Annotated in this window: 114 protein-coding genes and 3 pseudogenes (2 of these 117 cut by a window edge); 18 read left to right on the top strand and 99 right to left on the bottom strand. The window is 30.4% G+C overall.

What is annotated here, in order from left to right; genetic code table 11:
• The 3 genes in view from DMR38_RS05190 to DMR38_RS21710 are tightly spaced (at most 33 nt apart) and all read left to right on the top strand, a layout consistent with a single transcriptional unit that may run on beyond the window.
• Positions 1-328: the 3' portion of a helix-turn-helix transcriptional regulator gene (locus DMR38_RS05190; RefSeq protein WP_127720304.1), read on the top strand. The gene continues 104 nt to the left of window position 1, outside the view; only the last 328 of its 432 coding nucleotides appear in the window; its start codon lies off the left edge, out of view; it ends in the stop codon at positions 326-328.
• A gap of 8 nt (positions 329-336) precedes the next feature.
• Positions 337-771: an ImmA/IrrE family metallo-endopeptidase gene (locus DMR38_RS05185; RefSeq protein ID WP_127720303.1), complete on the top strand. Its 435-nt coding sequence runs from the start codon at positions 337-339 to the stop codon at positions 769-771.
• A 33-nt stretch (positions 772-804) separates the two neighbouring features.
• Positions 805-963, top strand: coding sequence for a hypothetical protein (locus DMR38_RS21710; protein ID WP_175412925.1), 159 nt, complete (start codon positions 805-807; stop codon positions 961-963).
• Positions 964-1,129: 166 nt separating this feature from the next.
• Here DMR38_RS21710 and DMR38_RS05180 read toward each other — a convergent pair whose 3' ends face one another.
• The 6 genes from DMR38_RS05180 to DMR38_RS05155 all read right to left on the bottom strand — a co-directional run bounded on the left by DMR38_RS05180 (position 1,130) and on the right by DMR38_RS05155 (position 6,430).
• Complete coding sequence (locus DMR38_RS05180) at positions 1,130-1,846, bottom strand: transposase (protein ID WP_243124449.1); 717 nt, start codon at positions 1,844-1,846, stop codon at positions 1,130-1,132.
• Positions 1,843-2,823 (bottom strand): ISL3 family transposase, encoded by a 981-nt coding sequence (locus tag DMR38_RS05175; protein ID WP_243124448.1) that lies wholly within the window; start codon positions 2,821-2,823, stop codon positions 1,843-1,845. The genes DMR38_RS05180 and DMR38_RS05175 overlap by 4 nt, the downstream gene beginning before the upstream one ends.
• Before the next feature lie 194 nt (positions 2,824-3,017).
• On the bottom strand, positions 3,018-3,821 hold the full coding sequence (locus tag DMR38_RS05170) for a hypothetical protein (protein WP_127720302.1): 804 nt from the start codon (positions 3,819-3,821) through the stop codon (positions 3,018-3,020).
• A 438-nt stretch (positions 3,822-4,259) separates the two neighbouring features.
• Positions 4,260-4,670, bottom strand: a complete 411-nt coding sequence (locus DMR38_RS05165) for a GNAT family N-acetyltransferase (protein WP_127720301.1) — start codon at positions 4,668-4,670, stop codon at positions 4,260-4,262.
• Between the two features lie 47 nt (positions 4,671-4,717).
• Entirely contained in the window at positions 4,718-5,491 is a 774-nt protein-coding gene (locus tag DMR38_RS05160) for a hypothetical protein (RefSeq protein WP_127720300.1), read from the bottom strand.
• 18 nt (positions 5,492-5,509) lie between these two features.
• Positions 5,510-6,430, bottom strand: a complete 921-nt coding sequence (locus DMR38_RS05155; protein ID WP_127720299.1) for a DUF4747 domain-containing protein — start codon at positions 6,428-6,430, stop codon at positions 5,510-5,512.
• Positions 6,431-6,880: 450 nt separating this feature from the next.
• On the opposite strand from DMR38_RS05155, the gene DMR38_RS05150 reads away from it, so the two are divergent.
• On the top strand, positions 6,881-8,107 hold the full coding sequence (locus DMR38_RS05150) for a DUF3578 domain-containing protein (RefSeq protein ID WP_127720298.1): 1,227 nt from the start codon (positions 6,881-6,883) through the stop codon (positions 8,105-8,107).
• A 471-nt stretch (positions 8,108-8,578) separates the two neighbouring features.
• Here the strand turns inward: DMR38_RS05150 and DMR38_RS05145 are convergent, their stop codons facing one another.
• The 4 genes from DMR38_RS05145 to DMR38_RS05125 all read right to left on the bottom strand — a co-directional run bounded on the left by DMR38_RS05145 (position 8,579) and on the right by DMR38_RS05125 (position 11,438).
• Positions 8,579-9,127: a hypothetical protein gene (locus DMR38_RS05145; protein WP_127720297.1), complete on the bottom strand. Its 549-nt coding sequence runs from the start codon at positions 9,125-9,127 to the stop codon at positions 8,579-8,581.
• Positions 9,099-9,866 (bottom strand): ImmA/IrrE family metallo-endopeptidase, encoded by a 768-nt coding sequence (locus DMR38_RS05140; RefSeq protein ID WP_127720296.1) that lies wholly within the window; start codon positions 9,864-9,866, stop codon positions 9,099-9,101. Before DMR38_RS05140 ends, DMR38_RS05145 begins: the two co-directional genes overlap by 29 nt.
• Positions 9,867-9,870: 4 nt before the next feature.
• Complete coding sequence (locus DMR38_RS05135) at positions 9,871-10,215, bottom strand: helix-turn-helix transcriptional regulator (protein ID WP_127720295.1); 345 nt, start codon at positions 10,213-10,215, stop codon at positions 9,871-9,873.
• A gap of 692 nt (positions 10,216-10,907) precedes the next feature.
• The gene (locus tag DMR38_RS05125) at positions 10,908-11,438 is read right to left on the bottom strand and encodes a hypothetical protein (protein WP_127720294.1); all 531 of its coding nucleotides are present in this window, start codon (positions 11,436-11,438) and stop codon (positions 10,908-10,910) included.
• A gap of 592 nt (positions 11,439-12,030) precedes the next feature.
• Between DMR38_RS05125 and DMR38_RS05120 the strand changes: the two genes are divergently transcribed.
• A complete protein-coding gene (locus DMR38_RS05120) occupies positions 12,031-13,638 on the top strand; it encodes a recombinase family protein (protein WP_127720293.1) in 1,608 nt (535 codons plus the stop codon).
• Between the two features lie 23 nt (positions 13,639-13,661).
• On the opposite strand, the gene DMR38_RS05115 is transcribed toward DMR38_RS05120, so the two are convergent.
• A complete protein-coding gene (locus tag DMR38_RS05115) occupies positions 13,662-14,483 on the bottom strand; it encodes an ATPase, T2SS/T4P/T4SS family (protein ID WP_243124446.1) in 822 nt (273 codons plus the stop codon).
• Positions 14,484-14,765: 282 nt separating this feature from the next.
• Between DMR38_RS05115 and DMR38_RS21705 the strand changes: the two genes are divergently transcribed.
• On the top strand, positions 14,766-14,924 hold the full coding sequence (locus DMR38_RS21705) for a hypothetical protein (RefSeq protein WP_175412924.1): 159 nt from the start codon (positions 14,766-14,768) through the stop codon (positions 14,922-14,924).
• Between the two features lie 137 nt (positions 14,925-15,061).
• Here DMR38_RS21705 and DMR38_RS05110 read toward each other — a convergent pair.
• From DMR38_RS05110 to DMR38_RS05100, 3 genes and pseudogenes are all read right to left on the bottom strand, one after another.
• Positions 15,062-16,383: pseudogene (locus DMR38_RS05110) on the bottom strand (ATP-binding protein).
• A gap of 126 nt (positions 16,384-16,509) precedes the next feature.
• A complete protein-coding gene (locus tag DMR38_RS05105) occupies positions 16,510-16,653 on the bottom strand; it encodes a cyclic lactone autoinducer peptide (RefSeq protein ID WP_127720292.1) in 144 nt (47 codons plus the stop codon).
• 376 nt (positions 16,654-17,029) lie between these two features.
• Positions 17,030-17,794, bottom strand: a complete 765-nt coding sequence (locus DMR38_RS05100; protein WP_127720291.1) for a class I SAM-dependent methyltransferase — start codon at positions 17,792-17,794, stop codon at positions 17,030-17,032.
• Between the two features lie 110 nt (positions 17,795-17,904).
• Here DMR38_RS05100 and DMR38_RS05095 point away from each other — a divergent pair, with 110 nt between their 5' ends.
• Positions 17,905-18,555 (top strand): Crp/Fnr family transcriptional regulator, encoded by a 651-nt coding sequence (locus tag DMR38_RS05095; RefSeq protein WP_175412923.1) that lies wholly within the window; start codon positions 17,905-17,907, stop codon positions 18,553-18,555.
• A 367-nt stretch (positions 18,556-18,922) separates the two neighbouring features.
• On the opposite strand, the gene DMR38_RS05090 is transcribed toward DMR38_RS05095, so the two are convergent.
• From DMR38_RS05090 to DMR38_RS05045, 10 genes are all read right to left on the bottom strand, one after another.
• On the bottom strand, positions 18,923-19,972 hold the full coding sequence (locus tag DMR38_RS05090; RefSeq protein WP_127720290.1) for an L-threonylcarbamoyladenylate synthase: 1,050 nt from the start codon (positions 19,970-19,972) through the stop codon (positions 18,923-18,925).
• 300 nt (positions 19,973-20,272) lie between these two features.
• Entirely contained in the window at positions 20,273-20,923 is a 651-nt protein-coding gene (locus DMR38_RS05085) for a class I SAM-dependent methyltransferase (RefSeq protein WP_127720289.1), read from the bottom strand.
• A gap of 223 nt (positions 20,924-21,146) precedes the next feature.
• A complete protein-coding gene (gene ltrA / locus DMR38_RS05080) occupies positions 21,147-22,916 on the bottom strand; it encodes a group II intron reverse transcriptase/maturase (protein WP_127720288.1) in 1,770 nt (589 codons plus the stop codon).
• A 659-nt stretch (positions 22,917-23,575) separates the two neighbouring features.
• Positions 23,576-23,782, bottom strand: coding sequence for a hypothetical protein (locus DMR38_RS05075; protein ID WP_127720287.1), 207 nt, complete (start codon positions 23,780-23,782; stop codon positions 23,576-23,578).
• 76 nt (positions 23,783-23,858) lie between these two features.
• Positions 23,859-24,071, bottom strand: a complete 213-nt coding sequence (locus tag DMR38_RS05070) for a hypothetical protein (RefSeq protein WP_127720286.1) — start codon at positions 24,069-24,071, stop codon at positions 23,859-23,861.
• A gap of 766 nt (positions 24,072-24,837) precedes the next feature.
• Complete coding sequence (locus DMR38_RS05065; protein ID WP_127720285.1) at positions 24,838-25,275, bottom strand: hypothetical protein; 438 nt, start codon at positions 25,273-25,275, stop codon at positions 24,838-24,840.
• Between the two features lie 296 nt (positions 25,276-25,571).
• Positions 25,572-25,952 carry a DUF3139 domain-containing protein gene (locus DMR38_RS05060; RefSeq protein ID WP_175412922.1) on the bottom strand — a complete coding sequence of 127 codons (381 nt, stop codon included), beginning with the start codon at positions 25,950-25,952 and terminating at the stop codon, positions 25,572-25,574.
• Between the two features lie 556 nt (positions 25,953-26,508).
• The gene (locus tag DMR38_RS05055; protein ID WP_207670787.1) at positions 26,509-27,228 is read right to left on the bottom strand and encodes an EFR1 family ferrodoxin; all 720 of its coding nucleotides are present in this window, start codon (positions 27,226-27,228) and stop codon (positions 26,509-26,511) included.
• Between the two features lie 109 nt (positions 27,229-27,337).
• Positions 27,338-27,856 carry a methyltransferase gene (locus DMR38_RS05050; RefSeq protein WP_127720282.1) on the bottom strand — a complete coding sequence of 173 codons (519 nt, stop codon included), beginning with the start codon at positions 27,854-27,856 and terminating at the stop codon, positions 27,338-27,340.
• A gap of 305 nt (positions 27,857-28,161) precedes the next feature.
• Complete coding sequence (locus DMR38_RS05045) at positions 28,162-28,428, bottom strand: hypothetical protein (protein ID WP_243124444.1); 267 nt, start codon at positions 28,426-28,428, stop codon at positions 28,162-28,164.
• A 174-nt stretch (positions 28,429-28,602) separates the two neighbouring features.
• Here DMR38_RS05045 and DMR38_RS21700 point away from each other — a divergent pair, with 174 nt between their 5' ends.
• Positions 28,603-28,761 (top strand): hypothetical protein, encoded by a 159-nt coding sequence (locus tag DMR38_RS21700; RefSeq protein ID WP_175412921.1) that lies wholly within the window; start codon positions 28,603-28,605, stop codon positions 28,759-28,761.
• Positions 28,762-28,920: 159 nt separating this feature from the next.
• Here the strand turns inward: DMR38_RS21700 and DMR38_RS05040 are convergent, their stop codons facing one another.
• The 4 genes from DMR38_RS05040 to dapF all read right to left on the bottom strand — a co-directional run bounded on the left by DMR38_RS05040 (position 28,921) and on the right by dapF (position 32,403).
• Complete coding sequence (locus DMR38_RS05040) at positions 28,921-29,616, bottom strand: amino acid racemase (protein WP_127720281.1); 696 nt, start codon at positions 29,614-29,616, stop codon at positions 28,921-28,923.
• A 149-nt stretch (positions 29,617-29,765) separates the two neighbouring features.
• The gene (locus DMR38_RS05035; RefSeq protein WP_127720280.1) at positions 29,766-30,209 is read right to left on the bottom strand and encodes a GNAT family N-acetyltransferase; all 444 of its coding nucleotides are present in this window, start codon (positions 30,207-30,209) and stop codon (positions 29,766-29,768) included.
• 293 nt (positions 30,210-30,502) lie between these two features.
• Positions 30,503-31,582, bottom strand: a complete 1,080-nt coding sequence (locus DMR38_RS05030; protein ID WP_127720279.1) for a hypothetical protein — start codon at positions 31,580-31,582, stop codon at positions 30,503-30,505.
• Positions 31,582-32,403: a diaminopimelate epimerase gene (gene dapF / locus DMR38_RS05025; protein ID WP_127720278.1), complete on the bottom strand. Its 822-nt coding sequence runs from the start codon at positions 32,401-32,403 to the stop codon at positions 31,582-31,584. The genes DMR38_RS05030 and dapF overlap by 1 nt, the downstream gene beginning before the upstream one ends.
• 154 nt (positions 32,404-32,557) lie before the next feature.
• On the opposite strand from dapF, the gene DMR38_RS05020 reads away from it, so the two are divergent.
• The 3 genes from DMR38_RS05020 (at position 32,558) to uraA (ending at position 36,566) form a co-directional block, all read left to right on the top strand.
• Positions 32,558-34,294 (top strand): NFACT RNA binding domain-containing protein, encoded by a 1,737-nt coding sequence (locus tag DMR38_RS05020; protein WP_127720277.1) that lies wholly within the window; start codon positions 32,558-32,560, stop codon positions 34,292-34,294.
• Between the two features lie 396 nt (positions 34,295-34,690).
• Positions 34,691-35,224 carry a bifunctional pyr operon transcriptional regulator/uracil phosphoribosyltransferase PyrR gene (gene pyrR, locus DMR38_RS05015; RefSeq protein ID WP_127723915.1) on the top strand — a complete coding sequence of 178 codons (534 nt, stop codon included), beginning with the start codon at positions 34,691-34,693 and terminating at the stop codon, positions 35,222-35,224.
• Positions 35,225-35,267: 43 nt separating this feature from the next.
• Positions 35,268-36,566, top strand: a complete 1,299-nt coding sequence (gene uraA, locus DMR38_RS05010; protein ID WP_127720276.1) for a uracil permease — start codon at positions 35,268-35,270, stop codon at positions 36,564-36,566.
• 43 nt (positions 36,567-36,609) lie between these two features.
• Here the strand turns inward: uraA and DMR38_RS05005 are convergent, their stop codons facing one another.
• The 20 genes from DMR38_RS05005 to mraZ form a co-directional block, all read right to left on the bottom strand.
• Positions 36,610-37,524 (bottom strand): RluA family pseudouridine synthase, encoded by a 915-nt coding sequence (locus DMR38_RS05005; RefSeq protein ID WP_127720275.1) that lies wholly within the window; start codon positions 37,522-37,524, stop codon positions 36,610-36,612.
• Entirely contained in the window at positions 37,514-37,969 is a 456-nt protein-coding gene (lspA, locus tag DMR38_RS05000; protein ID WP_127720274.1) for a signal peptidase II, read from the bottom strand. The genes DMR38_RS05005 and lspA overlap by 11 nt, the downstream gene beginning before the upstream one ends.
• 31 nt (positions 37,970-38,000) lie before the next feature.
• Entirely contained in the window at positions 38,001-38,693 is a 693-nt protein-coding gene (locus DMR38_RS04995; protein ID WP_127720273.1) for a 5'-methylthioadenosine/adenosylhomocysteine nucleosidase, read from the bottom strand.
• Positions 38,694-38,818: 125 nt separating this feature from the next.
• On the bottom strand, positions 38,819-39,502 hold the full coding sequence (locus tag DMR38_RS04990; protein ID WP_127720272.1) for a DivIVA domain-containing protein: 684 nt from the start codon (positions 39,500-39,502) through the stop codon (positions 38,819-38,821).
• A gap of 17 nt (positions 39,503-39,519) precedes the next feature.
• Positions 39,520-40,293 (bottom strand): YlmH/Sll1252 family protein, encoded by a 774-nt coding sequence (locus DMR38_RS04985; protein ID WP_127720271.1) that lies wholly within the window; start codon positions 40,291-40,293, stop codon positions 39,520-39,522.
• A gap of 36 nt (positions 40,294-40,329) precedes the next feature.
• Positions 40,330-40,596 carry a YggT family protein gene (locus DMR38_RS04980; RefSeq protein ID WP_013237732.1) on the bottom strand — a complete coding sequence of 89 codons (267 nt, stop codon included), beginning with the start codon at positions 40,594-40,596 and terminating at the stop codon, positions 40,330-40,332.
• 32 nt (positions 40,597-40,628) lie between these two features.
• A complete protein-coding gene (sepF, locus tag DMR38_RS04975; RefSeq protein ID WP_127720270.1) occupies positions 40,629-41,093 on the bottom strand; it encodes a cell division protein SepF in 465 nt (154 codons plus the stop codon).
• 12 nt (positions 41,094-41,105) lie between these two features.
• On the bottom strand, positions 41,106-41,774 hold the full coding sequence (locus DMR38_RS04970) for a YggS family pyridoxal phosphate-dependent enzyme (protein WP_127720269.1): 669 nt from the start codon (positions 41,772-41,774) through the stop codon (positions 41,106-41,108).
• Between the two features lie 124 nt (positions 41,775-41,898).
• A complete protein-coding gene (locus DMR38_RS04965) occupies positions 41,899-42,624 on the bottom strand; it encodes a DUF881 domain-containing protein (protein ID WP_127720268.1) in 726 nt (241 codons plus the stop codon).
• Between the two features lie 10 nt (positions 42,625-42,634).
• Positions 42,635-42,976, bottom strand: coding sequence for a small basic family protein (locus DMR38_RS04960; RefSeq protein ID WP_127720267.1), 342 nt, complete (start codon positions 42,974-42,976; stop codon positions 42,635-42,637).
• A gap of 20 nt (positions 42,977-42,996) precedes the next feature.
• On the bottom strand, positions 42,997-43,707 hold the full coding sequence (locus DMR38_RS04955) for a DUF881 domain-containing protein (protein ID WP_127720266.1): 711 nt from the start codon (positions 43,705-43,707) through the stop codon (positions 42,997-42,999).
• A 14-nt stretch (positions 43,708-43,721) separates the two neighbouring features.
• Positions 43,722-44,492, bottom strand: coding sequence for an FtsQ-type POTRA domain-containing protein (locus DMR38_RS04950; protein ID WP_127720265.1), 771 nt, complete (start codon positions 44,490-44,492; stop codon positions 43,722-43,724).
• Between the two features lie 454 nt (positions 44,493-44,946).
• Positions 44,947-46,059 carry a stage V sporulation protein E gene (spoVE, locus tag DMR38_RS04945; RefSeq protein ID WP_175413116.1) on the bottom strand — a complete coding sequence of 371 codons (1,113 nt, stop codon included), beginning with the start codon at positions 46,057-46,059 and terminating at the stop codon, positions 44,947-44,949.
• Positions 46,060-46,151: 92 nt separating this feature from the next.
• Complete coding sequence (gene mraY / locus DMR38_RS04940) at positions 46,152-47,105, bottom strand: phospho-N-acetylmuramoyl-pentapeptide-transferase (RefSeq protein ID WP_127720263.1); 954 nt, start codon at positions 47,103-47,105, stop codon at positions 46,152-46,154.
• Positions 47,106-47,139: 34 nt separating this feature from the next.
• Positions 47,140-48,534 (bottom strand): UDP-N-acetylmuramoyl-tripeptide--D-alanyl-D-alanine ligase, encoded by a 1,395-nt coding sequence (murF, locus tag DMR38_RS04935; RefSeq protein WP_127720262.1) that lies wholly within the window; start codon positions 48,532-48,534, stop codon positions 47,140-47,142.
• A gap of 240 nt (positions 48,535-48,774) precedes the next feature.
• Positions 48,775-50,223, bottom strand: a complete 1,449-nt coding sequence (locus DMR38_RS04930; RefSeq protein ID WP_127720261.1) for a UDP-N-acetylmuramoyl-L-alanyl-D-glutamate--2,6-diaminopimelate ligase — start codon at positions 50,221-50,223, stop codon at positions 48,775-48,777.
• 203 nt (positions 50,224-50,426) lie between these two features.
• Positions 50,427-52,214 carry a stage V sporulation protein D gene (locus DMR38_RS04925; protein WP_127720260.1) on the bottom strand — a complete coding sequence of 596 codons (1,788 nt, stop codon included), beginning with the start codon at positions 52,212-52,214 and terminating at the stop codon, positions 50,427-50,429.
• A 6-nt stretch (positions 52,215-52,220) separates the two neighbouring features.
• On the bottom strand, positions 52,221-52,709 hold the full coding sequence (locus DMR38_RS04920) for a hypothetical protein (RefSeq protein WP_243124442.1): 489 nt from the start codon (positions 52,707-52,709) through the stop codon (positions 52,221-52,223).
• A gap of 18 nt (positions 52,710-52,727) precedes the next feature.
• Positions 52,728-53,657 (bottom strand): 16S rRNA (cytosine(1402)-N(4))-methyltransferase RsmH, encoded by a 930-nt coding sequence (gene rsmH / locus DMR38_RS04915; protein WP_127720258.1) that lies wholly within the window; start codon positions 53,655-53,657, stop codon positions 52,728-52,730.
• A gap of 21 nt (positions 53,658-53,678) precedes the next feature.
• Positions 53,679-54,107, bottom strand: coding sequence for a division/cell wall cluster transcriptional repressor MraZ (gene mraZ / locus DMR38_RS04910; RefSeq protein ID WP_127723913.1), 429 nt, complete (start codon positions 54,105-54,107; stop codon positions 53,679-53,681).
• A gap of 279 nt (positions 54,108-54,386) precedes the next feature.
• Here mraZ and ychF point away from each other — a divergent pair, with 279 nt between their 5' ends.
• The gene (gene ychF / locus DMR38_RS04905) at positions 54,387-55,484 is read left to right on the top strand and encodes a redox-regulated ATPase YchF (RefSeq protein WP_127720257.1); all 1,098 of its coding nucleotides are present in this window, start codon (positions 54,387-54,389) and stop codon (positions 55,482-55,484) included.
• A 144-nt stretch (positions 55,485-55,628) separates the two neighbouring features.
• Here the strand turns inward: ychF and DMR38_RS04900 are convergent, their stop codons facing one another.
• Entirely contained in the window at positions 55,629-56,237 is a 609-nt protein-coding gene (locus DMR38_RS04900) for a TetR/AcrR family transcriptional regulator (RefSeq protein ID WP_127720256.1), read from the bottom strand.
• Between the two features lie 257 nt (positions 56,238-56,494).
• Between DMR38_RS04900 and DMR38_RS04895 the strand changes: the two genes are divergently transcribed.
• From DMR38_RS04895 to DMR38_RS04885, 3 genes are read left to right on the top strand one after another with little or no spacing between them, the layout of a single operon-like run.
• Positions 56,495-57,493 carry an efflux RND transporter periplasmic adaptor subunit gene (locus DMR38_RS04895; RefSeq protein ID WP_127720255.1) on the top strand — a complete coding sequence of 333 codons (999 nt, stop codon included), beginning with the start codon at positions 56,495-56,497 and terminating at the stop codon, positions 57,491-57,493.
• 31 nt (positions 57,494-57,524) lie between these two features.
• A complete protein-coding gene (locus DMR38_RS04890) occupies positions 57,525-58,133 on the top strand; it encodes an HlyD family efflux transporter periplasmic adaptor subunit (protein WP_127723911.1) in 609 nt (202 codons plus the stop codon).
• Between the two features lie 14 nt (positions 58,134-58,147).
• Complete coding sequence (locus tag DMR38_RS04885) at positions 58,148-59,710, top strand: DHA2 family efflux MFS transporter permease subunit (RefSeq protein ID WP_127720254.1); 1,563 nt, start codon at positions 58,148-58,150, stop codon at positions 59,708-59,710.
• A gap of 84 nt (positions 59,711-59,794) precedes the next feature.
• On the opposite strand, the gene DMR38_RS04880 is transcribed toward DMR38_RS04885, so the two are convergent.
• Positions 59,795-62,116 carry an AAA family ATPase gene (locus DMR38_RS04880; RefSeq protein WP_127720253.1) on the bottom strand — a complete coding sequence of 774 codons (2,322 nt, stop codon included), beginning with the start codon at positions 62,114-62,116 and terminating at the stop codon, positions 59,795-59,797.
• A gap of 225 nt (positions 62,117-62,341) precedes the next feature.
• On the opposite strand from DMR38_RS04880, the gene DMR38_RS04875 reads away from it, so the two are divergent.
• Complete coding sequence (locus DMR38_RS04875; protein ID WP_127720252.1) at positions 62,342-62,746, top strand: hypothetical protein; 405 nt, start codon at positions 62,342-62,344, stop codon at positions 62,744-62,746.
• A 212-nt stretch (positions 62,747-62,958) separates the two neighbouring features.
• Here the strand turns inward: DMR38_RS04875 and DMR38_RS04865 are convergent, their stop codons facing one another.
• Positions 62,959-65,496, bottom strand: a complete 2,538-nt coding sequence (locus tag DMR38_RS04865) for a calcium-translocating P-type ATPase, PMCA-type (RefSeq protein ID WP_175413114.1) — start codon at positions 65,494-65,496, stop codon at positions 62,959-62,961.
• 547 nt (positions 65,497-66,043) lie between these two features.
• Here DMR38_RS04865 and DMR38_RS04860 point away from each other — a divergent pair.
• A complete protein-coding gene (locus tag DMR38_RS04860) occupies positions 66,044-67,675 on the top strand; it encodes a putative manganese-dependent inorganic diphosphatase (protein ID WP_127720250.1) in 1,632 nt (543 codons plus the stop codon).
• 65 nt (positions 67,676-67,740) lie between these two features.
• On the opposite strand, the gene DMR38_RS04855 is transcribed toward DMR38_RS04860, so the two are convergent.
• The 36 genes and pseudogenes from DMR38_RS04855 to DMR38_RS04680 all read right to left on the bottom strand — a co-directional run bounded on the left by DMR38_RS04855 (position 67,741) and on the right by DMR38_RS04680 (position 97,775).
• Positions 67,741-68,130, bottom strand: coding sequence for a hypothetical protein (locus DMR38_RS04855; RefSeq protein WP_243124441.1), 390 nt, complete (start codon positions 68,128-68,130; stop codon positions 67,741-67,743).
• Positions 68,131-68,210: 80 nt separating this feature from the next.
• On the bottom strand, positions 68,211-68,999 hold the full coding sequence (locus DMR38_RS04850) for a flagellar basal-body rod protein FlgG (protein ID WP_127720248.1): 789 nt from the start codon (positions 68,997-68,999) through the stop codon (positions 68,211-68,213).
• A gap of 24 nt (positions 69,000-69,023) precedes the next feature.
• Positions 69,024-69,791: a flagellar basal-body rod protein FlgG gene (locus tag DMR38_RS04845; protein WP_127720247.1), complete on the bottom strand. Its 768-nt coding sequence runs from the start codon at positions 69,789-69,791 to the stop codon at positions 69,024-69,026.
• Positions 69,788-69,982, bottom strand: a complete 195-nt coding sequence (locus DMR38_RS04840) for a hypothetical protein (RefSeq protein ID WP_035788091.1) — start codon at positions 69,980-69,982, stop codon at positions 69,788-69,790. The genes DMR38_RS04845 and DMR38_RS04840 overlap by 4 nt, the downstream gene beginning before the upstream one ends.
• Positions 69,983-69,984: 2 nt before the next feature.
• Positions 69,985-70,473: a hypothetical protein gene (locus DMR38_RS04835; protein ID WP_127720246.1), complete on the bottom strand. Its 489-nt coding sequence runs from the start codon at positions 70,471-70,473 to the stop codon at positions 69,985-69,987.
• A gap of 27 nt (positions 70,474-70,500) precedes the next feature.
• Entirely contained in the window at positions 70,501-71,226 is a 726-nt protein-coding gene (locus DMR38_RS04830; RefSeq protein ID WP_127720245.1) for a FliA/WhiG family RNA polymerase sigma factor, read from the bottom strand.
• Between the two features lie 3 nt (positions 71,227-71,229).
• Positions 71,230-71,901, bottom strand: coding sequence for a flagellar brake domain-containing protein (locus DMR38_RS04825; RefSeq protein WP_127720244.1), 672 nt, complete (start codon positions 71,899-71,901; stop codon positions 71,230-71,232).
• Positions 71,902-71,915: 14 nt separating this feature from the next.
• The gene (locus tag DMR38_RS04820) at positions 71,916-72,794 is read right to left on the bottom strand and encodes a MinD/ParA family protein (RefSeq protein WP_127720243.1); all 879 of its coding nucleotides are present in this window, start codon (positions 72,792-72,794) and stop codon (positions 71,916-71,918) included.
• On the bottom strand, positions 72,788-73,981 hold the full coding sequence (gene flhF / locus DMR38_RS04815) for a flagellar biosynthesis protein FlhF (RefSeq protein ID WP_127720242.1): 1,194 nt from the start codon (positions 73,979-73,981) through the stop codon (positions 72,788-72,790). The genes DMR38_RS04820 and flhF overlap by 7 nt, the downstream gene beginning before the upstream one ends.
• Positions 73,981-76,048 (bottom strand): annotated as a pseudogene (gene flhA, locus DMR38_RS04810) (flagellar biosynthesis protein FlhA). The gene flhF and the pseudogene flhA overlap by 1 nt, the downstream one beginning before the upstream one ends.
• Positions 76,049-76,052: 4 nt before the next feature.
• A complete protein-coding gene (locus tag DMR38_RS04805; RefSeq protein WP_127720241.1) occupies positions 76,053-77,873 on the bottom strand; it encodes a fused FliR family export protein/FlhB family type III secretion system protein in 1,821 nt (606 codons plus the stop codon).
• Positions 77,874-77,906: 33 nt separating this feature from the next.
• Entirely contained in the window at positions 77,907-78,176 is a 270-nt protein-coding gene (fliQ, locus tag DMR38_RS04800) for a flagellar biosynthesis protein FliQ (RefSeq protein ID WP_127720240.1), read from the bottom strand.
• Positions 78,177-78,186: 10 nt separating this feature from the next.
• On the bottom strand, positions 78,187-78,984 hold the full coding sequence (fliP, locus tag DMR38_RS04795) for a flagellar type III secretion system pore protein FliP (RefSeq protein ID WP_175412920.1): 798 nt from the start codon (positions 78,982-78,984) through the stop codon (positions 78,187-78,189).
• A complete protein-coding gene (locus DMR38_RS04790) occupies positions 78,984-79,388 on the bottom strand; it encodes a flagellar biosynthetic protein FliO (RefSeq protein WP_127720238.1) in 405 nt (134 codons plus the stop codon). Before DMR38_RS04790 ends, fliP begins: the two co-directional genes overlap by 1 nt.
• Before the next feature lie 52 nt (positions 79,389-79,440).
• Positions 79,441-79,974 carry a flagellar basal body-associated FliL family protein gene (locus DMR38_RS04785; RefSeq protein ID WP_127720237.1) on the bottom strand — a complete coding sequence of 178 codons (534 nt, stop codon included), beginning with the start codon at positions 79,972-79,974 and terminating at the stop codon, positions 79,441-79,443.
• Between the two features lie 44 nt (positions 79,975-80,018).
• The gene (locus DMR38_RS04780; protein ID WP_127720236.1) at positions 80,019-80,213 is read right to left on the bottom strand and encodes a flagellar FlbD family protein; all 195 of its coding nucleotides are present in this window, start codon (positions 80,211-80,213) and stop codon (positions 80,019-80,021) included.
• 276 nt (positions 80,214-80,489) lie between these two features.
• Positions 80,490-81,428, bottom strand: coding sequence for a flagellar hook-basal body complex protein (locus tag DMR38_RS04775; protein ID WP_127720235.1), 939 nt, complete (start codon positions 81,426-81,428; stop codon positions 80,490-80,492).
• 90 nt (positions 81,429-81,518) lie between these two features.
• Positions 81,519-81,923, bottom strand: coding sequence for a TIGR02530 family flagellar biosynthesis protein (locus tag DMR38_RS04770; protein WP_127720234.1), 405 nt, complete (start codon positions 81,921-81,923; stop codon positions 81,519-81,521).
• A 19-nt stretch (positions 81,924-81,942) separates the two neighbouring features.
• On the bottom strand, positions 81,943-82,656 hold the full coding sequence (locus tag DMR38_RS04765) for a flagellar hook capping FlgD N-terminal domain-containing protein (RefSeq protein WP_127720233.1): 714 nt from the start codon (positions 82,654-82,656) through the stop codon (positions 81,943-81,945).
• Positions 82,657-82,685: 29 nt separating this feature from the next.
• Entirely contained in the window at positions 82,686-84,254 is a 1,569-nt protein-coding gene (locus DMR38_RS04760; RefSeq protein WP_243124440.1) for a flagellar hook-length control protein FliK, read from the bottom strand.
• A gap of 28 nt (positions 84,255-84,282) precedes the next feature.
• The gene (gene fliJ, locus DMR38_RS04755; RefSeq protein WP_127720232.1) at positions 84,283-84,720 is read right to left on the bottom strand and encodes a flagellar export protein FliJ; all 438 of its coding nucleotides are present in this window, start codon (positions 84,718-84,720) and stop codon (positions 84,283-84,285) included.
• 49 nt (positions 84,721-84,769) lie between these two features.
• A complete protein-coding gene (gene fliI / locus DMR38_RS04750) occupies positions 84,770-86,077 on the bottom strand; it encodes a flagellar protein export ATPase FliI (protein ID WP_127720231.1) in 1,308 nt (435 codons plus the stop codon).
• Positions 86,078-86,101: 24 nt separating this feature from the next.
• Positions 86,102-86,875, bottom strand: a complete 774-nt coding sequence (locus DMR38_RS04745; RefSeq protein WP_127720230.1) for a flagellar assembly protein FliH — start codon at positions 86,873-86,875, stop codon at positions 86,102-86,104.
• The gene (fliG, locus tag DMR38_RS04740; protein ID WP_127720229.1) at positions 86,859-87,875 is read right to left on the bottom strand and encodes a flagellar motor switch protein FliG; all 1,017 of its coding nucleotides are present in this window, start codon (positions 87,873-87,875) and stop codon (positions 86,859-86,861) included. The genes DMR38_RS04745 and fliG overlap by 17 nt, the downstream gene beginning before the upstream one ends.
• A 4-nt stretch (positions 87,876-87,879) precedes the next feature.
• Entirely contained in the window at positions 87,880-89,478 is a 1,599-nt protein-coding gene (fliF, locus tag DMR38_RS04735; protein WP_127720228.1) for a flagellar basal-body MS-ring/collar protein FliF, read from the bottom strand.
• A gap of 17 nt (positions 89,479-89,495) precedes the next feature.
• Positions 89,496-89,834, bottom strand: a complete 339-nt coding sequence (gene fliE / locus DMR38_RS04730) for a flagellar hook-basal body complex protein FliE (RefSeq protein WP_127720227.1) — start codon at positions 89,832-89,834, stop codon at positions 89,496-89,498.
• An 11-nt stretch (positions 89,835-89,845) separates the two neighbouring features.
• Positions 89,846-90,277, bottom strand: a complete 432-nt coding sequence (flgC, locus tag DMR38_RS04725; protein WP_127720226.1) for a flagellar basal body rod protein FlgC — start codon at positions 90,275-90,277, stop codon at positions 89,846-89,848.
• Positions 90,278-90,288: 11 nt separating this feature from the next.
• Positions 90,289-90,690: a flagellar basal body rod protein FlgB gene (gene flgB / locus DMR38_RS04720; protein WP_127720225.1), complete on the bottom strand. Its 402-nt coding sequence runs from the start codon at positions 90,688-90,690 to the stop codon at positions 90,289-90,291.
• 321 nt (positions 90,691-91,011) lie between these two features.
• Positions 91,012-91,860 carry a flagellin gene (locus tag DMR38_RS04715; RefSeq protein ID WP_127720224.1) on the bottom strand — a complete coding sequence of 283 codons (849 nt, stop codon included), beginning with the start codon at positions 91,858-91,860 and terminating at the stop codon, positions 91,012-91,014.
• Between the two features lie 452 nt (positions 91,861-92,312).
• Entirely contained in the window at positions 92,313-92,651 is a 339-nt protein-coding gene (locus DMR38_RS04710; RefSeq protein ID WP_127720223.1) for a hypothetical protein, read from the bottom strand.
• 145 nt (positions 92,652-92,796) lie between these two features.
• Positions 92,797-94,806 carry a methyl-accepting chemotaxis protein gene (locus DMR38_RS04705; RefSeq protein ID WP_127720222.1) on the bottom strand — a complete coding sequence of 670 codons (2,010 nt, stop codon included), beginning with the start codon at positions 94,804-94,806 and terminating at the stop codon, positions 92,797-92,799.
• 278 nt (positions 94,807-95,084) lie between these two features.
• Positions 95,085-95,417 (bottom strand): single-stranded DNA-binding protein, encoded by a 333-nt coding sequence (gene ssb / locus DMR38_RS04700; protein ID WP_127720221.1) that lies wholly within the window; start codon positions 95,415-95,417, stop codon positions 95,085-95,087.
• Positions 95,418-95,689: 272 nt separating this feature from the next.
• A complete protein-coding gene (dut, locus tag DMR38_RS04695; RefSeq protein ID WP_127720220.1) occupies positions 95,690-96,121 on the bottom strand; it encodes a dUTP diphosphatase in 432 nt (143 codons plus the stop codon).
• A 154-nt stretch (positions 96,122-96,275) separates the two neighbouring features.
• A complete protein-coding gene (locus DMR38_RS04690) occupies positions 96,276-96,650 on the bottom strand; it encodes a carbonic anhydrase (protein WP_127720219.1) in 375 nt (124 codons plus the stop codon).
• Between the two features lie 107 nt (positions 96,651-96,757).
• Positions 96,758-97,138 (bottom strand): YopX family protein, encoded by a 381-nt coding sequence (locus DMR38_RS04685; protein WP_127720218.1) that lies wholly within the window; start codon positions 97,136-97,138, stop codon positions 96,758-96,760.
• 73 nt (positions 97,139-97,211) lie between these two features.
• Positions 97,212-97,775: a DUF3867 domain-containing protein gene (locus DMR38_RS04680; RefSeq protein ID WP_127720217.1), complete on the bottom strand. Its 564-nt coding sequence runs from the start codon at positions 97,773-97,775 to the stop codon at positions 97,212-97,214.
• A gap of 263 nt (positions 97,776-98,038) precedes the next feature.
• Here DMR38_RS04680 and DMR38_RS04675 point away from each other — a divergent pair, with 263 nt between their 5' ends.
• Positions 98,039-98,503, top strand: a complete 465-nt coding sequence (locus tag DMR38_RS04675) for a DUF441 domain-containing protein (protein ID WP_013237675.1) — start codon at positions 98,039-98,041, stop codon at positions 98,501-98,503.
• A gap of 69 nt (positions 98,504-98,572) precedes the next feature.
• Here the strand turns inward: DMR38_RS04675 and DMR38_RS04670 are convergent, their stop codons facing one another.
• From DMR38_RS04670 to DMR38_RS04615, 12 genes and pseudogenes are all read right to left on the bottom strand, one after another.
• Positions 98,573-99,871, bottom strand: a complete 1,299-nt coding sequence (locus DMR38_RS04670; RefSeq protein WP_127723907.1) for a homoserine dehydrogenase — start codon at positions 99,869-99,871, stop codon at positions 98,573-98,575.
• Positions 99,872-100,032: 161 nt separating this feature from the next.
• Entirely contained in the window at positions 100,033-100,830 is a 798-nt protein-coding gene (locus DMR38_RS04665; RefSeq protein WP_127720216.1) for an Ig-like domain-containing protein, read from the bottom strand.
• 137 nt (positions 100,831-100,967) lie between these two features.
• Positions 100,968-105,782 carry a DUF5050 domain-containing protein gene (locus tag DMR38_RS04660; RefSeq protein ID WP_127720215.1) on the bottom strand — a complete coding sequence of 1,605 codons (4,815 nt, stop codon included), beginning with the start codon at positions 105,780-105,782 and terminating at the stop codon, positions 100,968-100,970.
• Positions 105,783-105,991: 209 nt separating this feature from the next.
• Positions 105,992-108,241, bottom strand: a complete 2,250-nt coding sequence (locus DMR38_RS04655) for a cell wall-binding repeat-containing protein (RefSeq protein ID WP_127720214.1) — start codon at positions 108,239-108,241, stop codon at positions 105,992-105,994.
• Between the two features lie 240 nt (positions 108,242-108,481).
• Positions 108,482-109,219, bottom strand: coding sequence for a FlxA-like family protein (locus tag DMR38_RS04650; RefSeq protein WP_175412919.1), 738 nt, complete (start codon positions 109,217-109,219; stop codon positions 108,482-108,484).
• A gap of 198 nt (positions 109,220-109,417) precedes the next feature.
• Positions 109,418-109,666 carry a hypothetical protein gene (locus tag DMR38_RS04645; protein ID WP_127723905.1) on the bottom strand — a complete coding sequence of 83 codons (249 nt, stop codon included), beginning with the start codon at positions 109,664-109,666 and terminating at the stop codon, positions 109,418-109,420.
• A 23-nt stretch (positions 109,667-109,689) separates the two neighbouring features.
• Positions 109,690-109,869 (bottom strand): YjfB family protein, encoded by a 180-nt coding sequence (locus tag DMR38_RS04640; protein WP_127720212.1) that lies wholly within the window; start codon positions 109,867-109,869, stop codon positions 109,690-109,692.
• 165 nt (positions 109,870-110,034) lie between these two features.
• Positions 110,035-111,501 (bottom strand): zinc-ribbon domain-containing protein, encoded by a 1,467-nt coding sequence (locus DMR38_RS04635; RefSeq protein ID WP_175412918.1) that lies wholly within the window; start codon positions 111,499-111,501, stop codon positions 110,035-110,037.
• 166 nt (positions 111,502-111,667) lie between these two features.
• On the bottom strand, positions 111,668-112,069 hold the full coding sequence (locus DMR38_RS04630; RefSeq protein ID WP_127720210.1) for a DUF86 domain-containing protein: 402 nt from the start codon (positions 112,067-112,069) through the stop codon (positions 111,668-111,670).
• Positions 112,062-112,469 (bottom strand): nucleotidyltransferase domain-containing protein, encoded by a 408-nt coding sequence (locus DMR38_RS04625; RefSeq protein WP_127720209.1) that lies wholly within the window; start codon positions 112,467-112,469, stop codon positions 112,062-112,064. The genes DMR38_RS04630 and DMR38_RS04625 overlap by 8 nt, the downstream gene beginning before the upstream one ends.
• A gap of 128 nt (positions 112,470-112,597) precedes the next feature.
• A pseudogene (locus DMR38_RS04620) lies at positions 112,598-114,245 on the bottom strand (AAA family ATPase).
• A 285-nt stretch (positions 114,246-114,530) separates the two neighbouring features.
• A protein-coding gene (locus tag DMR38_RS04615; protein ID WP_127723903.1) for an SDR family NAD(P)-dependent oxidoreductase crosses the window boundary here: on the bottom strand, positions 114,531-115,343 show its 3' portion. The gene runs 195 nt beyond the window's last position; the window shows 813 of its 1,008 coding nt (coding positions 196-1,008); the start codon falls outside the window, past its right edge; its stop codon occupies positions 114,531-114,533.

The following is a 115,343-nucleotide window of genomic DNA, read 5'->3' as shown; positions in this document are numbered from 1 at the left end:
ATCTCAATATGAATCAGATAAAAGAATTCCTAGTGATACTGTTAAGAAAAAAATGGCTGAATATTTTGGCGTTTCTCTTGATTATTTAATGGGACTTACTGATACCAAAGAACCTAAAATTAATATTCCACAAGAATACTCAGATAAATATAAAGTCACTTCACACGATAAAAAACAATATCTAGAACATATGAAAAAAGCTAATGAGGCTTTCTTTATGGATGATGAATTTGATGAAGAAGATAAAAAGGAAATACTTGATACCATGAATGAAATTTTTTGGAAGGCCAAAGCAATGAATAAAAGGAAATCCCCAAAAGATAAGTAGGTGATCCAGTGATAAATATTCATGCAAGAGTTAAACATTTAATACAAAAGCATGGTACAAGAAACCCTGAAATACTTGCTAAAGAATTAAACATTTCAATTATAAAAAGGCCTTTTAAAAAAACTATGGGATTTTTTAAAAAAGAGCTTGGTAATAAATTCATTGTAATAAATTCAAATTTAACTGAATTAGTTCAAAGATTGGTATTGGCACATGAACTAGGACATGCTTTACTCCACTCTACAAATCAGACTTCATATATCCACGAATATACTCTTTTCCCTAGAGGCAAAGTTGAAATAGAAGCCAATAAATTTGCAGCTGAATTGCTGATAGACGAAAAGGATATTGACAAGTGTTATCTAAAGAATATATGTATAAATCAATTAGCTAATTATTATGGCGTTCCTGAACAACTGATTAAATATAAATTTAATAAATAGAATTAATTGATTTATTGAGAAAGGAATTTATTTATGGAACAGAATAAAAAGACAAATAAAAAAGGTTATGATTATTTAGCTATTGGAATAAGTTTGGGTATTTCATTTGGAGTATTATTCAATAATCTTGCTTTAGGAATATCAATTGGCGCTGCTTTAGGAATAGCTTTAAGTAACAATAAAACAAAGTAGTATTACATAACGTACATATATAGGACATGGATGTTTATGTTTTGTGACATACATGTTATATAATGGATAGAAATTGTAAATGGAGCTATATTGGGGTTCTTTCTGAGTTTTGGATACATCAATCACTTAAAAAGAATGGCTATTCGGATGCGAATAGCCATTCTTTTTAGATTAAGTCAACAAGATTAAACGATGGCCTTTTAGAGAGAAATGCCAAAAAACATTTTTTTGCCAGATTGACTAATCCAGATTTTCCGTATACAATACGTTTGATAAGTTTGAATTTGTTGTTGTTTCCTTCAACAAATCCTGAACTTACTTTTAGAGATATTGCATTCTTGATCGGGGCAATATCTCTTTCTATACCATTGCAAAAAGAAGCTATTGATGAATCTCTGTATTTTTCAATAAGTTCATTAATATATTTTCCTATAGTCTCATCTTTTTTTGTTTTTGGATTCTTTGTAAGCAGATATTTTAACAGACTATTTCTTTTTATAATAATGACATCATCAGGATAACTCCATTCTATAAGGCACTTGGGGTTCATTGGAGTTCTATCTGGAAAGTTGTTTTTTTCAATGCAATAGATATAGTTCCATAATGATTTTTGATTTCCACTATATCCATGTTTCAAAATATAAAAATAAATCAGGTCATCATTGATTCCGTCACGCTGCATCTTGAAGATGATATTGATATATTCATCCATTATCGTTGTTCTTTTCTTATAATTAGCTGGATTGTTAAGTTTTTGGATTTCCTCCTCAGTCATGTTGATATATTTTTTTGCTGTTAATTTGGATATTTGAAATTCTTCTGAAACAAGTTTGATTCTTTTATTTTTGAGATTTCTCCAGTATTCCTGGATCTGACAGATCAATCGCTGTTTTTTTTCCTGCTTTCAGCATGTGCCCGATATTGTGGTGAATTCAGATCATGTTTTTTGTTATCGAACTTAATTTCTGTTCCGTTAGGGGTTCGTGGAACAGAATTATCATAGTCAAACGACTCTATCATTTTCTCATTCGGCATTTTTTTCTTTAAAACTTTTTCTGGGGCTTTATCCAATATTTCATCATTACGTATAAATATTTTTGCCGGCATATCTTCTTTAAAAATATCTTTCATCCGATCAAGGAGATTTTGAAGCAGATGAAACCGGTCTGCCACCTGAATGCATTCCGGAAGTATCTCGCTAATGGCAGATGCATAGGCACTGGCACGGTCTCTTGCGACCAATTTTACTTTCTTATGCTGTTTTAGCCACTCTCTCAAAGGTTGTCCATCTCTACCTTCTAAGAGAGCAATTAGATGATGGCCTTTTAGATCATAAATAGCAGTCGCATAAGTTTGACCTTTTCGTATAGCAACATCATCCACACCTATTGCTTTCACATCTGGATCATCTACGAATTCTATACTGTCATACAGTCGTTGTATAGTATCATTACTGATTTTTACTCCAAGTAGTGCAAGAACCTTGCTTGCACCTTCGTTGCTTAAAAACATTGACACACCAAGAATCAAAGAATTCAGTGCATCAGTTCTTACCTGTGATAACTTTGCAAAAGGTAGTTTTTCCATAAATATTCTGCGGTTGCAAGCAGGATTCAGACATTCATACTTGTAAACATTTGCATGAAGAAATGTCTGTTTGCAATGAATTGGAGTATCCTGTAGAGTCCTTTCATAAGTAGCATGTAACTGTCTGCTTTCTGAACCACATTCAGGGCAACAGCAACTGTGTGGTTTTGATTTGACGTAAATATCTAAGGTGTTTTCATCTTCTGTATAATTATAGACAAAATGATTGTCATCCAGCAAAAAAGAAAAATCACCAATAGTTTTGTATTTCATTTTCAGCACCTTCTTCCATACCATTATTTTATCAAAATACCCAAATATAATAATAACAATAGCAAAAAAATCAAGTATCTTATGATACTTGATTTAATGTAAATACCCAAAACTCAGAAAGAACCTATATTGGTTATAGCCCCATTTTTTATATTTTTTCGTGTAATAAGAATGTTGTGACATAACTCTTTCGTCTAATAAGCTGATTTTAATTTATTTTTCTTTGACCGATACGTAATATACCATATGATAGGAATTGGTATTGTAAAACCTACTTGCTTAAGTATAAATAATACAATTCCATAAGTACCTAAGTCTTGCTCCTGAGGTGCAGAAAGTATAGGTGTTTTACCCCATTGTCCAGCCACTCTAGTTTCTTTCTTTTTTGATGATTTTATAATATACTGAGAAAACGAATAATATTTATCAATCGCTTCTTTATTAGCATGTCTACTTACTTCATTACCGTATTGGTCTTTAGTCACATAATTAACTGTTAAAGTTTGATGATGATAAGAAATGTATTCACTTAACCAAAATGATGACAAAGATATTACCATTAGCAATACAGCTAAAGATATTTTTGGAAAGTGTATATTCATGTCTACTAATAAGATTAAAATTGACATGAACCCAATACTTGCTAAAATCCCCAAAAACATAGCACTATAAGGAATTATAAAAAACATATATGAATCCATCAAGCTTGATTGATTCCCTGCATATGCTATCAATGTAGCAAAAGGTAGTCCAATTATTATTAATAATAGAATACCAATGACTCTTTTTATCGTTAAATGATACTTGTATGGAAACTGAGTTTTACATCTTGGGCATGTTACAATAATTTTTTTATAGTATGTAGGAACCTTAATTTTTTGGTTGCAAGATTTGCATTTAATAATTGTTTTATGAAGAAATTCTCTTTCAAAATAACCTAAAATACACATAAAGATACCCGCAATATATGCTCTAACAATATATCCTACTTTACGCATTATACCCCCCTATATATCATAATACATATATATACAATTATAACATTAACTTAATATACTATCTATTTTCATTTCAGTAATACAAATACTATAAAACAATAAAAAGAATGTATGGTTATTATAATTTTCATACATCAAGATAAAATAGAAAAGGCATTATTGCCTTTTTACTTAATACATCATAATTTACAACTGTGAATTTCTCTTTAATCCATTGCTTTATATAAATAGCATCATGAGCTGTAAACTTATACCTAAAATATATTATATCATAAGGCTGGACATATAGCATACATATATAGCACGGGATGCTGATATTATGAAAAGTAAGTTATATAATTGTCAGGGATCATAAATGGAGCCATGTTAGGCTATAGCCCCATTTTTTATCTATATTTATTTCGTATAATAAGAATATTTCGTCACAACGGTATTTAATTAAGGTCTATTAAACATAAATTTATAAAAATCTTCTTCTTTAAATCCGCATTTCAAATATAATCTTTCAGCATATTTTGTCCAAAGAACTTTACTTGTATCTTTTATACTTGGATAGTTGTTTATAAATTCAATTAGTTTTTTTCCTAAGCCATTACTCCTATATTTTTCATCAATAATTACATCTAATATTAGACTGTAGACAGCATAATCACTTATAACTCTTGCAAACCCAATTTGTATATCATTGTGATAAATTGCAAAACAAAGTGAAGTTTCAATTGTTTTAGCAATGATTTCAGCAGGTCGATTTTTAGCCCAATGAGATTGCCTTAACAGGCTGCAAACCTCATCTAATTTAATCCGAGTAGCATCGTCTGTAAATATGTATTCACCTTCAATTATTTTCATTGTAAAAACCCCTCTAAATCGTTATTAAAACAGTTTTATTGCCCATTTTAACTATAATATTGCCTAAAATAATTCTTAATCAAACATTTTTTTTCAATATTAATCCCTTCTGTTTTATCAATTATGTAATCTAACTCCCTAATAATATCTTCATTTGAATTTATATTATTTTTATCAGTAAATTTTTGTAAAACATTCTGATTTTCTTGTTTAATAAACTTTCCAAGTAAATAGTCTATACGTATTTCATTAGCATAATCATATAAACTTTTATCCTTTATTTCAACACTTTCATACATTCCTTTAATAAAAAATAAATCTATACTATTAGATATTAATGCTATAATGTAAAACACTATAAATATAAAATAATAAATGATTAAAAATGATATACTATAAAAAATAATTTTATAACAAGTATATTTAGGTATATTAAATGGTATAAATAATCCCAGATGTATGCAAAAAAAAACTATACTAGCTAAACCAATATTTATTGTTATAAATTCAAAGCTCAACATTATTTCTTTAATTGGATCTCCTTTAACATCTTTTATACTATTTCTAAATTTTTTATCTAATAAGCCAAGCATTAATGCTATCCCTGTTAATATAACTCCTATCATAGCTAATAATCCAGATGCTACATATATAGATATATTCTGTAATGCTAGTCTAAATGCATTAAAATTTTCAAATAATTTGATACAATTACCTATTACTATAATAACTATTGTCAATATTAATGCAATTTTACATTCAGGCTCTTCAAAAGAATAAAAATCTTTATACTTTCTGTTTTTAATCATTTCTCTAACCATACTAACCTCCAAGGTTAATTATAATATTTTCTCAATAACATTCTTGCAAAAACTAGCAAAATTATTATCACCTACAATTTCATCATCCATTCTATGTTTAACAACCTTTTTATTATTTGTATTAAAAATCGTTCCTTTTTCATTTGTCGCAATAATATTCACATATCCATTTTTTGTTGCCTCTTTCACATTTATTTTTGAATGTATTGCAGTAGCATCATCTATATGTTTACTTATTTCTTCAGAATCCGTATCTAACCCCTCTTCATAACTCGATTTAAATATAGTGCTTCTTTCTGTGATCCTTCCTTGTTCAAAAGATTTTATCTTACTTTCTGCATCCTGTTGTAAAGCTTTTTTAGTTTTACCATTCGGGTTTGGTGGTATTATGCTTATATGTAATTCTTTAATATTTTTTATTTTTCTAAGACTTTCTTTAATATTATCTAAAGAAAGCCCATTAGTTATTGTTGAAACAGTAAAATGTTCCTCTTTAAAAGCATTATTAATTAAATTTTCAAATACAGGAATAAACTCTTTATTTCCAAATTTGAGTGGACAATAATATGCTACTACTTCCTTATTAGGATAAAAACAAAAATTAATCACTTCATCACTATTAACCGATGTAGTTGTTTTTTTACCAGTACTTTTGTTAACATTATTTATAAATACTTTAGCTGTCTTTATTACCCCTCCTACTATCATTAATTCTGAATCCACTTCAATCCTACTTACACCTGAAATTGCAAACTCTTGATTCGTTATGAAAGTTTCCCCATCTACTATTTTCTCTATTTCGCGTACGTACTTAATATTATTTTTAATTTTTGAAGCTAACTCTAACATAATGTTACTAATATCCACTTCTTTTTTATAAACTTTGTATGTACTTTTTGAATTAACATTAACCTTTGCAAAATATACTGTTCTACTCATATTTGTTCCCCCCACATTTATCTTTTATATGTTAAAATTTCACATATATGTAATATTATTTTTAATGTATAAAAATATTTCAAAATTTAAATAATATAATACTTAAATAAACTATTTTTGTTTTTTAAATTATTCTTGTCTCAAAGCCATCATTACTTAATTTTTTTATTAACTCACTAATAAACTCTTCTTGCTCTTTCATATAAGGTTTTGGATAACTCAAAAATACAGAAATTCTTATAGTAAATCCCCCATACTCTCAGCTCTAATAATTATTTATTAAAAATATAACATTATCTCTGTATCATGAGATTTAAATATATTTATTAATATTTTACCACATATTTACTTATTTTTCTACATATATTTCCACATGTGATATTTTTTAATAATTTTGAAGGAATTAGAAAATTTATGTAGAAATATATTCTAAAAAGGTGGGATTATATTATGCAGCAAACATTTAATTATATACTCCAAAATTATCTTAAAGCTAAAAATGAAAATTTAAAAGGAAATAAATTAGCTGATTATATACGTGAAGATGCACTAGAAAAAATTCATATTAAATCTAATATTGATACCTCAAAGTATAAATTTAAGGGTTCAGCCGGACAAGGTGGATGGGCTGACGTACCTTGGATTGCAATATTCGACAAAAACATTACAACGATGGCAACCAAAGGATATTATATAGTATACTTATTTTGCGCAGATATGAGTGGTGTTTATTTATCATTAAATCAAGGATGGACTTATTTTAAAAACAAGTATGGAATAAAAGATGGAAGAGAAAAAATCAAATTAGTATCAAATGCTTGGAAAAATATATTATCATCTACATTATCAGATTTTTCTTTCGAACCAATTAATTTAAATGGAATTAGTAAAAATTCTGACCTAGCAGAAGGATATGAATTAGGGCATATCTGCGGCAAATTCTACGAATCAGGAAATATTCCTACTAATTCAGAACTTATAAATGATTTAAGAAATTTGCTAGGAGTCTATAGAGAATTAAAGGGTAAGCTTAAAGATAATTCTATAGAGAAAACAAATAATTCTCTTATCGTTGACTTCAATTTAGGCTTTCTTGATAATAAAAATTCTGAAGAAGATTTAAATGATATTGAAGACACCATTGAAAATTTTGAAAAATCTTCTGTATTGATTGAAGATGATCCTCCTCTAGACTTTTATTCTAAAGATGATAATCATGAATTTAAAACTAGAAAGACAAATTTCATATTAAAAGCTAAAAATCAAAAAAAGCTTGGTTTTGCTGGTGAATTAATGGTTGTAAAATATGAAAAAGAAAGCTTAATTGCTAATGGAAGAAAAGATTTATCTAAAAAAATAGAACACGTTGCAAAAGAACATGATGGTGATGGATATGATATTTTATCTTTTGAAATTGATGGTACCAAGAAATTTATTGAAGTAAAAACTACTACCAAAGACAAGTTAACCCCTTTCATGATATCATCAAATGAGGTTAAATTTTCTGAATTAAATAGTGGAAATTATTATTTATACAGAATATTTGATTTTAATAAGAAAACTTCCACTGGAAAATTATTCATATTACATGGAGACATATCAAAGATATTAAAATTGAAATCCACACAATATATCGTAAATGGAATGCAAGATACCAACAAATTACCAAATAAATAAAATATAGCTTCCTGTGGCATTTTGATTTTATCATAGGAAGCTGCATTTTACAGGCTTTTTCATGGACTCAATTTTCAATGAAAGTATTCCCCAATTTTTAATATATAGACATTTGATTTTTTAGTATATGCCTGTCCATACTTATTTATTCCAAACTATAGGGGGCAAATTATATCTGTATAGATATTATAAAAAGTATACTGTCTTCTTTAGATCCATATTTTAATCTATAAATATTATCTTACAGCACATCATTTTAATTTCACATATTCACGTTTTACACATTGATCATATAATCAATTTTATTATACTTAGCAATATAGTAAGATTATAAGATCATTACTCTTACATATTATTTTATATATATTCATTGAACTTTAAATGTAGCTAAATTATATATATCTGCCCATTCTATTTATGCTAAACTATATGTAGCAAAAGTGACAAATCTTTATTAAACTTGTAATATAGTTATTTTTCATGTCTCCGTATAACTTCATTAAAATCGTATTTAGGCAACTTCCTTTTTTTAGATTTCATCTCATTCCATATTTCTTCACCATCTTCACTTTTTATGAATCCCATCTTATAACAATAAAACAATATTTCTTCTGTACATATTAAAGGTGGTTGTCCATTTTTTATATGTGGGAGTACATCCCTTAAGTTATTGCTCGCAAGAGTTCCTCCCAAATCTTTAGCAATAACTATTGCCGATGCCTCCCCTTTACCAATCCACTCTCTATTCTGTAAAGACGTTGTTAATTGTAAGTACTCAGTAAAGATACTATCAGTAATTTTTATTTCTTTATATTCAAAATTTTGGTTATCTATTTCTTTTTTAATATCACTGAATACATACGAAAACTTAGATGTTCTCATTTTCTCTAATTCACCATAAACAGGTTCAGGAATAATAATCTGATGTTTAAAAAGATTATTAATTAAATCAATTCTATGGATCCATGAAAATGATGATATGCAATCATTATCAAAAACTATCGGCATCTTCAAGTTCATTTTGAATTTCCCCATCGTTATCATCCCCATATATAATATCAATTAGTCCTGCATCTAACAACAATTCTTCATATTTACCATAGGTAATTTTCTGAGAATCTAAAAGTGTTTTAGCTATTTCAGCATACTCTGATAAAACCTGTGTACCTTTATCAACTGTATTCTTATATAAATCAATTTCATATCCAAGTTGTTTTGCATTTTTTATAATGCCTTTACTATAACTAGAAGCTTCCCTATCTGTTATTAAATTAATAGCTTTTAATCGTATTAACATTACTCTATGACTAACTCCAAAATAATTTTCTAAAAAAATTACATCATCTAATGTAATTTCATTATTTTTTATTCTCTTTTCTGCCATATATCTAAGTGCATCATCTGGTACTAAAAACATAGCAGCAAACTCATTTGCTTTCTTCTCTATAGGTGATTCATTAAAATTCTGTATAGTACATACTGCACTAGTCATATTTGTATCATACTTTATATGGTAATACTCATGTGCCGCTGTAAAATGTTGATGTCCAAGACTTTTGCTAGAATTAATAACTACTAAACCAAGTTCCTTTTTTTTAATAAAAAACCCTGATATCTTTTCCCCTATCTCAGTTATTATTACAGATATATTTTCCATATCTTTTAATACTTTAAATATATTCACACTTTCATAACTACCTATGCCAAGATTATTTCTTGTTTCACTTGCTTTGTTTATTATATCTATATTGTTTAACACAATATCACTTCCCTTGCAATTGCTTCATATCTAAAAGATTATTTAAAAACTTTTCTGCAAATGCAACAATTTTAATGTCATCACCGCAAACTTCATCAGCTCTAAATGCTATGCTAATTTGCGATTCAGTCGTATCCTCATTTGATAAAAAATAATCTAGTTTATAACCATATAAATTAGCCAATTTTTCAAGTGCAGTTATAGTTATTTCTCTCGTAGCATTTTCATAATATGATATTTGGCCTTTATTTAAATTAACAGCTTTTGCAACCTCCTCCTGAGTTAAACCAATATTATTACGTGCTTCTTTAAGTTTTTTACCAATTTTAGCTAATACCTCCTTGTTCATGTAAATGCCTCCTTAACATATTTGTTTTATTTATATTATATATTATTAATATTATAACATATATGTTACTTTTTATACGCATTTTTATTATTAAAAAATATTTAGCTAAATAACATTTCTCATATATAGTCTCTAACTTTATTAATTTTCGTAATTTGTTTCTGAGATTAGTTCTTTAAAAATTACTAATAGAATGTTATCATCAATCATACCTTTACAAAACGACTGTATGCTGTTTTCCATAATCCAAAGTATCCTAGCAAATCACCCATGCTATTCCACTCCTTGCAATCCACAGTATAGCATTAAAGATAATCCTGTTATATTTTGAAGATCTTCCTTTTTTGAATCAGGAAATAAGTTCCTTATTTAATCCTTTTGTTAACCTGATATTTAATAACACTTTTGTGCCATAAGTTTACCTCCAAGTTTTTTTATATTATTGTATCTAAAACTTAATTATTGATAAATACTTAGTTTTCAGATATCCCCTAATTAAATTCATATATTCCTTATAATTTTACAATGATATAATTCTACATCAATTTTTTTATTGGGTATTCAACGAACAAAATCCTTTACCTATCAGTAAGTTGTGAATTTAATATTTCAGTAACTTCTTCAAGTTATGGCTTTTTATTTATATTATTCTCTTACCTTTCAAACTCTCCATTTAATTTATCTTTTATATTTTATTCTATCTGTTCAAATTTTAAATTATTACTAGTCAATCCTGTTAGTTCTTCACATTTCTTTTCAAAGTTGCTAATATTGTCAAACTTATAAGAATATTTTTCTTCAATGCTGTTATACTTCCAAAAAAGATTAAATTTAATTGAACTAATAAAAATTTTATTATTTTTACTAGTATACTTTATTACTGCATTAGTATACCCATTATATGGTAAATCAAAAAATTCTACATTAGGATCTTCATCATTACCTAATCCACTATAAACAAAATTTTTTACTAATTCCGAAGATTCATTATCTAAGTAGAATTTATCGCAAGCTAAATTTATAATTTTATCTGCTTCTTTCTTTTTAATTAAATGTGCTCCACCTTTACTTTCGAACACTTCAGCTGGATAAATTCCTTTCTGTTCAAATGTTCCTTTACAAGAATGACTTATTTTAAATAACTCATACTGAAACAGTTCCATAAATATAAAAAAGTTTTCTTCATACCGTTTGTTAGAAATACCCTTCTTTACTTCATTCACATCAAAAACTTTATCATTTTTTCTGTCACTTTTATTATAAATTATTTCTTTATCACCTAAATATTCATATTACTTTTCGTCAAATGTTGCAATTAATTTATTCTTATCATCAATAGATTTAACAATAAAAAACATTTTACCATCGCCTCCTCTTTAAATATACTACAGATATATGCAATATTCCTTAATTATCGTTCGTCATTATGTGACCTATTTTTTCATATCTTTATATTCATATATCTTTATATTGTTCTAATTTTTACCCAAAATAAATGACTTCGTACTATACGAACCCCTTATTCTTCAAATAGCTTTAAGTATAGTCATATTGACCACCACTAACTCACATATATAATTTATAACCCCTTTTCTTCTCCTATAAGTGCTACTCCTACCCCATCCATACATTTCATTAGCTATCCAATTGACGCTTTAATTATTTTACTGTATTCCTTATATGCTTCTCAAAGTATATTGTTTTACATAAAAGATAATATTTTATATAGAATTTCTCCATATAATCAATTTTGACACACAAACATGTGTTTGCTAAAATTAACTTATTAAATACTAATATTGGGGGTATTTACTAATGAAAGCAGCAATATACAGCAGGAAATCAAAATTCACTGCTAAAGGTGAATCTATAGAAAATCAGATTGAAATGTGTAAAGAATACTGCAATAAAAATTTTGATGAAGAAATTGAATTTATAATTTATGAGGACGAAGGTTTTAGTGGAGGGAATGTAGACAGGCCTCAATTTCAGCAAATGATAAAAGATGCAAAGAATGAGAAATTTGATGCTTTAGTATGTTATAGACTTGACCGTGTAAGTAGAAATGTTGCTGACTTTTCTACAACTCTTGAACTACTACAGCAGCATAATATATCTTTTATAAGCATAAAGGAACAGTTTGACACAAGTACTCCTATGGGTAAGGCTATGGTATATATAGCCTCTGTATTCGCACAATTAGAGCGTGAAACCATTGCTGAACGTGTACGCGATAATATGATTGAACTGGCAAAAACAGGCCGTTGGTTAGGTGGGCCTCCTCCTATGGGATTTAAATCAGAAAAAGTGATTTACTATGACGCTGAAATGAAACAAAAATCCATGCATAAGCTCTCTCCTATAAAAGAAGATTTAGACTTTGTAAAACTTATATATAAAAAATACATAGAATTAGGGTCAACTCACCAAGTCAGAAAATATTTTTTGCAAAACAATATAACAAGTTTAAAAAATAAAGATTTGTCCTCCTCCGTTATACACCGTGTTTTAAGGAACCCTGTCTATGTTAGAGCTGATGATAAAGTTATGGAATATCTTCAAAGTAAAAATATAACTATTGCTGGAGATGCAGATGGAAAACATGGACTACTAGTTTATAATAAAGTTGCGAAAAACAGAAAACAAAAAGATAAAAATGAATGGATAGCAGCTATAGCAAAACACAATGGAATCATCGATTCAGATGAATGGCTAAAAATACAGTCACAGCTTGATACAAATAGTAAAATTACACCTGCATTAGGGAAATCTAATGTGGCTCTATTAACCGGATTATTAAAATGCAAAAAGTGTGGTAGAAGAATGAGTATTGTATATGGATCTAAGAAAAAAGACGGCACAAAACATTATTACTATGCTTGCACTTTAAAAAAATTTTCTAATGTCACAAGATGCAATAATAAAAACGCAAATGGAACTAAATTAGATGCCTTTGTTGTATCTCGTTTAAAAGAACTTACTGCTGATGAAGGATTATTATCCAAACAATTACACGATTTTAAAAATGAAGTCGCTGTCACTGAATCTGAAGACAAGTCTAAAAATATAAAAAAAGAAATATCTACAAATGAGGACTCTATAAATAACTTAGTTAAGCAATTATCTAAAAATCAAAATAGCGCTGCAGCTGACTACATAATGAAAGAAATTGAAAGGCTCGATAGAAAAAATAAGGAATTGAAAAATAAGTTAGCGGTACTAGATCTGCAATTAGATAATTCTCAAGAAAAAAGTCTTGATATTGACTTAATGCTTAGAACTGCAAGACAATTTAATGATATAATTGATACAAGTGATATTAAATTGAAAAAATATTTAATTTCTACTCTGGTAGATTCTATATACTGGGACGGAGATAAACAAGAAGCTGATATTAATATTTTTGGATCAAAAAAAAACTAAATGATAGCTTGTACGAAGAAAATTTATCGCATTTTTGTTCTGCGAGCAGTTGGTCCAACAGCTATAAGAAGTCCATGATCACAACATAGCATTCTTTTTATTTTATCTTCACTTTCTCTTGAAAATCCAAGTGCAGTCATGTCTTTTATATTTTCATCCCTATATAAAATTCTTAAAACTACTTTTTCACCATATATAGTAGGAAGAGTAGACACCCTTAAATCATAGTTTAGATTTTGTTTAACATACTTTATCTTTCCATCTTGGGGTATTCTCTTTTCTGCTATATCAAGCTCTGCCATTATCTTTATTCTAGTACACAAAAGAGGATAGATATACTTCGATATTTTAATATATTCCCTCATAATTCCATCTACCCTCATCCTTATGGTGACACCATTTTCAAATGGTTCTATATGCAAATCACTAGCTCTTTCATCTATAGCCTTGTCAATTATGTAATTAGCTGCCTTTATAACTGGAGAACCTTGAAATTTATATTTATCTTGAAGTGGACTCGCAATTAATTCTGGAATATTCTCTTTTAACTTTATGTCATTTAATGCATGATTTAAATTTTGTTTGCAGTAGTACTTATTTATCAACTTAAATATAACTTTCCTACTAGTCCTAAAAAATTCAAGTTCTTTTCCCAATATAAATTTTAGTTCCTCAATTAAAGTAAAATTTGGTACTTTATCTACGGCTATAAATAATTTATTTTCTTTCATTTTTAAAGCTATTAAACAATTATCCCTGGCTATTTCTTCAGGTATTTTTTTTATTACATCCATTTCCAGAGAAATGTCTTCTATATTTATATTCTTTAATTCTACAGGAAACACTTTATTTTCCTCTCTTCATTATTATTTACATATCTAAATTATAACCACCCTTCTTATCTTTAAACAATAATGATAAAATATAATTAACTCAACTTTCACAGCTTGAAAATAATATGAAACAATTTAGTTGACATTGATAGGAAAATACGTTGTTCACCAGGGGGAGAATTGAAAATGAAGCAAACAAGTTTGTAGCTGAACTTTTATCGGAGTCAACGAAAAATTAGTTAAGTACAAATTTAATAAATAGGACAACTGATTTATCGAGAAAGGAATTTATTTATGGAACAGAATAAAAAGACAAATAAAAAAAGCTATGATTATTTAGCTGTTGGAATAAGTTTAGGTATTTCATTTGGAGTATTATTCAATAATCTTGCTTTAGGAATATCAATTGGCGCTGCTTTAGGAATAGCTCTGAGTAACAATAAAACAAAATAGTACATAAGCTTTAGGTACTAATCTACGCCCTCGAATATATAAAAACAGAGCTATATTGGGTTACAGCTCTGTTTTTAGTTTTAGATTAGAAAATTGTGGATGCATTTCAAAAATTTCTTATTTTAGAGCTTATAAATCTATCCTTTTATCTTAAATTTCACTAAAAATTTAGTAATTTCAGGACTGCTTTCCACGTATATTCTTCCATTGTTTTCTTCAACTAATTGTTTAATAATATACAATCCAAAACCGTGGTCACTCTTCTTAGTTGTTTTTGTGGAAAATCCTCTATCAAAAATCTTTTTTATCATGTCTTCTGGAATGACATCCCCATTATCAGCTACTTGAATACAAAAATCTTCATGTTCTCTAAAAGTGCTGACAGCTATCTCCTTATCATCAGTATATAACTTAGATTGAAACGCTTCAAATGCATTGTCCACCAAGTTGCTTATTATACTTATTAATTCATCCTGTCTAACTTTTATCAAATCAAACGATTCGTCTATCATTACTTCAAAATTTATGTTATTTTTTACAGCATAGTTGTTTTTGACAGATAATAATCCGTCTATGTAATCATTGCCTGTATCTAAATACTTAAAGGAAGACTGCATGGTATCTGAAATTTTCAACACATAATTATTTATTCTTTCAACAGTGTTAGGCTTATTTAACATACACAGTCCTTGTATAACATTGATATGGTTCACAAAATCATGTTTTTCCTGTCTTATTATACTAATTATTTCTTCCATATTTTTAATCTGACTTTCTTGAACTTTATACTTGGCATTTATATTTATAAGTATTTGTTTTTCCTTTAGACTCCTAAATTTTCCTATTAAAAATACAAAGTAAATAAAAAAAATAAAAAAATTGTATGTTAAAATATATTTTATTTTGAAAATACCATAGTTAACACAAACTATAAAGAGAGTAAATACTCCTAATTCAAGTATTAAATTAGCAAAAATGGCCCCCTCTTTTTCAAACAATCTAAGCCTAGTAAAATACGAGTTAAACTTATAGATTAATGCTACAATAAGTATCTGTAATATCTTACATGTTACTAAAAATATGGCCAAATATCTAGAATTTAAAAAGATTTGATTGAATTTAGGTTAAATACAAGCATTTCAATAATTTGAATAAAAGTTTCTGTAGACAAAATTATCGTAATAAACAAAGAAACTATAACCGTAGAATTAAAGATCCCTATTTTGGTAATAAAAGCAAGTAATAAAATATCAAACACTACGATTAGCAATGTATGATAGACTGTCACGATATGAAATGTACTCCAATAAGTCGCAAAAACAAACAATATACAAAATAACCCTGCTCTAATTTTATTCTGTATTAGAAACTTTTTCTTATCATACAGTGCTTCAAAAATGACTAAAAGAAGTAATGCTTCTATACTATCTAATACTATTTCTCTTATAGCAATAACCATACAATATCTCCTTTACTCCAAAAAATTAACTTTTTATAAATGTTTTAAATTACAAATTAAGCTTTTATGCTTTCTGCATCATTTTTAACCAAAACATTTATAAAAAACTTAATTATCAGGTAACTACTAATTTAATAAGTCATCAGGGCACTTTGGTTGGTGACTGTATATTGTAGATGTTGGAGTTATAACCAAAGTTGCTAAAAATAAAGACAGATAACCTAACACTTTCATACTTTTCTTTAAAACACTTTCTTTTAAATTTTTCATTTTCATATACCTCCTATAATGTTTTAATTTATAATTTCTACAATAATTTAGATTTTCCTTCTATATATTACAAAAAAATTAAAAATAAGAAAATTAATTTTGATTTTTGTAAATATTTGGTATATAAATTCCATAATAAAATAAATCTCAGGACAAAATTTTTATACATGAAATTAAACACATATTGACAATAAGTTATGTGCATAAGATAGGCATGAACGTACATAGAGCAATCTGCTAATACTGTGGCAAATAAGTTATATAATGGTCAGGGATCATAAATGGAGCTATGTTGGTTATATCTCCATTTATGATCTATATTTATTTCGTATAATAAGAACATTCCGAACTAAAAAAATATAATTACCTATTATGTTCATTTGGTACGATTGTTTTTATTTTTAACTGCAATAATTTGAATACGCCTGTAATCCGCTACCCATTGGTTGTTTTTCCATATGCTATTTTTGCAAAGTTTTTCTGTTTCAAGTAATATTTGCTCCTTTTGTTCATCTGAAAATTCTAGTAAATCACTTGCAAAGAATTGACAAATCCAGTTACGTAGTCCTTTTTCCTCATCAGCAAGTGGTGTTGGTCTATCATATTCAATGATATGTTTTACTTCAAAACCAGCTTGATCTAATAATAACTTATATTCTTCCTTTGAAGGAAAAAAGAATGGTGAACAATAAGAATATCTCTTTTGTTCTATTACCTTTTCAAAAGCAGTTTGTATTTGACTTATATTATTTTGTGCTCCAAATTCACAAATCAATGTCCCATTATCTTTTAAACAAGTATAAACAGAATGCAACAATTTTTCTTGATTTGATATCCAATGAAAAACCGCATTAGAAAAAACAGTATCAAACTCATTTTTAAAAGGCAAACTTGTTGCATCCTCCACTTGAAAGATTAAGTTAGGATAATTAGATTTTGCCTTACCAATCATATTTTTTGATAAATCTGTTCCAATAACAGTTGCACCGTTTTTTGCCAGCTCATTTGTTAATACCCCTGTACCACATCCTAAATCCAAAATTTTTTGCTCTTTTCCAACATTTACAAAATTAATCATAGACTTACCGTATTCTGCTACAAAAGAATGTTTATTATCATATAGATTACTATTCCATTTCATTTTTTTGCTACCTCCATAAATTGTTTTATTATATTATCACATAAAACTTTTATGAATAATGTAAACTATGATACAATCAAAAAATAATTACTAAATGGGGGTGTTTTTTCTTGAATACATGGGATTTGTTTTTAGTCCATAAAATAGGTATTCCTACTAGATTGTTTGAAACTTTTAAGACAAAACCTGCACAGATGTTTAAAGATAATCAAATAATTTATCGTCAAGGAGAAATTGCTAAGAATTTTTATTACCTAAAAGAAGGAAGAGTTGAAGCTTTTGTAAATTCCACAGATGGCTTAGAAAAAATTTTAGCAATTTATAAAAAGGGAGAAATTTTTGGAGAAGCTTCTTTTTTTGATGGCTTTCCAAGAATGTCATCGGCAAAAACTTTTTCAGATTCAGAAATCATCAATATTAATAAATCTGACATTATGTTATATTTTCAAAAAGAGCCACTTCTTGCTTTGAATTTTATAGAGCTTCTATCGAAAAAGGTAAGAATGTTATCAAATGAAATTGACAATATTTCATTTTTACCAGCAGAGAAAAGAATTGCCCAACATCTACTAAATGTGAGTCTATCTACTAATTGTTCTATTTATTGTACCCATGAGGATATTGGAAAGGCTGTAGGTGTAAGTAGAGTTACGGTAAGCAGAACTTTAAACAAATTCTCTCAATATCAATGGATTAATACTAAATATAAAAAAATTCTCGTATTAAACAAAAATGCTCTTTTGAAGTTTTTAGAAACATAATCTATTAATTATAAAGAAAAATAGAGATTCTATAAATGGTCTCATATTATACGATTATGACGCATAAATTTACAACTGTGAATTTCTCTTTAATCCATTGCTTTATATAAATAACATCATGAACCATAAATTTACATCTAAAATATATTATATCATAGGGCTGGACATGCAGTATGTGTATATAGAACGGGATTGTGGTAGATGAGTTATATAATGGTCAGGGATCATAAATGGAGCTATATTGGTTATGGCCCCATTTTTTATCTACATTTATTGTGTACAATAATAAGAAAGGGTATCTATTGTAAATTATTTGATTTTTATAGTTAAATTATTAAATAAGAAACTTACTTAATAAACCGGAAATTTATATATTAATAACATCCCCTGCACTTGCTTTTTCTAATCTATTTATTATAGAATTTCCCAAGCCATTGTCTTTGGGTGCTTGTACATAAATATGACTTACATTTAATTTATCACATTTTCTAAGTAAATCAAATGTTTTTTGTGCTGCTACATTTAACGTTTCAAAACTTCCTAGGCTATATACATGTTCATAATTTTTAAAATCTGTTAAAAATTCCTGAAAACAAATTACAGCATTATTTTTATTTGCATTTTCTTTAATCCATTTAGATGTTTTTGAATAATCTCCTTTAACCAATGTTACTGGTGCATCTGGCGCATAATGCCTATATTTCATTCCTGGAGCCTTCGGAATTTCATTTCCTTTAACACTTAATAAATTCTTTTTATATATAAGATTAGGAATTACCTTACGTATATCATCTAAGCTTATAGCCCCAGGTCTTAAAAGTACTGGATCCGGAGTCGACATGTCTATAATTGTTGACTCTAACCCAATTGAACATGGACCTCCGTCCAAAATACAAGGGATTTTTCCATTTAAGTCATTATAACAATGATCAGCACTGGTAGTTGATGGTTTCCCTGATAAATTTGCAGATGGAGCTACTAGTAGAGTTCCACTTTCTTTAATTATAGCTCTTGCTATCTCACTTTTTGGAAATCTAATTCCCACAGTTTTCATTCCTGCACTGACTGTATCTGAAATACAATCCTTTTTATTGAAAATCAAAGTTACTGATCCCGGCCAGAAAGCATCAAATACTTTCTCTGCACTTTTATTAATATCTTTACATATATCATAAACTTGTTCTAATTTATATATATGTACCAATAATGGATTGTCTTGCGGTCTTCCCTTAACTTTAAATATCTTTTTTACTGCATTTTCATTAAAAGCATCTGCAGCTAATCCATAAACGGTTTCCGTTGGAATTGCAACAACTTCACCTTTTTTTAGATATTGTGCACCTTTTACAATGTTCTCATAATTAGTATTTAGATCTTTAACATACAATACTTCTGTTTCTATAGCCTTTACCACCATTTATAATTCACCTTCTATTTCTGTAATCTGTGTGCTATACAAATAATTTTCATTTCATAATATTAAACTATTCTGGACTAACTAACATTAATTACATTTTACACCGCAATACTCAATTTTCAAAGAACATTTTATATTACTTAGTTCATAATATCTTTGATTTACAAATATAAAAACGTCGTAAAATTTTTTAAAATAATACGGCGTTTCAGTAAATTATTCACTTTTTAATTGTTATGTTAAATAAAAACATTGCACATTAGCAAATTGATACCATTCTCATTTTATAGGGAATATATATTATTTTTGGGCAACAATGATAGTAGTATTTTCAACTTTCCAATTCATTTCTACATTTATAAAACCAGCTTTGGATAATAACACAATTTGGTTATCAATTGTACATGGAGTATCATAATGATAAAACTCGCCATCTGGAATTCCCTGTTCTTTTCTTATTCGTTTATTTTCACTATAATAGAATTCTTCCTCCTCCTGATTAGTTACCATGTAATCACATTCGATATATTGACCACCAGCTTTCAATGCATCAAAAATCTTTGAATATAGTTTAATTTTATCTTGATGTGAAAAATGGTGCATAGTTTGGAAAGATATTGCCACATCATATTTACAAGTTCCAAAGTCATAATCAAAATAACTTGCATTTATTAACGACATTTTTTTGTCAGGATGTTTCTGTTTTAATTTATTAAGCATTGCCTGTGTTAAATCTATGCCTGTTACATTAATAAAAGGCTTACTCTTAAATATTTCATCAAGCTCTAATCCAGTCCCACAACCTAAATCTAATAATTCAGTAATATGTTGTGGTAATAATTTTGCCATCTTAATATAAGCATCTTTACACCCTTCTACATCATTAAGCATATGTTCATCATATCCATCTACACGAGCAGTGAAGAAATCACTCATTTTTTCTATTTTCAATTGCCTATCCTCCTTAATTAATACAATCAGTTTATGGTTTATATTAATTTACTATTCTGTATTAACTAACATTAATTACATGATAATAGAATAGTAAGGCTTTGAAGTAATCTTTGCCTTTTGTCGGCTAAGTCAGAGGGATTACTCCCTCCTTCTCGCCTAAGAACCGTACTTGTTTCTTTCAAAACATACGGCTCAAGCATACATTTATCCTAAATCTTGGTTATATTAGCCCTGCTGTTTTCTTGTTTTTAATATATCTTAGGTAATTTCTTAATTGGGCTAAATCGGGTAAATCTTCTTTAACAGGAAATACCTTATGATATTCTATGTGGCATGATATGTGTACTAATTGAAGATTCTTGTATTCATCACTTCCACCTTTGATTTTGGGTGTTTTATGATGTGTTTCTAAACCTTCTTTAAAATCAGTTATGCTCATTCCACATAGGGGACACTTATAATCCTGTTTCTTTGCCAATTTTTGTCTGTAAGCAACATTATTTTTATCAAACTCTTTCTTATCTCTTTTACTGAAATATTCTTTGAGTTCTTTATTGTATGGACTATAGTCATGTTTAATTTGAGAATGTCTGACTATTGGCGTCCATGCTATTTTCTTTAACTGATTATTTGTTATCGGTTCAGTTAGTATCCACTTATTTTTACTCTGCCCTGTTTTATCTGGTTTAAAGTACTTCTTTTTAATCCATTTCCAACTTTTCTTTGGGTGTAACCTTCTAAGAAATCTATATACATTAACCCAAATATAATTGTCCATTGCAGTATAAACTTCTTTAGATACTACTGATGACCAGTAATTTGCAGTTCCTATGATTATAGGATTTAGTGTGTTAATAAGGGTTTGAATATTCTTACCATACAGCATTTTGGTAGTATCTGAAACTTTACCTTTAAAACTTTTTATACTATCTTTAGAAGGTTTAATTATTAGTTTGCTACCATTTTTAGTTTTATATCTTTTAATATTAAAACCAAGAAAGTCAAACCCTTCTGTGATATGTGTTATCTTTGTCTTTTCCTGTGCTAATTCTAATCCTCTACTTTCAAGATAAGGTTTAAGAATTTCAAACAAGTCTGTTGCATCTTGCTTATTTTCACACATTATTACAAAGTCATCAGCATACCTTACCATAGCATATTTAGTTCTATTTTCATATGTCACTTCATCTTTCCTATTAACAGTGTTGTATTTAATACCAAGGACTTCTTCCATTCCATGCAATGCTATATTAGCAAGGAGTGGGGAGATTATTCCTCCTTGTGGAGTTCCTTCCTCAGTCTCATTAAATACACTGTTATCAACAAATCCTGCTTTAAGCCATTTTTCTATAAGTTCACTCTGCGGAAATCCTTTAATTTGCTCTATAATAAATTTATGGTTTAGGTTATCAAAGCAACCTTTGAAGTCACCTTCAAATATCAACTGCTTTTTCCTACCTTTAACTGTGTTGAATATTCTTTCTATAGCATCATGGCAATTCCTTTTAGGTCTAAATCCGTAGGATGTAGGTTCAAACCTTGTTTCCCATTGTGGTTCAAGTGCCATTCTAACTATGTTCTGATATATTCTATCCTTAATAGTAGGAATTCCTAGAGGTCTAAGTTTTCCGTTTTTCTTTTCTATATATGTCCTATATGCAGGTTTAGGATTGTGACATTTAATATTTAATTCTTTCATTGTATGGTATAATTCAAGTCTTTCACTCGAAGTTAATGCTTTATATCCATCTACTCCTGCTGTTCTTTTTCCCTTATTAAGTTGCGTTACTCGTCTTATGGATAACAGTAATGTTGCTTCGCTATTAATTAGCATTCTTTGCAAGTTTCTAACCTTGCGTACCTCACCAAGACTTTCGGCATGATATATTCGTTGTTGTAATTTCTCTACATATCCTTCAATCTCTTGCCAACTTATTTGTTGCCAATCGGTAATGTTAGGTAATGCGGACTTCATAATTGAAGTATTCATCGACTTTTACCTCCCTTTTGAGAATTACTCTACGCTTTATTTTCATGTTGTACACCAGTTAGAAGTCAGCACTCTTTCGAGTATATCCTGCGATACTATCCACATGGTTATTTCCATTCCCATAGTCTTTCGACTTTGTGGCATTTGCTTTTTCTAACCTCCTTTACCCTCTGAAGATTTCCGCTTTCCTTACGGTCAGCCTACCATTACTAATGGACTTCATAGGGTTTACCAAGTTCGACTTCCGTCAGATACGCACGGGTTAGGTTCTTCCAATACGCCGATAGGTATTTGGGTTGTGTGTGAATACATTTTAGGGGAGATGTATTTCCTTACCTATGAAACGATAGCCATTATATCCCAACTATCGCCTGTGGTGACGACGCTTATAGAAGTTCACTTATCGTTAACCATACCACTCTTTCTCTCGCCCTCAAAAGTTATGGATACTAAACTTTTGATTAGACTTTCCCTCATGCAACCCACAAAGGAATTACTTCCTTTGCAGTTTCGGGTGAGAATATTCCTCACAACTGGAACAACAGCATTGCTGTACTGACTATGTGCGGAAGAAGTCGCTTCTTGTCGCACCCCCTCCTCCACACCGTACATGAGAGTTTCCAACTCATACGGCGTTCCATCAATATTTATTTATATATTTATATTATACAATTTCCAACCTTTGAGCGAAGTTTATTGAGCCTTTCCAAGCATACTTCATCTAAGTTTAATATAATTTTGTATTTTTCTATAATTTCTATTGCTACAGCGTGGATTAATTTATGAACATCCTTTAATATAAAGGTAAGATTGTTGTATTCATCTTTGCCACCTAATTCTTTAGGGTTCTTATGATGACATTCCATATTTCTTATTTCTAGAATTCTGCCAGTTATACTACATTTTCCATTTTGGGCTACATATAACGATATTCTATTATCATTATACTCTGTTTGTTTTACTACCCTTATTCTTCTTAATGTTTCTGTATGCTAATAATATATTTTGTTCGTTTAGTATTAAACTTAGCAGGTTATCAAATTTCTTACCACTTAAGCTTTTTCTGTATAGTTCATCAAATATTTTTTGAATATCATAATACTCATTATTCCTTAGCATTCGTCTCTTTTTCAACTTCTTTTCATTTGTTGCCATTAGTCGATTACTCACCTCACGATTTTCATCTCTCTTAGTCTTACACGAACCTAATAATTATTGTATTTGTAAATTTTATTGTAAATATTGACTTGTGGCTATCCCTCCACTGATATTAAAGCAAGTTATAATTTCCATCTTTCCTTGCCACCACTTTTTAGGAAATAAGTCCTCCATGATATCAGCTTACCACGTTCCAATAATCTTATCCTTGCATATACTCTTAGGTAATTCCTCTAAACCTGTTTGCTTGATACTGCCTTTAACAATATAAGGATTTTCATAATGGTGTATTTTACTCGTCCCCACAAACCCTATGTTTTTAGATAGGCATGATATTTCTATCATGTATAATTCTAGACCCTTTCATTCAGAATTTCGTCAGTCACTTATTTATCCATGACCATTCTTACCATAAGTATTTTATGGATTCCCGACCTATCATACACTCGACTACCTCTAGTTCGCATTTCCTCAGCTTGACCCGTTAGGGTGTACTCTCAGCCGACTTCACCGAGCTTATAACATTTTTATTCTTATTCATAAAAATGCTATTCGGAGTATTAGAATAGCCCTTCAAGACGTTACTCTTTCATTTGACTTTTCAGATTATCAGTTCTGCTAATTTAATGGAATTAGTAGCTAATCTTTTCAATTAGCAACGTGTCGCACCACCGTATTATTTCATTTTCAAAGAACATCTATATATTTAGATTTATAGGTTAGTACATATAAATTTCATATTTTGAACTAAAATTAATTAAATTTATTTTTCAGACACTTTATAAAAACTTGTAATAACTACATATCCAAATAGTAACTGAAATATAGTTATCAAATTCATATTTACTCTTAAAAAGAATTCAATTGGTTGTATTAATGCAGCTCTTATAAATGGAACAGGGCAATAAAATATAAAAACATAAAATGAAAAATATAAACTTGGCAAACCCATTAATGTCAATTTGGACAGATTTACTCTCCATCTTCCATTTTTTCTCTTTTCCTTTAAAAAGTGTTCTAAGCCAATAAGAAAGCCAATTAATGCATAAAGAATAAATGTTATTAAGCCATATTGATAAATACTTATGCTAAATGCTTCCTGCAACTTTTTTAGGTAAACTGAAATATATCCTAATAAATACATAAATACAATGATAATAAAGACATATATAAAATATTTTAACCAAGTTTTAATTTTCATAAATATATCTCCCCATTTTTTAAATTTCCCTAAACTTTAGTAATATTTATACCTTATATATAATTTTAATAACCACATACAACAATTATGTCGCAATGTTTTACAACTGCGAATTTATCTTTAATCTATTACTTTATATAAATAACATCATGAACCATAAATTTACATCTAAAATATATTATATCATAGAGCTGGACATGCAGTATACATAAATGGAGCTATGTTGATTATAGCTCCATTTCTTATATTTTTTACAATAGCCAGAACATATAGCTATTGCAAGATTCTTTATTATACTATTTAGACCCATTAGGTTTTTCAAAGTATTTAAAGTCTTTACCTGCATTTGGCTTCCCAGCTACCCCTAATTGATATATCCTGTCATAACCAGCATACTGATATAACGCATTTGGTTCATCAGTAAAAACTACACTTATAGAATAACTAGAAGATCCTAAAATGATACCTAAATAAGTATGTGTTACTTTAATCTTCTTAATATCTTGAGTTTTATAACCTTTTGTATTTATCAAGTAAGCCCGCACATTATTGTATACAAGATATTTTCTATAACTAATTACTATCATTTGGATAAGATATACCACAATTAATACTGTTACAATAATAAACGCCTTTCTGTGCTTGTAAATCCATTTCTTATTAGGCTCATCTAACATTCTATATACCCCTTTCATTTAGTTACCTGAGTCGTATAAAATTACAGCTATAAATTTCTTTTTAATCCATTGTCTTTATATAAATAACAACATGAACCATAAATTATGTCTAAAATACATTATATCATAGAGCTGGACATGCAGTATGTGTATAATACTGTGGCAAATAAGTTGTATAATGGTCAAGGATCATAAATGGAGCCATGTTAGGTATAGCTCCATTTTTTATATCTATTTCGTACAATATGAAGACTATGAACTATGTATTGATAAGTTCGTTAATTCTCATATTATAAATATATCTATTATAAAGCAAGACAACACCTATCATCACTCCAAAACTAACTAAAAGGAATTTATTTATGGAACAGAATAAAAAGACAAATAAAAAAAGCTATGATTATTTAGCTATTGGAATAGGTTTGGGTATTTCATTTAGAGTATTATTATTAACGTTACTTAACTAGTAAAGTATTTACATTTATGGACTTGTAATTTACTTAACGTACGAAATATCATTTTTATAACCCTAGTGAAACATATTCTAATAGTGTCATTATTTCTTAGCCTGATTTAAAATATCTGAAATATTGGCATTAGGGTTATGATATCTTTTACGAGTTGGTGTTTTCTTTCCATATTGAATAGCTTCTTGAGGACACCACTGCAAACAAGCTAAACACTGTTCACATTTATTATTCCATATTGGATTTCCACTATTCATATCAATATTGCAAACAGGACAAATCTTTTGGCATATACCACATTTATTACATTTTTTATCAACCCAAAAATTCTTATCCATTTTGGCAATATTCTTAGCTGAATGGTTGTAAATTAAATTTGAAAATAGTAAGTTTGCAAGTATGTTGTTATTTTCCTTTTTACCCTGCTTGTTAGTTTTAATATATTCAGCAATGACTTTAACTTTTTCACCCCACTTATCAAACAATTTCTTTTGTTTTTCTTCGGAAAATGATCCATATTTTGGCACGTAATTACCAGGCATATTTACAGTAAAGCCTGCCGAAAGCTTTCCTTTACAACTTTCTATTACTTTTTCAAGTATGTTGATTGCAACACCAGGCATACCACCATGTGTAGCAATTGCATAAACGTATTTATCATCAAGATCTTCAAAGTTTTTAATGAATCTTTCAATAATGAGAGGTATCCCCCACATATAAACTGGAAATATTATTACTACAACTTTTGCATCAGTTTTAATAATACCCTTCCCTAGTGCATAGGGAATAGAAATAAGATCACCCTCTATTTTTTTGCAATATCTTTAGCTACTGCCAACGAATTTCCTGTTCCTGTAAAATAATATACATCTGGTTTCATTCCAATTCTCCTCTCTTTATAATAGTATAGGAATCTATCTAAATGTAACGTTTCACTTTATTCATATATTTTATATACACTTCTCCAAATTCCTTAATACACCATCTTTCTTCTGAAAGAATAATCCAATGCGCTGATATTTGAAAACATATTAATAGCACAAGCAATATCCATGATTGAGTTAGAAATACACATCCTAAGAAAGAAATGAAATATGCAATGTACATAGGATTTCGGGATACTCGATATAACCCATTTAAATTTATTCCACTCATTTTAGGCTTAGCATAATTTATTATAGATACCCCATATAAAATAATTCCTAAACTATAGATTACTAGACCTATATAAAACCACTCAGAGTCTGCCCTGATTTTAAGTACTAACAAATATAGTAAAATAAGGGTAGTTGAAATTTGATAAACCCAATATGCTACTTTTTCTCTTCCGATTACTGGCGCAAATAAACCCGCACGTTTAAGTGCTTCTTTGTTTACTATACTTAAAAGCCCATACCTAATAAATATAATTGGCATTACTGTCAAAACTGCGTTCATTTTATCCCACACCTTCTATATCTTTAATTTATAACTACTTTCTACCATTCCATGTGGTCATCCAATAATACTCATATTAATTTAACCTTTTTATATTTAATAATTGTGACTTAATATTTTACAGCTGTGAATTTCTCTTTAATCCATCGTCTTTATACAAATAACATCATCAACCATAAATTTACATCTAAAATATATTATATCATAGGGTGGACATGTCGTATATATAGAATGGAATTATGGTAGATGAGTTATATAATGGTCAGGGATCATAAATGGAGCTATATTGGTTATAGCTCCATTTTTTATCTATATTTATTCCGTTTTATCAACTTAAATATAACTTCCCTACTAGTCCTAAAAAATTCAAGTTCTTTTCCCAATATAAATTTTAGTTCCTCAATTAAAGTAAAATTTGGTACTTTATCTACGGCTATAAATAATTTATTTTCTTTCATTTTTAAAGCTATTAAACAATTATCCCTGGCTATTTCTTCAGGTATTTTTTTTATTACATCCATTTTCAGAGAAATGTCTTCTATATTTATATTCTTTAATTCTACAGGAAACACTTTATTTCCCTCTCTTCATTATTATTTACATATCTAAATTATAACCACCCTTCTTATTTTTAAACAATAATGATAAAATATAATTAGCTGAACTTTTATCGGAGTCAACGAAAAATTAGTTGAGTACAAATTTAATAAATAGGACAACTGATTTATCGAGAAAGGAATTTATTTATGGAACAGAATAAAAAGACAAATAAAAAAAGCTATGATTATTTAGCTATTGGAATAGGTTTGGGTATTTCATTTGGAGTATTATTCAATAATCTTGCTTTAGGAATATCAATTGGCGCTGCTTTAGGAATAGCTCTGAGTAACAATAAAACAAAATAGTACATAAGCTTTAGGTACTAATCTACGCCCTCGAATATATAAAAACAGAGCTATATTGGGTTACAGCTCCATTTTATATATTTTTTCGTATAATAAGAAAGATACGACAGAACTAAATTCAAATTTATTTTCTATCAATTCTACAAATTGAAGTTTGATTTAATCATCTATAATAATATCGACAAGAGTTTCAATATGTATCTGCATTGTATCTAAACAATCTACTGGCGTTTTGACTCCCTTGAATAGCAATGGCAATTCAGTACAACCTAAAACAATTGCCTGTATTCCATTTTCAACTTTCATTCTTTGAATAATCTTCAAAAATGATGATAAAGTCTCTTCGTTGACAATGCCCAACTCTAATTCTTGGGAAATCTTTTGATTAACAACTTCCTTTTCTTCATCAGTTGGAGTTATCACTTCTATATGATTTTTCGTGAATGGCTTTTTGAAAAATTCTCCATTCATAGTAAAAATTGTTCCTAACAGTCCCACTTTAGATATATTGCGTCGTTTTACTTCATCACAAGTAGCCTCAATAATACTAACAAGTGGAATATTTGAACGCTTATTAAGCTCATCAAAAACAATGTGTGGTGTGTTAGCAGATAAAGCTATAAAATCTGAGCCGCTAGCTTCCAAATTATTGATTGCCACCATTAAATAATTGACAAGTTGTTCATATTCTTCCCTTTCACACATACTAAGAACATCAAAAACATTAACACTTTCAATAGTTATATTAGGAAAAAACTTTTTTCCAACTTTTTTTTGCACTCCATATACAATATCATGATAATATGGAATTGTGGACTCTGGACCCATTCCTCCAACCAAGCCTAACTTTTTCATGTTTATCTCCCCTATAAATTATTATTTATTGAATTGTTTAATATTGTACATTGCCGCATTACTTTACAACTGTGAATTTCTCTTTAATCCATTACTTTATATAAATAGCACCATTTTACAAGTCTCCTAAATCCTTTTTCATACATAATTTATTTTTTATATAACATATCTATATGTGGAATATTATCCTCTAGATATTCTTCTGAAACTGCTTTAAAGCCGAGACTACTATAAAAATTAAGTAAATATGCCTGTGCTTGAATTTTTATAGTATCTTCTTTTAAAGTATTTTCTACAAATTCAATAGCTTTCAACAGCATTTCTCTTGCAATTCCTTTACCACGATAATTTCTTTTTACGACTACTCTTCCTATTGATATTTCATCGTAAGAAACTCCCTTTTCCAAAATTCTTAAGTATGCAACTACTTCTCCATTTTCCTCAGAAAATAAATGATATGAATTTAAATCTTTATTATCACAGTCAAGGTATGCACACTTCTGTTCTACAATAAATACTTTATTCCTTAATGCTAAAATTTTGTATATTTCTTCGACTTTAAGCTGATTAAATTTTTTAATGTTCCAATTCATTAAATTACCTCCATCTACATCAAATATTAGATTTAAATATAATACTTAAATTTCCCTAATAAAACACAAAAGCACTGAATTTTATTCCTCCTTAAAAAGGCCCTAATGGAATAGACTCAGTGCTTTTTAACATTCTTACCCGGGGATAAGAATAAGCATCATATTATTTAATTATTATAAATAATATCATAGAATTAACTTTTAAGCAATAATGAATTTAAACTAGCTGATAAATTACTATTAATTAAAAAAATACTATAAAAACTACTTTAACTGTAATTTTCATAGTATTCTTACATTTCATTATTTTTATAAATTCTATACTTACCAGCATGCTCAGATATAACGTTTATGGACTTTTCATCTGCATTATACATAAATACATCCAAATTATCCTGCTGTTCTTCCTTTCCTATACCTGTAAAATAAACATTACCACTTTCATCTTCAGCTATTCCTGAAGAAATACCAAAAGTTTCTGGAAAGTCATAAGTAATCCTGTTTACTGTACCACTTTCTTCTTTAAACTCATAAAGTGCAGTATTATTGTCGTTTTGATTTCCAATAAAAAATACACTTTTTCTCTTTTTATCTGACACTGAACTATATATTTCTGCAAACCCATCACTTAAAAGTGTAAACTGTTTACTTGCATTATTATAAAAATATAAATATAACTTATTGTAATTTCTCGATAAAAACAATATATCATTTCCTATTAGAATAAAATGTATACAGTACCCTTTAGTATCATTTAAATATATTTGTTCTCTGTCTGTATTAAAATCATATATATATACTCTATTAGAATTTGCTTCTCCTTCTATGCTTCCATAATAAATTATTCTATGATCATCCAGCCACTCATATAAATCTCCAGAAACTAGAACCTTTGATTTAATAGGTAAATATTTTCTATTCTTTATATCGTATACTTTCATTCCCTCAGCACTATATACCGAATCGTTTTTAAAAGTCCTAAATGCAATCTTATCTCCTGTAGAATTCATTTTTATATTTCGTGCATTATAAAAATTTTTAATTTCATCTAAAGAATTCTTAGTAATTATATCTATTTTATTTTTATTAGAATCCTTTTCCTTGTTTAAATAAATAAAAGTGGTTTTCTTTGTGTCATATAGCATTTCCTCTATATTATTTATATTGCTATTCGTTAAATTTTGAGATAACTTATGACTACCCACATTAAATATTTTCGTGTCAGTTTCTTTAGCTTCAACCGCTATAACATTAGAATAATGAACATTTGCTCCACTTTTACCTTTGTTTACATCTCTAGGTGTACAACTACTTAATATGAGAAATGTAAAAGACATGAAAACAAAAAAAATTATCATTCTAAAGTTTTTCATTAAATATCATATTCCCCTTTAAACGAAACCTCTGCGGGACCTGTCATAAAAACTTTATTATCTTTCACTTCTATAAAAAGATTTCCTCCTGGAACTTGAGCTTTAACTTTCCCCTCTGTAAAGCCAAGCTTATTTGAAGCTACAGCACAGGCACAAGTTCCCGTACCACAGGCTAAAGTAGGACCTGCTCCTCTTTCCCAAGTTTTTATTTTAATTTCATTCTTATTTAAGACTTCACAAAAGTTTACATTAGTTCCTTCAGGGAAAATAGAATATTTTTCAATAGCTTTTCCTTCTTTCACATCATACTTTTCAAGATCACCAAATATAACTGTATGAGGTACTCCCATAAGCATTGAAGTAATACTATAAGTTTTTTCATTAATTTTTAATTTCTTTTTTACAACTTCATCACAGGAGCTAACCGGAATTTTTTTTGGATCAAAAGAAGGTGTTCCCATATCAATAGTGACTTCCTTCACTTTACCATTTTCCACATTCAAAAATGCTTCCTTTATACCGTCCCCCGTCTCTATCTTTATAGGAGACTCTTTTACTAAATTTTCTTCCCATACATATTTTGCAAAACATCTTATTCCATTTCCACACATAGCTGCATAAGAACCATCTGAGTTTATTATTATCATTTTAATCTGTGCAATTTTACTCTGGCGAACTATCAATATTCCATCTCCGCCTACTCCAAAATGTCTATTACAAAGCTTTAATCCAAGTTCTTTTTCTTTTTCTAAAAATCTATTATCTCTATCATCTATTATCACAAAATCATTTCCAGTACCCTGCATTTTAGTAAATTTCATATTAAAAATTTCACCCTTCCATAAATATGCTGTATATTTCAAATTAAGTTTACTACTGTAATAATCTTTTATCAATAAAATTTTTACAACTTTATTTTAAAAATCCTAGATGATATAATTTATTAAATACATAACTTACGAGAGGATGAACAATATGGCTTTAGACGGTATTTTCATACACAGCATTTTAAAAGAATTGAAAGAAAAAATACTAGGGGGAAAAGTTGAAAAAATAAATCAACCTGAAAAGGATGAAATAGTATTAAGCATTAAAAATGGGAGGAAAAATTATAAGCTTTTATTAAGTGCAAGTCCAGTATATCCTAAAATGCATATTACAGTTAAAAGCAAACAAAATCCGCTTCAACCCCCTATGTTTTGCATGGTTTTAAGAAAGCACCTAAGCCCATCAAAATTAGTTGACATAAGGCAATTGGACACAGATAGAATTGTTTTTTTAGATTTCGAAAGCTCAGATGAACTGGGTTTTAACAGTATATATACATTAGTAATAGAAATAATGGGAAGACATAGTAATATAACTTTAGTGCGAAAAAGAGATAATCTAATCATGGATAGTATAAAACATATAACACCTGAAATAAATACCGTAAGATCTCTATTTCCCGGGATAAAGTATGTATTTCCTCCAACTTCAAATAAACTAAATCCCCTTTCCTTTACAAAAGAGGATTTTAAAAAGTTTTTAGCAACTGCCTCAGCAAAAATTGATAAGAGTTTTTTTTCAAAAGTGTTTACTGGACTAAGCAGCTCTTTTTCAAAGGAATTGTTCTACAAATTAAATGGTGAAAAAGATTTTTCAGAAAATAACGATTTAGACTTTCTATACAACTTTTGCAGGAAAACCTTTGATGAATTAATAAACGATAATTTTTACTTTGCATCCTACATAGAAAATGAAAAAGTAAAAGATTTCTACTGTTATAAGTTAACCTATTTAAACAAATGGAAAGAAAAACATTATACTACACCTTCCCAATTAATAGAAGAATTTTACTATGAAAAGGACAAATGTGATAGGTTAAGTAACAAAAGTTCTGACCTTTCTAAACTTATAAATATAAACTTAGAAAGATGCAATAAGAAGATAAAAATTCTAATAGATAGCATTAAGGAAGCTAAAAATAAGGATAATTTTAGAATATATGGTGAACTCTTAACTTCACAGATCTACAATATAAAGAAAGGTGACAGCCATATACAAATTCAAAATTACTATAGTGAAAAAATGGAGTATTTAGATATAAAACTTGATAAAAATAAAACACCTTCCGAAAATATACAACGCTATTTTAAAAAATACAACAAATTAAAGAAAACAGAACAAGCTGCAAATGAGCAATTAAAAATAGCAAAAGATGAAATGGAGTATTTGACTTCTGTAATGACCAACATAAAAAATTGTGAAAACTACGATGATATTGAAGAAATAAAAAGAGAGCTTATGGAAAGCGGGTATATAAAATTTAAAAAATCAAATACTAAAAAGAAGAGCAGGGACTCCAAGCCAATGAAATTTATATCCAGTGATGGAATAGACATATATGTAGGTAAAAATAATCTTCAAAATGATTATCTTACCCTTAAATTTGGAGACAAAAGGGATATATGGCTCCATACTAAAAAGATTCCTGGATCTCACGTAATAATAAAAAACTTTGGCAAAGTCCCAGATAAAACTTTGGAAGAAGCTGCAAATCTTGCGGCATACTACAGCAAAGCTAAAAATTCTTCCAAAGTAGCCGTAGATTATACAGAAATTAAAAATGTTCATAAACCCAATGGTGCCAAACCGGGAATGGTAATATATTATACTAATCAAACCATTTATACAGAACCTATAAAACCGGATATAAAACAGCTTCAATAAAGTATTTTTTCTGTAACAATAGAAAATAATCCTTAACTGCGAATTGTGCATAGCTCATTGTAAATTTATTACTTCTCAATTGTTTTTATTTTATTACATTAGGAGAAGAGTTTCAAGTTCCTACATTTTATATGAATTGTATTCTACAAATTATATAAAGTAGTGCCAAAAAAACTTGCAATATTAAAAAAACTGTCTTATAATAAGTTGTGAATTTAATATCTTTTAAAATGATCCAGTGAGGTCAATAAAGTATTTTTATATCCGTATGACTATTATGTCCTTCACTGCGTGAAGGACATTTTTTATAATGTAAATAAAATTAAAATAAGCACAATTATAATTATAGATTGTGCACTATGAATTGTATATAAAAAAAGAAGGGAGGGTCATATGTTGAAATTAAAAGCGCTTATTTTAGATGAAAAGGCTATGAACAGAACTTTAAAAAGAATATCCCATGAAATATTAGAAAAGAATAGAGGAACAGAGGATATAATACTTGTAGGAATAAAGAGAAGGGGATACCCATTAGCAAAAAGAATAGCCGAAAACATTTATAAAATTGAAGGAATAAAATTAAAGGTAGAGGATGTAGATATTGGCCTCTATAGAGATGATTTAACCAGCCTTACAGGACAACCTATACTAAAAGGATCTAATCTAATAGATGTGGAAAACAAAAAAATTATATTAGTAGATGACGTTATCTATACAGGCAGAACTGCAAGAGCAGCAATCGATGCTATTATTCATTCTGGAAGGCCAAAATTAATTCAGCTGGCAGTTTTAGTTGATAGAGGGCATAGGGAACTTCCTATAAGAGCCGATTATGTAGGTAAAAACATTCCTACCTCTAGAAACGAAATGATATCCGTTGAAATTGCAGAAATAGACAAAAGTGATTCAGTAAAAATATACGAATTATAAACTTTTAAAATAGTCCTTGAGAGACTAGAAAAGGAGCACATAAATGAAAAATTTTGTTGATGTAGAAGAAAAATTACCTATAGGAGTTACCATACCTCTTAGTTTTCAGCATTTATTTGCCATGGTAGGTTCAACTATACTTGTTCCAATTTTAACAGGAATGAGTCCATCCATAGCATTATTTTGCAGTGGTGTTGGAACCCTTATTTATATCATATGTACCAAAGCCAAGCTTCCGGCTTACTTAGGTTCTTCCTTTGCTTTTATAAGTCCAATTCTTATAGCATCTAAAAGCTATGGACCAGCATCTATGCTTTCTGGTGTAATAGCAGCAGGTTGTGTATATTTAATTGTAGCTGGCATAATAAAGCTTTGCGGTGTAAACTGGCTTAACAGAGCCCTTCCACCTGTAGTTGTTGGTTCCATAGTAATAGTAATAGGCCTAGGTCTTGCAGCTACAGCTATAAACTGGGCAGGATTCAACCCTACTTATACAACTGATCAGATGCAGAGTATACCAAGATGGGCTTGGATGACAGTATCTGCAATTACAGTTGCCGTAGCTGTTATTGGAACCATGTATTTCAAAGGATTTCTAGGAATAATACCTATACTAATAGCTATCATAATCGGATATATATCTGCTTTAATTTTAGGTGTAGTACCAAAGCAAGCACTGGATACTATTGTAAGTACCAAGTTCTTTAAATTGCCTCCATTTATGTTTCCTAAATTCAATATAAATGCCGTCATGCTTATGGCCCCCATTTCTTTTGTAACCTTAGCAGAACATATAGGTCACATTTACGTAACAAACAATGTAGTAGGAAGGGATTTTACCAAAAACCCAGGACTTCATAGATCTATATTAGGAGATGGATTAGCCACTATATTTGCAGGTTTTGCAGGTGGACCTCCAACTACAACTTATGGAGAAAATATAGGAGTTATGGCTATAACCAAAGTTTACAGTGTATGGGTTATAGGCGGCGCTGGAGTAATAGCTATACTGCTTTCATTTATAGGTCCTATAGCTGCTGTAATTGAAAATATGCCTATGCCTGTAATAGGTGGTGTAAGCATAGTGTTATTTGGAATAATAGCTTCTTCGGGTTTTAGAATATTTGTAGAAGATAAAATAGATTTTAGTAAAAATAGGAACTTAATATTGTCATCTGTCATAATAGTAATAGGAATTGGCGGTGCTTCCATAAACTTTACTGTAGGTGGATCACCAGTTCAAATATCCGGTGTAGCTCTTGCAACCATTATTGGAATAATACTTAATTTAATATTACCAGAAGAAAGTGCTTCTGAAAAATCCAATAAAGAAGCTGTTTAGAAATTGCTCTAAAAAGCAGTCTAAAATTATATAGACTGCTTTTTTAATTCATATTATCTAAAACTTTTATCACTTTTTTAAAATAATCTGGTATTTCTGTTTCAAATTCTATGTACTTGTCTGTAGCTGGATGAACAAACCCAAGCTTTTTAGCATGGAGTAGCTGACCATTTAATTTAAACCTCTGCTTTTTATAGCCATATACCGGATCTCCTACAAGAGGATGCCCTATATATGCCATATGTACTCTTATCTGATGTGTTCTTCCTGTTTCAAGTATACATTTTATTAAAGTATTATTTTTAAATCTTTTAATAACCTTATAATGGGTAATGGCCCTTTTTCCATTCACACAAACTGCCATCTTTATTTTATCTTTAGGATGTCTTGCAATAGGCTCATCTACAGTGCCCTCATCTAGCTTTACGACTCCCTCTACTAAAGCTATGTATTCTCTAGTCATAGAATGATCCTTAAGCTGTTTCGCTAATTTATTATGAGAATTATCATTTTTAGCTACTACAAGTATTCCTGAAGTGTCTTTGTCTATTCTATGTACTATACCCGGTCTTGTCACTCCATTTATACCAGATAAATCATGACAATGATTTAAAAGAGCATTTACTAAAGTACCTTCATATACTCCTGGTGCAGGATGTACTATCATCCCTTGAGGCTTATTTACTACAATAACATCCTTATCTTCATATAGTATATCAAGTGGTATATCTTCTGACTGTATATTTAAATTCACAGGGTCAGGTATAGTAATTTCTATATTATCCCCTGACTTAATCTTATAATTGGACTTTTTTGCTTTTCCATTTACTTCTACCAACTTATCCTCTATTACATTTTGAATATATGATCTTGATTTATCCTGGAAACATTTAGACAAAAATACATCAAGTCTCATATTTTCTTCTTCACTACAAACCAAAAACTTTTTACTTTCCATACTTTTCTTCCTTTAATAAATAGAATGCCAAAAGTGCAGTTCCTACTACCACCATCACATCTGCTATATTGAATACAGGGAAATAATAAATATCTTTATAATGGACAGAAATAAAGTCAACTACATATTTATACACTATTCTATCCATCAAATTTCCCAAAGCTCCACTTATTATAAGTGAAAAACTTATTCTTATAAACTTTGAATTAGGTTTATATTTTATAATATAAACTATCATTCCTCCAACTACAATTATTGTAATTATAGTTAAAAAATAAAGCTTACCCTGCAAAATTCCAAAAGCAGCTCCCTTATTTTGCAAATACATTAATGAAAACAAATCTTTTATTACTATTACCTGAGAGACTTTAGATAAAACTTCAATGGCCCATATTTTAGTAACCCTATCTATTAAAATTCCAAGTAATATTATAAAAATTTCCACTATTTTCCTCCCAAAACGCAATATGTAAAAATTACAAGCTCATAATCATACTTTTAATTATTTGTGTAGAATTTTTTATGGCAATAGGTGCAAATTTTTTATAGTCCATACTAGCACCATTGTTTGCGTTATCTGATATAGATCTTATTATTACAAAAGGTACATTGTTCAAATAAGCTACCTGTGCAATACTTCCACCTTCCATTTCACAAGCCAGCGCTCCAAACTCCTTATTCAAATCTCTAACCTTTTCTGTACTTGAAATAAATTGATCTCCTGTAACTATTCTTCCTACAAAACTATTTATATTTCCTAATTTATTACATGCATCCTTAGCTTTTTCTACAAGTCTTCTATTGCATTTAAAATCATATGTATCCAATCTAGGTATCTGTCCTACTTTGTCTCCAAAAGCAGATGTATCCATATCATGCTGTACCAAATTGTCTGCTATTACTATATCTCCTGGATATACATTTTCTCCTGCACCACCTGCAATACCTACATTTATTATGTAATCTGCATTAAAATCATCTACAAGTATCTGGGCACATACTGCCGCATTTACCTTACCTATGCCACTTCTTACTACCACTATATCTTTATTATAAAGTTTTCCTAAATTAAATTTCATATTAGCTTTTTCTTCAACTTTCTCCAGTTCTAATTCAGATAAAAGTATTTCTACCTCTTCATCCATAGCTCCTATAATTCCAATAACCATATTTGAATGTCCTCCTCATTTTTATTTCTATAATTAATAGCATATATTAAATCAACATTGATTGTCAAATATGCTTTGTTCAGAGCGCCTGCTAAAAAGCCACTCTACTTTTAGAGTGGCTTTTTCTATCCTTTAATAAAAAAATTTTTAATTTCTTCCAGTTCATCTTTATCTTGAAAAATTTCCTTTTCCATATGATTTGAGTCCTCTTTATCATCTTCATCAAATTCTTTGTTACTGTTTTCAACTACAGAAACATCTTTTTTTTTGGGCTCTACTATTTCTATTTCCTTTTCCTTAACAATAGTATCTTCCACTTCATTTTCATTTGATTCATACCCGATGTTATAATTCTTTACAAAGTCTTTTTCCATATCATCAAACATTTCCATTTGAGTTTTCATAAAATTTCTAAACTTAGTTCTAAACTTAGAAAACTCCTGTTTTACATTTTCAAACTCATCTGTAATTTGAATTACATCTCCATGGGCTTTATCTATTATCTTTTGTGCAGCATCATTTGCATTTTTTACTACAAATTCACTTTCCTTTTTAGCATTTTCTTTAGCCTGTTCAGAAGCATTTTGAGCTAATAAAAGTGTATCTTTTATAGTATTTTCCATTTTAGTGTAATGACTTATCTTCTCATCCAAAGACTGCATTTTTTCCTTTAAAAGAGAATTTTCCTTATATATAGACTCATAATCTTCTGCTATTTTGTCTAAAAATTCGTCTACTTCATCTATATTATAACCTCTAAGTCCCTTTTTAAATTCCTTATTTGTTATCTCTGCAGCAGTAATAAACATCACGAGCACCTCACAAATTAACTAAATTTTTTTATAAGAAGTTTGCATCGACCGCTTCCCGTCCAACCCGTTTCCCCCACAATTTTAAACTTTCCACAGCCTCTTACAGTTATTATACAATTATCTTCTATAGATTTATCTTTTCTTGTTTCTGGTAAATAATTCAAGAGAACTTTACCTCTTTTTATCATTTCTTGAGATTTATTTCTTGACATATTGCATAGAGAACTAACTAAACAATCAATCCTCAAGGAAGAAACATTTAAAACAGAAGTTTTAAAATTATATAGGGGAATTTCCGCAGAACTAATATCTAAAACATTTATTTTGCAGCTGCTCTTTCCTACGCTATTTAAATTCATCTCTATGTAATCACTTATATCTTCACAAACAGCTAAATAGCACTGATTATCTTCCTTTAGTATTAAATCTCCAAATTTCTCTCTTTTAAGTCCAAGAGCCATAAGAGCGCCTAGATAATCTTTGTGTTCTAACTTAACAAATTTAGACGTGCATTTTATTTCCATTAATTTTATTGGATAATTCCTTATATCAAACTTTGAAAATGCTATGAGTTTTCTTTCTGCATCTTCAAATATGCCACAACTGCATATATTTAAGCCAATTTCCTCCTTTAGGTTTTCTAAAGTATTCCATACATTAGGAGTATAAAATGTTGAGGTATATACTGTATTATTAATTTTTTTTGCTAAATTTATTTTATCATATATAGGTAAGATTTCACTTCCATCGCAAAAATGAAATCTCTTTATAAAACTTTTTTTATCCATAATTATCCCTTAATTTGCTATACATTATTTCATATGCTAGAGTATCGAAAATACAATTCCTCTTAATATATCTATTATAAAAAAGGCCACTATAGGTGAAAAATCTATCATTAACCCTGGCATAAGTTTTTCCTGGATTTTTCTTCCAGGTATCATAAGGGGTTCCGTAAATATGTGTAAAAAATCCACAAATGCATTACTTCTCCCCTGCATAACCCAAGATAGAATTACATCCAATATTATAGCACCTTCAAGAAATCTAAACAGTAATGATATTGCAACAGCTAAAGTACTACTTATCATTTTTGCCTCCAATTATTTATCAGTAAATATATTTACTTCCATCCAAATATTCCTTTTCCAGATAATTCATTTTTCAAATCGCTGTTTACTTCTACACTAGATGGTGAAAGTATGTATATTCCTTTTTCTATTTCTTCCAAATTTCCTCCTAATGCATAACTTGCACCGCCCATAAAATCAAGTAACCTTTGAGCTATTCTAATTTCAAGTCCTGTAGTATTTATAACTATTATTTTTCTATTTTTAAGTTCATCACATATATCAGCTGCTTCCTCATAAGTAGTTGGCTTAACTATCCTTACCTTAGCTGCTATTGTAGTATGTATGCTTACAACTTTATTTTGTCTTTTATTATTTACAATAGGATCTACCTCTGTAAAATCATTTACGATTTTTTCATTTTCTCCTCTCTTTGTTTCTTCTTCCTCTATATCTTCCTCCAAGTCATCTTCTAATCCTAAAAATCCCATCATTTTGTTTATCATTTTACCTGCCATAAAAAATACCTCCTATTTATTATTGTAATTTCTCTTTCCAAATATACCTTCGCCAATTCTCACCAGTGTTGCTCCTTCTTTAATTGCTATTTTATAATCATGAGTCATTCCCATAGATAGTATATTCATACTTATATTATTAAACTCTCTTTTCTTCAAGCCATCAAAAATATTTTTTAGCTTTCGAAAATATTTTTTACAAATTTCTTCATCCCCTTTAGGAATTACAGCCATAAGACCTTTTACTTTTACATTGGTGCAATTCTCACAGGCATTTATTAAATCTTCCAATTCCTCTAGAGGTAAACCTGTCTTACTTTCTTCCAACCCTATATTTATTTGTATCAGTGTATTTGCAATTAGCTTTTGATCTTTATAATGTTTTTCTAATTCATTAAGAAGTCTTATACTGTCCAAAGAATGGATAAGATAAACCTTACCAACTATATATTTTACCTTGTTTCTTTGAAGATGACCTATTAAATGCCACCTTATATCCTGTGGAAGGTTTGGCATTTTACTTGTGAGCTCCTGTACTTTGTTTTCTCCAAAATCTCTAATACCTGCATCATAAGCTTTTTGTATATCTTCAATAGGTTTAGTTTTTGAAACTGCCACTAAGGTTACATTTTTATCCTTTAACTCTTCTTCTATCCTACTCAAGTTTTGTTCAATTGACAATACTACCGTCTCCTTTATTGTTTAAGCACAAACATATACAATTAATAGTATTCTTCATAGACATCAAAATTCCTGCAAAAATTAATTATTTTTTTAATCATTTTCAACAAATTTATAAAATAATCTACTGCATCTCTTTCATAAATTCTGTTCTATACTCTCCCTTATAGGCAGGTATTTTTATATTATCTGATTTTTGTACCTCTACCACAATCTTTCTAGTTATCATTATTTTTAAGTAGTTTTCATTTGACATCATGTAAGTATAGAGTACTTCCTTATTTCCTATAGCATTAATTAAAAAAGGAGAAGCTATTTTTACTCCATTTACTCTTAAAAATGGACCGCTGCAATAAATTTCGGAAACTCCTACTATTCTGTGACCATTTATAGAAATTGCCTCAGATCCTGCATTTTTCAAATCATTAATAACCTGTATAATGTCTGTATTATGTACAATTTTCATCTGATACTGAAAGCTATCAAGTCCATCACTCATAGGTGCATCATTTAAATATATATTTATTCCCTGACCTTTTGCAGCTACTTTTCCAAGTATCATATTGTTTTGATTTAATTCCTGATTTATTCCAGCTACAACTTGAGTCTCATTCTTCTCACTGCTTCTATATTTCTTTAGCTTGTTATAGGTATTATTATATTGTTTTAATAATCCTGATATCTCACTGTGAAGCTGATTTTTATAATTATATGCATCTTGATACTGTTTTGCATTTAAAAACACTCTTTTATTAGTCTTACCTTTTGTAAAACTTATATTAGTGGATATTAATATACCTATTATTATAGAAGCTATAAAAACAAAAGTATTAGCTTCACTACTCTTCATTTATTTCACCTCATTGATGTGATTTAGCTTTTTCAATCAATTCTCTTCTTATTATTGCAAAATTATTAAATATTCTTCCTCCAAAAACTATAACCACTGCCAAATATATAGGTACTCCAAGCTTATCCCCTAAATAAGCAAATGCTGCAGCAAGTACTGCATTTCCAAAAAATCCGGATATAAAAATATCTGTTTTAAAATTTTTAGACAAATTAGCTCTTATAGCCCCAAATACCGAGTCAAGACAAGCTAAGATAGCCACAGACATATAAGGTGAAAATTTATCTGGAATATTTACATTCCAAACTACACCTATAATTATTCCCAATATAAGTCCAACAAATCCTATCATTTTTTATCACCTCTAATTCATTATTTCATAGGCTCTGCATACTCAAATTTATATGGTTTGTTATATTTCTTTATAGTTATACTATCAGATTTTTCAAACTTAACATCACATATCGTTTTTAAATCTGAAAATACTTCTGGAAAACTCATAGCACTATATAACAAACTTTTATCTCCTATAGCTTGTATAACTATTCTTTTTGATGGTGATATTTTTTCATCATTTATAAGTATATAATTTCCTGCTGTCCTTATACCCGTTCTTGAAACAATCCTTATATCATTTATAGATATAGCTTCAGCACCTGCAAATCTCAACTCATTTACGATATAAACTAAATCTTTATCGGTTATGTGATTGTTAACACTATTTCCAAATAGATTACTGTTAGGATTAAGATATATAACGACACCTTGTCCCTTTACATCTACCTCTCCTATAAGTATTCTAGAACTTTCTAATTCATCCAGAAGTTTTTTTGTAGAATCACTCTTGCCTGCTGCAGCATCTTCATAGCCCTTTACTTTATTTTGAAGATCATTTACCTTCGTTTCTAGTGCAGCTTTTTCCTTTTTATACTGCTCTATTTCCACAGTAACATCAGAGCTATTTTGATTATTTAAATTTAATGTATTATCCTGTTTCATAAGTACTCTAAATTGGTAGGTAAGCATGAATCCAAGTATACAGCACACCAAAGCAACACTAATTTGTGAAGCAAATTTACGCATTTTATTTTATCCTCCTAATTTTCAATGTGAAATACAGGATTTCCACCAAATCTTACATCTATGTATCCCCTAGCGTTACCCAATTTTTCATTTAATATTATATTTAAAGCCCTATTTACCTTTTTACCTAAATTATCTCCTTGTCCCAGTTCCACACACATATCTTTAAAGTAAACTTTAATGTCCACAGAATTGCTTACATCCATATAAGTAATTTCAAAAGGTAACTTATTATTTTGAATTATACTTCCTAGGGTAATTACAGCCTTAATTTTATTATCATCTTTATTTAAAATACATTCTCCCAGTTTAACTTTACTACAATCAATTCCATTTAACTTAACTAACTTCATATTACTTATGTTGTCTCTCCTTTGGAGTAAAACTCCATTTTTATCTATAATGAAATATTTTTTGCTGCTTTCTATATAAAAGGTTGCCTCTCTTTCCTTTACATTAATATTAATAGTCCCAGGAAGCTTTCTGCCTATATCAACATCTTCTATATATGGATTCTTTAATATATTTTCTGATGCATCTTTTAGATTAATATAAAAGATATTATTTCCGCCATATACTTTTGAATCCTCAATAATGCTATTACTTGAAATACTTTTATTTCCATACACTTTAATATACTTTATATTAAAATACGGCAATTTTAAGCAGAGTGTAAAAAATAATGCTATTAAAAATACCATAAGCATAAGAACTCGTTTTAATTTTACTTTTTTCCGTCTTTTCAAAATCAATTCATTATCTGTTTTCGTAATAATATGACTCATTTTGTATCCTCTCACTTATAATATAAAATAACATAACATAAGATACATATATATTAACACTTAATAACAGTAATTTCATTAAAATAACTCTTAAATTTATATTAAATATTTATATACTCAACTTTCGCAGTTTAAAAATATTGCGAAGCAATAGTTTTAATTAATAGTTAAGAATGAAGAATTAATAGTTAATGTGGATTTTTTTCCGTTACACTACAAAAAATCTTTGATTAAGCTTTTCATCACTCATTTCGCTAAAGCGAAACATTGATGAGTTATATAAATTTAAAGATTTTTTGCGATAGCTAAAAATCATCCTTCACTATTAATTTTTCATTATTAATTCTTAACTTGTGAAGCTTTGCTTCGCATTATTTTTTTATTAAGTAATCATCTTTCTAAATTCTTCTTAAAAGTCCACAATAGCATTACAAAAAAATTTGTAATGCTATTGTTAACCACTTTCTGTTTGCCTTGATATATTCAAAAGTATTCCAACTGCTATCATATTGATTGTGAGAGCCGAACCTCCATAACTTATAAAAGGTAATGGTACTCCTGTTACAGGCATAGCACCAGTTACAACTGCAATATTTATTATTGCCTGAACTGCAATAACTGAAGTTATTCCCGTTGCTAAAATTGTTCCATAAGTATCCCTCGCCCTTATAGCAATAACAATTCCTCTCCACACAAAAACTATAAATAATATAACAATTACAGTACATCCTATAAGCCCTAATTCTTCTCCTATAATAGAAAATATAAAATCATTGTGAGGTTCTGGTATGTAATAACATTTTTGCCTTGACCTACCAAGTCCCATTCCCCATATTCCTCCTGATCCCATTGCTAAAAGAGATTGGATCAATTGATATCCCTTTCCTTTAGGATCAGACCAAGGATTTAGAAAACTTGTAAATCTAGCCATTCTATAAGGTTCAAATATTATACCTGCTATTCCTCCAAGAACTACAAGTCCAACTACACCAAGTACATGGGTTATTTTAGCTCCCGATACATATAAAATTATGAGGGTAACTATCATTATTACAGCTGCTATACTTAAATTCTTTTCTGCAAATACAAGTCCTGCATAAAATGCAGAAACCAAAAGATATGGAAGGACACCATAAAGCATGGTTTCTATCTTTCTTCCCCCTTTAAGCTCTATACTTTTTGCCATATATAAAACCACAATGTATTTTGCTATTTCAGAAGGTTGAAATCCAACAGAACCTAATGTTATCCATCTTTGTGCACCTTTTCTAGATTCAAAGGCAAAAACTGCAAGTAGAAATATTACAGATACTATCATAAGCAATTTAGTATACTTCTTTATTCTCTTATAATCAAATTTTACTGTAAAAAACATAAGGAATGTTCCAATTATTGCCCATAACCCCTGCCTTTTTAAATAATACATACTATCTCTTGTACTTTTATCAAAAAATGCTTTGTAAGAACTGGCACTATAGACCATGACAACTCCAATAGCTACCAATAACATTATAGTTGCGAAGAGCAAAAAGTCTATAGATCCCATTTTAGTATTTGGTTTACTAATTCTCATAAAAATCCTCCTAGATTATTACTATATGAGGCTGACAAAAGCATTTAAAAATTACTATATTTAAAGATAACCTTCTTCTTTTTATTTTACAAAGATAGAAATCCTAACAGACACAATATTACTGTACTTATACAAAATATAGAAACTACTTTAGTCTCATGCCAACCTGAAAGTTCAAAATGGTGATGGATTGGAGCCATTTTAAATATCCTCTTCCCTGTAAGTTTAAAAGAAACCACTTGAAGTATAACAGATGCTGCCTCTATTACATATATTCCTCCAATTATTGGAACAAGCAGTGGAAGTTTTAATATCATTGCAACTGCACCTACTGCACCTCCAAGTGCCAGAGATCCCGTATCTCCCATAAATATTTGAGCTGGAAACGCATTGTATTTCAAAAATCCTAAAAGTGCTCCAGCAAGAACTGCACAGAAAATAGCAAGTGTAATGTGCCCCATAGCAAAACTTACAAGAGCTAAAAAAGTCATTACTAAAAGTGTAACTGATGTTGCCAATCCATCAAGTCCATCTGTTAAATTCACCGCATTTGTAGTCGCTGCAAAATATATTATTATAAACGGAATATAAAATATTCCTAAATTCCAACTTCTATGTGCAAAAGGAACTATTATAGATGTCCCTATATATGGATTATTGGCAGAATAGTAGGCAAATATTCCAGATACAATTAATAATAATATCATTTTTTGATAAGCTCTTAGTCCCAAATTTTGCTTTCTCAATATCTTTAAGATATCATCAATAGCACCTATTAACCCAAAAGCCACAAAAGCATAAAGGGCTATCATAGCCTCATCTGACGGTTTTTTTACTATAATTGCCATAGTTATAAAAGTTGCTAGTATAAATAGTACTCCTCCCATAGTTGGAGTACCTGCTTTTTTCAAATGACTCTTTGGTCCATCTTCTCGTATATTCTGGCCAAATTTAAATTTATGAAGAAGAGGGATCAGAATAGGTCCTTCTAAAATAGCTATAAAAAATGCAATTAGTACAGAATAAATTAATCTATACATATAATATTGCCCTAAGTTAAAGGGCATTCACCTCCTAATTATTGCTGCTTTTCTTTAGTTCCTCTGCTATAGTCTCAAATTTCATTGTTCTGGAAGCCTTTACAAGTATTGTATCTCCCTTTTCAATGTACTTCTTTATAAGAAACTCCAAAACTTCTGCATAGGTACCAAAACTAATAAATTTTCCTTTTTCACTTGTTAACTGAAATCCCCTTTTAAAATCTTCTACATATTCCCCAAGAGCTATCAAGATATCTATGCCATTTTCTCCTACATACTTTCCTACTTCCTCGTGCATCCTGCAGGATTCATCTCCCAATTCCCCCATAGTACCAAGTACAGCTACTCTCCTTTTTGATTTAAAATTTTTCAAAACATCAATAGCTGCTTTCATTGACTCAGGATTGGCATTATAACTATCATTAATTACATTGAATTTTTTTCCTTTACATATCTCCATTCTCATTGCAGTAGTCTCTATATTTTTTAAGCCTTTTCTTATTTCTCCATAAGTCATATTTAAAATTCTCCCACAAGCAACTGCAAGTAAAGAATTCAATACATTGTACTTTCCAGGTACATTTACCTTAAACCTCTCTTCCATCTTAACATTGTTTTCACATATGTTAAAACTTATAAAATCTTCTTTTACCTCTATATCATAAGCTGATATATCTGAATCTTTTTCCAGACCAACTCTTTCTATATTGAATCTATCTTCTTTTAAATTGCCTAACATATCATTGTCTGAATTTATTACTAAAGTATTATCCTCTGAAAAGAAATCTGTTATTTCAAGTTTTGCTGCAAGTATGTTTTCTCTTGTTCCTAAATTTCCTATATGTGCCCTAAGTACATTGGTTATTACTGCAATATCTGGCCTAGCAGCTTTTGCCATACTATGTATTTCTCCCCTATTATTCATTCCCATTTCAAGCACTGCCACATCATAACTATTATCCAACTTAAATATCATATGTGGAAGTCCTATTTGATTGTTAAGATTGCCTTCTGTTTTAAACACTTTGAACTTGCCACTTAATACAGATGCTACTAAATCCTTTGTTGTTGTTTTACCTGCAGAACCTGTAATTCCTATTACTTTTACATTAAGTTTACTTTTATAGAATTCTGCTAAATCAAGCAACGCCTGATTTCCATCCTTAACTTGAATTACACTAGTACACTCATTTATTTCACTTTCTTTAAAATATACTTCATCCACAATACATATAGAAGCACCTTTATCACTTGCAGCTGCAGCATATTTATTTCCGTTAAATCTTTCTCCTCTAAGGGCAATAAATATATCCTTTTCTTCAATTTTTCTAGTATCCGTACTTACATTTCTATATCCACTATATTTTCCTGAAATTATTACTTGTCCAGATACAGCATTTACTATTTCACCAAAACTCATGTATTCCAAATTTTTATTCTCCCCTCTTTTAGGCAATTATCTTAAAGTTAAAAGTTCAAATATCAGAGTTCAAATAAATGATAACTTTTTAAAGTCTTAGAATATTTTAGCCTAATACTTTCTTATACTAGAAAGTACTCCATCATTATCTGATATTTGTTCTTTGCTATCTGTTATTTATTTTTTCAGACTCTATATGCTCTAGTATAAGTTAACTTTCAAACTAGAAACTCTATAATTGTAAATTGATCACTGTACGTTGTCTAAAATTTCAGCTATTATCTCTCTTTCATCAAAATGTATGGTCTTATCTTTTAATATCTGATAATCTTCATGCCCCTTTCCTGCAACTACAATTACATCGCCTTTTTGTGCCATATGTATAGATTCCCTTATAGCTTCTTTCCTATTTTCAACTACCTTATAATTATCTTTTTCAACACCATTTACTATTTCATCAATTATTGCCATAGGCTCTTCACCTCTTGGATTATCTGAAGTTATAACTGCAAAATCAGATAACTCTGTACCTATCTTGCCCATTATAGGTCTTTTTGTATTATCCCTGTCTCCACCACAACCAAAGACAGCTATAAGTCTTCCTGTAGTAAATTCTCTAGCAGTTTTTAATATGTTCTCCAACCCATCTGGAGTATGAGCATAGTCTACTATAACTTCATATCCAAGATCATACCCTTTAGTAACTATTTCACATCTTCCAGGTACAGCATCCATAGACTCAAGTCCCTTTTTCACAATTTCTAAACTTATACCTTCGCAAAGGCATGCCCCTATACTTCCAAGAGCATTCATTACATTATATTTACCTGGTATATTTAAATTTATATGCGCTGTCTGACCCCTATATGTTATATTAAAATTAGCTCCTCTAGAATGTATATTTAAATCATTAGCTTTTAAATCAGCTTCCTTATTTATAGCATAAGTTATCTTGCTTCCTAATGCATCTTCATATATTCTATCCCCATATTTGTCATCTATATTTATAACAGAATTAATAGTATTTTTAAATAATATTAATTTAGCCTTATAATAATTTTCAAAGGTCTTGTGAAAATCTAAGTGATCTCTTGTTAGATTTGTAAATATTGCCTCTGAAAATTTCACTCCATATGCTCTATCTAAGTACAGTGAATGAGAAGATACTTCCATAACACAATACTGAACTCCTTCGTCCACCATCTGTTTAAATAACTTCTGAAGTTCTAAGGATTCAGGAGTAGTCCTATGAGAAGGTATTTTCTTATTTCCTATATAATTTGCTATAGTACCTACAAGTCCTACTTTATAACCTGCTGTCTCTAGTATGGATTTCATCATAAATGTAGATGTAGTTTTACCATTAGTTCCTGTTATTCCTATTATTTTCATCTTTTTAAAAGGATTATCATAATAATTTGATGAAATAATAGCAAGCGCTTTTCTTGTATCTTTTACCTTTATCACAGTACAATCGGGTACATTTTCTACTTCTTCGCTTATTACAATAGCTGCCGCACCATTTTTATAAGCCTTATCTATGTATTTATGTCCATCAGTAACATATCCCTTTATACATACAAAAACATCTCCAGATTTAACTTCTCTAGAATCATATTGAATTTCTCCTATATTTAAATTATCATTTCCCTTAACAACTTCATATTTAAGTCCGTTCATCACTTTCTTCAATTTCATGGTATACACTCCCTAAATTTAAAATTATCCGATATGTGTCTAATCTACACATAGCATTGGCATGCAGACTTAACAAATAATAGTACTGCATGCCTTAAAGTAATTTTCTATCAAATCTTTCACTATTTTATTATAATTTTCTAATCCCTTCATGTAAAGAACAAGTTAATTATTTTTATCAATGAATCCACCAGATAAATGCCTTAAGGTGATGTATCCCCTTTCACTGCAAGATAATTAACGACATCTTCAAAAACCTGCTTTGCTGTAGGTACCGCAGTTTGACTTGCATAATAAGTGGATGGATCTGGTTCATTTATAGAAATTAGAATTGTTATTTTAGGGTCATTGGAAGGTGCCATACCTGCAAATGAAGAAACATATTTTCCTGTCTGATATCCTCCAACTCCAGCTTTCTGGGCTGTACCTGTTTTTCCTGCTATGTGATAGCCTTCTATAAAAGTACCTTTTCCACTGCCCTCTGTAACTACCCTTTCTAGGTATGATCTTAGCTTTGCAGTTTTACTACTATCCAAAAATTTTTTACTATTACCAGCTAGGTCATATTTTTTATCTATAACTTCTTTGCTGCTATTTTCATCATAATGTTCTATTTCTTTCATAACATGAGGAGTAATTAAAGTTCCTCCATTTGCCACTGCATTAAAAGCTCTAAGATACTGAACTGCTGACACTGTGTCTGTCTGTCCAAAAGAAATAGTTGCCAAATCCACATCGCTTATATTTTCCGTCTTTTTAACTATTCCTTTAGCTTCTCCTGGTAAATCTACTCCGGTTTTTTTGCCAAATCCAAATTTTTGTATGTAATCATTTAATTTTTCTTTTCCTATTTTTTTGCCAAGCTCTGCAAAACCTACATTGCAGGAATTTTTAATTATGTCTGGGAAACCTTGTACACCATGTCCAGTAGATACCCAGCAATGTATCACTCTATTGCCTATCTTTATGCTTCCATTACATGTAAATGTATCACTATCACTAACTGAATTTGTTTCAAGCGCAGTTTGTGCAGTTATAACTTTAAATATGGAACCTGGTTCAAAAGTATCGCTTACTGCTCTATTTCTCCATACATTTTGGAGCTCTGCGTAAGATTTGTTATCTACCCAAGGAGAATTTGGGTTGTAATCAGGTTTATTTGCCATAGCCAGTATTTCTCCATTTTTAGGATTCATAATTGTTATAGAAACTGCTTTTGCATTATAATCTTTAAGTGCCTGCTCTGCTGATTTTTCTGCAAAATGTTGTATCATTTCATCTATAGTAAGTACTATATCCTTTCCATCTACAGGTTTTGTAAATTCTGAAATAGTATAGGGAAGTTCTTTACTCTTTCTATCTAATTCTGCAATTCTACGACCTGGAGTGCCTGCTAAATCCTTATTATAATAGAGTTCTACTCCTGTAAGTCCAACTCCATCTGAATTAGTATGTCCAATTACCTGTGCTAAAAAATTGTTATTTGGGTAATATCTTTTAGTATCTGCTGACACAAGCACTCCATTTAAATTTAAATTTCTAACTTTATCTGCTTCAGCCTTTTCCACTCTTCTTTTAAGCGTAGCAGATGCAATAGGAAGCCCTCCTGGAAGAGTTTTTTTCATTATTTTTGACACTTCTTTCTTATCCATAGAAAGAGCTTCTGCTAACTCTCCTGATATTTTATCTTCCGATATATTCTTCTCCTCCATAGTTTCTCTTAACGTGTTCATATCCAAATCAATTCTGTACACATTAGCACTTACTGCTAATTCATTTCCACTTCTATCTAAAATTCTTCCTCTTTTTGCATCAATTTTGACATCACTTGTCCACTGAGCTATTGCCATGGATTTAAGCTGCGGCGATCTGTATATCATTACATAACACATTCTCACTACTAGTAAAAAGAAAACCATAAATAGAAAACTAAAAATAATTATCATTCTTTTTCTGATAATTACTCTATCTCTGTATTCCTTTTTAGCCAAAATTATTTACCTCCATATCAATTGCTTCAACTCATTTAATATCCCCTTGTGCATTTCTGATTCATCCGAATTTTCTTCTACTTTAATAATTTTTTTATCCAGGTTTATATATACTGCATTTCCTTTATCCGGTACTTTCATTTGCAATTTATTTATTGCATTATCTTCTATGTATCCCAAATTATTGTATTTTACAAGTTCTACCCTCAAGTTTTCATTTTGTTTGTTAATTTCACTTATATCGTTTTCTATAGAATTTAGCTCCGTCTGTGAATTGTATATTGCACAATATCTATAGACCAGAATAACACCTACAATAAAAATCACACATATATTTCTAATTACTCTTAGTTTCTTTTTTACCTTTAATGCCCTATTCGGAGCCTTAGTTTTAATCTTTTTTTCTTCTGTCTCTTTGTAAGGCTTGTACTCTGGCTGAAGGACAGTATTTCCATTTACCATACTATCTTTGTTCATTAATATCACTTTATTCACCTCTTTTAAATTTTAGAACTAAATTTTCTCTGCTGTCCTAAGCTTAGAACTTTTACTTCTTGAATTTTTCTCTTTTTCCTCTTCTGTAGGTATTATAGGCTTTTTATTTATTATTTTTACAATAGGTTTTTTGCCACACACACATATAGGAAAATCTGGTGGACAAGTACATGGATTCTCTAATTTTTTAAATTTAGTTTTTATAATTCTATCTTCTAAAGAATGAAAAGTTATAATTGATATTCTTCCGCCTGTATTCAGTCTTTTTACGCTATCCTCTACTGCTTTGTTCAATATTTTAAGTTCTCCGTTTACTTCTATACGTATAGCTTGAAAAGTTCTTTTTGCAGGATGACCTTCTTTTTGAAATCTTGCAGGTATTGCATTTCTTATTATATCTACAAGCTGTAATGTTGTTTTTATAGGAGCCTTTTCCCTTTCAGCTACTATAAACTTTGCTATTCTCTTTGAAAAGTTTTCCTCTCCATAGTCCTTTATAACGTTATGAAGATTTTCCTCACTATAATTGTTAATCACCTCATAAGCGGATAATGAACTATCCCTATTCATTCTCATATCAAGTGGAGCATCCTTCATATAGCTAAATCCCCTTTCTGATTCATCTAGTTGATAAGACGAAACTCCAAGATCCATAAGTATACCATCAACTTTCTCTATTTTAAGTTCTTCTAAAATTTCATCTATATAATAAAAATTATTGTGAACATAAGTAATATTTTTAAATTTATTTAGTCTCTCCCTTGTTGCATTTATAGCAGACGTATCCTCATCTATTCCTATTAACCTTCCCTTGTCGGATAACCTCTTTAAGATTTCAAAGGAATGCCCTCCCCCTCCTAAAGTGCAGTCTACATATATTCCATCTTCTTTAATGTTTAAGCTATTTATAGTCTCGTTAAGTAGTACAGGTACATGTTTAAATTTCATATAATACGTCCTCCAATTTTGCTATATTCCAAGTTCATTCATTTGTTCTGCTATATTATCAAAATTTATATTTAAATTATTGTATTCTATCCAATTTTCTTTACTCCATATCTCTATTCTGCTAGATACTCCTATACTTACTATTTCCTTATTTATAGCTGCGTATTCTAGGAGCGTCTGGGGTATTAAAATCCTGCCCTGCTTATCAGGTTCCATTTCATTTGCCCCGGAGAAAAAAAATCTTACAAAAACCCTGGCATTTTTATTAGTAAGTGGGAGTTTTTTTAATTTCTCTTCAAGTAAATGCCATTCACAAAGTGGGAAAGCATAAAGACAACTATCTAAGCCTTTAGTCAAAATAAATTTACTTCCTAATTCTTCTCTAAATTTAGAAGGTATAATTATTCTATTTTTACTATCTAGTGAATGTTCATACTCACCTAAAAACATCATTACACCTCTTAATGCTATCATGCTCCACTTTTAACCACTTTAATCCACCAAGTTACTTATTCTATATTAACATAAAATTTCCTCTTTTTTAATAGACTTTTAATACTTTTTTTAAATCTATTAAATTTATTTTTTCATCATTTTTTTCATCTCCTTCCACCAACCCGCAAAATTAGTTTATATTCACTGCATTTATTGAAATAATATGTTCTGTAGAGTATAATTTAGATGAATTTTACACCAGTTAATTATATTTTAAGAAGGGAATGTACATAGATGAAACTTGGAATTGTGGGTTTGCCAAACGTTGGCAAAAGTACCCTATTTAATGCAATAACAAAGGCAGGTGCAGAATCTGCCAATTATCCATTCTGTACTATAGAACCAAATGTAGGAGTGGTTAGTGTACCAGATAAAAGATTAGATGTACTTGAAAAAATGTACAATTCAAAGAAAAAGGTATATACAGCTATTGAATTTTACGATATAGCAGGACTTGTAAAAGGTGCTAGCAAGGGAGAAGGCCTTGGAAATAAGTTTTTATCTCATATAAGAGAAGTAGAAGCTATAGTACATGTGGTTAGATGTTTTGAAGATGATAATATTGTCCATGTAGATGGCAGTGTGGATCCTATTCGTGATATTGAAACCATAAACTTAGAGCTTATATTCTCAGATTTAGAAGTAATGGACAGGAGGATTGAAAAAGTGTCGAAACTTGCGAAAAGTGGAGATAAGGAATCAAAAGTTGAATATGAAATTATGTTAAAAGTAAAAAAACATCTAGAGGAAGGTAAGCCTGTAAGAACTCTAGATCTAAATGAAGATGAAGCCGAACTTGTTAAAAGCTTCTTCTTACTTACAACTAAACCTGTACTCTATGTAGCCAATATTTCTGAAGATGACTTAACTTCCGGAAATTTGGAAAATGATTTTGTAAAGAAAGTACAAGAATATGCAAAAGTGGAAGGCTCAGAAGTAGTAATAATTTCTGCCAAAATAGAAGAAGAACTTTCTTCTCTAGAAGATGACGAAAGACTTGAGATGCTAAAGGAATATGGTTTAAATGAAGCAGGTCTAGATAAATTGATAAACAGCAGCTATAGGTTGCTTGGTCTTATGAGCTTTTTAACTGCTGGAGAAAAAGAAGTAAGAGCATGGACCATAAAGAAAGGCACTAAAGCTCCGGAAGCTGCTGGCAAAATACACACTGATATCCAAAAAGGATTCATACGAGCTGAAATTGTATCCTACGACAAACTCGTGGAATGCGGCTCCGAGACTTCTGCAAAAGAAAGTGGCTACTATAGATTGGAAGGAAAAGACTACATTATGCAGGATGGAGATGTAGTTAACTTTAGGTTCAACGTTTAGACAATGCACAATGCACAATGCATAGTGCACAACTTTAGAGCAAAATGTTAAAACATTTTGTTCTTTTTTATATATGTCAATATACAAATTTCTAGTAGAGAATGAAAAGTTAATACAATTGTGCATCATGAATTGTGAATTGCGTTACATACTATTGCCTTGAAGCGACTTAATTAACACATCTATATATTTATACCTAACATTTTTATCCTTATAATTTAAATTAGAAAATTTTTTTGTTTGGTTATCAGATATTACAGGAAAAATTAAACTAGCAATTCCCTGCAGTGCCATCATGGATAATTTTTCTTCATCTCTAATTCCTGTAACTTCCGATAAAATATCTTTTATCTTAAAGACTCCTTCATCTTCAATAAATTTAATATAATCAAATTTCATATCGTCATTATATATAATAAGTTGATTGACAAAATTTCTAAATACATCTGGATACTCAACGCTAGCATCAGAATAACTCCTAAGAAAATCCCTAAGTCTATCTATTGGTGCAATCTGCTTATTTTCGAGAATTTCAAAAGAACTCATAAATTTACTGGTAAGACATTTTAATGCCTCGTTAATTACACCTTCCTTTGAGCCAAAATAATAATTAATTGATGCTACATTAACATCAGCTGCCGCTGCTATTTTTCTTATAGTAACATTTTGAAATCCTTCTTTTCCAATAATATAAAGAGTAGAATTCAATATTCGATCCTTAGCATTTGGAATATCTTTTGAATTATATTTCATTTAATATCCTCCTAAAAATAACTATGTATTATGAAACATTGTTTAAAACGTCTTTGAATATTATATTACTTATTTATATGTTTTTTGTCAATAGTTACATTCAAGGATTCTGCATTTCTAATGATAAATGCTGATAATATTAAATTTATATTGACAATCTTACTGTAAAATACTATTATCTTATTAAACAATGTTTTAAACGTTGATTAAAACGTATATCTCTATAATACATAATTTTTAATTTAAGGAGGATAAAAATGAAAAAGCTAATATCAATATTATTAATATGTCCTTTGCTGCTTATTGGATGTTCTTCTCACAATGATAGTTTAGATTCATCTAACAAAAAAAATTCTACTTCATCATACCAAGACATATACCTCTTTGGTGGAAAAATTGCAGCAAATACCTCTTCCAACGTGTCTTCTAAAATCAATGCAAAAATATCTCAAATCAAAGTAGATGTAGGAAGTAAAGTTAACTCAGGAGATCCTATCATCTACTTAGATACAAAAGATCTACAGGCTCAGGTAGACCAAGCTCAGGCATCTGTGGCAACCGCTCAAGCTAACCTAGCTAAAATCAAATCCGGTTCAAGGCCTGAACAAATTGCTTCTACAAAAGCAGCCGTAGATGGTGCTAAAGATGCTTATGATATTGCCCAGAAAAATTACAATCGTGAAAAACAGCTTCTTGCAAGTGGTAGTGCTGCACAAATAAATGTAGATCAGGCCGAGCAGGTCCTTTCCAGTGCAAAAGCTCAATATGAATCTGTAAGCCAAAATTTAACTATGCTTCAAAATGGATCAACCGAAAGTGATATAAATGCAGTGGCAGCTACTGTAAATCAAGCTCAGGCTAGTGTAAATACAGCAAAAACTTCACTTAGTTATGGAGTTATTACAGCCCCTATATCAGGAACAGTTTCTGTGAAAAATGTAAATGAAGGAGAAATGTCTGGTGTCGGTCAAATTCTTCTTACTATAGTAAATGCTGACCAATTGCATGTGGATAGCTATGTTCCTCAGGAATTACTCACTAAAATAAAAGTTGGCGACCAGGTTAATGTAAAAGTATCTAATATCAATAACGGTGTATTTCAAGGAGAAATTTCCGTAATAGACACCCAGATAGATTCCCGTAACAAAGATGCACTAGTAAAAGTTACTATTAAAGATGGAAATAACGTGTTAAAACCAGGAATGTTTGCAGAAATAGGCTGCAAAAACAAGGTAGGTGTCAAAATTGAAAAATAGAAAGGTATTGATAGGAATAGTACTATCACTTATGATGATAGCTATTGGAGGAATAGTTACTTATTATATATATAACAATATGTATTATGTTTCAACAGATGATTCTACAATTCAAGGAGATTTAATTAGAGCAACTCCTCAAATTTCAGGAAAACTCGTAGAAATAAATATAAATGACGGAGACTACGTACAAAAAAACCAAATAATTGCAAGACAGGACATGGGAAATCTTCCTGATACAAGCTTAGACAGCTCCATTATAAGGGCACCAATCAGCGGGATTATTCTGAAAAAAAGCGGCACTGTAGGAGAAGTACTTTCTCAAGGACAGCAAATTGCCATAATGGTAAATCCTAATAATTTATACGTAAATGCCAATATTGAAGAGACAAAAGCAAGAAAAATAAAATCTGGACAAGCTGTAGACATTACAGTAGATGAATATGGTGATAAGCAATTTAAAGGTAAAGTTAAATCAATTGGTAAATATGCTAATTCTGATCTAGCACTTATACCTACATCAACTAGTGGAACTTTTACAAAAGTTGTTCAAAAAATTCCTGTAAAAATTTCACTTGAAACTACCAACTGTGAATTGCTGCCGGGAACCAACGCAGTTGTTAAAATTCATATTAAATAAGGAGGTAGTTCTAAATGGCAGAAGATAATAACTCAGATTCATATAGATGGCTTAGTCTTGCAGTAGTAATTATGGGAACATTTATGTCTATTCTCGATGGCAGTATAGTAAATATTGGAATACCTAAAATGATGGCAGTTTTCAATGTATCTTTGGATGATGTTCAATGGGTCTTAACTGCCTACACGCTTACTTTAGGTGCAATTGTACCCATTACAGGATTTCTTTCAGAGAAATTTGGAAATAAAAAATTATATATTTTTTCCTTAATATCATTTACAATAGGTTCCCTGCTCTGCGGTATCGCTTGGAGCAACACAAGCATGATAATTTTCCGTATAATTCAAGCTATTGGCGGAGGAATGATCATGCCAGTAAGTATGACTATAATTCTTAAAATGTTTAGTTCTAAAGAACGAGGGCTTGCCATGGGATTTTGGGGAATAGCAAGCATGGCTGCACCTGCCATAGGCCCTACTCTAGGTGGTTACATTATAGAAAAACTAAGCTGGAGGTTAATTTTCAACGTAAATGTCCCAATAGGAATTATGACAATAATTTTATCAGCACTGCTGCTCAAGGAATTTCCCCATAAAGCCCCTAAAAAAGTTGACATTTTAGGCTTTGTATTTTCAACAGTAGGAATTGTAAGTATTTTATATATACTAAGCCAAAATCCTATAGATTGGAGTAATATAAAAAATCCCATTCTACTAACAATAGGAATTTTTAATTTAATACTATTTATTATAAACGAGTTATCTGTTACAGAGCCGCTTCTGGACTTAAAATTACTAGCACGACTAGATTTTTCTTTTTCCTTAATTGCTCTGGCACTCATAAACATGTGTTTAATGGGAGGAGTATATGCAATGCCTTTATTTTTTCAAAAAATTGATGGATATACTGCCATGCAAACAGGTTTGCTTTTATTTCCTTCTGCCATTATTACCGGTATCATGATGCCTATAAGTGCAAAATTAATAGATAAAGTTAATGAAAAAATAGTAATACTACCAGGATTATTTTTATTACTTTATTCTTGTTATCAATTAGGCATGCTTACCTCTAATACTTCAAAAGACACTGCAAATTTATTTTTGATACTTCGTGGAGCAGGAATAGGTCTCACTATGATGCCTCTCTCTACTTTTGGAATGAATCTGCTGCCTCAGAAATTAGTGACTCAAGGTTCTACTATCCAAAATACAATAAGACAAATATCCGGCTCTGTTTCAATAACAATGATGACCCATTCCCTTAGCAGCCAGGCAGAAATATATTACCATAGGCTTTCAGAACAAATAACTCCTTTTAACAATACAGCTTTAAATCTTTTAAACCAAATTCAGCAAAGGCTTTCACAGATTGGACTCTCTACAGCAGATAAGCAGATTCAAGCTAAAAGCACCCTTGTAAAGCTAGTAAGTCGTCAAGCATATTCAGATGCTTTCGACTATACACTGATGCTGTGTACTTTATTTGTACTCATCGCTTTAATAGCAACTCTATTTATAAAAAATAGGAATCAACTTTCTTCTTCTAATGATGAAATAAAATCATCAAGTGATTCTTAGACTCAGGTGGAGTTTTAACTCCATCTGCTGGTTATTAATAGGATTCTTAGTGCTTCAAAAAGGCGTTATCTTTTAGGAATTGCCCTATTGTTCTTTATTTTTATAGTACTTTTTAAGCTCCTTCCTAGCTTCATGAATTACATTATCATAATGTTCTTCCATAAGAATTTCCACTGCATCTTTTAAGTTAGACATAATATAAATATGAAAATTACCATCTGCTATTTCCTTTTCCACTTCATTTTTTAATGCTAAACTGCTTGCATTAGACTTTGGAATGAGTACCCCTTTCCCTTTTGTAGTATCTAATACTTTACATATTTTAAAGAAACCCTCTATTTTTTCATTTACTCCTCCTATAGGTTGTACTTCTCCAAACTGATTTATGGAACCTGTTACAGCTATATTTTGTTTTATACTTATTTTCGTAAGTGAAGATATAATACTAACTAACTCTGCTACGGAAGCACTATCTCCATCTACTTTTCCATATATTTGTTCAAAGCTTAAATAAAAATCCACAGGTACTCTATTATAACCACCACTTAAATTCTTAACATGTCCTTTTAATATATTTATTGCCTTGTTATGAATTTTTCCACTTAAGTCACTTTCCTTTTGGATATCTATAATATTTCCATTACCCTTGTAGCACGAGCAAGTTATTCTTATTGGCTTTCCAAAATTAAAATACCCTGTATCAATTATCGACAGAGCATTTACCTGTCCCACCGTTTTACCCTTTACATCTATAAATATCTGACCTTCTGTGTAAGAATCCACTACCTGACCCTCTATAATTTCTTCTTTATAAGCCGTATTTGTGATATCTTCTTCATTTATAAAATCCCTATTATCCTCACAGACTCTTTTATCTGAAATTATTAAAATTTTCTCTAGATCATAGTCATCCATAAATAATTTATCTCTATTTTCAGCTTTTCTGGATAAAAATTTTGCTAGCTCCTTTACAGCTCCCTCATCCGCAGGATGTAATTTATTGTTTTTACATATAGAAAGCACTTTATATAAGAAAGTTTTCTTTGTATACTTATCCATCCTTAAAATAGATTTGCACTCAGCTCTTATGCTAAAAATCTTTTTAAAATCTTCATCATAAGTATAAAGTAAATCATAGGTACGGTAATCTCCTATGAGTATTATTTTTTCATTAAACTCTATAGGTTCTGGTTTTAATCCACTTAAAGACAATAATTCTAAATACCCTCTATTATAATTCAAATCAACTTTGCCACTTATAATAGACTTTTTTAAATAATAATATGCTCCTTTATTACTTAAAAGACTGCTAACTCGAAGTACTAATATTCCGCCATTTGCTTTTAAAAGTGATCCTGGTCTAATAAGACTTGGATCAGTAACATAAGTTCCATTTTTATTTTCATATTCTATGCTTCCAAGTAAATTATTTATAGACGGGTCTTCTTCAAACACTATAGGTAATTTGTCGTTATCACTATTATCTACAAGTACATTCACAGAATATCTATATATTATATTCCGTATATTATCTACATCATCTTCATAGTTTATAGAATATATCTCTTTAATTTCACTTTCTATATTGTTACATATATTGCTTAAAAATTCTAAGGCCTTATTATCCTTACTAAATACGTTAAAATATTCTTCCTTTAACTTCTTTGTATCTTTTTTATAATGTTCATCTATGAGAATTTTAATCTTTTCCATTTCATAGGATTCCATATCTTTTAACTTATCTAATATCCTCTCTGCATGAATCTTAAGTACATTCACTTTGTTTACTATTTCTTCCTTTTTTTCTAAATCTAAAGACTCATACTCTATTTCATTCATCATTTTCCCATTTTCTTTTAAAGGAACAAAGCTAAAACCACTTTCCGTAATTTTTAATGAAAAGCCTTCATTTTTAGACATTTCCACAATTTTACCTATTAAATAACTTCGTTTTTTTTGAATGTTTTGCACCAATAATTTCTTTTGTTTGTCCTCGTATCCATTGTAAAATTCATAAGTAGAATTAGCATATATATTTTGTATTTTCTTTAGCATACTTTTTAGCTTTTTACCTTTTCCAGATCTTAAAAACAACACTTTAGGATTTTTAATGTCTTTCATAACTATATAGCATATATCTTGAAGTTCTATTTTATCTTTCATAGTTTCATTTATAAATTTCTTAATATTTTTAAGTTTATCTTTTGAAAATTCATCTATAAGATAAATATTATATCCTTGTTTATCTATTGTTAATGCATCTCTCATATTTTCATATACTCTACTATACTCAGGCATATAATTAACATTTCTATTTAAATCATCTTTATCATCTTCGCTAAAATCAATATCATCCAACTTAAAGTCATATATGATTTGGTCTTTAGGTAATTCCCTATAATTCATATTTCATTCTCCTTGTATACTTAGTCTAATATAATAGTATTCTTAAAAAGTTTATTTAGGAACGAAAATAAAAAAATAAGTATATCAACCTCATATAAAAAACATACTAAAAATTATAGGTATGTTTCAAAAATAAATATACTATGGTATAATATAATCAAATTTTGTCTGTTATTTCTAATAATCGTATAAACAAAATAAAGTAACAAAGGAGTTAGTATATACATGAGTTTTAAGGAAAAAATTGCTCAATATTACACAAAATCTTATTTAAAAAAGTATGGTGACAGGTTAACTCAGGTTCAAGGTACTGTTGTATCTGTTAAAATTAATAAAAAAACTATATTATGGATATTTAATAAACTAACAGTAACACTTTTAGTAAGACCTGATAGAAGCAGAAACATAGTAAAATGCTCTTATATTAAAAAAAGATGGTTTAAGAAACCTGATTTTATATCTATACATCAAGGCAATCTAGTTTTAGTGCAAGGACTTAAAGGAAAAAGAGGAAAAGAAAATAGAGAAAGCGTAGAACTTATAAATATAAGAAACATGACCACAAAAAAGGACTTAATTCCTATAGAGGGAAAGATACCTAAAGTTCAAAAAGTTCAAAGATTTAAATAAAAAATAGAATTGCTTAAAAGCAATTCTATTTTTTTATCCGATGACTACCAGCTCTAATACTCCCACGCACTCTGTGAAAGCGACTATCACCAAATCAAAGATTTGGGATATCTGCTTTTCTCCAAGTGGAAGTAAAGAGCTGCTACGTCCCTGGATAACGATTTCTAAGCGTCAGGTGGAATTAAAACTCCACTTGACGCCAAGAACTCTGTTTATTTAAAGTATAAGTAAAGACTGTTTAAAAATGCAATTATCCCAGAGAAAAACAAAACTATTGCCCACTGTGAAATTCTAAGTGCAGATGTGTGAAAAACTCCACGCAAAAATGGCAAATAAAGTATGCACAAAACCATAGTAATAGATGTAGCAACTGCAGCTAAAAGATAAACATTTGTAAATAAATTTATCTCAAACAGTGAATGATTTTCTGATCTACATTCAAACACATGTATAAGTTGTGACATTATTAGAGTACAAAGTGCTATAGTTCTAGATGTTTTAAGTCCAAAGCCTAGATATAATCCTATTACAAAAGCAAGTACCGTGCACACTCCAATAAGTGCTCCTCTCACAATAATTTTTTCACTTAATCCTCGTGCAAATATACTTTCATTTTTAGCTCTAGGCTTGCCTCTCATTATATCTCCTTGAGCTGGATCAACTCCAAGAGCTATAGCAGGAAGACCATCCGTAGCTAAATTTACCATTAGTATTTGTATAGGCAAAAGTGGAGTATCTAAATAAAAAATAGAAGTAAGAAACATAGTTAAAACTTCTCCTAAATTGCAGGATAAGAGATACCTTATAAACTTTCTTATATTATCATATATGACTCTTCCTTCCTCTACAGCAGATACTATGGTAGCAAAATTATCATCAAGTAGTATCATAGAAGAAGCTTCCTTTGTTACATCTGTACCTGCAATTCCCATGCAAATTCCTATATCCGCTTCTTTTACTGCAGGTGCATCATTTACTCCGTCTCCAGTCATAGCTACAATATTTCCCTTTGCTTTAAATGCTTTTACTATTCTAAGTTTATGTCCCGGATTAACTCTTGCAAATATAGATATATCTTGTATCTTAACTGCGAGTTGCCTATCACTCAGCTTGTCTAATTCTTCTCCAGTTATAACCTCTGATTCATGTTTACATATGTCCAGTTCTTTTCCAATAGCAAAAGCCGTGTTCTTGTGATCTCCTGTTATCATAACTGGCCTTATACCTGCTAATTTACATTTTAATACTGCATCTTTTGCTTCTTTTCTAGGTGGATCTATAATTCCCGCTACACCTATAAATATTAAATTCTCCTCCAAAGACTTACCTGGTACCACTTCTTTATCCTTGTAAGCACCTGCTATACACCTTAAAGCATCAAAAGACATTTTTTCCACTGCTTTCAGAGCCTTATTTTTATCGTTTGAAGTAAAAATTCGTACTTCACTTCCATCTAATATATATTTACACCTTCTTATAACTCTCTCCGGTGCCCCTTTCACATAACCTATCTTTCTTGAACCTTCTTTCATTATAACAGACATCATTTTTCTATCAGAATCAAAGGGTATATCATAAGTTCTTCTGGCCTTTCCTAAAAAGGTATTTAAAGTTTTAATATCTTTGAAAAAAGCTTTTATAAGAGCTACTTCCGTAGGATCTCCAATAAGTGCCCCTGAAATATCTGCCTTTTTCATATCAAAATTGCAATCATTACAATATGTAAAAGCTTTTTTCATAAGAACATTTTGTGGTAAAATATCCTTGCCTATCCTATGTACCCTTCCATTATAATAAAGAGCCTTTACAGTCATCCTATTTTCAGTAAGAGTTCCTGTCTTATCACTACAAATCACCGAAGTACATCCAAGTGTTTCCACTGCAGGTAGTTTTCTTATTAATGCATTTCTCTTTAACATTCTAGATACTCCAAGAGCTAGTGCTACTGTTACTATAGCCGCAAGTCCTTCCGGAATAGCAGCTACAGCTAAACTAACTCCTACTAAAAACATCTCATACTTGTCTTGACCTCTCCATACTCCAGTCAATGTAACTACAATACATATAGCAATACACATGACTACAAGCACTTTTCCAAGGGAAGCAAGCTTTTCTTTAAGAGGTGACCTTTCCTTTTCAATGTCCTGAAGCATCCCTGCTATTTTCCCCATTTCCGTCTTCATTCCTGTTTCAACAACTTTTGCCCTACCTTTACCTTTTATCACTATGGTACCCATGTATAGTGAATTATTCTTATCCCCACTATCCTTTTCCACTCCTACAGATTCTCCAGTTAAAAGAGACTCGTCTACCATGAAATTCCCATTAGAAAGTAAAATACAATCTGCCGGAACCTTATCCCCAGTTTCTAGAAGCAACACATCTCCTATTACTAGTTCTCCTGCATTTATAACCTTCACTTTTCCATCCCTTATAACCTTTGAAGTAGGGGATGCCATTTCTTTTAATGCTTCTAAAGATTTTTCTGTCTTAAATTCCTGTACAAAACCTAGAATGGAATTCATAATTACAATAATTAGTATAGTTATTGCATCTGCCTTTTCCCCCATAAATCCGGATATAATTGTAGCTACTATAAGTATCCAGGTTATAAAATCATTAAACTGGGAAATAAATATTTTTATAGGAGACACTCTTTTTTTCTGTTTAAGTACATTGGCTCCATATTTTTTAAGCCTTCTCTCTGCCTCAACTTGAGTTAAACCACTTTCTAACTCCCTTTCATTAATCAATCTTATCCCTCCAAGGCATTTATTTTCTCTACGTTAATTAAATATATGCCCCTTTTGCCTTACATTATGACAGTCAATTCACAATGCAAGGTGCACAATTCACAATTAAGGCTGATTTTCTGTTGCCACAGAAAATCTAAAAATTTAATACTCATACTGTTTAGTTTTTAATAACTCAACTTTCGCATATATAAAATTTTGACTTAATATAAAAACTTTGCAAAACAACCTTTTAGATGTCAATTGTCCCTTGTCCTCTCAAAAATATTGCAACGCAATATTTTTAACCTGCGAAAGTTAAGTTAATAACACTCGCGGAGAAAAATCTACCAAAATTGTACATTGTAAACTGTTAATTATGATGATATTTGGATATAATCAATATAGAGTTTTTAATTGAACTTTAAATACCTATAGATCAAATTTTCATTATAACCCTATATATAGATAATTAAGTGATTTTTTGCTATAATATTATGTGTATGTGTAACATTACTTTTGTAAATAGATATATTATTCATATATACACTTAGGAGGAAAAATTATGAACGATGTTATATACATTACAGGACATAAGAATCCAGATACAGATTCTATATGTTCTGCAATAGCTTATTCTGAATTTAAAAATAAAATAGGAGTTACAACAATTCCTATACGATTAGGAGAACTAAATAAAGAAACTCAATTCGTACTTGATTACTTTAAAGTTACCCCACCAAAACTAATGGAAAATGTTAAACCTCAAATTTCTGATTTGGATATTGATAATGTAAACCCTATATCCCCTGAAACCTCCATAAAAACAGCTTGGTCAATGATAAGTAAGAATAATGTTAAAACCCTCCCTGTAGTAGATGGAGACGATAAATTAATAGGTGTTGCATCTCAATCCAACATAACTTCCTGCTATATGGACATATGGGATTCCAATGTAATTCAAAAAAGCGGCACCACTCTTGAAAACATACTGGATACATTATCAGCTAAATGTGCTTATGCTTCCAACGAAAACATCAAATTTACAGGAAAAGTCATAATTGCTGCAATGCAGCCAGAAAGTATCTGTGAATTCATAGAAGAAGGGGACATAGTTATATGCGGTGACAGGGTAGATGCACAGGATATTATACTTGATTCCAAAGCTTCACTTATGATAATAACAGGAAACCATACAGTAAATGATGACATACTGGAAAAAGCAAAAAAAGTTAATTGTTCCATTATAGTTACTCCTTATGATACTTTTACAACTGCCAGGCTGATCCCTCAAAGTATTCCTATAGGATATGTGATGAAAAAAGATAACTTAGTTTGCTTCAAGACAAATGATTTAATAGAAGATGTTCGAGAAGTTATGCTTCAAACAAGATACAGAAGTTATCCTGTAGTGAATTTGGAAAATAAAGTTATTGGAAGTATGTCTAGATATCATTTAATATCACAAAACAAAAAGAAAGTAATTCTTGTAGATCACAATGAAAAATCTCAATCTGTTGTAGGATTGGAGGATGCAGAAATACTCGAAATATTAGACCATCACAAGGTAGGAGATATCCAAACTGATTCACCTATATATTTTAGAAATGAACCGGTAGGTTGTACAGCAACTATAGTTGCCTCTAAATTTTTTGAAAATGGCATAAGACCATCTCAAAAGGTTGCGGGACTTTTATGTTCTGCTATAATTTCAGATACCCTTTTGTTTAAATCACCTACTTCCACAGATTTAGACAAAATGATACTTAGAAGATTAGCAGCTATAGCTGAAATAGATCCTGAAACCTTCTCTAATGATATGTTTAAAGCAGGTTCTTCTCTTGAAGGAGAAACTCCTGAAGAATTATTAAATCAAGATTTCAAAACATTTAATATTTCAGAAGTAAAAGTAGGTGTTGGACAGATTTCAACTATGGATACCGAAGGATTTAAATCAATGAGAAAAGACATTATAAAGGTTATGGAATCAATATGTGAAGAAGAAAACTATGGTCTTATAATTCTTATGGTAACAGATATACTAAAAGGTGGCTCTGAACTAATTGCCATAGGTGAAAAGCAGGACGTAGTTTCTAAGGCCTTTAATATAACTTTAACTGATAATGGTGCTTATGTTCCTGGTATTCTATCAAGGAAAAAACAGGTTATTCCACCTCTTACTGCTGCCATGTCTTAATACAAATAAAAGGGCTACTGCAATAGCAATTTTTTAAAATTGCTTTGAGTAGTCCATTTTTCTTCTTAATCCTGAATATCCGATATATCTACAGTTCTAATTCTTGTACCACCATAACTCTCATCTACAGTTTCTTGTTCGTCTTCCATATCTTTTTCTTGTGGCTCTTCTTCCTTTTCTTCTGTTCCTTCCTGCAAATCTTCATATTTTTCATCAAAAGGTATATATTCCATTTTTTCTTCAGTATCATAATATGGATATGTTGGTGCTGGTGTCTGCATATAATTTGTAGGATACATACACCTCATATATGCATTCTTCCTAGCATTTAAAAACATAGGGCACATTCTATAAAAGTCAGGGGAGTACATATTCTGAGGATAGTCCATATCCCCATCATACATATAATCTTCTTCCATATATTCATCTTGGTCCATAAAAGGACATCTATACATAACACTGATCCTCCTGAAAATATTACATCTGTACATTATATGTATGTACCTTGAATATGTTTCATAAAATTATAGAGTTTTTATCTCTTCATACTGTTTATGAGTCCCCACATTTCATCTGAAGTAGTAAGCCCTTTTGACGCAAGTTCAAAAGATCTCTGTGCCATTATCATATCTGTCATTTCTCTTCCCAAATCTACATTAGACTGCTCCAGAGAACCTTGAATCACGTGCGCTTTGGTATTTATGTTCATTTGCACATTGTTTGCTGGCTGATACAAATTATTTCCTATAGATTTCATGGCATCCTGTCCTACTGCATTATATATGTTTATCTTTCCATAAAGTATGCTTTGATTACCAACATTCATGTATATTTGTCCAGTTTTTTCATCTACTTTGAAATTATTATCTTTAAACACCATCCCTGAATTGAACAAACTACTTCCCTCTGCTGTAAGGTTGACTTCAAGCTTATTTCCATTACTATCAACCAAATTACCATTTCTGTCTACAGTAAAGTTTCCTGCTCTCTCATAAGCTGCCGTTCCATTCCCTAGAGTTACTTTAAAATATCCATCTCCATCTATAGCCATATCTGTTTTAAGTCCTGTTACTTGAATCGGACCCTGAGTATTATCTCTAATCCATTCTGTAGCCTTTACTCCTGTACCATTTATTGTATTTGTTCCATTAGGATTAGTAGGATATCCCTTTCTGTTTAAAGTTTCATACACTAGATCATTAAATTCTACATTTTCTTTTTTATATCCTACAGTATCTGAATTTGCTAAATTGTTGGATATACTATTGAGTTTATCCTGCTGTGCATTCATAGCACTTACACTATTCCATATAGCTCTAAGCATACAAAATCATCCCTTTTATATTAATCATACTTTACCACCTTCATTTATTAGCTTCTCCAAAGTTTCATCTATTGATTGAACTGCTTTCTGATCAGTTTCAAAAGACCTCATAGTAGTCATCAACTTTGACATTGTATTTACTATATTTACATTGGACTTTTCCAGTGATTTCTGCCTTACCACAACATTTGTCTCTGCAGCATTTGTTCCTGTATATAAATTGTCTCCAACTTTTGTCAAAGTATTATAATCATTAAAATCCACCGTATAGAGCTTATAACTTGGAGTTCCATCTATATTTATATTTCCGTGATCATCTGATGTCATGTTCCCGTTTCCCACATTCATTTCACCTAAAGCACCAGTTCTGGTATTTCTTGCCAAAACACTATCTCCAGCATCATTTACCAGTACTCCATTTGTATTTACGTGAAAATGGCCATCTCTCGTATAATATTCTTTTCCATCCTGTCCCCTAACAGTAAAAAATCCTCTTCCATCAATAGCAAAATCAGTAGATACACCTGTAGAATCTATTGATCCTTGGGTAAATCCTGTTTTAACTGAATCAATTCCACTTCCAAGACTTATAGATCCTATTATATTTCTTACACTTCTATTTCCTTCTGTTTTGTCATAATTTTGTAAAAGCATGTCATTAAAGCTTTTCACCCTAAGGTCATCCTGCTTAAATCCTACAGTATTTGCATTTGCCAGGTTATTTGTTATAACATCCTGTTTTGCCTCTTGAGTTATCATTCCAGATACTGCAGCGTAAAAACTTCTAATCATTTGCTTCCTCCTTTATCCATAACTTTCATTTCATCAGGATAATGCATTCCCATTGATCTTGCCTTATCCTCAATTTGACTTTTACTCATTTGGTATTGGATCTTAACACCACTCATTATAAAAGTAGTTATTAAAATACCTATGCCTATACCTATAAGTATCTTTCTATCACTAAAAAAATCGAAAAACATTTTTATTTTGTGTATAATTCTTTTATTAATAGAACTTCCCCCTTACCAATACCAGTTTTCTCAGATATATCACTTACAGAAATATTATCTTTTAATAATCCTCTTATTTCATCAATTTTAATATTATTTTCATACTCTTCAGCAGCCTTATCTGAATTTTCACTTTTTTTTGGTTCTTCTTCAGTATTATCTTCATCGTCTTTCATATATTCAATTTCTTCTTCCATCAATTTTTCCTCTGAGCCTTCAAATGCCTCTTCAGATGAAATAGCTTCATTACCCTGTTTTTTTAAATCTTCAATTTCTTTTTGAAGTTCAAGTATAGTTTCTGCAAATTCCTTTCTTATTTTCCCAATTTCCAATTCACAGTTTCCCATTTCATTTTGCTTTACATTTAATTTGTCTTGAAAAGATTTTTTTTCTTTACGTACTGCATTAAAATTTAATACTACTAAAAGTATTCCTGCTATAATCAATATGATTGGAACCATAAAATTTTCTCCTTCTTAAAAACATTTCTATACATACTTCAATTTAGTCATGTTTTTTCTCAAATGTAAAATTGCCCTGCTGTGAAGTTGACATACCCTAGACTCGGATACATTTAATATATGTCCTATTTCCTTTAAAGTTAACCTTTCATAATAGTATAGGGTAATAACTAAATTATCTTTTTCATTTAAAAGTTCTAACGCTTTGGACAAATACTCCAGCATTTCTTTTTTCTCCAAGCTCTTTTCTGGACTTGGACTTTTAGTATCTTCTACAGTTCCCATAAGCGGAATGTCATCATCTTCAGAAAATATCAAATCTTCTAGAGATACTATAGATATATAGTTTATATAATTTTCAATTTCCATCATTTTTTTCAAAGGCATACCTAATTCATTTGCTATTTCTTCACCTCTAGGTTCTCTTCCTAGTTTAGTTCGAAGGGAATCCATGGCCGCATTGTATTTATTAAGCTTGTCCATAGCACCTTTAGAAATAGGACTGTTTCTCCTAAGTTCATCTATCATAGAACCTTTTATTCTTATGGACGCATAAGTGGAAAATTTCATTCCTCTATCCTTGTCAAACTTGTTTATTGCATCAATAAGTCCTAACATTCCATAACTAACCAAATCTTCATATTCAATGTATTTGGTCTTTCCTATTATAACCCTAGAAGCAATATATTTTACTAGAGGAAGATACTTTTTTACCAATTCTTCTTTTATATCTAATTTATCTGCCAAAGCCATATTTTAATCCTCCTTTGCTCCTTTTTTTATGTGCTGCCTCATAATTTGAAATAATACCCTTATTATTCTTTCTCTACTATTCCTGTCCATATCTATAAAAGATAATCCACAGGTCAATTTACTTTCATCTTTGTTATTACTAATTCTTACTAGCTTTCCTTTTAAAGTTAAGCTGTCATTTTCCATTGGAATCGTCACTATAATAATGTCTCCACGTTTTAATTTATCTTTCATTTTTACATCTACAACTATTTTCATTCCGCCGCCACTCATGTCTACAGAACATGCTTTAAACACTTCAACTTGATCATTTAAGTGATATAAGTCCTTTTCTAAAGGAAAAATGGCACACAGCACATCCAAAATCAAAGGTACTCTTACAAAATTCCGCCTTTGGCAAATTTGAACTTTTTCAGGTTTCTTTAGTATAATCATAAGTATTCTCTCTATTTTACGCCCTACAACCATGGTACTAAATTTGTATACATTCTTTCCGTCATAATATATAATATTCACCTTGTCACCTTTTGAAAGAGGCATATACTTATGATTGTTTACGGGTATGCTTATACTTATACAATCCTCTGACACATCCTGAATATTACTTTTATATATTTCATTGTCCACGTCTATTTCAATTCTGCTATTAACTGTAAACTCAATGTTGGAATTCATTCTCTTCCTTCTCCTTATGAAAAAGTATTAAAAATCTTTTTAAATAAATCCTGTATACTACTTTTCCTGATGTCTATTTCAGTTCCTGACAACTTGCTAGCTATTAAATTTATATCCTTAGAAGCTTGAGAGTTGGGGTAATTTATTAAAAATGGTACTTGATTTCTAACAGCCTGAACAAGTTTTTTGTCTTCTAATATACAGCCTAGATATTTTATATCTACATTTAAAAATTTATCTACTACACTCTTAAATTTATTAAAGGTTTTCTCTCCTTCTTGAACATTAGTAGCTTTGTTTATAATTACTTGTACAAAATCGTTTAATTTGAAATAACTTACAGCTTTTGCTAAACTATATGCATCTGTAAGAGATGTAGGTTCTGGTGTAGTAATTATAATAAGCTCCTGACAACAGGCAACAAATCCTAGCACATCTCTATTTATTCCAGCACCTGTATCTAATATTATATAATCGAAATCTCCTAGTAAAGATACCTTTTTTATAAATTCTTCTTTCTGGGATTTCGTTATGTCTGCAATCTTTGAAACTCCCCTTCCACCTGGAAGTAATTTTACTCCAAAAGGTCCTTCTATAATAACCTCTTCTATATCTTTATTCTTAAATATGGCGTCATATACGCTATATTTAGGTAAGCATCCCATTAAAACATCATCATTTCCCATTCCCATATCTGCATCAAATATAAGTACCTTCTTTTTCATCTTTTGTAGTGCTATAGATACATTTACTACAAAATTGCTCTTTCCAACTCCACCTTTTCCAGAAGTAACAGTTATTATCCTAGGTTCTTTTCTACTAGGTACTTTTTCTTTTCTTGTATTTTTATCCTCTTGAGCTAATTTTCTAAGCTCTTCAGCTTGGTCTAGCATATAATATCCTCCCCAAGTACAAGTTTAACTAATTCCTCTGTATTCATAACTTTTATGTCTTCCGGTACATTTTGTCCTGTAGTAACAAAACTTATAGGTTTTTTTGCAGCTTGTAAAATATTTAATATAGATCCATAGGTAGATGTTTCATCTAATTTAGTTATTATAACATTATTATAATTAAGCTCTTTGTATCCTTCTACTATTACATCTATATCTCTGTTTTTAGTAGTACAACTTATAACTAAATGTATATTGTCCGTATTTACCTTATCTATAAATGCCCTGAGTTCTGATATCTGCATCTTATTTTTGCTGCTTCTTCCTGTAGTATCTATTAATATTACATCACAATCTGACATATTTTCTATAGCTTTTCCCATGTCCTTTATAGTAAATACTACTTGAAAAGGTATATTCATTATATCTGCATAAGTTTTAAGTTGTTCTACTGCACCTATTCTATAGGTATCTATAGTTATAAGTCCTACTTTTTTCTTTTCAATAAGAGAAAGCTTACCTGCAAGTTTAGCAATAGTAGTAGTTTTTCCAACGCCTGTAGGTCCCACTAATACTACTATGTTTTCAAGTACTTTATCCTCTACTTTTATCATACTTGTAACTACTTCTTTTAACTTTTCCTCTTCATCCCTATCATCTTCTATTATATTTACTCTATTTAAAATTGTGCTCACTACTTTACTGTTGAAATCGCTATTTTCAAGTTTTATCTGAAATGCACTTTTTCCTACATTTCCATAAGAACCCTTCATCATTTCATTTAGCATGCCCTTCATCTGATGCATTTCTTTTATAATAGAGTCATTATTTTTATCTACTATATTATTTTCATAATTACACTCTGATGTATTGTAATTTTCTTTAGCTTCATTATCTATAATTTTATCACCTTTTATGTCATTACATAAGGTGCTATTTTTCATTTTATCATTTACAAGTTTTTTTATTGCTACAATACTATCTTGCATATCTCCTTCACGGTTGTTTTCCTTTTTCTTGTTGTCTACAGCTGCAGTTACCTCTAAAATTTTTCTAGAGAAAAAGCCTAATATGCCAGGTTTTCTTATTTTTCTTTGGCTTATTATTACAGCTTCCTTCCCAAGTTCATACCTAATTCTTGTAATAGCTTCATTCATATTATTGACTTTATATCTTTTAATGATCATTATATTGAAACCACTCCTTCGGTTTTTATCTCTACATCATTTGGTATTTCATTTAATGATAATACATTTACCGATGGAAATACCATTTCAATTAATCTTCTAAAAGGTGCCCTTATATTAGGTGAAACTAAAATTATAGGTTGATTTTCATAAAAATAAACTGATTCTAGTAAACTTTTAATTGAATTTAATATCTTACTTGTAGTATCCGGATCTACTGCTGGGAAAGAACCCTGCATTGACTTTTGGATATTGCTTCCTATCAAATCTTCTAGCTGTTTGGACAGAGTAACTACTGTAATAACTCCATTTTCATCTATAAGTGAATTGCATATACTTCTTCCTAATGCAAATCTAACATACTCTGTAAGTACTTCTATATCTTTTGTATTTCTTGAATTATCTGCAAGAGACTCCATAATAGTTACCATATCCTTTATAGAAACTCTTTCTCTTAAAAGATTTTGCAGTACCTTCTGAAGTTCCCCTATAGTAAGAAGGTCAGGTATGAGTTCCTCCACTACAGTAGGATACTTTTCCTTCACAGAATCCACAATAAGCTTAACTTCCTGTCTTCCAAGTAATTCATAAGAATGATTTTTAATTGACTCTGTAAGATGAGTTACCATAACAGTAGTAGGATCCACTACTGTAAGTCCTTTTATTTCTGCTTCTTCTCTTTGATCTTTATTTATCCATATAGCAGGAAGTCCAAAAGATGGCTCCGTAGTGCTTATTCCTTGAATGTCACTGTTTGAATTAGTAGGATCCATACATAGAAGCATATTTGGCATAAGCTCTCCTTTTGCAATTACTGTACCTCTTATTTTTATTACATAACTATTAGTATTTAACTGCAAATTATCCCTAATTCTAATTGGGTTGAACTACTATCCCCATTTCAATAGCACACTGCCTTCTCACAGAGGTTATTCTCTGAAGTAGATCTCCTCCTGAACTTTCATCTGCCAGTGGTATTAATCCATAACCTATTTCCACTTCCATAGGTTCCACAGATATTAAGTTCATTACATTTTCTGGTTCCTTATTTTCAATTTGAGTTATTTCCTGTTGTTTTATTTCCTGCTGCTGCATATTATTATGCACTTCATCTTTGTAAAGCATATATGCAGCTATCATACAAGCCACTGCTAAAATTAAGAACGCTATATGAGGAAGGCCTGGCACTATAGCTAGAAACAACAGCACTGCACCTGCAATAGCTATTACCTTAGGAAAACCTGTAAGCTGTTTAATAGCAAGAGTACCAAAACCTTCAGCACTCCCAGAACGGGTGACAAGTATACCTGAAGCTGTAGATATAAGCAGCGCTGGAACCTGAGATACAAGTCCATCACCTATACTAAGCTTTGCATAAGTTTGGGCAGCTTCAGAAGCCCCCATTCCCTTAATTACTATACCAATTACAATACCTGCTATTATATTTATTACTACAATTAAAAGTGATGCCACAGCATCTCCTTTTACAAATTTAGATGCACCATCCATAGCTCCATAAAAGCTTGCTTCTTCTTGAAGTTTTTCTCTCTTATCTTTTGCACCTTTTTCATCAATTAAGCCAGAGTTTAAATCTGCATCTATACTCATTTGTTTTCCCGGCATTGCATCTAAAGTAAATCTTGCAGAAACTTCAGCAACCCTGCCTGAACCATTTGTTATTACAACAAACTGTATGATAATTATAATCATAAATATTATTATTCCTACTATATAATTATCTCCCACTACAAAGCTGCCAAAAGCATTTATAACTTCCCCTGCATCTCCATCCCTAAGTATAAGTCTCGTAGAGGATATATTTAAAGCCAATCTAAAAATTGTAGTTATTAAAAGTAAGGTAGGAAATATGGAAAATTGTAATACTTCCGTAGTAAACAAGGTTAAAAGTATAATTATTATAGACAGTGTTATATTAAATGAAATCAATACATCTAAAAGTTGTGCAGGCATTGGGATTATAATCATAAACACTACTGTAATAACTACTAATGCCATTATTATATCTAAATTATCTTTTAGTCTAAACTTTTTTTTACTTCTTTCCAAAATATCACCTCATCTTGTAAACCAACGCAAGTATTTCTGCCACTGCCTGATACATCTCATCTGGTATCTCCATATCAATTTCAACTTCTTTATATATAAGCCTTGCAAGTGGCCTGTTTTCAATTATTGGCACATCATTATCTTTTGCTATTTCTTTTATCTTAAGAGCTACCGCATCTAATCCCTTTGCCACAAGGACAGGTGCATTTTGCCCCTCTTCATATTTTAAAGCTACAGCAACATGAGTAGGATTTGTAACTACTACAGTAGCCTTTGGCACTTCCTGCATCATTCTTCGCATAGCTAGTTCTCTCTGTTTTTGTCTTCTCTTACTCTTTATTTGTGGATCTCCTTCATCCTGTTTAAATTCTTCTTTGATTTCCTGCTTTGACATCCTAAGGTCTTTATTATATTGATATCTTTGAAACATATAATCAAGAATTGCAATTATAAGCATAATTAAAGTTATTCTAAAAAATATACCCACAGCTAAGCTTCCTATAGCTTTTGCTACAGCCCTAGAATCCAATTGCCCTAAGTTCAATATATACATATAATTGTCTTTTATAAATTTGTACCCTACGTATCCTACTATAGACACTATAGCAGTATCCTTTAAAAGTTCCATAACGGATCTAGCAGAAAACATTCTTTTAAATCCATTTATAGGATTTAATTTTGAGAAATCCGGCTTTAATGTTTCAAAAGTTATAAGCCCTCTTGTTTGAATCATATTTGCCAGCACACCTATGGCCAGTATTGGCACTGCTATAGGTAGAAAAACTATAGCTATTCTCCATATGGTTATAAATAGTATTTTATTTACACTACTGTAATCAAGCGATGTATTTATATAGTCATTTAAAAAGGCTACCATTGTGGAACCAAGAGATGTTCCAACATATCCTCCCAAAACTGCTATAACTAAAGTTGACGCAAGAAGTGTCATAGTAAGTCCTATTTCTTTACTTCTAGCTATCTGACCTTTTTTTCTAGAATCACTTTTCTTTTTAGGAGTAGCTTCTTCTGTCTTATCATCCTTTGCAAATATTAAAAGCAGCGGCAGCGCCTTATAAAAAGCATCTATAGAATTAGGTATAGCTGTAAATAAATGTTCTATTAATTTAAGAAAAATTGGAAGTGCAAAACAAAATGATGCAAACCCTATAAGTACTTTAATAGGCAATCCCAATATCATTATATTTAACTGTGGAACTGTTCTAGCTATAAGTGACATTGTCAAATCTGTAAATAAGAGTATTAAAACTATAGGTATTCCTATTTGAATTGCAATGCCAAAGTACTCTATAAAGGCTTTAAAAATTATATTAATTGAATCTTGACTTAAAAAGAAACTTCCAAGTTTTATTACACTAAAACTTTGAATTAAAGATTTTATAAGCATATGGTGTCCATCTACTATAAAGAAAATAACCAAACTAAACCAATAAAGTAAACGCTCAATTAAAGTCGTATTACTATTTGAAGTAGGATCAAACATACTAACCATAGCAAATCCCATTTGCATATCCATAAGGTTTCCCGCTATTCTCACCATAGAAAAACATAAGCTAGTTAGAAATCCAAGGGTAAGACCTGCTGCTGCCTCATTCAAGCAATTCATTACAAAATACATTGTATTATCTATACTGCTTATAGAAGCATAATCTATACCTGGCATCAATATATATGCCATAACTACTGTCAGTCCCACTTTAACTACATTTGGAATTCCACTTGGGAAAAATATTGGAACCAATACGAAAAAAGAAAAAATTCTTATTGATACTAAAATTAAGGCGGTAAAATATAATGTATTTATCAATTTATTCCTCTCCAATTATACTCTGCAGCATGTTCATTGTGTTATATGGGATATATACGTAAAAATTCTCTCAGTAAAAGCTACAACCTGATGTAACATCCAGCTTCCTGAAATAAGTCCTATTACAGCTACTGCAATAAGCTTAGGAACAAAAGTAAGTGTTTGTTCCTGTATCTGAGTAGTTGCTTGAAATATACTTATTATAAGACCTACCACTACTGAAACTATAAGTATGGGAGCTCCTACCATAAGTCCCGTTTGTACTGCATCTTTTATAATACTAATTACCATGTTTTCACTCATTCAATTCACCTCATGAAAAACTTACAATTAAAGATTTTACAAGCAAATACCATCCATCTACCATTACAAATAAAAGTAGTTTAAATGCCAGAGATATCATAGTTGGTGGAAGCATAAACATTCCCATAGCCATAAGCACACTCGATACCACCATATCTATTACCATAAACGGTATATATATTAAGAATCCTATTTTAAAGGCAGTTTTAAGTTCACTTATCATATATGCCGGAACTACTACATAGAGTGGAGCGTTTTGTCCATCTGCAGTAACCTTATAATTTAATTTAGCTTGATCTATAAATAGCTGTAAATCTTTTTTATAAGTCTGCTTAAGCATGAAACTCCTAATTGGTTTAGCCCCTTCATTTATTGCCTGTTCCTGAGTTATTTTATTTTGCATATAGGGCACAATAGCATTTGTATTTATTTTTGAATAAACAGGATACATAATAAAAATTGTCATAAATAGTGCAAGTCCAATCAAAATTGAATTTGGAGGTGACTGCTGTGTTCCCATAGCACTTCTTAAAAAGCCAAATACAACTATAATTCTTACAAAACTCGTCATCATCATTATAAAAGACGGAAGCAGTGTTATAATTGTCAAAAATATAAGCAATTTTATATTTTGTACATACTGCTGTGGAGTAGAAGTACCTGCATTATCCATAGATACATTTATATTTGGTATGGGCATTGCCTGTGATGCATCTGGAGCTGCATATACACTATGTGCTTTGAAAACAAGAATGACAAATATTAAAATTGAAATAGTTATAAAAATCTTTTTATCTCTTCTGTTCATCATTTATCTTCCTTTTTATCTATAAGTTTTTTTAAAGTTAACTTGTCACTTGCCCTTTTAACTAATTGCTCCATTCCTGATCTTGTATAAAAATCTTTTAAATTTTTATATTGTGGTATAGTACTTCTATTTTTAAACTCCGAAATTTCTTCTTCATTCAATTCATATATTATTTCAACTTTTCCTGACGCAGAAGATACGACACACATTTTTTCTCCTATTTTTACCACGAGTAGACTATTTTCTTTTGACAGTTGTTCTCTCTCCATTATTCTTATAAATTTACCCTTTTGAACATTTTTAAGTTTTTCTCCACCATATTTTGCAGAAATATATATTAAAAAAATTACAAATAAAAGAGCTATTACTGTTCTAAAAATCATCCACATAAATTGTAAATCCATTTATATTCTCCTTTAGGATAAACTCACAAATTAATAGCTATTTAGAAAAGTATTATTGAATTACAATGTCTGTAAAATATACATTGTTTAGCTGTCCTTTTTCCAGCATAGGATTTATTTTCTGAATTATTTCCAATTTTATATTGTTCATATTTTTAGCACTTATATCTGCTGCTTTCTTTGTTCTTAGAATTTGAATAACTGCATCAGTTACAATTGGTTTTTTTGCAGTCAATTCAGAATTAAGCTTTTTTTCATTAAATCCTAAGTAAACTGCAGCCTTTAAATATCTATTTCCACCTTCATCTGCCAGGTTCACAGTAACCTCATCAAGCTGAAAAGTTTGGGAAGATACAACCTGATCTAATGAATTTACAACTGGTCCAGTAGTTTGTCCATTACTTACAACCTGCTGAGTATTAACCTGTTGTACAGTTTGTACAGCATTTTTAGCAGTTATTTTTTTGTCTTTTATAAAATTATTATATCCAAAAAAGGCTCCTCCTGCTACCACCGCCAGTATTAATATGCCTATAGCAATAATTTTAATTTTAGATGAACCTTTTTTTTCTGCTTTATTTTCCATAGTGTATCCCCCTTACTTAATAGTTAATAGTTATTAACTATTAATTAGTCAAAATTTCCTGCGTATATTTTTCTCTTATACTTTATAACTTTTTCTACTATTTCATCATTAGATTCTTTTACTAAATATTTTTTGCCATTAGTTAAAGTTATTAAACTTTCAGGTATAGCCTCTAATTTTTCTATAGCATCTGCATTTATAATAAATTCTTTATTGTCGAGTCCAGTTAATCTTATCATAAAAATCCTCCTAAATGTACTGTTATATATTATATTATAATTCCAATTTGAGATGATATGTACAATTTTTTCATTTAACAAGGATTTAAAACGTCTCTATTACTCTAAAATGTAATTTTTTAGTGATAGGTGACAATATTTCACTAACTTTGTCACCTATCACCTTTTAATAAAGAACAAATAACAAAGAATAAATAACAGATAATGATAATTTTCCTTTTAACATCAGAAAATATTAAAATAATCATTATTTGAACTTTAAACTTTAATTAACGCCTATCTCTTCAAATTAACCAAATCCTCTAGTATAGTATCATCTGTAGTTATTATCTTTCCATTGGCTTGAAAAGCTCTGGTAGCTACTATCATATCCGTAAATTGTTGTGCCAAATCCACATTTGACATTTCAAGGGATCCTTGATTAAGAGACCCATAATTTTTACCAGGGGTTCCGTAAGCTGCATCACCTGAGTTTGGAGATGATTCGTACAAATTTCCTCCATCCTTTACAAGACCACCTTCATTTTGAAAAGAAGCTAGTGCTATTTGACCCACATCATATGATCCACCAGCAGTTTTTACGGTTACAATTCCTGTTGATGGCTCTACCGACCAGGAAGTAACCTTTTCTTTATCTTTATCAGCCTGATCTGTCGGAGCAGCAACGGCACCATTCTCATCATAATACTGAGCAATTTGGATACATTTTGTTGGTGGATTACCAGCAGTATCCGTAATTACACCAGTTTTAGGCTCTACATTGTATCCCATAACATGATATCCAGCTTGGGTCAAAAGACTACCTGCTTCATCTAAGGTAAATGCTCCATCTCTCGTATAATAATAGCTTTTAGTAGTATTATTCGTATCGCCGCCAGTAGCATCTCCATCAGGGCTAACTACAAAATAGCTTCCTCCCTTAGTTGCCATAAAATCCAAACTTCTATTGGTAGTCTGAGTACTTCCTGCAGAAAAATCCGTATTTATACCTGCTATTTTAACTCCAAGACCACTTTGCCTTCCATTTATTCCTCCAAGACCGCCACTTACTGGTGCACTTGGATCCGAAAGATTTTGACTCAGCATATCTTCAAAAATCATATTTTTAGATTTAAAACCTGTAGTAGATGAATTTGCTATGTTATCTGCCGTTACATTTAACTTTTGCTGATTTACTCTAAGTCCACTAATTGCTGTGTACAATGATGGTAACATATTTTTTCCTCCAATTTTTTAATTAATATATTGTTTTCCTGCTTCCTTCAATCCACAGGATATGACTTCCACTAAAGGTCCAGCCATTTTTTATACTATTACTAAACTGTCTATATTAGTAAATACATTGTCGTTATTTGAATTCTTATCCAATGCTGTAATTACTGTTCTATTTTTTATAGATGTAATAAATATTGAATTTTTATAAAGTAGAGCAGATTCACTGCATCCTTTATTTTCTGCCTTATTTATGGCAGAATTTATATTTTTCATATCATTTTCATTTAAGTTTATATTTCTGCTTTTTAGCCTTTCTGCAGCATGATTTGATATAGTAAAACTTGTATCTTTGTTAATTTCACTAGTTAAAGTATCCTTAAAGGATATTTTACTTTTAGAATCATTTACGTTATTTTTTGCACTATTTTTTTCATTACATACTGCTTTTAAATCCGCTGCAAAATACAACTTGCCATTAATAACTCTATAGCCCATAGATACCTCACCTACTTATCTATGAATTTTCTACGTCTGAGACGTCCTTAAAATTAAAGTCCTTTGTACTTCCATCTGAAAGTTTTACTTTTACTGTTATTCCACCAAATAATCTTGATACTGATTGAACAACCCCACTGTAGTTATTTCCACTGGAATCTTTCTCATCTACATTGACCTTTTTTCCTATAAGTGAAGTTGCATTTAACAACATGTTATTACTAACAGTGAAATTAGTTGTATCTCCTAAATCAACAATCTTTTCTGCATCATCTATGTTGAACTTTTCATATTTATCAACTATCTTTCCATCTTTGTCTTTTCCCTCTCCCGTAAGCACATTAAGCTGTATATCATCTCCATCTTTAATAACTCCAACTACCTGTCCACTTATTTTATTTCCCTGTTCATCTGTATCTTTAAAAGTCACATATTTATTTATAAGTGAGTTTGCAGTGCCCATCTTAGTTGAACTATTTAAGTTTGCCATTTGTTCTAGAGATGAAAATTGTGCCAATTGGCTTACATACTGAGTTGAACTTTGAGAATCACTGCTAGTTGGATCTTGATATTTAAGTTCTGCAGATAGTATTTTCAAAAACATATTTTTATCTATGTCATTGTTCTTCTTAACTATTTTAGTTCCATTTGAAGTAGTATCCGAACTATTATCGATAGGATAAGAATAACTTTTTTGATTAGTACTAGTGTTATCCATACCTGGAATAGGCATTTTATTTTCCTCCTCTGCTAAATTTAAAACTAGGCCAACATATTTACATTGCTGTCATTATAATAGTCATTTTCCTCTTGAGCATCTTCCTCCTGTATGTTATTTACAGCTAAAGTTTTATTCCTTTTTTCATTATCTTGATTCTGACTTCCATTATTTCCATTTTTAAAGAAAGTTGTGTCTTCATGATACAAGTTCAATGAAAAGCTCTGGACTTTTATGTCATTATTCTGAAGTTTATTTGACAAATCCTGCATATTTGAATTTAAGAGATTATAGGCATCCTTGTTTGAAGCTGTAAGAACTGCTTTCATCTTTCCTTCTTCCATAACAAGATTTATAGTTATATCTCCCAATTCCTTAGGATTAATTTTAACAGTTAACTGTTTCACATTATTTAAATCCATATACTTGAGTGTTTTTATCATATCTGAATTAAAAGTAGCCTTATTTAAATTAAGATTTTGTACATTCTCACCATTTACAAGTATATTGTCTCCCTTGACATTATTAAATTGGGTCATAAAATTAACTGCTTTAGAAATTTTATTGTCCTTAGTATCTTCTCCATTGCTGCCTAGTATTTTATTCAATATATCAGTGTTTTTACTGTTACCCCCAGCAGAATTTTCATTGCTATTTGAAGAATTTTGAAGAGAACTGCCTGTTGTGTCTAAATTCTCTATCATTTGCCTATTTTGACTTACAATTTGAAACAAATTGTTTCCTGATACATTTTTGCCTAAATTTAAATTATCTGCTAACTTGGGATTTAGCTTTTGTAAAAGTTCAGCATATATTTGAGATTTTAAACCACTTATATCGTCTGCACTTGAACTTGACACAATATTGGATAACTTGGACATAATATTATCTGTTATTTTTTCAGAAAGCTTTTGAGTAAGTTGTCCACTTTTATCAAAAGTATTTAGAATATCCACTAAGAAATCAAGTTTCTTATCTACCGTCTTATTCAAAACATCTTTAATATTACCTGATATATCTTTATTTGAAGTATTACCAAGACTTTTGGATATCTCCTGATTTAAAATAAATTGAAGAGAATTTCCTTTTGATGACCCTGACGAATTTTCATCTTTTAAAATGTTTGAAATTTCATCACTCAATTCTTTAGTCACTGTACTTAAGAAATTATTTGATTTACTTTGAATATCCTGATTATTTCCAAATAGCAAACTCAAAAGCGAAAGTACACTGTTTTTATCTATACTGCCATCTTTAATCTTCTGTTTAATATCTGCTATTTCTTCATCTGTAAAACCAGCTTTCTTTAAATAAGTTTCAATTTTAGAATCATCATTTTTTTCATTATCTATATCATTTTTATTTTTGCTATGAGAATCTGATGATTGTACCTTTGCTATATCTTTCCTTACAGTTACCTTATTATTTTTATCTATAGATTCATTATTAGATGCTTTATAGGTAGTGTCCTTAGTATCTACCTTACTGCTATTATCACTACTACTTGATTTAACAAAAGAAGCAAAGTCATTATTCCCACTTGAAGAACTTGATTCAACTTTTGGTGCTTGTACATTCATAGAAGACATGAAATTTAACATATTTACATTCACTTATTTCACCTCCTTTCAAAGTAAAAAACTATGTATTTTGAATATTTCTAATAAACCCATAAAGGGCAAATTCATCATTTGCTTTCTGTTCTATTCTATTTTGCTCTTTTATAAAGGCAGTTTCTTGTTTTTCCTTTAAAATATCCACTGTTTTTCTATCTATTTGCTTCTTTTGAAGTTCATTTCTCTTCATATCAACTACTTTTTCTTTATCCTTTAGTTCAATTTTAGCCTTATCTATACTATAAATTAAAGCTTTTAAATACTTATTGGTTATTTTTTGTTCAATAACACTTTTAAAGTTGGACATATTATTGTATTTCTCATAATTGGCTTTTAATAAATCTAGTTTTTCTTTTACTTTCAGACTTTCTCTTTTAGCCTGCTGAAATTCTCTTTTGCTCTCTTCTTCCTTGTCTATTCTTATATCAAGTAACTTTTGAAGCCTAAATTTATATTTACCCATATATCCTCCTATGTTCAATTCACAGTTCACAATTCACAGTTTAGAGTCTCTATTGAAATATTTTTTTCAACCCTTCAACACTTTCTTTAAAAGACGAATTTTCATTTACATCCTGCTTAAGATAGTCAATTATTTTATCATAATAAGCTACAGCCTTATCTATTTTTTCGCTGCTTCCCTTTACATAGGCACCTATGTTTATTAAGTCCTCGGAATTTTTGTAAGTTGAAAGCATATCCCTTGCAAAAGAAGCCTTTTTTTTATGATCACTTTCAGCTATTTCCGACATAAGCCTGCTTATACTTGCAAGTACATCTATAGCAGGGTAATGATTTTTATTGGCCAAGGTACGTGATAAAACTATATGTCCATCAAGTATACCTCTTACTGCATCTGCAATAGGTTCATTTAAATCGTCTCCATCTACCAGTACAGTATAAAAAGCTGTAATAGAACCTATGTCTGATGTCCCTGCTCTTTCCATAAGTCTCGGAAGTTTGGCAAATACGGAAGGTGTATATCCCTTAGTTGCTGGAGGCTCACCAATAGCAAGTCCTATTTCTCTTTGAGCCATAGCAAATCTAGTTACAGAATCCATCATCAAAATTACTTTCTTACCTTTATCCCTAAAATACTCTGCAATAGCTGTAGCTGTAAAGGCTCCCTTTAATCTAACCAAAGCTGGCTTATCCGAAGTAGCACACACTATGATTGATTTTTTCATTCCTTCTTCTCCAAGATCTTTTTCTATAAAATCCTTAACCTCTCTACCTCTTTCACCTATTAAAGCTATTACATTTACATCTGCTTCAGCATATTTTGCAATCATACCAAGAGTAGTACTCTTTCCCACACCACTTCCTGCAAATATTCCTATTCTCTGTCCTTGACCACAAGTTATCAAACCATCTATTGCCCTTACTCCTGTAGGAATTACTTCAGTTATTCTCCTTCTCTTTAAGGGATCTGGAGGCTCTGTATCAAGTGGATAAGGTTCTCCACTTGATATAGTAGTACCATCCAGAGGATTTCCAAGCCCATCAAGTACCTTCCCAAAAAGCTCATCCGAACATCTCACATTTAAAGGCATTCTTTCCGGCACTACCCTACAGCCTGGTGAGATTCCAATAAGTTCCCCAAGAGGCATTAAAATTACATTGCTTTCATTAAATCCAACAACTTCACAGGAAATCCTACTGTTCTCCTCATTATAAATATGACATACTTCTCCCACAAAGGCTCTAATGCCCTCTACCTCTACAGTTAATCCAATAACTTTTTTCACAATTCCTTCTTGATAATTATAAGTGGCCTCCTTTACTTTTCTATTAAGCCTATCAAAGTTTATAGTTATCACAAAATATCACCTCTAACTGCAAACTTAACTTTCATCTTGAATTATTTTCTTTATTTTTTCATAGGCAATATCTATTCCCAGAACCATTTTTCCATTATCTCTTTCTATAACTACACTACCTTCTTCTAAAGATTCATCTGGTATTATAAAAATATCACCTTTAAAAGGAAGCTGTTCCTTCCATAAGGTTACTTGCTTTTTGAATTCACTGCAGTACTTTTCCTTACCTTTTATTATAAAAGTGCTGGTCTTTTTCATTTGATTCAAAGCATCAAATACTTGGGCATTTAAACTATCCGCATCCCTTACCTCACGTTTTAATATACTTTCTACAGAATTTAATATAAATTCTTTTATTTCCTCTTCCTTTTCCTCAAGATACCTTTTCTTTTCTTCTACAGCTTTATTTAAAACATCATTTGCATTCTGTTTTATCTGATCTCCCTCTGCTTTTGCTTTATCAAAATTTTTCCTATAACCTTCCTCATAAGCAGTATTATAACCTTCCTCTTCACCTTTGGCATAACCTTTTTCATAAGCTTCATCATAAGCTTTTTTGGAGATTTCAGATGCTTTTTCATATGCCATAGAGAGAATTTTTTCTTTTTTTATACTAGCATCTTGTAAAATAGTTCTTCCTAAATTTTCATAACTTTTTAAAACAGAATCGTCTTTAATATTTTTTTCATTGAATACTACTTTGGATGCTTCTTGCTTTTTAAATTCTGTGTGTATTTCCTGTGTTCCGCAATTGTTTATGCTGTCACCTTTTAGTATAGATTTATACGATGATTGCATCTTCTCCTCCTCTTGCCAGAACTATCTCTCCTGATTCATCCAATCTTCTTATTATACCTACAATTTTCTGCTGAGCCTTCTCCACATCCATAAGTCTAACAGGTCCTAAGAATTCTATGTCCTCTTTTAATGCAGCAGAAGCTCTCTTTGATTGATTTCTAAATATTGCATCTGCCACTTCTTCAGAGCATCCCTTAAGTGCAAGAGAAAGTTCTTTTGTATCCACTTCTCTGAGCACTCTTTGAATAGATACATCATCAAGAGTAATAATATCTTCAAATACAAACATAGATCCTTTGATTTTTTCAGCCAATTCTGCATCCTCTTTTTCAAGACCTTCAGTAATATTCTTTTCTGTAGTTCTATCTACTTGATTTAATATATCTACAATAGTTTGGACACCACCAATTACCTTCATATCTGATTTAACTATAGATGATAGCTTGTCATCTAATACTTTCTCTATTTCTTTTACAACCATCTGTGAAGTATTACTCATTGTAGCTATTCTATATGCTACCTCAGCCTGTACATTTTCAGGAAGTGCTGAAAGAATTTGTCCGGCCTTGTCCGATTGAAGATAACACAGTACAAGTGCAATAGTCTGCGGATGCTCATCTGATATTATATTTAAAAGCTGGGGGGCATCTGCTTTTCTTGCTATGGCAAAAGGCCTAAACTGCTGTGTTGCCTCTGTAACTTTATCCAATATTTCAATAGCTCTTTGACTTCCAAGTGCCTTTGATAAAAGATCTTTAGCATACTCTATTCCACCTTCAAGCAAATAGTCCTTAGCCTTATTCATCTCTATAAATTCCTGAAGTATTTCCTTTTTTTGATCAGATTTTACAGAGTTGATATTAGCTATTTCATAAGTTATTTTTTGTATCTCTGCTTCTGGCAATTTTTTAATTATTCCTGCAGCAGCTTCCGGTCCAAGAGTTATAAATAGTATGGCCGCTTTTTGCACTCCTGTTAATTTTCTACTGTCTTTAGCCATTTTATCACCTCTCATCCTCTGCTATCCATGCCTTTATTATGTCTGCAACTTGATCCGGCTTATCTTTAGCATATTTCTTTATCTCATTCTCCACATGAGTATCTTCCGTCTCACTTTCAAACTCTACAGGCTTAAATTTAAGCTTATTCTGCTCTTTGGTTAGATCATCATCCCCTATAACAGTATCAATACCCTGAGTATTACCAAGCTCTTCATCAAATAATTCTTCTTCATCTTCTGCATGTTTTCTTCTCCACAATATAAATCCAACGATAGCAGCTATTAATAATGCTCCTGCTATAGATGCTCCTATAATAATCTTATTACGATTTGCCTGGGCTTCAGCTTTTTGCATTGCATCTAAATCTTTCTTTGCATTGTCTTGAGCCGTAGTATCAAAAGGAATTGCCTCAACACTTATAGTGTCTCCCCTTGTTTGATTATATCCTATAGCAGACACTGCAAGATTTCTAATAGAAGTCTTAGTAGCATCATCTACAGTTCCATCTAGTGCAACCGATGCTGTAAGTCTCCTTACACTGCCCGGAGCCTTTATAGTTTTTTGATCTACTTTAGATACATCATAATTTCTCGTAACCTCATTTTGAGTTGAATTGCCATTATTGGTAGTACTTACAGATGTGTTACTCATATTGTTATCTACAGGGCTTGTACTTGCATTATTTGTACCACCTGTATTTGTATTATTTATAGTATGCTCACTTACTACCACATTTTTTGGATCATAAGTAGTGGAATCCTGCTGCACTGCATCAAAATCCAAATCTGCATTTACCTTTACTTTTACTTTGTTCTTACCATATATAGGTTCCAGCATGGCAAGAAGTCTTTTTTCCATATCATCCTCATATTTTTGCTGTAATTCTTGTTGTTTTTCAGCAGGAACAGTAGCGTCACTATCCTTGCCATCCTTATTTTGATATAGATCCCTTGAAAGAAGGTTTAATTTATCATCTATAACTTCAACATTTTCTTTAGGTATACTTTTCACACTTCCAGATACTAGTGCTACCAAAGCTTTTGTTTGATCTTGAGACAAACTTCGTCCAGGTTTCAATTTTATAGTTACAGAAGCACTCCCTGGTTGAGTATCTTTCACAAATTCGGTATTATCCGGGAGTACTAAATGAACTCTTGCATTTTCAATTTGTGGAAGTGATTTTATAGTTCTCTCAAGTTCACCCTGAAGAGCCCTTTGATAATTTATATTCATCTGCTGATCTGTTTGCCCAAAATTGCTTTTATCTAAAAGCTCAAATCCCTTACTTCCATTAGTAAGCTGTACTTCTGAAAGAGTCTGCATTCTAATTTTGTCCACTTGAGCTTTAGGCACTAATATAGAATTTCCCTGTACTTTTGCATCTACTTTATCACTTTGAAGCTGCTTATAAATTGCAGCTGAATCCGTAGCATCTAGGTTAGAAAATAATACCGCATATTTCGTTTTTCCTAAAGTTAATCCCCCAAATATCAAAGCTGAAACAATTCCTACAGCTATAACACTAAAAGCTATCTTTTTATTTCTGCTTAAATCTTTCCACTTGCCTATTAAATTTTTAAAAATCTGCGATATTTTACCCATTTAATCCGGTTCTCCTTCTATAACTGTGTTCTATTTATCTCCTGATATGCTTCAACAAATTTATTTCTAATTTGCACAGCAAGTTCTAATGACATCTTAGCCTGTTCAGCATCAAGCATAACGTTGTGTATATCGCTTCTATCCCCTTCAACAAATCCCTGGATACTGTTATTCGCCTGTACCTGATCGTTATTGACTTCATTTAATTTGCTTTGCAGCAAATTTGAAAAAGAGGCTACACCATCTTCATTATTTACTGTATTATCTTTGGAATCATTTGATACATTTTGTTTATAAGTATTTCCACCTATTTTATCAAACACAGTAGTATCTGGAGTAAATTCATTTATCTTCATATTTTGTCCTCCTATTTACCTATCTGTAAAGCTTTAGAAAACATATTCTTTTCAGAATTAATAGCACTTAAGTTTGCTTCATAAGATCTAACAGCTACCATCATATCAGCCATTTCGTTCAATATATTCACATTTGGCATAGAAACATATCCTGAAGCATCAGCATCTGGATTAGTAGGATCATATACCCTTCTAAAAGGTGAAGTATCATCCTTTATTTCTACAACTTTTACTCCCTGAGGGACATCTCCATAATTCCCATTACTATCTAAAGCTTTACCTAAATTTTCTCCAAAAACTGCAACTTTTCTCCTATAAGGTTGTCCATTTGCACCACGTGTTGTCTCTGCATTTGCCATATTGGAAGCTATTGTATCCATACTAAGTCTTTCTGCCGAAAGACCGCTGGCACTTATTCTCAATGTATTAAAAGCTTGAATCATAAATATCACTCCTAATTTCCATTTATTACAGTCTTGCGCATATTTAATCTATTGTTTTCAAGGGTTATAAGTGCATCTTGCATAAGCTCATTTGCAGCTTGATTTACGGTTTCCACCTCAATATCCACATTATTTCCATCTGATCTCATACTAGTTGAATTGTCAGTATTTGTAGTTATTGCCCCATAATCATTACCCAACTTTATGTGTTTTGCATTATCTGTTTTTAATTCTAAGTTATCTATACTATTTTTAAGATTTTCTTCAAATGTTACATATTTTCTTTTATATCCAGCAGTATTAATATTAGCTATATTACTTGATATAGCCTTACTTCTAGCTGTAGTTGCATCTAGTCCTCTTGTGAGCAGATTATTTACTAATTGATCATTTGACATATTATTTATACTCAACCAAAATTCCCCCTTTCTTAAAAACATTAAGAATATTATAATTTCCCTTAAACAATTAAATTTTAAATTGTACTTTACTTTTGATTAAAATTATTTTCTATATAGATAGATTAACACAATTATAAATTATATTCTATATTTTTGTGACATTTTTATAAGTTTATTATCTTTTAATAGAAATATATTGCATATTGTAAATATAACCGTATTTGTAAGGTATTTTATCATTTCTTATCCATTAGTGGATAATTTTACGGCTAAAACTATAAGAAAGATACCTTAACAATAAAAGCAAGGTACCTTAACTTAATTTCAAATGTATTACTTTCTAAAATTTTGTATTATTTGTAAAACATCCTGAGGCAATTTGTTAGCCTGAGCAATCATTGCATTAGAGGCCTGTATTACTATGCTTTCTTTTGAATAATTCATCATTTCATCTGCCATATCTGAATCTCTTATACTACTGTATGCATCAGTCATTTTTTGATTTAACTCCTGCATATTATCATAACTACTAGTAAATCTATTTTCCAAAGCCCCATATTTGCTTCTCAAAGATATTATTTTGTTTAAAGAACTATCTATAACACTTAAAGCACTATCAGTATCTCCGCTCAATACATCTTTTCCTCCACCAGTCTTAATTTTATACAAATCTGAAACAACACTATCCGGTCCATTAGTCAAGTCTATTTGAGGTATATTTACATCGTCCCCAGCATTTGTTCCTACCGTCATACTAATAGTTTTATTTTGACCTAATAATTTAAATCCATTAAATTCCGTATCATTTGCCATTTCATTTATTCCATTCAGCATCTGATCTATTTCACCCTGTATTTTTTGTCTATCCCCATCACTAAAAGAGCCATCTCCAGCTTGCAGCGTAAGTTGTCTAACTCTTTGAACCATACTTGTGATTTCATTTAATCCACCTTCTGCACTTTGAAGCATACTTACACCATCCTGGACATTTCTAGTTACGGTCTCAAGGCTCTTAACCTGGATACTTATGTTCTCGCTCTGTACAAGTCCCGTTGGATTATCTGCAGCACTATTTATTTTACATCCACTGGATATTCTGTTTAAATCTCCACTTTGCCTATTTAAAGCTTGATTTTGGATCATATGCATTATCAAAGCTGGCATATTATAACTCAGTCTCATAAAATTTACTCCTTTCTACATACGGTAAGCACTTATTCGATAATAATTCATAAAGCTTAACCCCTATTAATTATTATCGAAATCTCCTATAGAATGCTTTAGGTTAAAACACTTATTCAGTAAATTAAAATCATCTTTTATGTACGTCACATATGGATTAAAAATTAATAACTCAACTTCACACATATAAAATTTTGACTTAATATAAAAAAATTACGACCTAAATGAATTCACAATTCACAGTTCACAATGCACAATTTCGGTAAATTTTTCTCCGCTATGCTACCAAAAATTTAAAATTTAAAACTTATTGAAGCTCTGCTTCAATGGTGCTATATTTTAGATTTTCTGAAGTTTTAACGGAAGAAAATCATCCTTAATTGTGAACTGTGCATCGTGCATTGTGAATTAGTTGTTTCGCAAAGTTTTTAAACTGCAAAAGTTGAGTTAAATTATAGTATAGTTTTATTATAGGGCTCTATCCTAACATACATTTGAAATAATTCAAGTGCCTGTTCTTCAGTAATCTGGCCGCTGTCTAAATTACGATATAGTATATACAAATTAGCATTTAAGTTAGGATCTACTCCCTTGCTTTCCTTCATCTTTTCCAATATTTGTTCTTTAAGAGGAACATTTTTTTGACTTAAATCTTCTTGTAGTAAATCTAAGAGCTTATCTACTTCTTTCCGCGTAGCTTTTTCTCTAGTAGTAATTCTTATGCTTTTTAATCCTGAAACCAATTTATCTATAGACTCTTTAGGTATAAATATCTTTTCATGTTCACTCAAGTTAAATCCCCCTCTTTTATTCCGTACTTTTTATATCTATTAATTTACTTTTTAATTTAATTAAGTTATATATTATATATTATCAATGTAACAAGCATACTGTCAAATACTAATTCCATTAACTTCAATTCTCAATTTACAATTTCTATTCTACTTTAAATTTATTTACAACATTTATTAAATTTTTGGATGTGGAATTTAAGTTTTCAGCAGATGATGCCACTTCCTGTATGGATGCACTTACTTCCTCTGTAGATGCTGCTATTTCCTCTGTAGATGTAGCGGTGTTTCTTATCAAATTTCCAAACTGATTCATACTGTCCGTAAATTCTTTTCTAGATTGTATTGTGCTATTTACTGAAGTAAAAGTTTTATCAACTAAAGGTTCAATCTCTTCAATTGAATCCACTATCATTTCAAAAGATTTGACCATATTTTCTGCCACTATATTCTGTTCATTTATAGATTCTTCAGCCTTTTTAGAATTTACAATAACCTCATTTGAATCACTATTTATATAATTAATTAAATCACTTATTTTTTTAGCTGAATCCTGAGACTCTTCAGCTAAATTTCTTATTTCCTCTGCTACTACTGAAAATCCCTTTCCAGCTTCACCTGCCCTTGCAGATTCAATAGCTGCATTTAAAGCCAAAAGATCTGTTTGTTCTGCTATTTGTGCTATAACATCAGTTATTTCTCTTACTTTTATTATAGACTCATTGAGTTTATAAGCTTTATCATAAACTACTGTAAAAGAAGAATCTACAGTGACTATTGCCTTTTTCAATGAATTCACTTCATTTTTTCCTAAGTCTACTTTATTCACTGCATTACCCGTACTTACCTTTACAGAATTTAATTTATCATTTATATTTTCCATGTGTTTGTTTACATTCTCTAACAAATTAAACATATTATCTATATACTTTTGCTGTCCTTCAGCACTTTTAGCTAAGTCCTGAACTACTGCAGATACTTCCTGTGAAGAAGCTGATATTTCCTCAGAAATTGCATTTAGACCTTCAGCTTGTTGCTCAACATTTGAAGAATTCTTCTTAACATCCTCAACTAATTTTTTTATATTCATATTCATACTTTGTACGTAATTGCTTATTTTTCCAAACTCATCATTTCTATTTAAAAACTTTTCAGGGATACTGTAAGTAAAATCCCCTTCACCTACTTTACCAACTATTACTTTTAACTTTTTTAATATCTTATATGCTGAGTTACCAATTAAAATGGATACTATTATAGATATTACTATCCCTATAACAACTAAACAGAAAATAAATTTTCTTATGCCACTTGTATCACTTACAAATTCAGCATTTTTAGCTGTGCCTACAATTTTCCAGGAGTTTTTCTCATTTGTAGTATAAGCATACAGTCTCTCTACTCCATTATATGTATTTTTAAAATAATTAGTTTTATTTGAGTTAATATAATCCCAATTACTTTTTTTAAGTTCACTTTCTTTCCCTACCTGGTTAAAATCTGGATGTACTATTATTGTACCTTCTTTATTAGTAATACAAACATATCCTGTATTTCCTACCTTTATAGAAGCTATATCTTTAGATAAATTTTTCAGAGAAACATCAATAGCTGCTACTCCTACTACATTGCCATCTTTCTCCACAGTTTTTGCTACCGTAATCATTATTTGTGACGTATTTACATCTTTGTATGGATCTGTCCATACAACTTGTCCTTTTTTATTCATAGCATCTTTATACCATGTTCTTTGTCTAGCATCATATTCTTTAGATGGCTGTCGTATGTTTCCATCCATATTTATTCTCATGCCGCTCAAATCAGCAAAATATACACTTACCATATTTTCATTACTGTCTTTAGTATTTTTAAGTAATTCTACTGCACTACTTCTGCTACCATCATTATTAATATCCAAGTTTTTTAAAACAGAACTATTAGCAATAACCTTAGTCTGACTTTCCATACCATTTAAAAATTTATTTATAGAACCATTTACATTTATTACAATTTGCTCAGAACTGTTTTGAAACTTTTCATACAATATCCCATAAGATTTTTCATAAATTGATATTCCAAGTACACATAACAATACTGCTGTTGTTGCAGAAATTATCAGTATTAACTTAGTTTTAATGCTTTTAAAATTAAACATAGAATATTTTTCCCCCCTAAAATTAACGCAAAATTGCAAATATTAATTTCAATCTTTATATTTTCCTATTTTCTAAATAACTATGGCCAAATTTATACATTTAAAACTAAAATATGATTAAAAATTTTAGAAATACACTTTTTCACTATATTTTCCTATTATATCATACTCTAGAATAATATAAAAAACAATAAATAACCTACCTTCAATAAGCAATTAAAAATTGGGGTAATCTTTTAATTTTACCCCAATTTTTCCTATAACTGTACTTCTTTAAATTATGCCAGAGCTTCCTTTTCGCGGTCTAAAAACTGAACCTTGTCTGCTTCTACAGTCGTGAAATACTTTTTTATATCATCTTTAGTATAGCTTTTAGTAATTATTTTACCATTTACTCCTATAAGTCTTCCTTTTTTTAAATAGGGAAGCATTTTATTTCCATAATTAGTCCAATAGGAAACAGGAATAAAATCCGCTTCTCTTTCTCCAGTTTTACTTACAAAATCTCTGCCTACTGCCAGAATGAACTTAACTACACTTCTATCGTAATTTTCCAGCTGAACCAATTCTGCATCCTTAGTTAACCTTCCAATAAGAGTAACATTATTCAATAGCTTTTACCTCCTGGTTATTTTTTCTATAATTATGTCCAGGAGGAAAGCTTTTATTCATATAACTCAACTTGCGAAGTTTAAAAATAACATACAATAATTAATTCACAATGCATAATGCACAATTCACAATTAATGGCGATTTTCTGTTGTCACAGAAAATCTAAAAATTTAATGTTCATACCACTTAGTTTTTAGATTTTTCGCAACATAGCGAAGAAAAATCCTCCTTAACTCTTCACTATTAACTATTAACTATTAATTCTTAACTCCTATCTCGTTCCAGTAGATCCGAATCCTCCTTCCCCTCTTTCAGTGTCACTTAGTTCTTCTACTTCTTGTACATATACTCTTTCCACAGGCTTTACTACCATTTGAGCAATTTTCATATTTTTTTCAACTAAAAAAGGTTCCTGTCCTAAATTGATCATAAGTACTTTTATCTCACCCCTGTATCCTTCATCTACAGTACCAGGTGTATTCAGAAGAGTTATGCCATATTTTAATGCAAGACCACTTCTTGGTCTAACTTGAGCTTCTGTATTTGGTGGAAGCTGAATCTTAATCCCTGTAGATACTAACTTCCTTTCCATTGGTTTTATTGAGACTTCTTCTACTGAAAATAGATCAAGGCCTGCATCTCCCTTATGTGCGTAAAATGGAGTTACAGCGTCCTCATTAATTTTTTTTATTAATAACTTCATAAATTACAAACATCCTTTCACAATTAATCTACATGTTTTTTAACAATTAATAGTTCTTAACTTTTAAGCATATTTGTCTACAAAAGAAACTGTTCATATCAATCTAAAAATTTGCTATTGCAACAGCTCCTTATTAAAATCACAATATAAATGCCTAAATTTTTTCCACTTCAAAATTTTCATTTATCCAAAGACCTATAACTTCAATATTCTTATATAATTTTTTTATTATGCAAACAGACTTTTTTATGTGCTTTAGGTGAGTTGCCTTATCTACTTTATTTGCTGCACAGTCATAATGTCCTACTACAAATGCAGTAGAAGCTCCGTGAGAATTTATTGATATATCCATCTTATACTTTAATGAATTGATAAAATTTTCATCTTCGCTGCAAATTACTTTATCAATTCCTGGTTCTGATATTATATCTACATATTTTACACGAAAATTGTCCCTTATCCAATTTATTGCAGGAAGTTGAGTCCTTCCATCCATACAATTTAACAATACAGCAAAATTACTTTTCAAAGCAATCCACCCCTTATAATAAAATTAAAATTTTACTATAAGTTTATAGCAGCTTAAAGTAAAAATCAATATAACTAACTCAGCTTTCTCAAGTACAATTAGATCATTTAAGATATTATTTCATTATATTCCAAAAATATATTGCCTGTAACTATTACATTTTCCTTCAACATTTGGATGTACAAATATTCATTTTCTACATAAAAACCATAGAGTTCAGTTGCATCAGTAATTTCTCCACATTCACCTATAAATTTTTCAAAAGAATATCTTCCAAATTTCACAGGCAGCTTAATAGAACTTTTTTCATTATTTATAGATATTATATCCCCCTCAAAAATCTCTCTACTATTCTTATCTTTTAAGCCTGTAAACTCAAGGGATATAAATCTATCTTTAACTTTGCAATTTTGTTCTGGATAGGGATTTTCATTTATATAAAAACACTTTTTTTCCTTATCCCATATTTTGAATTTAAATTTTCTCATACTAAATCCCCCCAAGCCACATTAAAATATTCCCCATATTGACCAATATAGGGAATGGTTTTATATAATTAAACTAGTATTCAAATTCTTTAACATTTGAACATAATGATATTTTAAGTTTTTTATCTTTTACTACCTTTTTATAGGAACACAAAAATTCATTTAACTCGGGATCCTGCAAATCTATATCTTTTTCACTTTTTAAAGTAAGTTTTTCTTCACTTATAAGTATACTAAGACTATTCAATGAATTATTTATAGTATAAGTGGTTACTAAGGCACTGCCCATACCCTGCTTATATTTTTCCTGAAATGATACTGTTTTTCTCAAAGATTCATAGTCAACATTTTTATTTACAGAAGGAATTTCAATTCCCATGTCTTTCATCTGCTTTTCTACATCTTCCATATTAAAGCCATATCTTTCCATAAGTTTTTTTTGAATGTTAAAAAGCTTTTCTTGTGATATATTGTTTTTTTCCATATATTCTTGAATGTTTTTATAAAAATCTCCCATTGATAATTTCCCCTGAGACATATCATAGGAAAGTCCATATACATAATCTTCAAATTTCTCTATATCTTTTTCCCTAGCTCTATTTTTAATTTCATCGAAGTTTACGATTCTATCATCCATAACAAGTTCTCCCCTTAAAAATACATTTTTAATATTTATTAACTAACTCTAATATAACTATTCTATCAAAACATATACTATTATACTATACAATTGAATAACTTTTTTCAATGGAAATTCATTAAAATTATTATAATTTTCTATGAATTATTCCCCTAAATTGCATTTTATTAACTTATAAATAGTATATATTATTACTCGACATTTTATTATTCTTACTATACTTATATAAATTGTTTATTACATTTTAGGAGATGGTTTAAATGGAATCAACTATAATTTTAGTCATAATCTTAGCAGCTGCAGTTCTTGGAAAAGCAAATTCCGTAGCCCTAGCTGCCTGTATTCTTCTATTTTTAAAGCTTCTTAACATAGACAAGTATGTATTCCCAACTTTACAGGAAAATGGAATTTTCTGGGGAGTAGTAATACTAGTAGCTTCAATTTTAATTCCAATTGCAAATGGAAGTGTGAAATATATAAGTATTAGAAATGTATTTACCTCATGGCTTGGAATATTTGCCCTGCTCATATCCCTTTTTACAACCTATTTAAGTGGTCTTGGCATGCAGTATTTAACTGTACAAGGTCATACTGAAGTAATGCCAGCGCTAATCTTGGGAGCAGTAATTGCCGCTGCTTTTTTAGGCGGTGTTCCCGTAGGTCCTATGATAACATCTGGAATGATTGCTTTGGGATTGAAATTTTTTCACAAAATAGGACTTTAAAAAAATTATTAGGGCAGCTGCTGCATAAAAAACTTTTTCAAGTAACAACTGCCTCAAGTTAAATTGAATTTATTTAAAATCTTCAATTCTTATAATATTGTCTATTTGCATTACAGATTTCAAATCAACAATTTCTTTAATAGCAGAATTAATCTCTGCCTCTTCTATCTTATGAGTAATTAATACTATAGTTACTTTATCCTTTGACTCTTCCCTGCCTTTTTGCATTACTGAGCGAAGACTTACATTATGTTTTCCTAAAATTGTGGTTATTTCGCCAAGTACGCCTGACTGGTCCTTTACAGAAAGTCTAATATAAAATTTACTTGCACAATCTTTTATATTTTTTATTTCCCTATGCCATAGGTTATTTTTCACTACAGAATTAAAATTTTCTATATCCACATTACTTCTCAATATAGCAATAATATCACTTACTACAGCGCTACCTGTTGGTAAGCTTCCTGCACCTCTTCCATAAAACATCAGATCTCCCACTGCATTGCCCTTTATAAATATTGCATTAAAAGAATCATATACGTTAGCAAGTGGGTGTGATTCTGGAATCATGGTTGGATGTACTTTAAGTTCAAGCTTACCTTCATTTTCTTTTGCAATAGCAAGCAGCTTTATTACCATATTAAATTTTTTAGCATATTTTATATCTATAGATTTAATTTTTGTAATACCTTCTCTATACACATTATCTACATTAATTTTTGTTCCAAAAGCTAGTGATGAAAGTATCGCTAATTTATATTGGGAATCAAATCCCTCAATGTCCGACGTAGGGTCAGCTTCAGCATATCCCATATCCTGTGCCTGTTTTAAAGCCACATCAAAATCCAATTTTTCCAATTGCATTTTAGTCAAAATATAGTTTGTAGTTCCATTTACTATACCATATAGTTCTTCAATTTTATTTGCAGTTAAACTTTCGTCTATTCCATTTATTATTGGAATTCCTCCAGCTACACTTGCCTCATAGTTAAACATTACTCCTTTGCTGTCTGCTTTTTCAAAAAGTTCGTCTCCACCAGTTGCAAGCAGCATTTTGTTTGCAGTTACTATCTGCTTTTTTCTATCCATACATTTGAGCATATATTCCCTTGCAGGATTTATTCCACCCATAACTTCAACTACAATTTTAATAGAATCATCTTCTAATATGTCATTAAAATCCGTAGTCACAATTTCATCTGGAACTTCCACATCTCTATGTTTGTTTCTATCTTTTACAAGAATCTTTGCTACCTCTACTTCGTATCCTGACCTCTTCATTATTTCCTTTTTATTGGAATTCAATATTGTCCAAACTCCTGCGCCAACATTTCCAAGACCCATCAATGCTATCCTAACTTTTTTCATTTCCATTTTCCTTTCTAATGTGTATTTTTCCCTTTTCAGCATATCATTCATTCAAAGTCTAAAGTATAATGAGAATATTTTATCACATATAGTTCTTTTTTAAAATAGTGCCTGTCACCTTAGTGGAACATTTCTGTTTCCTAATAGTGACAGGCACCTTTTTAATTTGCTAGAGTTATGTTCATAATAATGTTGTTTTTCGTAGAGCTTACATCCAATGTAGATGTTCCAAGCAATTTTCCACTATTATCATATAAGTATACTTGTAATGTATTTTTTGATACAAATGTAATAATACTACTATTAATAGCAAAATAATTGTTATTTTCTTCTATTTTATATTTTGTAACATTTGGTAAATTTGTAGATACCGATATTTTCCTCAATGGAACCGATGGGGAAACTTCCACATTTGCTGAAGCAGTATAGCTATTATTGTTACTACCGTTACCGCCAGTATTATTACTACTGCCACCAGTATTACTACTACTACTGCCACCAGTATTACTACTACTGTTGCCACCACTATTATTACTGCTGTTACCACCAGTATTGATGCTACTATTAGAAACTAAACTAAAATTTAGTACAGCAGGTTGTGATAAATGCCTTCCTTTTTTAGATTTAATGTTTTTGTCTATAGTTAATTTATAGTTATGGGATAATTTATATCCTCCGGAAGGTGGATTAATCTTTGCTGAATTTTCATCAGTACCCGCTGAAACACTTACAGTAACAGTACTACCGTTTGTAATATCTTGAAGCTTTATATTATTATTTAAAGAATTAATATCTACTGGTTCTCCAAATTTCACTGTCCATACTTTGTTTGTGTCATTTATAGTTTTGGTTCCCATATCTTTAAAATCTGCCGCCAAAACACTTGAGGAACCATAGGAAATACAACAAATCATTACAAATGATACAATTAATGCAGCTCTTTTAATAACTTTTTTCAATTTTTCTTCCTCCTTTTAAGTATTGAATACAATCGGAAACTCTATATAAACATTCATCTTGATGAAAAAAGCAGTCCTATTACTAGAACTGCTTTTTTATATTTTTTAACTAGTACTTGACATCTTAATTAATGTTATTAGTTTGTTCCTGTAACAGATGTTATATCTGTAAATCCTAATTCAGCACTAATTGACCCGTCTCCTGTTGATGTAGTAATTGATTTGCCGTCTACTATTGATGGTTCAGTAAAGTCTATTTTAGCTGCAGCTCCTGTTGCTACTGTAGTAAGAGTTAACTTTCCTTCTCCATCATCACCAACTTTAATAACACCGCTTCCAATAGATGTATTTATGTCTGTTTGTAATGCAGTTTCTAACTGAGTTAATGTTATTGGAGTAGTGCTACTTCCACTTAATTGTAAAGTATAAGTTAATGCAATAGCTTTAGTATTTATTACTAAATTTCTTCCATCTGATAATACTTTTTCTGAATATTTAACATTTAATATCGGTGCTGTTGCTGCAGTCTTAACTGCTGGTGCTGCTGCTAATTGAACTGGTATATTTGCTATATTACCAGGCATTGCAGTTCCTGTAGCTTTACTCCTTACATCTATAGAACCTGACTGTGTAACTGGAATAGTATTTCCTGAAGTAAAGTTATTCCATGTTGTTCCTGTAGTGCTGCCAACATTTACCCTATATTCAAGTCCTGTAGAAAGACTTGTTAATTTAACTCCCCCTGTTACTTGAGTTGAAGTTACATTAGGTGCTGCCGCTTGAGTTACTGATATCTTTTCAACATTAGAAGCTTTAGTTTGGCCACTTGCCTTAGTTCTAACTTGTACTCCATTAGTTGTATTTATTATGTTTACATCTTCTGATTTGAAAGCTCCATTATTGTCTACACTGTTCCAATTTAATCCGCCATCTATGCTATACTCATAACTTGAAGGAGTAGAAATAGCTGTCCCATCTGGATTCTTTAATCCTCCTATTAAATTATGATTTGCATCATAGCTAAATTCAAATTTTGCAGATGGTGCTGTAGGTGAAGCAGTCAAATTAATAACCTGTGCCTCTGAAGCCGGTGTATTTCCATTTGCTCTATACCTTACTTGTACGCTTGTAGTAGTAGATTTATTTAACAAGTTTAAATCATTTGATGAAGTAATTAACTGAGTTCCAGTTGACGTTACAGGCGTCCATGATTGTCCATTATTTACACTATATTCTTCACTAGTATCAACATTTCTAATTGCTATATTGCCATTGCCATCATTAAATGTAAATGTTGCTGTTTTTCCATTTTTATCTGGTGCTTTTGGTGCTGCTTGAGTTGGATTACTCTCTGCATCATCAATTTTAAAGTTAATAGTTTTTTCTGTCGTAGCACCATTTATATTATTTGTCGTATCTAATGTCAATACATAGTTTCCATCTACAGTCAATGATCCACCCTTATAACTTGTTGGATCTACTATATAATCAGTTTTATATCCATTTCTTGTTATTGTAGCTTTTGTAGTATTATGATCTGTATCTGTTATTGTAATTCCACTAATAACTTTATCATAGATTCCTCCATCTGATACTCCAAAAACTGATGGTGATGTTGCTTTATCATCTGCATCAACTCTAAATATTTTTGTAGAAACATTTGTTGCTCCATTTTCTGTACTTGTAGATGTAACTGTTAATTTATAGTATCCATTCTGTTGTATAGTAGTCCTTTGGAAAGCTACTTTAGCAACATTATCCCAAGCTGTATCAGTTGCTGATGCAACTGGTGGTATATAAGAATCTAATCTCTGTATTACTGCTGTATCAACAGTTTTTGCTAAATCTATCCATGTTGGTGTTGCTTGATAGTAAGTATCAATAGTAGTACTTTCTGTGCCTTTTTTCTCTAACATTTTTATATCTACCGTTGCAGGTACTGATGAATTTACTGTAAATTTAACAGTGGTAACATTTGTTGCACTAGATGGATTCATACCTGATACAGTCTTTGTTCCTACAACTGTAAGTGCATAGCTTCCATCGCCTTTATTCTCTATTGTACTTTCCAAATCACTACTATCTTTTATAGCCTTATAAGTTGTTCCAGTTGTATCAACAACTCCATTATTCATAGAATATGTTTTTGAACCATTTCCTGAAATAGGATTTCCATCTTTAGTTAATACCGCACAATATTTTGTGCTATTATCTGCATCAATAATGCTATCATCATTCCAAGTTACAGTTGGGAACAATGACTTATCAGTAGATTTATCTTTCTTAATAGTATATGTTCCTCCATCCGATATTCCTGTTATCGTAGGTGACTGGAATAATCCATAAGACACAGGCTTACTTTCAAGTACTGGACCATTACCTAAAACTTTAACTGATACTTGTAATGATCTGGTCATAGAAACTAGTGTAGATCCTGCTTGACATGGATACCAAGTTGGATTTGTATTAGTTTTTAAATCATCATAAGTAAATACCATTTCTGTAGTAGTTCCAGTTATTCTTCCAAGGTTTAGATCAATTCCTATATAACTAGGTACTGTTGCCCTACTTATTTCAATTGGTGCTGAAGGAGCACTATCTACATTACCTGCAGCGACTACTCTAAGCATTTGCTTTCCATCTTTATTAGCATCTATCTTAGATATCATAGTAGGAACCTTTAGAACTCCATTACCATCTGCTTTTGCAGAAACATCATAACTTGTAGGAAGAACTGGTACTGTTCCATTTGAATTTTCATCTTGTATATAAACCTTATACAACTTATTAGCCTGTAACCCAGTTATATTTTGATTAGCAGCATCTACTGTAAATCCAGTTGGTGCCTCTGCCTGATACTGAACCCCTACTTTGTTACCTTCTTGTCTGCCTGTTTTAGTTAAACTAATATATACATTTCCACCATCAGGAGAAAGATTTAAGCCTGTCATATTTACTTTTCCACTTGCATCTACAACAGCTGATTTTAATGGTTTTGTATCAGTGCTACTATTATAAACATTTACCACATCACCAGTAGTCAAGCCAGTAATACTTATAGTGTCTTTACTTCCTACATTGTTCACGATTTTTACATTATTAGCATTAATAGTTCCAGAATCTAATGCTACATTCATAGTAACAGATGTTCCATATCCAAGTATTGTACCCTTAAATGTATATACACCTTTTGATGGCTTTGGTACAGTTTTATTCCATGAAACTACTAATGTCTGTTCACTTCCATCACTCATTATGCAAGAAACAGTTTCCGGAAAATTAAATTTTGTTATATCATCTGTAGTATATGTTGGCATAGGTTTAACACTTACTACCCTGCTATTTAATCTAGGTTTTGTTATGGAAATGCCCTTTTGAGTTCCATCTCCATCTTTAGGTGCAACTGAGATCTTCCCTGATTTTATATAATATAGACTATCATTTATTATATTTATATAATCTGCTGAATCATTTACAACTCTATATCCATTTCCTGTGTTATCTAACTTATATATTTTATTGCCATCTACATAACTTATGTAATAAATATTATTATCATCAGTAGCACATATAATTGTAGGTTTATCTGTTAATGCCTTATATGAACTGGCTTTTGCAGATGTTTGTACATTTGTAGTTACACTCATAGGTACTGGAATCTGTCCTTGCGCATTTGTAGATCTATATAGCACTCCATCATAGCCAGTATAGAAAACCAGATAATCATTACAAGCATTAATAAATTTTGTATTTACAGTACTTATCTTTGCCTTTCTGCTATTTCTTAAATCATAGCTATATAATGTATTTGAATCTCCTGCATTAACATAGAACAAGAAGTTTCCTGTAACACTTAAATATTTGGCTTGGTCACTTAAAACCATTTTTTTACCTGTAGAATCCTGTACATATATTCTATCATTGTCACTATGATTTATATAATATATAGAATCTCCTACTACACTTATGCAAGATGCCATATCATCAGAAACTTTTTGTCTCTCTGTGCCATCTATTTTAACCTTATATATCTTTCCACCATCGTTATAATTGCTATAGTATACCCAATCTCCTACTATATTAATATATTTTGCACTGTCATTACTAATAAGCATATCATCTGTACCTGTTGCACTTCTTTTATAAAGTTTACCACTATCTCCTGTGTTACTGTAGTAAATCCATTTTCCATTTTTATCAATCGTAACAAATCCATTATTAACTATATTATAAGCTTTATTTCCTTGTGTAGAACTATCTACATCTGTTGAGTTTCCAGTTAACGTCAAATTAACTGTTAAGTTCTTATCTCCTGATGAAGCCCCATTTGTAACTATATTCAAATATCCATTTGCTAATTCTGTAGCACCATCGCTAGCATATAAATGTACCATATTACCAGCTCCATTAGAAAGTTGTCCCATATAAGTAGCTACATCTGTTAAAGGAGTCATTGGACTGCTTCCTACTTGGAAATAAACTGCTCCACTTACACCTGATAATTGACTGAGCTGACAAGTAAATAAATTTAATCCCTCTGCTAGTAGTTGTTTATAAGTAATATGTGCAATTACATATCCACCAGTAATCGTACTAGGATCTAAAAAATTATTATTTGCATCAGTAACAATTTTTTCCGTAGTTCCATTTCCAGGATAATATGTTAAAGTGTTGCCAACTTTAGATACTATCTGACTGTCATCTACAGTTGCTTCTGTAAATATATCCTTTGCTACACCTGTAGAATCTACATAGTATAATTTACCTAAATTGTTTGCTAGCTGATCATTTACCTTAGCAGTATTAGTACCACTAGGATCATTTGTAAAATAGCTTATATCATAAACATTATTTCCCACTATTATAGAATGAGGTGGCAACTTGGCGTAAACACTAGTACCTATTCCAAGTACAATTGCTGCTGTCATTACCAATAGCCTAGTTTTCTTCATTATTTATTACCTCCATACATTATTGTGTTATAATTATTCACTCGTGAAATTCGCGAGTGTTAATTCACTTAATTTTATAATCTAGTAAATATATCCAATAAAACATTTATATTCTTATAATCGTAACAATTTGTAATTTTTTTACCTTTTTTATATGAAATCTAGCAACAATTTTTACATCATAAGAAAATATATTGTCAACCACTTAGCTAGTTTTCAATTTTTATTGTAACGGTGACAGGTGTACTATAATGCTCTATAGTTGCCGTTACATAGTATGTACTAGCATCGCTTATATCAACAACTGGTGGATCCCAAAGAAGAACATGTACATTTTTTGCTTCTCTAATTCCATTTGGCCCATTTATAACTGCATTTATTCTAGTTGATAACTCACTCATATTAAATACACCATTTGGATAGTAACTTTTCTTAATATTTATAGATACAGCTGGAACGTTGTTAGTTTTTCCATCTACATTAAGAGTAATAATTTTAGGAATTATTCCTATAGTTGCTTTAACTTTTTTATTACCACTTATAGTTCCATTCAGAGTAAATTTAGCAACTCTACAATCATCTAAATATTGATTATCTAAAAAAGTAGAATCAATACTGATAGCATCTGTCCATGTAACTGATACTTTTCTTCCTGTAGTTGGATCTTTTACTGTAGTTGGATATTTTTCATCTTGCATTATAGGGTCCAATTCTCCTAAGTCCATTACATTTGGATCATTAGGATTAGTAGGATAATTTGGATCTTTAGGATCTTTTCCACCTTCTCCTGTAACTATAAGCATAAGACCTACTTTTTTACTATATCCGCTTACTGTTCCCTCATAAGTATACACTCCAGTAGAATATTTAATTTCATTTGCCCAAGTTACAGATAAACTTTGTGTTGAACCATCAGTCATTATAGCTGATACTGTAGTTGGAAATACATAACTAGATTTAGTAGTTACAGTTGCCTTTATGTTATTTATAGTTTTTATAGTCCTACCTGTTCCATTATCAATTGTCGTTAAAGTAAGCTTAACCTTTTTACTGTATTTATCTACTGTTCCATAAAAGACATAGACTCCTGGTTTATTCCCAGACTGTGTGCCGTAATCCCATAACACAGGTACATCCGCTGTTGTACCATCCGTCATCTGAGCCGAAACAGTAGTTGGAAGTCCAAAGCTTGTCCTGCTAACCGCCGTTTGAGTTAAATCATCAATTTTATATGGAAGAGGTTTTACTTTAAGAGTTGCGTATACTGTAGTATCTGTTCCTTTTAATTTTCCTGTAAAAGTATAAGTACCTGGATTTGCAGTATTTACTTGACTTAAGTTCCAATCTATAGCAACTTCCTTTTTGGTGCCATCTGTAGCTGTTATAACCATAGTCGCCCTTGGAGTATATTTCTCACCCTGCCATATAGTATCATTTATAGCATCAGTGCTGCTTACTCCCAAAGTCATATTTTCAACTGAGGTTTCTGAATCATAACTTACGGAACCTGTTCCTCCCAATATTTTTAAATTATTTACTATATGGGTTTTAAGAAAATTTGACGTAGCCTCATCCATTGGACTATCCACAAATAATACTGGAGATGATGTTTTTGGAGCTAAAGCTGATGCACTCAATGAATCTGGAAAGTTCTTAGCAGAAGCTACATATAAGGTACCAGTATTTACTTCATTTTGAAAGGCTTGTATTATGCTTACATTTCTGGCATATGCATTTCCTCCTGACCCTATTCTTTTAACATTAGATAACCCACTTATAACATTGTCACTTATAGTATTTGCATCACCTACTACATATATTTGAGCCATTTTAGATGTATTACCTAAATATTTTTTAACAGAAACAGGCATATGTTCTCCATCTGTCAATATTATAGGCATTCCTTTTAAAGCAGCTATTGATGCTATTGTCATTCCATCTCTAAAATCATTTCCATTTACTAATGCAACCTCACTGGCCTTACCAATCTTTGCTGCAACTTGAAGGGCAGTTTCATATCTGTCTTTACCACCAACTCTAACAACCTTCATTCCTTTAGCCACTAGTGAATCTTCTATACTTTGTGATACTACACCTTTTCCACCCACTATAAATACATTTTTCACATTTAATCTAATAAGTTCCGAAGATGTATAAGGATTTAGCACTTCTGTGTTTGTTAAAAGTATAGGGGCATTGTACTTTTTAGCAAGAGGTGCAGCTGAAAGAGCATCATGGTAATCATCTCCATTTACTAATACAGCATAATCAGTATTAGTACTCCATCCAGCATCACATACTCTAGCAGATGTCTCATACCTATCCATACCACCATACCTATCTACTGTCGGTGCTGCATACACTTTTGTAGTACCTAAAACACCTATAATTGCTGAAGAGGCAATTAATAGAACCAATCTTTTACTTCTAAGCGTACCCTTCAATTTAAAACTATTCATATTAATATATAGGCAACTCCTTTCTTTAGTTTTGTTTAGAATCCCCATTTCTTGCATTTTTATTCTTAGTGCCTGTCACCTTGATGGGGTAATAAATATCCCACTCGGTGACAGGCACCTAACAAGAAACATTTCCATTACTAATATTATACCTAATTTAATAGCAAATTTCACCATAAAATTAGCATATAATCTCCCACGTATTCTGGAAAGGAGTTTAGCTATTACAAAAATCTAAAATTACACAAATACATTTATGGATTTATCTTTGTCCTCTTTACTGTCCTCACCGACATTTTTATTATATTCCTTTAAATTCTTATTATCATTTGCTATTTGTTTATCATCAATTTTACCATTTGGTTGAACATCTTTATTTACATTTATATTTCCATTCTTTTCTATCTCATTCTTTACATCTTTATTCATCTCTCCATTTAATTTTCCTATTTTAGATTCCAAGCTAATTGCACGTCCTTTACTTTGGGCAGCATTAGATCTATTATTTTCAGCACTTTTGTAATTTCTTAGTGCCTCATCTACATCTGCATCTGAATTTAATTCATTAGCTTTATCCATTAAACCACTTCTAACAGAATTAACCGTTTTAATTTGTTTATATATTTTTGATGCATCAAGCAACAAATCCTCTCCAGAATATTTATTATTATTTTGGCCATTAATACCATTAAATTTAGTATTTGTGCTGCTTTTACCATTAGAATTATCATTTTTGCTGTCAACACTATCCACTTGTTTTTGTTGAATTTCAGCATCAATTTCTTGTATCTGCTCTTGAATAGGTTTTATTAACTGCTGTTTAGTGTTAACATCTCCACTTCCATTTTTTATATTGTCTATTTGCTTTTGAAGTGCATCTTTTTGATTCTCAAGTAACTTTATTTCCTGCTCTGATGTATCATTTCTATTTTGAGTCATTGTCTGTATACTTCTATTAGATGAAATCCCATTTATCATATATATACTTCCCCTCTGTATTTGTTTCATATTAATTTATAATCAGCTATCACATGCCTGTCTCCATATGGCATCTTTGCACTAGTTATCCTTTAATCCCATTATTTATTTTTCGTGTAATTTACAAATTACTTTAATACAAAGGTGCCTGTCACTGAGTGGGAACGTTAGTATCCTACATAGTGACAGGCACCCTGCCTATAATATTTTTTCATCTTCTGTTTTTCTACTTTCTCCATCTAACGCCCTAACCTGTGCTGCCAAATCATTTATTTTATCATTTAAAACTTTTAAGTATTTTTCGTCAATATTATCCTGCTTAGCTTGTTCTGCTATTTCTCTCATTTTCAACAGCTTTTTTTCCATAGTATCGAGCATTTGCTGCCTATACTTTACCCACTGAAGCTCTTCCTCCAGTTCTTGCCTTAATTGCTCTTTTTGATTCATTACCAATTTTTACACCCCTAGGGTTATGCCATTGCATCTAAATGACTACCTAAATTAGTATCTACTGCAGAATTGCTCAACATTTCTGTCATACCAGCTGCCTTTTGTTCTCCTGCATCCATAGCAATTTTTGTAAGTGCTATACCAGCTGACTGCTGTACACTCGATTGGCTCATTGCCACTGATAGCGCTGCTATATCCATATCTATCCCTCCAATAATTTTTTATAATTATATTATCGTAAACTAAGGGAAAATATTTAGCAACATCTTTTCTTCGATGTCTCATACTTAAGTGGGTGAAAAATGATCCCTTACGGTGACAGGCACCTTAGTGGGAACATTTTCACCCCACTAAGGTGCCTGTCACTAATTAGATTTAATATCTGAAAGCTGGTATCCAGAAAATTCCTCATTGTACCTGAATGTGTAAGTATAATGAAAAGTCTTAGTGCTAGGAGTAGTACTATCACTCTGATATATATTATAAACCTCCTCTGTACTTACAGTTCCAGATCTTTTATCATCACTTAAGTTGTATGAGATTACATTAAAAGATTTGATATTTTCCTTTATGCCCTTTTCGTAAGTAGTTGCCACATAACTTTTTTGGTCATTATAAAGTGGGCTTCCAGGATACAGATAACTCTCAACATATTCAAAATCACCAGTATTTACTGCTTGTGTAAAATAATACGTGTACCAATATATTAAATTACGCATTCTATACTGATCAATTTGCATACTAGTTTGAGATTGAGTAAAGTCAAGTTTTATATAATCATCATCCTTTTTCAGAATGTAGTCGCTGCTTCGCAATTTTTGCCCATTTACAGCCGCAACAGCATATACAGATGAATTAGCCGCCAGCGGTCCAAAATTACTGGCATCCTTTGCTTTAACTCCAGTGTCCTTATTATTTAAAAATATTTCTGCATCTGGATAATCACTGTTTATATTGACATAAGAAACATCCTTAAACACTTCTACATTTTCGCTGTCTTCGTTTGAATTCATAAAATCTATATCACGGGATTCATTTAAAGATTCATAGCTGTTTTTGTAATCTGCATTAAGTTTATATTTCCCGGGAATAAAAGGACCGAGCTGCTTGGAAAAATCTTTTGAATCACTTTTTACTATTTGAGTACTGTTTAAAGAAAATTGCACATCCTTTATTCTAGTTTTTACTAATATAAATGACGGCTTTATTCCTATCTTATAATCCTTGAAAAACAAATACTTTTTTCCTGCATAAACTATATCAAATTTACCTTTGGAATTAGAATTTAAATTTCCGTCAGATCTAGCTACTTCATTATTTAATTGACTCACAACTTCATTTAAATAAGAAGGATTGTCCTTAAAATAATTAATTAAAGGAGCTACACTCTTTTCATCTATTTTCAATCTATTATCACTGCAATAAAGAATATCCACCAATTGTCCTTTATTACTGGATGCAACCGCTTTTTGAAATTTTGAAACCACATTAGAAGGTTTGCTGGCTGCATTACCTATTAGAAAAAATACAAGTATTGTAATAAATAAAATACCTATTCCTATAATTACTGACATTTTTTTATTCAATCGTAACTTTCTTCTAAGTGTATCAAATATACTTTCATCTACTTCTTCATCATTAAAATTTTCTTTATTAAGATCTTGTTTAACCTGAGATTCACTATTTTGCTTATTTATAAGGTCGGTATTAAAAATTTGAGTATTTCCTACATCATCCTCTTGTCCATTTTCTACTCCAGATTTATGTCCACATTTGGAGCAGAACATATCATTGTCTTCTAGTTTATTCCCACACTTAACACAAAATTTCACTTTAACGCCTCCCTCATATCTAAGTTTCGAAATGTTGCAATTTTCGATTAATATTTTATTAAATTTATATTAACATACGTTAATAGTTTATTCTATATGATTTTTTTGCCATTTAGTGCCTGTCACCACAGTGGGACATTTTTGTTCCATTTTGGTGACAGGCACCTTACAAAATAAGCATATATTCTGAAAACTTTTTCAGATCATATATATGTTTTTCAATTATTTCTTTAACTATGTCCAAATTTACAGTTTGATAATCATGAACAGCTATATTTCTAAAACCCACCATGGATTTTAAATTATTCATAAGTTTTTCATCTATAATATTATTTTCAAATAATACTTCGAATGCGTCTCTACTGTTTTGCGGAATACCAAGCTTTTTCTCCGAAACAATATGCATAGCCAAATCTATGGATGCTTCACAAGCTCTTTGTATATTTAAAATTATAGAATCCTGTTTAGTATAATTCTTTAAGTTTTCAGGATTATTTTTGTATTCTTCATTTATCCTCTTTATACATCTTTCGATAACAGATATTTTATTTAGTATAACATCATTCATATATATGCCCTCTTTTCTTTATACTTTTAAGTATTACTTCCCTTTCTTCATTTAATACAGCATAATCCTTAAAAGAGTACATTTCAAAATAAGCCCTTCTTTTATTATCAATGCAATATATATTTTCTCCTTTAGCTATTACCTGAATTCTAAATACAGTAGATGCTTTTTTTAAGTTAATTAAATCAACATCCCTTTTTAATATATTTGCAAGCTTTTGTGCTAACATAAATATTTCATAGTCTGTAGTATTAATATCACTAATAAAAGCAATATCAATGTCACTATCTTCTCTAAAAATTCCATTTACACTTGAACCAAATAAATATATTAAATATGGTTTTATATTTTCAGTAAGAAATTGAATTATTTTATTTACTTTATCTTTATCTATATTCAATTGACTCACACCTCACTTAAATCTATTATCTATTTGAATTTTGCAATAATATTATCTATATTATCAAAATAACAACTTTCAAACTACTTAATCCAATTCATCTCTGCAAATTAGCATATACATAATATTTAACAATAAACTTCAAATATATTCTTTTTTCTGCTGTCTATCTCAATACTAGTTTCATTTACTTTTTCCACTTCAGCCTTGAGTTTTCTAAAATCAAATATTAGAAGGTATCCTGTATCTAGGCTGTACTGCTCCAGGTATTCTCCGAGTTGGACAAGTCCTTTTTCGTGGTACTCCTCACCATACCATACTTTGAGCTCCACTATATACATCTTCTTATTATAGGTTATAACTATATCAAAACGCTTGCACTCTGTGAAAGCGATTCGCACCAAATCATAGATGTTGGGCTCTCTGCTTTTCCTCTCCGCCCTGCACTTCTTTAAAAGCAAATCCTGTTCCATTTATTATTGGACTTATAAAAGCTAAAAACAGAAGCCTACCATCTGCCTCCAAGAAAGCTTCTCTTTTCTCTGAATACTCGTGTTTCATAAACTCCTGAAATTTTATAAGTACCTTTTTTGCATCAAGATTTCCATCCTCACTTATAAAATTCGACTTATAATTATATTTAGATATTTCAGCATATTCTTTATTTCTTATTACCTTCATCATCATATGATTATATATCAACTGCTCATAAATTTTATTATTTACCTTACAGTTTCCATCATCTTCTTTTAAAATACCATATAATGTACCTAAATTTACTATTTCATCACTTTTTACATATGTTATATATTCTCCATCTAAAACTATTTTCCTTACAAAATCATATAATTCCTTGTTATTTTCAATATTTTTAATCAAGCTCTGAAAATTCGTATTATCATCATTTAAGAGTCTCTTTACAGCCATATCCATATATTCTTTTTTCCACTCAAGCTCACTTTCCGACATTATTTTCTCATCTATTATCTTACATAGTTTACTTACAAGGAAAGGATATCCTGAAGTATAAAAATGAAGCCTTTCCGAAAAATACTCTTTATCAAGTTCTACACCTTTATCTTTAATATAGTCATCAAGCATTGTTCCTATTTCTTCTTTTGAAAAGCTCATATCCAAATCAAAATCCGATGCAATATTCCAGGGACTGTTGTATTTATGTTCTTCATCAGGTCTTATTTTAATCTTTAAACTCTTGACGTCATGCACTCCGGCAAGTATCACGCTGTGAAAAGTAATATCCATTCCTTCATTTCTAAGTAGATACTTGTCTCTAAGCATTCCTAAAAAATCTAAAAACAATTGATTGTTACTACTTTTATCCACTTCATCTATAATAAAAACCACTTTTTTATTAGCATATTCAACTAAATCCGTTATAAACTTACTGAATTCATCCATCGTGTTTATGTTACTATTATATTTTTTAATAAACTCCACCATATTTTTATTTCTACTAAACCTAAAATAATTTGCTATTCGTAGCATTACACTTTTTAAAAAACTTTTCATTTCATTATATGTTTCTGAATCAATTCCTTCAAAACTTATTTTTATAGGTAAATAATCTTCATCTTTTTTAAGCTTTTTATTAAGCATATACAAAGTTGTAGTCTTTCCATACTGCCTTGGTCTATTTATTACAAAATATTCTTCATCTTCTATAAAATTCATTATTATTTTTATTTTATCAGAAATGTTTACCATATAATGTTTCTCTGGTATGCAGGTTCCCGTTACATTAAATCTCTTTTTCATAATTTTAAAACCACCTTTTTATAGATAGTATATATATCCACAAAATTTCTTCATCTTCTATTTTATTATAATCTATAACAATCATATTTTTCCATTATTAAAGCTGTATTTTTATTATGGTCATAAAAAATTAATTTTATGCAAACATTTGTTCTTCTTTATAATCTTTGCATTTTAACATGAAGTTTCCTACACCTGCTAATAAGCACTTAAAAATCTTTCAACTAAAAATAAGCACCAACAACTTATATATCAGCTATTGATGCTTTATATTCTAAAAAGATACTATTTTAGCAGTTTAGTTCCCTCTATCCAGCGTTCAGTTTCTTCAATTCCCTTCTCCAATGTATATTCCGGTTCCCAATTTATAAGGTCTCTTGCCTTCTTATAATTACACTTTAATTTCATAATTTCACTTTGAGGATAAATATGTTTTACATGTCTTACTTTAACTCTGTTTTTCGTAATAATTTGGGCTAATTCATTTATAGTAACATCTCTTCCAGTACCAACATTAACTATCTGCCCATTAACTTTATCACAATACCCTGCCATTGCCAAAAATCTCGCACAATCCTTGACATATAGAAGATCTCTAGTCTGCTCTCCTGAACCATATATATTTATATTTCTACTATGCAGTGAATTGTTTATAAATGCAGCAACTACGCCGCCTTCTCCTCCAGTTTTCTGAAATGGCCCATAAGTATTAAAAGGCCTTACCACTACCGCTGGAAGTTTATATGCATTGTAATAGGAAAGTACCATATTTTCTGCTGCTATTTTACTTCCGCCATAAGGTGACACAGGCTTTACTGGATGCTTTTCATCTATTCCTTCCTGCCCTGACACATCATAAAGCATACACGTACTAGTAAACACAACTTTACATGGATAAGTATCTTCATTAGCATCAAGGACCCAACCGTCTCCATCCATCTTTCCATTTCTGCCGAACATTTGAACTCTAGCTCTCTCAAGTATATTAAAAGTACCTACTACATCGTTATAAAAAGTAGTCCTTGGATCCTCAATGCTGTCTTGAACATTTATAGATGCCGCCAAATGATATACTATATCAAACTTTTCTTTAAATAT

This window comes from Clostridium sp. AWRP (genome assembly GCF_004006395.2).
Classification (GTDB): domain Bacteria; phylum Bacillota; class Clostridia; order Clostridiales; family Clostridiaceae; genus Clostridium_B.
This window is presented reverse-complemented; position numbering and strand designations above follow the sequence as displayed.

Bases quoted from the DNA above. Each gene is read 5' to 3' on its own strand.
- fliG (WP_127720229.1), bottom strand. From the start codon at position 87,875: ATGGCTAAAGACAGTAGAAAATTAACAGGAGTGCAAAAAGCGGCCATA.
- DMR38_RS04770 (WP_127720234.1), bottom strand. From the start codon at position 81,923: ATGGGCTATAGAGTTATTAATGGCAAGTTGTATTTTGCAGCGGATTTA.
- DMR38_RS04685 (WP_127720218.1), bottom strand. From the start codon at position 97,138: ATGAGAAAATTTAAATTCAAAATATGGGATAAGGAAAAAAAGTGTTTT.
- flhF (WP_127720242.1), bottom strand. From the start codon at position 73,981: ATGATCATTAAAAGATATAAAGTCAATAATATGAATGAAGCTATTACA.
- DMR38_RS04850 (WP_127720248.1), bottom strand. From the start codon at position 68,999: ATGCTTAGAGCTATATGGAATAGTGTAAGTGCTATGAATGCACAGCAG.
- DMR38_RS04880 (WP_127720253.1), bottom strand. From the start codon at position 62,116: ATGAATTATAGGGAATTACCTAAAGACCAAATCATATATGACTTTAAG.
- DMR38_RS05175 (WP_243124448.1), bottom strand. From the start codon at position 2,823: ATGAAATACAAAACTATTGGTGATTTTTCTTTTTTGCTGGATGACAAT.
- fliP (WP_175412920.1), bottom strand. From the start codon at position 78,984: ATGAACAGAAGAGATAAAAAGATTTTTATAACTATTTCAATTTTAATA.
- DMR38_RS05150 (WP_127720298.1), top strand. From the start codon at position 6,881: ATGCAGCAAACATTTAATTATATACTCCAAAATTATCTTAAAGCTAAA.
- ltrA (WP_127720288.1), bottom strand. From the start codon at position 22,916: ATGAATACTTCAATTATGAAGTCCGCATTACCTAACATTACCGATTGG.
- DMR38_RS05090 (WP_127720290.1), bottom strand. From the start codon at position 19,972: ATGGTGGTAAAGGCTATAGAAACAGAAGTATTGTATGTTAAAGATCTA.
- flgC (WP_127720226.1), bottom strand. From the start codon at position 90,277: ATGATTCAAGCTTTTAATACATTGAGAATAAGTGCCAGCGGTCTTTCG.
- DMR38_RS05005 (WP_127720275.1), bottom strand. From the start codon at position 37,524: ATGGAAAGTAAAAAGTTTTTGGTTTGTAGTGAAGAAGAAAATATGAGA.
- DMR38_RS04885 (WP_127720254.1), top strand. From the start codon at position 58,148: ATGGCAGAAGATAATAACTCAGATTCATATAGATGGCTTAGTCTTGCA.
- DMR38_RS05100 (WP_127720291.1), bottom strand. From the start codon at position 17,794: ATGAAATGGAATAGTAATCTATATGATAATAAACATTCTTTTGTAGCA.
- DMR38_RS04930 (WP_127720261.1), bottom strand. From the start codon at position 50,223: ATGAAATTGAAGAAAGTGATGAACGGACTTAAATATGAAGTTGTTAAG.
- DMR38_RS04640 (WP_127720212.1), bottom strand. From the start codon at position 109,869: ATGGATATAGCAGCGCTATCAGTGGCAATGAGCCAATCGAGTGTACAG.
- fliJ (WP_127720232.1), bottom strand. From the start codon at position 84,720: ATGGGTAAATATAAATTTAGGCTTCAAAAGTTACTTGATATAAGAATA.
- DMR38_RS04960 (WP_127720267.1), bottom strand. From the start codon at position 42,976: ATGATAGGATTTGTTGGACTTATATTGGGAATAATTATAGGTGTAGTT.
- DMR38_RS04745 (WP_127720230.1), bottom strand. From the start codon at position 86,875: ATGCAATCATCGTATAAATCTATACTAAAAGGTGACAGCATAAACAAT.
- DMR38_RS04670 (WP_127723907.1), bottom strand. From the start codon at position 99,871: ATGAAAAAAGTTAGGATAGCATTGATGGGTCTTGGAAATGTTGGCGCA.
- DMR38_RS04705 (WP_127720222.1), bottom strand. From the start codon at position 94,806: ATGTTTAATTTTAAAAGCATTAAAACTAAGTTAATACTGATAATTTCT.
- DMR38_RS04995 (WP_127720273.1), bottom strand. From the start codon at position 38,693: ATGGTTATTGGAATTATAGGAGCTATGGATGAAGAGGTAGAAATACTT.
- DMR38_RS04775 (WP_127720235.1), bottom strand. From the start codon at position 81,428: ATGTTACCATCATTGTACACAGCAATTAGTGGACTTAGAGTAAATCAG.
- DMR38_RS04900 (WP_127720256.1), bottom strand. From the start codon at position 56,237: ATGAAATATAATTCAAAAGATATTCCAAATGCTAAGGATCGAATATTG.
- DMR38_RS05145 (WP_127720297.1), bottom strand. From the start codon at position 9,127: ATGAACTTGAAGATGCCGATAGTTTTTGATAATGATTGCATATCATCA.
- DMR38_RS04895 (WP_127720255.1), top strand. From the start codon at position 56,495: ATGAAAAAGCTAATATCAATATTATTAATATGTCCTTTGCTGCTTATT.
- DMR38_RS04890 (WP_127723911.1), top strand. From the start codon at position 57,525: ATGATGATAGCTATTGGAGGAATAGTTACTTATTATATATATAACAAT.
- DMR38_RS04875 (WP_127720252.1), top strand. From the start codon at position 62,342: ATGAGTTTTAAGGAAAAAATTGCTCAATATTACACAAAATCTTATTTA.
- DMR38_RS04855 (WP_243124441.1), bottom strand. From the start codon at position 68,130: ATGTATAGATGTCCTTTTATGGACCAAGATGAATATATGGAAGAAGAT.
- DMR38_RS04820 (WP_127720243.1), bottom strand. From the start codon at position 72,794: ATGCTAGACCAAGCTGAAGAGCTTAGAAAATTAGCTCAAGAGGATAAA.
- DMR38_RS05170 (WP_127720302.1), bottom strand. From the start codon at position 3,821: ATGCGTAAAGTAGGATATATTGTTAGAGCATATATTGCGGGTATCTTT.
- DMR38_RS04645 (WP_127723905.1), bottom strand. From the start codon at position 109,666: ATGAATCAAAAAGAGCAATTAAGGCAAGAACTGGAGGAAGAGCTTCAG.
- DMR38_RS04780 (WP_127720236.1), bottom strand. From the start codon at position 80,213: ATGATAAGATTAACTGGACTCGACAATAAAGAATTTATTATAAATGCA.
- DMR38_RS04835 (WP_127720246.1), bottom strand. From the start codon at position 70,473: ATGGTTCCAATCATATTGATTATAGCAGGAATACTTTTAGTAGTATTA.
- DMR38_RS05065 (WP_127720285.1), bottom strand. From the start codon at position 25,275: ATGAAAATTAAAACTTGGTTAAAATATTTTATATATGTCTTTATTATC.
- DMR38_RS05020 (WP_127720277.1), top strand. From the start codon at position 32,558: ATGGCTTTAGACGGTATTTTCATACACAGCATTTTAAAAGAATTGAAA.
- DMR38_RS05040 (WP_127720281.1), bottom strand. From the start codon at position 29,616: ATGAAAAAGTTAGGCTTGGTTGGAGGAATGGGTCCAGAGTCCACAATT.
- DMR38_RS04955 (WP_127720266.1), bottom strand. From the start codon at position 43,707: ATGCGTAAATTTGCTTCACAAATTAGTGTTGCTTTGGTGTGCTGTATA.
- DMR38_RS05155 (WP_127720299.1), bottom strand. From the start codon at position 6,430: ATGAGTAGAACAGTATATTTTGCAAAGGTTAATGTTAATTCAAAAAGT.
- DMR38_RS05105 (WP_127720292.1), bottom strand. From the start codon at position 16,653: ATGAAAAATTTAAAAGAAAGTGTTTTAAAGAAAAGTATGAAAGTGTTA.
- DMR38_RS04860 (WP_127720250.1), top strand. From the start codon at position 66,044: ATGAACGATGTTATATACATTACAGGACATAAGAATCCAGATACAGAT.
- uraA (WP_127720276.1), top strand. From the start codon at position 35,268: ATGAAAAATTTTGTTGATGTAGAAGAAAAATTACCTATAGGAGTTACC.
- DMR38_RS04680 (WP_127720217.1), bottom strand. From the start codon at position 97,775: ATGGATGATAGAATCGTAAACTTCGATGAAATTAAAAATAGAGCTAGG.
- mraY (WP_127720263.1), bottom strand. From the start codon at position 47,105: ATGTATAGATTAATTTATTCTGTACTAATTGCATTTTTTATAGCTATT.
- DMR38_RS04660 (WP_127720215.1), bottom strand. From the start codon at position 105,782: ATGAAGAAAACTAGGCTATTGGTAATGACAGCAGCAATTGTACTTGGA.
- DMR38_RS04655 (WP_127720214.1), bottom strand. From the start codon at position 108,241: ATGAATAGTTTTAAATTGAAGGGTACGCTTAGAAGTAAAAGATTGGTT.
- DMR38_RS04840 (WP_035788091.1), bottom strand. From the start codon at position 69,982: ATGTTTTTCGATTTTTTTAGTGATAGAAAGATACTTATAGGTATAGGC.
- DMR38_RS05050 (WP_127720282.1), bottom strand. From the start codon at position 27,856: ATGAACGCAGTTTTGACAGTAATGCCAATTATATTTATTAGGTATGGG.
- DMR38_RS04715 (WP_127720224.1), bottom strand. From the start codon at position 91,860: ATGAGACTGAGTTATAATATGCCAGCTTTGATAATGCATATGATCCAA.
- DMR38_RS05120 (WP_127720293.1), top strand. From the start codon at position 12,031: ATGAAAGCAGCAATATACAGCAGGAAATCAAAATTCACTGCTAAAGGT.
- DMR38_RS05160 (WP_127720300.1), bottom strand. From the start codon at position 5,491: ATGGTTAGAGAAATGATTAAAAACAGAAAGTATAAAGATTTTTATTCT.
- DMR38_RS04825 (WP_127720244.1), bottom strand. From the start codon at position 71,901: ATGAATTCCAACATTGAGTTTACAGTTAATAGCAGAATTGAAATAGAC.
- mraZ (WP_127723913.1), bottom strand. From the start codon at position 54,107: ATGTTTTTAGGTGAGTATGAACATTCACTAGATAGTAAAAATAGAATA.
- DMR38_RS04965 (WP_127720268.1), bottom strand. From the start codon at position 42,624: ATGAAGAGTAGTGAAGCTAATACTTTTGTTTTTATAGCTTCTATAATA.
- DMR38_RS04790 (WP_127720238.1), bottom strand. From the start codon at position 79,388: ATGGATTTACAATTTATGTGGATGATTTTTAGAACAGTAATAGCTCTT.
- DMR38_RS04765 (WP_127720233.1), bottom strand. From the start codon at position 82,656: ATGCCTATTCCAGGTATGGATAACACTAGTACTAATCAAAAAAGTTAT.
- DMR38_RS05060 (WP_175412922.1), bottom strand. From the start codon at position 25,952: ATGTTAGATGAGCCTAATAAGAAATGGATTTACAAGCACAGAAAGGCG.
- DMR38_RS21700 (WP_175412921.1), top strand. From the start codon at position 28,603: ATGGAACAGAATAAAAAGACAAATAAAAAAAGCTATGATTATTTAGCT.
- DMR38_RS05030 (WP_127720279.1), bottom strand. From the start codon at position 31,582: ATGAAAAACTTTAGAATGATAATTTTTTTTGTTTTCATGTCTTTTACA.
- DMR38_RS04650 (WP_175412919.1), bottom strand. From the start codon at position 109,219: ATGATAAATGGGATTTCATCTAATAGAAGTATACAGACAATGACTCAA.
- DMR38_RS04845 (WP_127720247.1), bottom strand. From the start codon at position 69,791: ATGATTAGAAGTTTTTACGCTGCAGTATCTGGAATGATAACTCAAGAG.
- DMR38_RS04785 (WP_127720237.1), bottom strand. From the start codon at position 79,974: ATGGAAAATAAAGCAGAAAAAAAAGGTTCATCTAAAATTAAAATTATT.
- DMR38_RS04675 (WP_013237675.1), top strand. From the start codon at position 98,039: ATGGAATCAACTATAATTTTAGTCATAATCTTAGCAGCTGCAGTTCTT.
- fliF (WP_127720228.1), bottom strand. From the start codon at position 89,478: ATGGGTAAAATATCGCAGATTTTTAAAAATTTAATAGGCAAGTGGAAA.
- sepF (WP_127720270.1), bottom strand. From the start codon at position 41,093: ATGGCAGGTAAAATGATAAACAAAATGATGGGATTTTTAGGATTAGAA.
- DMR38_RS04990 (WP_127720272.1), bottom strand. From the start codon at position 39,502: ATGTTTATTACTGCTGCAGAGATAACAAATAAGGAATTTAAAAAGGGA.
- DMR38_RS04950 (WP_127720265.1), bottom strand. From the start codon at position 44,492: ATGAGTCATATTATTACGAAAACAGATAATGAATTGATTTTGAAAAGA.
- DMR38_RS05165 (WP_127720301.1), bottom strand. From the start codon at position 4,670: ATGAAAATAATTGAAGGTGAATACATATTTACAGACGATGCTACTCGG.
- DMR38_RS05075 (WP_127720287.1), bottom strand. From the start codon at position 23,782: ATGGAATGTCATCATAAGAACCCTAAAGAATTAGGTGGCAAAGATGAA.
- DMR38_RS21710 (WP_175412925.1), top strand. From the start codon at position 805: ATGGAACAGAATAAAAAGACAAATAAAAAAGGTTATGATTATTTAGCT.
- DMR38_RS04985 (WP_127720271.1), bottom strand. From the start codon at position 40,293: ATGGATAAAAAAAGTTTTATAAAGAGATTTCATTTTTGCGATGGAAGT.
- DMR38_RS05035 (WP_127720280.1), bottom strand. From the start codon at position 30,209: ATGAATTGGAACATTAAAAAATTTAATCAGCTTAAAGTCGAAGAAATA.
- DMR38_RS05070 (WP_127720286.1), bottom strand. From the start codon at position 24,071: ATGGCAACAAATGAAAAGAAGTTGAAAAAGAGACGAATGCTAAGGAAT.
- DMR38_RS21705 (WP_175412924.1), top strand. From the start codon at position 14,766: ATGGAACAGAATAAAAAGACAAATAAAAAAAGCTATGATTATTTAGCT.
- DMR38_RS04980 (WP_013237732.1), bottom strand. From the start codon at position 40,596: ATGATAAGTAGTACTTTAGCTGTTGCAATATCATTACTGTTTAGATTT.
- ychF (WP_127720257.1), top strand. From the start codon at position 54,387: ATGAAACTTGGAATTGTGGGTTTGCCAAACGTTGGCAAAAGTACCCTA.
- fliE (WP_127720227.1), bottom strand. From the start codon at position 89,834: ATGAAGATAAATGAATTTACTCCAGATACTACTGTGTTTGATAAAATA.
- DMR38_RS04630 (WP_127720210.1), bottom strand. From the start codon at position 112,069: ATGAATGATGTTATACTAAATAAAATATCTGTTATCGAAAGATGTATA.
- fliQ (WP_127720240.1), bottom strand. From the start codon at position 78,176: ATGAGTGAAAACATGGTAATTAGTATTATAAAAGATGCAGTACAAACG.
- DMR38_RS04830 (WP_127720245.1), bottom strand. From the start codon at position 71,226: ATGGCTTTGGCAGATAAATTAGATATAAAAGAAGAATTGGTAAAAAAG.
- DMR38_RS05135 (WP_127720295.1), bottom strand. From the start codon at position 10,215: ATGAACAAGGAGGTATTAGCTAAAATTGGTAAAAAACTTAAAGAAGCA.
- rsmH (WP_127720258.1), bottom strand. From the start codon at position 53,657: ATGAAATTTAAACATGTACCTGTACTACTTAACGAGACTATAAATAGC.
- dut (WP_127720220.1), bottom strand. From the start codon at position 96,121: ATGAAGTTATTAATAAAAAAAATTAATGAGGACGCTGTAACTCCATTT.
- dapF (WP_127720278.1), bottom strand. From the start codon at position 32,403: ATGAAATTTACTAAAATGCAGGGTACTGGAAATGATTTTGTGATAATA.